Consider the following 115,343-nt stretch of genomic DNA (forward strand, 5'->3'; position numbering starts at 1 on the left):
CCGGACTCCGTGTCATCCCACCGACCTCCCTCCGGGTTACCACACGTGTCAAGGGCGGCGCCAGCCCACAGTGAAGTTGTAGGCAGAGGTGGACGCGCCGCCCTTGACACGTGCGGTAAGGCTGCGCCAGGTCGGCGGGATGACACGAAGCCCTCCTATGAGGGAGAAGGACGTGCCAGCGGACGGCGCGGGGGTCGCTGACGAGCGCGGGGCGAGCGGCGCCGCGGCCGCTCTTTGGAGAAGTAGGTCACCGCGCAGCGCTTCGTCGTGGTCTACCGGCGTGCGGGAGCCGGTGGGCGTGCTCGCCAAACTGTGGCAGCGCCTCCTCGGCCGGGTACTGGCCGAGGAGGGACGACCGTGACGGCGGCCCGGGTCGGCCCCCTGGCCCGGCCCGGAGCCGCGATCGGGTGTCACTTCATCCAGGCGACCGGCGCCTTCTCGTAGCCTTCGCTGCGGTCGAACGTCGCGCCCGCCACGGCGGAACCCTCGCGCGCACCCTGCAGGACGCACGTCTCGTACTTCGCGCCGGCGGTGGCGAAGTCCTTCTTGGCCGACTCCGACTCGCACTGCGCGGTGTCCCCGCTGATGATCACGCCGGTGCCCTTGCCGTCCGCGCCGACCGCGCGCAGGCTCACCGAGCTGTACGACAGGTCGGTGCCGCCGACGTTCTCCACGGTCACCCTGATGTAGTACGGCGTGATGCCCTTGGCCTTCTCGCCGAACGACGCCAGGTCGGCGTTGGTCCCCGCTTCGATCGCGGTCACGGTGAGCGCGATCGTGCCGGACTTGTCGTTGCCGAACTTGAACGGCACCACCGCGCGGTCGCCGACCTTCAGCTTGGTGCCGGGCGCGGTCACGTCACCCTCGGGCGCCTTGGCGGCGCTGGACTTCGCGCTCGCCGGTGCCGCGCTGGACTTCGTGGTCTCGGTGGTCGCGTCGACCGCGGACGTGGTGGCGGGCCCGGCGCTGCCCGTGGTGGCTTCCCCGCAGGCCGACAGCAGGAGGGCGAGCGCGCCCACGGAAGCGACCAACGTGCGATTGACGTGCCTGAACGACTGCATGGCCGGCACCGTAGCCGCAGCCGGCGCAGTGCACTGTGGTCCGTTCGCACCACAGCCGCCTGCGCTGCCCGTCACAGTGGTCGTGGCGGGCAGCGCAGGCGTTCACCGGGGGTTCAGCTCAGGTTCTTCCGCAGCACGTCCCAGTCGGTGGCGCACAGGCCGCAGTTCGGGCCGACGAACTGCGCCTTGCTCGCCAGGTCGCCCTTGAGGTGCCACTCGAGCCAGTGCCCGCCGACCCGGCCGAACTCACCGCCGTTCGGCTGGTCGAACGTGCCGAAGTGACCGACGTCGAGGTTGCCCATGAACGCGGGCAGCCCGGCGGGCAGCCGCCGCCAGTCGTCCATCGCGTTCTGGTAGGCGATGTCGGTCGGCCCGCCGATGAAGTAGGCGATCGGCACCCGCAGGCGTTGCAGCAGGTAGTTCTGCGAGTCGCTGAGCAGGCCGCTGTTCCACAGCACGGTCGTGGTCAGGCGTGGGTCGGCGGCGACCTCATAGGTCTCGATGCCGCCGCACGACTGGCCCATGACGGCGATCTTGGTGGTGTCGATCCTGCCGTAGTACTTGCTGGTGCGCCGGGAGTTCTCCGCGATGGCCCAGTCGATGGCGTCGACGAGCATGTCGGAGTCGGTCGACCCGGAACCGCCCGGTCGGCCGTTCGCGATGACCAGGAAACCGTGCGAGGCCCACTCGGTGAGGATGTTCTGGAACCACGTGCCGTCCGCGCGGCACGCGCCGTTGCCCCAGGCCACGATGGGCAGCTTGACGCCCGACGGCAGGGTGTTGGGCCGGTAGATCGTGTGGTTGTACAGCCGCAGGGTCGTCTCGTAGCCGGCGGAGTACGGTCCCGAGCCGCCCATGGCCGAGGGTGGTGCCCCGGACTCGGCGGCCGTGCCGGTGGTCGTCGTGGCCAGCACGCCGACCAGGGTGAGGACGCTGAGAATCGCACTGCGCAATCGCATGGTGTTCTCCATCGGTCCGAAGGTGGATTTCCGCGCCGTGGTCCGGAATCTGGCGCACGGAACCCGCCGACGGCCAGTGACGGCGCGGTGGACCGGCGAAACCACCGATCTCCCCACCGCAGGCACCCGCGAGGACGCGCAGCGGCTACGCGTCACCGTGCCGGTGGTCGCACCCATCCGGTGCGGCGAACCCCAGCACGACCTGCACCACCTGCTCCGGTCGGCGGTCGATCAGGTCGTAGGCCCAGGCGGCGTCGGTGAACGGCACGACGTGCGAGACCAGTGGCCGCAGCAGCAGGTGTTCGGCCACGGCCAGCTCGATGACGGTGGCGTTGAGCCGCGCGCGGTCCCACCGGTGCGCGTGGCGCGGCGCGACGCCGGAGATCTGCGAGCAGACCAGGTCGACCCGGTTGTGGTGGAACTCCTCGCCGAGGAACAGGCCGCGTGCCTCGCCCTGGTAGAAGCCGCCCGTGACGACGCGCGCGTTGTAGGCGACCGTGCGCACGGCCTCGTGCAGCGCCTTGGGGTTGCCGCTGACCTCGACGGCGACGTCCGCCCCGCGTCCCGCCGTCAACTCGCGGACCCGCTCGGCGACCTGCCCGTCGCGGGCGTCCAGCGCCACGTCCGCGCCGAGCCGCCGGGCCAGCTCCAGGCGGTCCGGGAGGGCGTCCACGGCCACGACCCTGGCGCCGTTGCGCCGCGCGAGCTGGGCGACGATCTGCCCCACCACGCCCAGGCCGAACACGACGACGGTCTCGCCCACGTGCAGGTCGGCGTCCAGCACGACGTTGAGCGCGACCGCGCCGATGTGGCTGAAGATGCCCAGCACCGGGTCCGCGCCCGGGGCGAGCACCCGGGTCGCCGCGTACTCCTCCTCGACCACGGTCGTCGACCGGTGCCCCCACGCGCCCCAGACGACCTGGCCCGGCCGGACCGCGTCGACCTCACCGCCGACCTCGACCACCTCGCCGACCTCCTCGTACCCGACCACCGCCGGGTACGCGGCCGCGGGCCGGGCCGGCACGAACAGGCGCGTGTCGGGGTCCCACGTCTTGACCACGTGGGCGTTGGTGCCGCGGTACTGGGTCAGCTCGGTGCCCGCCGAGATCCCCGAGTACAGGGTGCGCAGCCGCACGCCGGTCGCGTGCAGCGGCGGATCGGGCTCCTCGGCGATCGTGACGCAGCCCGGTGCGTCCAGCCGTACTACCGTTGCCATCGCTGCCCTTCCGGTTACCGTGCCAGGACGTCCAGCAGGAGCGCCGCCGTCCAGCTGAAGTGGTCGGAGCCGAGACCTTCGCCGGTCACGGGGTGGAAGTACTCCCGGAAACCGGCGGTGGAGACCAGGTGGACCAGGTCCGCCGCCAGCCGTTCGGCGTGCCCGGTCTCGCCGTGCGCGAGCAGTGCCCGCCACAGCAGCCAGGTCGTGTTCACCCACGTCGGACCGCGCCAGTACCGGTGCGGGTCGGCGTCGGGCGCGGTGAGGTCGTAACTCGGCACGCCGAGCACGCCCGGTGCCGCGAACGACGGTCCGGTGAGGGTCTCCAGCACCGCCGCGCGGTGCCCGCCGGGCAGCAGGAGCGGGACGAGCCCGGACACCGTCCGCTTGCGCAGGGCACGGCCGGTGCGCGCGTCGAGCGCCACGTAACAGCCCAGCGCCGGGTCGAACAGGCGGGTGTGGATCTGGTGCGTCAACTCCCGCGCCCTCTCGGCGTGCCTGCCCGGGTCCGCGCCGATCCGGCGGGCGAGCGAGGCCAGCGCGTCCTCCGACCAGGCGAGCACGGCGCAGAACAACGGGTCCACGGCGCAGAACGGCAGGCTGAGCAGGTCGTCGTCGGCGTAACGCCGGTCGCGGTATGCCGCCACGATGCCCATGTACCGCGCGTAGTCGGAGTCCGTGGGCCGGTGCCCGGCGTCGGCGTGCCGCAGGTCGCGCCGCAGCACCGTGATGTCGTCGGCCGGGCCGGGGTCGACCGCGGCGAGCGGTTCGTCCCACGCCGGGCTGTTGTCCAGCCCCGACTCCCACGGGTGCACGATGCCGACCAGCCCGGACGCGACGCGCCGCCGTTCGAACAGGTAGTCGTGGGAGCGCACGAGCCTCGGGTACAGGCGTCGGACGGCCGCGTCGGTGGCGGCGCCGGGGTGGCGTTCGGCGATGGCCAGCACGGCGGCGGCGTGCACCGGCGGCTGGACCAGGCCGGTGGTCGACACGCCCGCCGGTGGCCCGTGCCGCGGCAGCGGTCGCCAGAACGCCGGACCCGGGAAGTAGGCGTCCTCGGGCACGGCCGGGTTGAACACGATCTGCGGCACCCGGCCGTCACGCCACTGCGCGCCGTGCAACGCGGTCAGCTCCGCGAACGCCCGCCGCGGGCCGAGGTGGGCCTGGCCGATGGCGATGAACGCGGAGTCCCAGCTCCACTGGTGCGGGTAGAGCCCGGTCGTCGGCACGGTGGCCGAGCCGCGCCAGTTGCGCAGCAGCGTCGCGGCGGCCCGCCGGCGCAGGTCGGCGACGTCCGGGGCGTGCGGCTCGGGTGTCGTCCCGAAGGTCACCGCCCTACCCGCCCGCCTGCCGCAGCACGCCGACCGCCGCGGGTAAGCAGGTGTGGGCGGGACCGGACAGGCGGCACGCGAGGCTCACCCACCCCTCGTACCCGGCGGCGTCGAGGGCCGCGAAGAGCGACGACCAGTCGACGTGGCCGGCGCCGGGTTCGAGCCCGGTGGAGTCGGCCAGCTCGACGTGCCCGAGCCACGGCCCGGCCGCGAGCAGCGCACCGGCGGGGTCGGCTTCCTCGATGTTCATGTGGAACGTGGCCGCGGCCACCCGCGCGGACGGCAGCCCCACCGCGCGGCACAGCTGCGCTGCCTGGTCGAGCGTGTTGACGGCGTGGCCCTCGTAGCGGTTGACCGGCTGAACGCAGAGCGACACGCCTTCCCGCGCGGCACGTTCGGCGAGGCGGCGCAGGCCGTCCGACAGCGTGTCCCGGTCCGATGTGGACGAGCGCGGCAGCGGCACCCGGCGGGCCCCGGACACCGGCACGACCAGGGCAGGCGCGCCCAGCACCGCGACCGAGGACACCTGGCGGAGCCCACGCCCGGGGTCGCCGACGAGGGGCAGCGCGTCCAGGCGCACGGCGGGCAGCACCACACCCCGACCGGCCGCGCGTTCGAGCACACCGAGCCTGGCCTCGAACGCCTCGCCGTTGCGCAGCAGCAGTTCGATGCCGTCGATACCGGCCGACTGCGCGAACTCCCACTTCTGCTCGATCGAGGTGCCCGGCAGCAGCTGCTCCTGGCATGCGATCTTCCACTGCGGCATGGCCGACATTAATCCCGTCATCAGTCAAAACGGCAATGCGGTATCCCGATCCCGGTGCGGGCCGATCGGTGAACGGCTTGCCCACGGCCCGATACGGGCCCGAAGTCGCGTCCGGATTGGCGGTTGTCACGGGACAAACCGGGGTGTTCAGTGACGCCACCGAACACCCGGCCCTGGTCGGCGAGAGGTCGCGGGCCACCGGAAGGGAGCAACCCATGACCGGACGAGGACTGCGCGTGCTCGCCGCCGCGGTGCCTGTCGCCTTGGTGCTGTCGGCCTGCGGCAGCGGTGATTCCGGTGGTGGCGCGGACGGTCCGCTCGTGTTCTGGACCATCGAGGACACCGCCGACCGGGTGCGCGCCCAGGAACGCCTGCTGGCCGCGTTCACCGAGCAGACCGGCATCGAGACCAAAGTGGTCGCCGTGGCCGAGAACCAGCTGACCACGGTGCTCACCTCGGCCGCGGCGTCCGGCGAGCTGCCCGACGTGATCGGGTCGATCTCGTTGCCGATCATGAGCCAGTTGCGCACCGACGACCTGCTCGACACCGACGCGGCCAAGCAGATCGTGGACGGGCTCGGCGCGGAGACCTTCGCGGCGCAGTCGCTGGAGCTGACCCGCGAGGGCGACACGCAGCTCGTGGTGCCCAGCGACGGGTGGGCGCAGCTCCTGTTCTACCGCAAGGATCTGTTCGCCCAGGCCGGGTTGCCACCGCCGACCACGTACGACGCGATCCGGCGGGCCGCCGAACGGCTCGACCAGGGCGACGTCGCCGGGATCGCGGCGAGCACCACGCCCGCCGACGTGTTCACCCACCAGACGTTCGAGCACCTGGCGCTGGCCAACGGGTGCGCGCTGGTGGGTGACGACGGCCAGGTGGCCTTGCACAGCCCCGAGTGCGTCGGCGCGTTCCAGTTCTACACCGACCTCGTCGGCGAGCACTCCACGGCGGGCAACCAGGACGTCGACACCACGCGGGCCACGTACTTCGCGGGCCGGTCGGCGATGGTCATCTGGTCGTCCTACCTGCTGGACGAGCTGGCGGGGCTGCGCGCCGACGCGCTGCCGACGTGCCCGGAGTGCCAGGCCGACCCGTCGTTCCTGGCGAAGAACACGGGCGTGGTGGCCGCGTTGAGCGGGCCGGCCGGCGGTGAGCCGACCACGTTCGGCGAGACGGCGTCGTTCGCGGTGCTCAAGGACGCGGCCACGGAGGACGCGAAGAAGCTGGTCGAGCACCTGATGACCGACGGGTACCGGGACTGGCTCGCCATCGCGCCGGAGGGCAAGGTCCCGGTCCGCGCGGGCACCAAGGACTACCCGCGGCAGTACGTGGAGATGTGGCGCGGGCTCGACGTCGGCGTGGACACCAAGGCGCCGCTGTCGAAGTTCTACGACGCGGAGACGCTGCGGGTCGTGCAGGAGAGCCCGCGCAGCTTCAGCCGGTGGGGCTTCACGGAGGGCAAGGCGGAACTCGCGGGCGCGGTGGCCGGGCAGTTGGTCGTGCCCAAGGCGCTGGCCGACGTGCTCAACGGCGGCGGTGACGCGGCCGGCGCGGCGCGCGAGGCGAGCGAGCAGGCCGCGGTCATCGCCCAGGAACTCGGCGAGTAGCGGGCCCGGCGGTGGCGCGGACGCTGAGGCAGCGCGACGCCCGCACCGGGTTGCTGCTGCTCACCCCGACGCTGGTGATCGTGCTCGCGGTCGTGCTGGTGCCGTTGGCGTGGTCGGTGCTCATCGCGTTCCAGCGGGTGCGGCTGATCGACGTCGGCCGCACCGGGCTGTTCGACAAGCTGAGCCTGGACAACTTCGCCCGCGTGTTCGCGTCGGACGCGTTGTGGCACAGCCTGCGCACGACCCTGCTTTACACGGCCGGTTCGACGTTCCTGGCCATCGCGCTGGGACTGGTCACCGCGCTCGCCCTGCGGCGGCCGTTCCCCGGCCGGGCGTTCGTGCGCGCGGCGATGCTCATCCCGTACGTCGCGCCGGTCGTGGCGGTCACGTTCGTCTGGCGCGTGCTGCTCAACCCGGAGTTCGGCCTCGTCAACAGCTGGGGCAGGCGGCTGTTCGGCTGGGACGACCCGATCGCGTTCCTGTCCCAGGCGCGTGGCGAGATCACGTTGTTCGGGCTCGACGTGCCCGTGCCCACGGCGCTGCTGACGGTGATCGCGTTCGAGGGGTGGCGGTACTTCCCGTTCGCGTTCCTGTTCCTGCTGGCCCGGTTGTCGGCGTTGCCGGGTGAGCAGGAGGAGGCGGCGACCGTGGACGGGGCGACGCCGACGCAGCGGTTCCGGCACATCGTGCTGCCGCAGCTGATGCCGGTGATCGCGGTGCTCGTGGTGCTGCGGACCATCTGGACGTTCAACGAGTTCGACGACGTCTTCCTGCTCACCGGGGGAGCGGCGGGCACGGAGGTGGTGAGCGTGCGGGTGTACGAGCTGCTGACCGTGCAGCGGAACGTGGGTGCCGCCGCCGCGCAGTCCGTGCTGCTCGCCGTGGTGCTGGTCGTGCTGCTGGTCGCCTACCTGTGGTTGCTGCGGCGGCGGGAGGGTGCGGGGTCATGAGCCGGGACCGGGTCGAGCGGGCCGTGTTCGCCGTGCTGCGGCCGGTGGTGATCGGGTGCTTCCTGATCGCGACGCTGCTGCCGTTCTACGCCATGCTGATGCTGTCGCTGAGGCCGATCGAGGACCTGCTGCGGCGGCCGGACTCGCTGCTGGTGGACCTGGGCCGGGTGACGCTGACGACGTACGTCGACGTGCTGCGGCCGGTGGCGGAGGGCGGCCAGGGGTTCCTGGGCCTGTTGGGCAACAGCGCCCTGGTGGCGACCGCGTCGGTGCTGGTGGCGCTGGTGATCGCGATTCCGGGCGCGTACGCGGTGAGTCGGCTGGAGTTCTTCGGCAGGCGGCACGTCAGCGCGCTGTTCCTGGCGGTGTACCTGTTCCCGGGGATCGTGCTGGCGATCCCGCTGTTCGTCCTGCTGACCAAGATGCAGCTGCGCGGCTCGCTGGTCGGCCTGGTGCTGGTCTACCTGGCGCAGACCGTGCCCGTGGCGATCTACATGCTCAAGAACTACTTCGAGACGATCCCGGCGAGCGTCGAGGAGGCGGGGCTGGTCGACGGCCTGAGCCGGGTCGGCGTGATCCGGCGGATCAGCCTGCCGCTGGCGATGCCGTCGGTGGTGGCGACCGGCATCTTCGTGTTCATGATCGCCTGGAACGAGTTCCTGTTCGCGCTGCTGTTCCTGGTCGAACGGCGCGACAGCTGGACCGTGTCGCTCGGGCTGGCGCAGCTGTCCGGCAGCATCGAGGTGCCCACCACCGTGCTCATGGCCGGTTCCGTCGTGATCACGGTGCCGGTGGTGGTGCTGTTCTTCCTGACCGAACGGCTACTCTCACAGGGCCTGACCAGCGGCGCGGAGAAGGGGTGAACGCGGCGGTGGCGGCGGGTACGACGCCCTTGGCGAGGAAGGGATCCCCGGTGGCGCGCAGCGGTTTCCCGGCCTCGCCCGGCGAGATCCTCGCGCTGGTCCGGTCGGGGCGCGTGAAGACCCGGCGTGACCTGCAGGAATTGACCGGGCTGTCCCGGTCCACGGTGGCGCTGCGGCTGAGCCAGCTGATCTCGGCGGGCTACATCCGCGCGGTCGAGCAGCGTCGGGGCACCGCGGGACGGCCGGCCGAGGTGCTGTCGTTCGAGGAGAGCGACAAGCTGGTGCTGGCGGCCGACCTCGGCGCGACGCACGCGCGGTTCGCGTTGACCGACGCGGGCGGGCGGATGCTCGGCGAGCGCACCGAGGACCTGCTGATCGGGCAGGACCCCGACGTGGTGCTGAAGATCGTGATCCGGCGGTTGCGGGACCTGCTCAAGAACGCCGGACGTGACGGGGCCCGACTCGCGGGGGTGGGCGTGGGGCTGCCCGCGCCCGTCGACTTCCGGACCGGGCGGCCCGTGCAGCCGCCGATCATGCCCGGCTGGCACGGGGTCGAGGTGGCGCGGACGCTGTCCGACGCGCTGGGGTGCCCGGCGTTCGTGGACAACGACGCGAACCTGCTCGGGCTCGGCGAGGTGCGCGAGCGGTACCCCGGTGTGGACAACCTGCTGTTCGTGAAGGTGGGTACCGGTATCGGGGCCGGGGTGGTCCTCGGCGGCAGGCCGGAACGGGGCGCCACGGGGCAGGGCGGGGACATCGGGCACATCCGGATCGCCCGGCCGGTGGACGGCGCGCGGTGCCGGTGCGGTGCGACCGGGTGCCTGGCCGCGCACGCGAGCGGCGCGGCGCTGGCCCGGCAGCTCACCGAACGCGGTATCGAGGCGCGCACCAGCCGTGACGTCGTGCGGCTGGTCGGTGAGGGCGATTCGACCGCGATCACGCTGGTCCGGGACGCCGGTCGGCTGCTGGGCGAGGTGCTGGCGACCGCGGTGGCGTTGCTCAACCCGACCGTGGTGGTGATCGGCGGAGACCTCGCGCTCACCCGCGAACACCTGCTCGTGGGTGTCCGCGAGCGGCTCTACGAGCGGACCGTGTCGGCGTTGACCAGCAGCCTGGCCGTGGTGGAGAGCCAACTCGGCGACCGGGCCGGTGTGCACGGCGCCCGGCACCTGGTGATCGACCAGGTCTTCTCGGCCGAGGCGGTCGACGCCCGGCTCGTACCCGAAGTCTGACCGGTTGGTCGGACTCCGGGCGGATTCGGCGAAGGAGAGCGATGCCCGAGGTGACCTCTGCCATCACGCGGACCACCTGCGCCGGACGGCCCGCGTGGTTGTTGCGGACCCGGTGGAACGCGATGCTGCTGTCCGTGGGGGACGGCGGGGTGTTGATGCTCGACCACTGGGGCGGTGACGGCGGTGCGCTCGGCGGTGACTCCTACCTGCCGCACACGCCGTGGAACCGGCCGTCGCAGGCCCATTTCGTGGACGGCGTGCCGCTCGGGTACTCGGTGTACGGCGACCGTGCGTTCAAGGAACCCGGTCTGGTCGTGGCGCGCGCGGACGGCTCGTCGGTGTCACGGCTGTCGTGGCGCGAGGACCACGTCGAGGACGATGTGCTGCGGCTCGTGTTCGAGGACGTGGGGTCGGGTCTCGTGGTGGAGCACCGGTTCGCGGTGTTCGCCGAGCACGGCGTCGTGGTGCGTGACGTGCTGGTGGCTAACCGGGGCGCGGAGGCGTTGCGGGTGGAGCGGATCGCCAGTGCCGTGCTCGGTTTGCCGCCGGCGCGGTACGAGTCGTGGACTTTGCGGGGCAGGTGGGGTGACGAGTACCAGCTGACCCGGCGTGACCTGGCGGCGGGCAAGGTGGTGGTCGAGAGCCGGCGCGGGTTCACCAGCCACGAGGCGAATCCCTGGTTCGCGGTCGGGCGGGTGGGTGAGGTCGGGCCCGTCTGGTTCGGCGCGTTGGCGTGGAGCGGCAACTGGTCGATCGTGTTCGAGACCGAGCGCAACGACGCGCTGCACGTGGTGGCGGGCGTCAACCCGTTCGACTCGGCGTGGCACCTGGAGCCGGGCGAGACCTTCCGCACGCCGTCGCTGGTCTGCGGCTACGTCGAGGACGGCGTGGACGGTGCGGCCCGGCTGCTGCACCGCTACCAGCGCGACCACGTGCTGCCCGCCCGGCACCGCGACACGCCGCCGCCCGTGCACTACAACACCTGGCTGGCGACGTCGTTCGACGTGGAGGTCGGCCACCAGGTCGAGCTGGCCACCCGGGCGGCCGAGCTCGGCGTCGAGCTGTTCGTCGTGGACGACGGCTGGTTCGGCGCGCGGACCGGTGATCACGCCGGGCTCGGCGACTGGGTGGTCGACCCGGTGAAGTTTCCGAACGGGCTGGGTGAGCTCGTCGACGAGGTGCACCGGTTGGGGATGCGGTTCGGGATCTGGCTGGAACCCGAGATGGTCAACCCGGACAGCGACCTGTACCGGGCACACCCGGACTGGGTGCTGCACCTGCCGGACCGCGAGACCACCCTGTCCCGCCACCAGCTCGTGCTCAACTTCGCGCGCGACGACGTGCGGGAGGCCGTGCTGGCGCGGGTGCGGGCGCTGCTGGCCGACCACCCGATCGACTTCGTGAAGTGGGACCACAACCGCCCCTACACCGAGGTCGGGTGGCCGCAGGCGCCGGTCGAACGGCGGCGTGAGGTGTGGGTGCGGCACGTGCGTGGCGTGTACGAGGTGATGGGGCGGCTGCGCGCGGAGTTCCCCGACCTGATGATCGAGACGTGCGCGGGTGGTGGTGGGCGGGTGGACTTGGGTGTGTTGGGGTTGGCGGATTTCGCGCAGGTCAGCGACAACACCGACCCGTCGGACCGGCTGCGGGCGCAGTACGGGTTCAGCCGCGCTTATGCCCCGGGCACGATGGTCGGGTGGGTGGCGGACGTGCCGGAACCGACCACCGGCCGCACCAGCCCGCTGGAGTTCCGCTTCCACGTGGCCATGCAGGGCGTGCTGGGGATCTCCGGTGACATCCTCGGGTGGAGTCGGGAGGAGCGGTCGCGGGCGGCCGAGCTGATCGCGCAGTACAAGCGGGTGCGGGCCGTGGTGCAGGACGGCGACCAGTACTGGCTCGTGCCGCCGTCGGAGAGCGGGCCGTGCGCGGTGCAGTACGTGTCCCGTGGCCGGCGGGAGGTCGTGGTGCTCGTCTACCAGGTGCGGGGCGTGGCGGGGGAGGGCCCTCGGCGGATCAGGTTGCGGGGCTTGGACGCGGAGCGGCACTACCGGCGGGTGGACGACGATCTGGTCACGACCGGGGCCGCGTTGATGGCCGCGGGGCTGTCGTCGGCGTTCCCGCAGCCGCCCGCACCCCGGCACACCGAGGACTGGCGGAGCCGGGTCGAGCTGTGGGAAGCCGTGGACGAGGAGGCGATGTCGTGAAGGTGGCGTTGATCGGTACCGGGTACATCGCCGGACGGCACGCGGCGGCGCTGACCGGGCTGGGGGCGGAGGTGGTCGGGCACGTCGGCCGGTCCGGGGTGGAGCGGGCCGCGGCCCGGTGGGGCGGTCGGGCGTATCGGGACACGGCCGCTCTGCTGGCGGGCGAGGAGGTGGACGCGGCCTGGATCTGCGTGCCGCCCGCCGCCCACGGCGAGGTCGAGCTCGCGCTCATCGAGCACGGTGTTCCCTTCTACGTGGAGAAACCGATCGGGGCCGGCCTTGAGGTGCCGCGCCGGGTGGAGGCCGCGCTCCGCGACGGTGGTCCGTTGGCGTGCGTCGGCTACTACTGGCGGGGCATGGAGGTCATCCCCGAGCTGCGGCGGATGCTCGCCGAGACCCCGCCGCACCTGGTGCGCGCCGCCTGGCACGGCCTCGTGCCGCCCGTGCCGTGGTGGCGGGTGGAGGCGGAGAGCGGGGGACAGGTGGTGGAGCAGGCCACGCACTTGTTCGACCTGGCGCGGTTCCTGCTCGGTGAGGCGGAGGTCGTCCACGCCGTGACGCGGCGGCCGGCGCTGGCCGCCCACCCGGACCTGGACGTGGCCGCGGTCAGCGCCGCCACCCTCGCGTTCGACTCGGGGGCGCTGGGCGTGTTCACCGCGACTTGTGTTCTGCATGCGACGGTGGACGCCGGGATCGAGTTCCACTGTGAGGGTCGGAAGTTGACGCTGACGAACAAGGTCCTGCGGCGGGAGGACGCCGACGGCAGCCACGAGATCCCGGTCGGCCGCGATCCGCTCGTCATCGCGGACGAGCGGTTCCTGGCCGCGGTGCGTGACGGGGACCCGGGGTACCTGGTGTGCGACTATGCGGACGCGTTGCGCACGCAGGAGCTTTGCTGTCGGGTGCGGGACCTGGCCGGGTGAGAGTCAGGCGCCGAAGACGTCGGCGGTGAAACCGGCGGCGGTGGCCAGCCGGCGCAGGTCGTCGGCGTCGGGCAGCATCACGAGCGGGTAGCAGTCGGAGTCGATGTCCAGCACGGCGAGCCTGGTGCCGGCGGCCCGCAACTCGGTGCCCGCCCGTTCGAGGAAGTCGTACGCGGGCAGGCCGCCGTCGAGCCGGGCGAACCAAGCCCACGCCTCGGGTGCCGCCGGGCTGGACCTCAGGTCCCGCAGTTGGGCGACGACCTCGTCCGCCGCTTCCTTCCAGTCCACCTCGGCGAGCAGGTCGTGGTCGGTGAGCGCGTCCACCAGGGCGATCCACGGCAGGTCGGGCTCCGCCTCGTCGATGCCGCGGTCGTCCAGTCGGTCGGCGTGCGCCCGCAGGTAGCCGTCGGGGTCGTCGTGCGCGTGGGCCACCCGCTCGGCCACCTCGGGCACGCCCGGCGCCAGCAGTGCGGCCAGTGCGAGCAGCGCGTCCCGAACCGTTGACGACACCTGCGACCTCCTCGTCCCCGCGGAGCGGCGAGCGTAGCAACCGGACTCCGCGGTGGCGGTCAGGTCTCGCGGGCGGCGGCGGTCAGGGTCATCCGGCCCGGCCCGTCAGTGGGCACCGGAGGCGTTCGACCGGCGGTAGTGGTCGATCTTCGCGTCCAACGACGTCAGGCAGTCGGCGAGTTCGGCGATCCGGCCCCGGACCGCGTCCCGGTGCCGTTCCAGCAGCTCCAGGCGTTCCGGCGTGGTCTGATCGCCCCGCCTGCGCAGCTCGGCGAAGCGCTGCATGTCCCGAATGGACATGCCGGTGGTGCGCAGGCGGGTGAGGAAGCCGAGCCAGGCCAGGTCGGCGCCGCGGAAGCGACGCCGACCTCCCGGTCCGCGGTCGACCGGGTCGAGCAGCCCGATCCGCTCGTAGTAGCGCACCGTGTGCGCGGTCAGCCCGGTGACCTCGACCGCTTCCGCGATCGTCAACACGTCCACGTCGTCCATGAGGTCGACGGTAGGAGTTCGAGCGCGCTCCAAGTCAACCCGGCAGTTCCTCGAACACCTCCCTGGCCACGCCCACGGCGTTCAGCACGCGCGGAAAACCCGCATACGGCACGACGTGGATCAGCGCCTCGACCACCTGGAGCCGGCTCAGCCCGACGCGCAGCGCGGCACCCAGGTGCACCCGCAGCTGGGGCGCGGTGTCGCCGAACGCCGTCAACGCGCCGATGGTCACCAGTTGCCGCTGCGGCGTGGTGAGCCACGGCCGGTGGTACACGTCGCCGAACGCGAACTCGACGACGTAACGGCCGAGGTCGGGTGCGATGTCCCGCAACGACTCCACCACGTCCAGCCCGTGCTGCCCGTCGACCTCCACCAGCTTCCGCTCGCCGCGTTCGTAGCGGTCCCGTGCGTCGGTCTGCATCGGCGGCCGGAACACGATCCCCCGGTCGGCGAACACCCGCCGGGCGACGGTCATCGCGTTGAGCGCCCTGGGGAAGCCCGCGAACGGGACGATGTGGATCAGCGCCTCCAGGATCTCGGTGGGGCTCAACCCGACCTGGAGCGCCGCGTCGAGGTGGAAGTCGAGCTGCGGCGCGGTGTCGCCCTGCGCGGCCAGGGCCCCGATCGTCACCAGCTGCCGCTGGCGGAGGTCCAGCCCTCGCCGGGAGCAGACGTCGCCGTAGGCGAACTCGACGATGTAGCGGCCCAGGTCCGGCGCGATGTCCGACAGCGACTCGACCACCTCGGCGCCGCGGTCGCCGGAGACCTGCCGCAGCACGGCCAGTCCCCGGGCGTAGCGGTCCGACGCGGCCGATGCCGCCGGTGCCGTCGACACCCCGACGGCACCGACCAGCGCACCGGCGGCGAGCAGCGAACGGCGGTTGACGGCAGTGCCTCGATCCAGCTTGGTCATGCCGGCGACGCTAGGTCTTCGCGCGCGCTCGAAGTCAACCTCGACCGCGCCACGTCGTTCGCCCGAATGGCAGTCGGTCGAACGCACCATGCCCACGTGCCCGCGCCGTCCCTACGTTCGGGTGATGACCAACGACGGGATCAGCAGGCGGACGTTGCTGCACGGCACGGTGGTGGCCGGTGTCGTCACCGCGGTCGGCGCGGTTCCGGCGCACGCCGCCGTCCCGGGGTTCTACCACCCGTTCAGCGGTTACCGGATCACCGGCACGTGGCAGGACCACCTGGACCGCGGCTCGCTCGGCGGTATCGACTACGGCATGGCCGTCGGCACGCGACTGCCCGCGGCGGGCGGCGGCGTGGTCACCAACATCCCGTACAACGGCACCGGCGGCCACACCGTGACCATCCAGCACGACAACGGCTACCGGACGCAGTACCTGCACCTGTCCCAGTTCCTGGTGGCCAACGGCACGCGCGTCGGCATGGGCGCCGTGGTGGCCCTGTCCGGCGGCGCGGCCGGCGCACCGGGCTCGGGCTCGTCCACCGGCCCGCACCTGCACTGGCACATGATCAACCCGAGCGGCACGCGGATCAACCCGTTGACCTACCTGGGCGGCTCCACCGGCCTGCCGAAGACGTCGACCGAGCAGGACGGCCTGCCCGGGTCGATCATGTGGATGCGGGCGCAGAACTGGCTGCGCATCGAGCACGGGTACGCGGGACCGATCGACGGCGTGCCGGGCGTGAACACGTATGCCGCGTTGCAACGGGCCATGCGTGGCTACGGGTACACGGGCCCGATCGACGGCGTGCCCGGCGCGAACACGTGGGCGGCGGTGCAGAGGCTGGCCGCGCGCTGGGGTTACACCGGGCCGATCGACGGTGTGATGGGTCCGAACTCGTGGCGCGGCTTCGCCCGTTTCCTCAACCAGGACAAGTACGACTAGCGGCTCGGTCACCCGACCAGCAGGAGCACGCTGATCACCAGCATCACCGCCGCGGTGCCGCCGTGCACGCCGTACACGGCCGACTTGGGCCCGCCGCTGCGCCGCACGATCAGCGCGTCGCCGACGGGGATCGCGGTGGCGGCCAGCATGAACCAGCCCAGCAGCTGGGGCGTCCCGGCGATCATCAGGATGATGATGAAGAGGCCGGACGCGATGTCGCGCACGGACTTGACGTTCAGCCAGGCCTGGAAACGGCGGTCCCCGGTCGGCGTGTCGGGGATGCCGAAGCCGACCGCCGCGTGCGGCGCCCAGAAGGCGCGGGCGCCCATGGCGACGACGCCCAGGCCGATCAGTCCGGTGAGCACGGTGGCGACGTTGACGAGCATGGGTGTTCCCCCTCCGGCGCGCCGAATCTAGCGGCGCTAGTTGTTGTAGCGACGATATATCTATCCCTGGCAGGATGTCTAGCGTTGCTAGGATGTGGCCATGTCCGCCATCTCCGAACGCCGCGAACGTGAACGCGCCCAACGCCACCAGCTGATCATCACGGCCGCCCGCGAACTGGCCGAAGCCGAGGGGTGGGAGGCGGTGACGACGCGCAGGCTGGCCGAACGCGTCGAGTACAGCCAGCCCGTGCTCTACAGCCACTTCGACGGCAAGGACGCCATCATGCGCGCCGTCGCCCTCGAAGGCTTCGCCGAACTCGCGGACCGCCTGCGCCGTGCCCGGCTGGCGAGCACCGAGCCGTCACGCGCACTGCACGCCGTCGGCCGCGCGTACCTCGACTTCGCGTCCGAGCAACCCGCCCTCTACCAGGCCATGTTCGTGCTGCCGACCGACGTGAAGTTCGCGCACGCCGAGACGCCCGCCTCGCTGCGCGCCGGTTTCGACGAGTTCGTGAGCTGCTTCGAGGCGGACAACCCGCGCCGCGAGCTGTTCGCCGAGGTCACCTGGAGCGCGCTGCACGGCATCGCCGCGCTGGCGAAGAGCGGCCGCATCCCCCCGAGCGGCCAGGAGGAGCGGCTCGACCTCATCGTCACCCGGATCGCCGGGACGCCGTGAGAGCGCGATGTCCGCCAACGCCCGGCGGAGCGTGGTGAACGGGTCCGCATGAGCCGGAAGAAACCACAGACCACCCCGACCGATGCCGTCAGGCGTTCGGATCGAACGGGATCCCGCTCGGCTTCGCCTGAGCCAGGTTGTGGTTGAACGCACCATCCTTGATCGCCAGACTCGCACTGCCGAAGTCCGCCCTCACCAGGATGTCGCGGATCCCGGCCGGAAAGTGGTCCCAGCTGACCAGGTCCGGGTACTGCCACGCTCCATGGTGGTTCTCCGGCTGCTCACTCGCACTCGCGAGCCGGAAGCAGTGCGTGCCCAACCCGTCCTTGTGGTAAACGATCTTCGGGTGCGTGCCCTCCCACGCGACCTGGGAACGCGGGTACGTCGAGTACTTGCCGTGCGCGGATGTGGAGACGTAGTGCGCCTGGTCGCCGCTGACCCACACGATCACGTGCTCGATGTCGTGCCGGTGTCCGCAGCAGTCCCAGCCGGGCACGGCCTGGTCCTTCTCGAAGTACAGGTCGTAGAGGTAGGCGCACCAGTTGTTGTTGCACTTGGAGCGCGAGTAGGAGTTGGTGTTGTCCAGGTCCCACTGGTCGCGGCACTGGCCGTTGAGGGCTCCGGAGTTCTTCAGGCCGGTGGCCAGGACGCCGGTCGGCCCGATCGCGGGCGTCGGGTAGCAGCCGTCGGTGTCGTAGTCGAACGCCGGCTGCCACTTGCCGTCGGCGGCGGCGTGGTTGGCGGGCAAGGCCTGCGGTGGGTCGGCCCAGGCGACGGCGGGCAGCAGCACGGCGATCAGGGCCGCGCCGAACAGCGTGCTCAGCAGTCTCGTTGCGGTGCGCGGGAACGTCTTGCGGGCGGTCACGACGACCATGCCCTCCATCCGGTGTCGAGTGGCACGGCGGCGGGTTCGGCCGGTGTCGCGGAGATCATCGGCCGGAGGAGAGGTTCCCGGCCGGGGCGTGACGTCGTCAACCCGCCGATGGTCGCCCGGAAACGAACAGGTGGCGAACATCGGCGGACGGGGGCAGACCGCCGTGACCTCGTCGGGCGCGTGCGCGAGGTCGAACTCGACCGGACCGCGGCAGTACGTCTCGAGGTCGATGACAGCGGCCCGTGCTCCGTGGCGAGCACGTTGCCGGGATGCGGTTCGCCGTGCAGCAGCTGTTCGGCTCCACCGTGCCCGGCGACCACCCGGCGCAGGCCGCGCAACGCGCTGTCGAGCAGTCCCCGGTCGGAGTCGGCGAGCGCCGGGGTGCGGTCACGGCTCGCCACGAGTCGCTGTGCCTGCTCGACCCGGTCGGTGAAGTGCGGCGCGGGGAGGTCGAGCGTCCGCATCCCGGCGTGCAGCCGCACGAGGGCGTCGGCGTAGTTGGCCGGTGGGATCTCTTGCTGCGTCACGGGTTCGTAGTAGGTCCACAGCGTGACCACGAACGCGTCACGCTCGCGGACTCGGGGCTCCACCCGGGGATCGAGGGCGGCGCACCACCGGGAACACCCAGAACCGTGCCGGCTGGACTCAGCCGGCGACGCGGGCCGGCGTGACCCGGTGGCTCTCCGGCGGGCCCAGGTAGCTGTACTTCAGCCCGCCGGTGTCGATCACGAGTTTCTGCAGGACCGCGGTGGGGTCGACGGCCCAGAACTTCAGCGTGTGCACGCCGGGGGAGGAGACCGTGAACGTGCTCGACGTGCGGTTGACGGCTTCCAGGGTGTTCATCTCCCAGCCCTTGTTCATGGCCGTGTCGTCGGAGCCGGTCGCCGTCGTGGTGTTCACCGTCCGCGGCGCTTGGTCGTCCAGCGATACCGCGTACTCGACGCCCGCGCCCGGCCGCACGTTGTTGCGCGGCGACAGGTACGCCCACACCGTGATCGGGCCGGTGGTGTGCAGGTTCACCTGGTACTCCAGGCGTGCGCCGTTGCCGCCCGGGGTCTGGTCGGCGGCGGTGACGGGGCTGGGGCGCATGCCGGAGCCGGTGCGGCCGATGTCCGGCAGGTGCGACCACGAGACGCCGTTGCCGGTGACCGCGCGGGTGTAGTGGTCGGCTTCGACGGAGACGTAACCCCCGGCTTCCACGAACCCGCTCTTGGGCGCGGTCGGCTTGTGCACCACCGCCTGCACGGTGACGGTGCGACCGGCGCCGGTCACGGTGATCGGCACCGTGGTCCTCCCGGCGGGTGCCTTGGCCCAGTCCACCCTGAGCGTGACCCGGGCCTGTTCGGTGACGGTGCCACTGGCGCCGTTCAGCCACGGCACGGACGGCGTGACCCGGTAGTCGAACGGGGTGGTGCCCCGGTTGAACACCTCGATGTACTGGGCGGGTGAGGTCTGGTAGGGGCTGAACTCCGGCAGCATGGGCTGCCCGGTGGCGTGGGGCCACCAGTCGGGCGAGCCGTCGATCGCGACGCCCATCTCCGCCGCGGTGGGCCCGGTGATGCGTTGCAAGGCCGGGTAGATCTGGTCGGGTGCGGGTGGTTCCTGCCAACTCGCGTTGTTGCCGTAGCGGGCCTTGTCGCCGTAGCCGATCTTGGTCTGGGTCTGCCAGCCCGTCCACTTCCCGCCCGCGAGGGTGGTGTTGTAGTAGTCCGACATGGCCACGTCATCGGCCAGGCGTGCCTCGGCCGTCGCGGCGAGGTCGTTGGTGGCCGCCCGACCCTGGGAGGCGTACCAGCGGTTGAGGAACTGCGCTTCGCGCAGCGCGTACAGGTTCGCGGTCGCCTTGGCCGCGTAGAGCACGAGCTGGTAGTAGGCGTCCCGGTCGGCTGCGGGCAGCGTCCGGCCCACCACGTCGGCCTTGGCCGCCAACGCCTCCCACTCGGCCGTGACGCGGTCCAGCTCGCCGTAGTTCTCGATGCTGTAAGGGGTCATCGTGTCGTCGGTGGTGATCGCACCAGCCGCGCCGCGCGTGTAACGCCGGTTCGTCGCCTCGGGCTTGCGGCGGGCCTGGAGCTGCCCGTAGGTGTGCAGCACGTCGGCGATCGCCGGTGCGGCCCGGTCGCCGAAGTTCTGCGCGGCGTACTCCCGGGTCCAGTCCTTGATGCCGTCGGCGGGGATGGAGGACGGGTTCCAGGCGTAGTCGAGGAAGAACTGGGTGGGCGCCTCCTCGTTCTTCAGGTCGCCGACGTTGACCACCCACAGCCGGTCGATGCCGGACTCGTAGGACAGGTTCAGCTGTTCGCGGGTGTTGGCCAGGTTGATCGTGTCGACCCACTTGTAGTTGCGGCCGCCGCCGACGTAGTCGAAGTGGTAGTACAGGCCGTAGCCGCCCGCGCGTGCGGGCAGCGACGGGTCGGGGACCTTGCGCATGTTGCCCCAGTTGTCGTCGGCGAACACCACCGTGACGTCGTCCGGCGGGCGCAGGCCCCGGTCCCAGTAGCGCTGGACCTCCTTGTAGAGCGTGAAGACCTGCGGGATCTCGGCCAACGGCGTGCCGCTCTCGCGGTCGAGGATCTGGCGTTGGCTCGCGATGATGTCCCGCATCAGCTCGACGCCGTCACCGTCGGGCAGGCTGGTGTCGCCCTCACCGCGCATGCCCAGCGTGACGACGCCCTCGAGCTCCTCCCGCTCCATCCGCTTGATGCCGTCCGCCCAGTAGTCCCGCACGGCGGTGGCGTTGCGCAGGAAGCTCCACTCACCCGTGCCGCCATACCGGGTGGGGTTGCGCTTCCACTCCTCGATGCCGCGCATCATCGGCGCCTCGTGCGAGGTGCCCATCACCACGCCGTAGCGGGTCGCGGTGGCGTGGTTGAGCGGATCGTCCTCGGCGAACGCCCGACCCCACACCGCGGGCCACAGGTAGTTGGACTTGAGGCGCAGCATGACCTCGAAGACCTTCTCGTAGTACCGGTGGTTCAACCCGCCCTCCTGGCCCGGCGCCAAGCCCGGCCCGAACGTCGCCCGCGCCCACCGGCCGGTGGAGGGGTTCTCGTCGTTGATGAACACACCGCGGTACTTCACCGCCGGGGTGCCCTGGGTGTGACTGCCCGGCCGCACGTAGAGCGCGCTGTGCTTGCGTGCCGGCACGTCGTCGAAGTAGTGCCACGGCGACACGCCGATCCGCCGCGAGACGTCGTAGACGCCGAAGATCGTGCCCCGCTGGTCGCTGCCCGCGATCACCAGCGCCCGGCGCACGCCCGGCATCGGGTGCTCGACCACCTGCTGCAGCGAGGTCTCCCACTTGCCGCGGATCCGGTCGACGTCCAGCTTCCCGGCCGCGACCAGCCCGTCGACCAGCGTGCTGCGGCCCACCGTGCCGACCAGCACGACCTCACCGGACGACGGCGTGCCGGTGGAGACGGTCGGGCGCACGCCGGTGACCCGTGCCACGTCGTCACGGAGGTCGTCCACCACCCGCACCACACCCGGGAAGTCGCCGCCGCTGACGAACAGCGGGGCCGCCTTCCCGTTCGCGGCGAGCGTGAACCCGCCACCGACCGGGCGGAACGAGATGTAGTCCCGGTCGGCGGCGGCCGAGGCGTCCGGTGCGCGGGCCGTCAGCACGACCACCGGCACCAGGGCCGCGAGGACCACCAGGGTCAGGAAGGCGGAGAGGACGGGCGATCTCGTGCTCATCGGCGGACCTCGGGTGACGAGGGAACGGGCGGGGCCGTGGGGGAAGGTAGGAGCGCGGAGCGGGGCGTGGCAACGGTTGCGCAAAGCCCGGCAGCGCGGGATCGGGCACCGATTCCGCAGGTCGAAAGCTTTCGATCAAGCTTGGAAACACTTCGCTACTTCACTCGTTCGGTTCAACGGTGATTTCGGTATGTGAACGCTCACGGCGCCGGTGGCGCGGTGCTGTCCCGGACGATCAAGGTGGTCGGCAGCTCGACCCGCGGCTGGTCCGGCGCGCGGCCCGCGGCCAGCGACAGGACCAGCTCCGCGGCGGCGGCGCCCATTTCGACCATCGGCTGTCGCACCGTCGTCATCGGCGGCCCGCACCAGCGGACGGCCGGTATGTCGTCGAAGCCGACCACGCTGAGGTCCTCCGGGATGCGCAGGCCGGCCTGCCGCGCGGCCTCGTAGACACCCAGCGCCTGCAGGTCGTTGCCGCACAGCACGGCGGTGGGCGGGTCGGGCAGCCGCAGCAGCTCGCGGGCGTGGTTGAAGCCCTCCTCGAAGGCGAACCACTGCCCGATGCGCACCAGGCGCTCGTCCAGCGGCACACCGTGCTCGTCCATCGCCGCCCGGATCCCGCCCAGCCGGGCCCGCGCGCACATCCGCTCCGGCGGGCCGGAGATCACCGCCACGCGCTGGTGGCCGAGCGAGAGCACGTGCCGCGCGGCGGCGATCCCGCCGCTCCAGTTGGCCGCGCCGACCGACGGCACCGAGTGCTCCGGCTCGCCCGTCGGGTCCAGCGCGACCAGCGGAATGCCGCTGGTGGCCAGCAGGCCCAGCTGCTCGGTGGCGAAGCCCAGGTGCACGGCGACCACGCCGTACGGCTGGCGGGCCAGCAGGTCACGCGCCCAGGACCGGCCGGTCGACGCCTGGCGGGCGGCGTCGGTGAATCCGACGGCCAGCCGGTGCCCGCCCGCGACCCGCTCCACGCCGTGCATGACCTCGACCGCCAGGTAGCTCTGCATGCCGAAGAACACGACCTCCACGTTGGGCGCCCGCACGACCGCCTCCGGCCGCCGGTAGCCGTGCTCGCGCAGCGCCGCCTCCACCCGCCGCCGGGTCGGCGGCGCCACCCCCGGCCGCCCGTTGAGCACCTTCGACACCGTGGGTGCGGACACCCCGGCCAGCCGCGCGACGGCCGCGACGGTCAACTCGCCTCGCCGCCGCCCGCGTTGGCGCGTGCCCGGGACCTCGGCCGGGCGCTCCTCGGCCCGCGGGTTGCGCAGCGCGTCCACCTCGTCCAGCAGCCGGGTCCGCACCGCCTCGGCCTTCCGGTCCGCCCCGGGCCCGGCCGGCACCGTCTCGGTCAGGTACCGCCGCTTGCCGGAACCGGGATCGACGCCCGCGTACACCCTGACCCGCAACGACCCGCTCGGCAGCCGTTCGACCTCACCACGCGCCTGCCGCCGTCCACCGGGGGTGCTCATGGAGCCAGTCTAGCGGAACAATGGCTCCACGACTTCCTCGGAATGGCTCCACGTTCGGTCACCCGCCGATGGTGGTTAGCGACTTGTTAGCGCGGCCTGTGAGTCTCCCGCTCGGACGTGTACGCAAGGGGAGGACGCACGATGCCAAGATCCACCAGAGCGGTCACGGCGGTGTTGGTCGCCGTCATGGCCGCCACGACGGTCACAGCGACCGTCACCACGACCGTCCCGCACGCCGAGGCGGTGACCGCCGCTTCGACCATCGGCGGCCAGATCACCAGGTCCGAGGTGCTCGCCAGGGCCACCGACTGGTACAACCGCTGCCACGACGCCGACCTGACCTACGACCAGGGCGCCAAGGCGTGGGACGTCGGCCGCACGCGCCAGTACCGGCGCGACTGCTCGGGTTACGTCGGCATGGCGTGGCACCTGGGCTACGACCCGAACACCGACGGCCTGGACGAGTCGAGCCTCACCGTCCCGATCTCCCGCTCCGACCTGCGCCCCGGCGATCTGCTCAACGACCGGGTCAACGACGACGGCGGGCGCTACCCGTACCACGCGATCCTGTTCGGCGGCTGGGAGAACTCGGCCAAGACGACGTTCTGGTACTACAGCTTCGGCTCGACGCCCATCGACAAGGTCACCGGCGCGTCGTTCAGCCAGGCGTCGCTCTCGGGCCACCCGACCTCGCACTACCGCGCCCTGCGCTACCGCAAGATCGTGGAGGACCACGTCTCCGGCACCGCGTCGTTCTACGGCGTGCTGGCCGACGGCCGCCTGACCTACACGGCCGTCGACGCGGCCAACGGCACCCGCACGCACGGCGCGGTGGTGTCCGGTGCGTCGTTGGGGTTCGTGCCCAAGGCGATGGCGACGCTCAACTTCAACACGGTGCTGGTGACGACGTCCGGTGGTCGGCTGTACCGGGTGGACGTGATCACGAACAGCACGTCGTTGGCGTTCAACGCGCCGGTGCTGCTCGGTGGTGGTTGGACGCACGACCTGCTCGCCTACGACGGCCGGGGCAGTCTGTACGGCATCGCCGACGGGGTGCTGCGCCGGTACGCGGTGCCCGTCACCAAGCCGGGCGCGGGCGACATCACGAGCGACGGCGTGATCGGCACCGGTTTCACGCTGAAGACGCTGACCGCGACCGGGCCGGACTGGCTGCTCGGCACGACCAGCGGCGGGGCACTGCTGTCGTACCGGATCCGCGGCGCGGGCGACTGGTCCCGGTACGAGCTGCGGTCGGGCACGTGGCAGGTCTTCGGGCGGCTCCTGTCCGCCGGTGGCGGTGTCTACTTCGGGCACAACGCCGAGGGCGGGTTGCTGCGCTACACCGACGCGAACCCGTACGACGGCAGCGGCGCGGACCTGCGCGGCCCGGACACCGTGGACGCGCAGGGCTGGAGCCAGGTGGTGCTGTCCGCCCAACCCGGCACGGTCGGCTGACGCCCGCGCGACTGGATCCGGATGGCCTGGACGCGGCAGGATGGAGGTGAAGGGGGTAGGACATGACGGAGCAGGGTGATCGTCAGGCGCCGGGGGTCGAGGCGTTGACGGAGAAGATCAGGCAGCTCGTGCACGAGGGCAACACGCGCCGGGTGGTCGTGCGCAACGGCGAGGGCGAGCGGGTGCTGGACATCCCGGTGACGGCCGGGGTGGTGGCCGCGGTCGCCGCGCCGGTGGTGACGGCGGTGGCGGCGTTCGCCGCTCTCGCGGGCCCGTGGTCGGTGGGCGTGGAACGCCAGGACGAGACGCCACCGGCGGAACCCGCTACCGACACCGCACGGGCCGATGCCGCAGCCGCCGACGTTGCACCGGCCGACACCGCGCAGCCTGAGAACCCACCGACCGACGCCGACGCCGCGCACGGTAAGGAAAGCTGAGCACCAGGCCCCATCCCGCACCACACCACGAAGCCACCGCCCGCACCAGGGCGGTGGCTTCGTCGTACCGTGCCGTCGCCGAACACGACACATCCTCAGTCCACAAGGGACGTCGGCGTGGGTGGGGCGTTCCCGCCCTTTTCAGGGTGCTGCTTCGGAGGTGCGCAGGCGATGCCGACGCCGATGGGGCGGTGCGTCTCGATCGGTGCGCGAGGTGACGGGCGGCACTTCTGTGGGGAACCTGTCGATCAAGTTAACGTGAAGATCGTCCGGCCGCCTCCGGCGGAGTCTTCTATATGACTTCTATATTGCCATGTTACGGCGGCACTCTGGTGTTTCGGAAGTCCGTAGAGGGTCGTCAGGGCCGTTCCGCTCGATTTGACACTCCATCCGGGGGTGGCTATTTTGTCCCGCCGGACAATGTGAACAGCGTTCTTGTTCGGTGTTTTGAGACGGTTTTTCCGGCCTGCTGCGCCGATCGGCTGATTGTGATCACCTGCCCTCGTTGCCAAGGTGATCGGTGCTGATGAACGGGAAGCACTCGTTGCATGTTGGATGTTGACGAGCCCGGTCGTCGATCAGTCACCTCCCTCGTCTGTGCAGATCAGGGCGGTGGCGGCACGCCAGCCAGTACTGGGGAGGCGTGCGCAGTACTGTGACGCGCGGTCCGCCGGCCGTGCGCGAACTTCCATCGAGGACGACGGCAGTGAACACGATCTCCTGTCCCAGGGGCCCGTTCACCGCCGTTCCCGGACCATTCGGGAACGCGGTGCGCGGGGCGGGCAAACGTGAGGCGGGCACTACCGGCGGTGACTCGAGTGGCGCGGTCGAAACCGCGCCACCGGGCGTTCCGCCGAGTCGTGGGCAGTGGTCGCGCCCGTGGCACGCACCGCGTCCGACGCGTGCGCCACGTGAGGCGCGGCCCTCCACCTAGTGCCGCGACCGGCACTAGCGCTCCCGCGCCATTTCCGGCACCCCCGCGCGAACGCGGGTGAAATGTGCCCGAAAGCCTCGGCTCACGAAACCGGACGTGAGCCGCCCACGCCTGTCCGGGCGGCATCGGCAACGCGACCAACCTGGGGTTTCTCCAGCGTGCCGCCGGACCGGGTCCATTCCGCGTCAACGCCCCGGTGGGTGTGGCGAAGAACGAGGAACGAGGGCAGAGCCATGCTTGTCAACGAACACGGCGGGGAAACACCCCTGGCACACGTCGCCGAACGCTGCCACGCGCTGATCCGCGTGCTGCGCGAACGCGGGGTCGACGACGGCGATCGCGTCGTGCTGTCGGCGCGCAATTCCGACGACTTCGTGGTGGTGCTGTTCGCGCTGATGGAGCTGGGCGTCTCGGTCGGCCTGGTCGACCAGGGGCTGCCGCCGGCACAGGCCGCCGAGCACGTCGTGGACTCCGGCGCCCGCTGGTTCGTCACCGACGCCGACCCTGCCGATCCCGCGTTCGACCGCGTCGCGGCCGGCCTGCTCGACCTGCACGCCCTGGTGAAGACCGCGCACGACGTGCCCGTGGCCGACGTCCCCGAGCTGACCTTCGCCCGGTGGGCGCGGCGGCGTGACGCGCTCGTGGTGTGGAGTTCGGGCAGTTCCGGCAAGCCCAAGGGCATCGTGCGCTCCGGCGCGTCGGTGCGGCGCAACGTCGAGCGCACCCAACGGCGCATGGGCTACACCGCGTCCGACGTGCTGCTGCCGCTGCTGCCGTTCACCCACCAGTACGGCCTGTCGATGCTGATGCTCTGGTGGGACGCCCGCGCCACGCTCGTCATCGCGCCCAGCAGGCGCGTGGACCAGGCGTTGGACGTGATCGCCCGGCAGCGCGTGACGGTCGTGGACGCCGTGCCCGCCACCTACGACACGATGCTGCGCGTCATCGCCCGCCGCGACACCCGCGACCTGGGTTCGGTGCGCATGTGGTGCGTCGGCGGCGAGCCGTTGCGCGACGAGCTGCGCACCCGCTTCGAGAAGCGCTTCGGCGCCACGCTCCTGGACGGCTACGGCAGCAGCGAGGCGGGCAACATCGCCCTGTCCTCGATCGAGGACCCGACCCACTGCGGCACGCCGCTGGACGGCGTGGTCGTGGAGGTGCGCGACCCGGTGGGCAACCCGGTGCCGCCGGGCGAGGTCGGCGAGGTCGTGGTCCGCACCCCCGACATCATGGTGGGCCTGCTCGAACCCGGCGGACGGGTCCGCGAGGTCGAGCGGCGAGAGTTCCACACCCGCGACATCGGCTTCCTCACGCCCTCCGGGCAGCTGCGCGTGCTCGGCCGCAAGTCCGCCGTGCACCGCTTCGGCCACACGCTCTACCCCGACGCCATCGCGGAGAAAGCCGGTGCGTGCGGCGCGCCGGTGCGCGTGATCCCGGTCGAGGACGAGCAGCGCGGCACCCAGCTCGTGTTCGTGATCACCGATCCGACCGAGCAGCCCGTGGCGCACTGGAAGCGCACGGTGTCGCGGTTCGTCGCCGCGCACGAGCAGCCCAACCGCGTGGTCGTGCTCAAGGAACTGCCCCTCAACGGCAACGGCAAGGTCGACCTCAGGGCGCTGCGCGACATCGCCGCCTCGACCGTGGCGCTCGAAGGCGTCAAGGGCGTCTTCCCCAGGGCGCACGGCGACGCGGACCCGTCCGCCATCCCGTTCCCGGACCGGCTGGCCCGGCTCACCGACCTCGCCCAGCTGCTGCGCGAACGCCGCGCCGAAGTGATGTCCCTGCTCACGCAGGTGACGAACTACAAGACCGCGTACGGCGAGATCGACGCGTCGATCGCCGCGCTGGAAGGTGCCGCCGCCGAGATCGCCCGGTACCGGCCGCCCGCGGTCGGCCAGGTCGGCGTGCTGATGCCGTCGAACATCCCGCTCTACAGCTACGTGCTGTACCTGGCGATCCCCAGCCTCTACAGCGAACGCGTCGTGTTCCGGCCGTCGCGGCGCATCTCCGACCAGCTGTTCAAGCTGCACGAGCTGCTGTCCGGCGTGCACCACCTGCCGATCGTCCTGGACGACAGCGACCAGCGGGAGTTCATGGAGGGCGAGGGCGCGCGCTCGGACGTGCTGGTGTTCACCGGCACGTTCAAGAACGCCGAGAAGATCCGCGCCGGGCTGCGCCGCGACCAGTTGTTCCTCTACTTCGGCCAGGGCGTGAACCCGTTCGTGGTGGGCGCGGACGCCGACATCCCGAAGGCCGTGGACGGCCTGCTGCGGGTGCGGATGCTCAACTCCGGGCAGGACTGCTTCGGCCCGGACGTGGTGTTCGTGCACACCTCGATCAGCGCCCAGTTCTGCAACCTGCTGTGCCGCCGCGTGGACAACCTGCGCTACGGCCGCTTCGACGACCCGAACGCCGACTACAGCCACATGTTCTACCTCGACGCGTTCGACGCGTCACTGGACTACCTGCGCTCCGGCCGCGAGCACCTGGCGGCGGGAGGCGAGGTCAACTTCGTGGACGACCACCTCAGCCCGACCGTGCTGATCCGGCCCGCCGACACGAAGATCACCCCGCCCGAGCTGTTCGCGCCGATCTTCAACGTGGTGCCGTTCACCTCGACGGACTGGCTGCACCCGATGCTGGACCACCAGTACTTCCAAGAACGGGCCATGGCCGCCACGGTCTACGGCGACATGCCCGACACCGTCGAGCTGCTGCGCCACCGGCACACGGTCAGCGTCAACGAGACCGTGATCGACATCGAGGACGGCAACGCGCCGTTCGGCGGCTCGGGCATCCGCGCCAACTACGCCGCGCTGGGCCGCACGCGCCGCGCCGAGCCGCTGCTGATCTCGAAGGCCGTCGCGGACCACCTCGGGCCCGACCGGCTGACCACGTCCGACGCCACCGGCCGCACGGCATGACGGGCGAGGGGGAGATGGATGTGATCGACCTGGAACCGCTGTCCGTGCCGCTTTCCCCGGGCAACCACGTCCGGGGTGCCTGGCACGCCGTGGCCCGGCTGCTCGCCGAGGTGGGCGTGGAGGTCGTGTTCGGCCTGCCCGACGACGACCTGGACGCGCTCGGCGCGCTGCACGCCGCCGGTGTCCGGCTGGTCGTGTGCCGGGACCAGCGCAACGCCGTGTTCATGGCCACGGGTTACGCGCTGCACTCCGGCGCGCTCGGCGTCGCGCTGGTCGGCAAGGGCCCGGCGGTGACCAACACCGTGACCGGCCTGCTGGAGGCGGCGTCGTCCGGTGCGCCCGTGCTGCTGCTGTCCGGCGGCACGGCGGCGGAACGGCGGGGCAGCGGCGCGTTCCAGGAACTGGACCAGCAGGCCGTGCTGGCGCCGCTGGTGAAGTCCTCGACCCGGGTCGAGCACCCCGACCGGCTGGCTCCCGCCGTGCGCCAGGCCGTCCTCGTGGCCACGTCCGGCGCGACCGGCCCGGTGTACGTGGAGGTGCCCGACCACCTGCTGAAGGCGGACGTGCCCGTGCCGCCGCCCGCGCCGCCCGTCGAACGCCCGACGTCGGTCACGGTGGCGGGCGACTCGGCGGCGTTGACCGCGCTGCGCCACGCCCAGCGGCCGATCGTGCTGGTCGGCGGCGGGATGCGGCACCGCAACGAGGACGGCGTCGTGGAGCGGTTCGTCGAACGCGTCGGCGCGGCCCTGTCCTGCACGGCCGGCGGACGCGGTGTGGTGGACGAGTCGTCGGTGCGGTTCATCGGGCTCGCCGGGCTGTACGCGCCGGAGCGGGCCAAGGCGTTGTGGGCCGACACCGACTGCGTGGTGGTGCTCGGCAGCAGGCTGGAGGAGACCGCGACCTACGGCTGGCCGGACGCGCTCGGCACGACCGTGCCCGTCGTGCAGGTGAACGTGGACGCGGCGGGTGTCGCCACCCAGTACACCGGGCCGGTCGTGCTCGGCGACGGCGCGGACGTGTGCGCGGGGTGGCTGGAGCAGGTCGTGGACAGCGCGCCGGTGGAGTGGTCCAAGCGCGTGGACGGGGTGCACCACGGACTGCGCGCCGACCACCGCCGCGAGCTGGCGGACCTCGCGGCCAAGCCCGAGCTGCACGTCGTGGAGGTGCTGGCCGCGCTCGACGCCGAGCTGCCGGCCGACCGCGTCCTGGTGCAGGAGAACGGCTTGCAGGACATGTGGTCCTACAGTTTCCCCCGGTTCGAGTGCGCGCACGGCGCGGGTTCGGTGGTGCCGTCCGAGCAGACCAGCCTCGGTTTCGGCGCGGCGGCGGCGGTCGGCGTGAAGGCCGCGGCGGGTGAGCGGCCGGTGGTGGCGTTCGTCGGCGACGGCGCGTTCGGGATGTTCGACGCCGACCTGCCGACGGCCGCCGCGCTCGGCGGCGGGCTGGTCTACGTGGTGCTGCGCAACGGCGGCTACGGCTGGCTGCACTCCCAGCTCGGCCCGCACAACCGGGACCTCGCGGGCACGGCGTTCGTGGACCCGGACGCCGTCACGGCCCAGGCACCGCGGTGGCGCGGCGTGCACCAGGTGACCGTGACCAAGGAGTCGCTGCGCGCGGACGTCGCCGACGCCTGGCAGCGCTCACGGGACGGCCAGGTGGTCGTCCTCAACGTCCCCACCCGCCTGGGAGACGCGCTGTTCGCCGACCACGAACTCGGCGGCAGCTTCCCGGTCGCCGACTGACCCACGATCGAAGCGAGGAGCGGCACATGGCTGAACGACACGGCAGGCGAGTCGTCATCACCGGCTGGGGCGTGGTGTCCCCGGTCGGCCTCACCGCCGACGAGACGTGGGACGCGCTGGTCGCGGGGCGCAGCGGGATCGGGAACGTGACCGTCATCGACGCCTCCGACCTGCCCACCGACCTGGCGGGCGAGGTCAAGGGGTTCGAGCCGAGGAAGTACCTCAACCACAAGCAGGTCCGGCGCATGGACCCGTACGCGCAGTACGCGTTCGCCGCCGCGTCCGAGGCGGTCGGCACGGCGAAGCTGGAGATCACCGAGGACAACGCGCACCGGGTGGGCGCGCTCATCGGCAGCGGCTACGGGCCGATGCAGTCCCTCGGTGAGCACGTGGTGACGCTGGGCGCCAAGGGGCCGCGCGCGGTCAGCCCGTTCGCGCCCGTGACCGGCGCCATCGACAGCGCGGCGGGCGAGATCAGCCTGGCGTTCGGCGTCACGGGGCCGACGCGGGCGTTGAGCAGCGCGTGCGCGTCCGGCACCGACGCGATCGGCGAGGCGGCCCGCTGGGTGCGCTACGGCGTGGTCGACGCGGTGATCGCGGGCGGCGCGGAGAACATCCTGACCCGGGTGGACATGGCGGGCAGCGGCAACGCCAAGGCGTTGTCCACCCGGACCGACGCGCCGACCGCGGCGTGCCGTCCGTTCGACGCCGACCGCGACGGGTTCGTGATGGCCTCCGGGTCCGGGATCGTGGTGCTGGAGTCCGCGGAGCACGCGCTGGCGCGGGGCGCGACGATCCTCGCCGAGGTCGCGGGCTACGCGGCCACGTCCGACGCGCACCACTGGACCGCGCCGCACCCCGAGGGGCGGGGAGCGCGGGCCGCCATGCGCGGCGCGCTGGAGGACGCCTGCCTCACGCCCGAGGACGTCGACTACGTCAACGCCCACGGCACCAGCACCGTGTTCAACGACCAGTCCGAACTGGACTCGATCCGGGCCGTGTTCGGTGCGCACGTCGAGCGGGTCCCGATCAGCTCCACCAAGTCCATGACCGGCCACATGATCGGCGCGGCCGGCGCGGTGGAGGCGATCGTCGGCGCGATGGTGATCAACCGCGGGCTCGTGCCGCCCACCATCAACTGCCACCGGCCGATCGACACGGCCGTGAACTTCGTCGCCCACGAGGCGCAGGCGCACGACGTGGACGTGGTCATGAGCAACTCGTTCGGCTTCGGCGGCCACAACGCCGTCGTCGTGCTGCGTCGGTGGCAGGGCTAGGTCTCGCGGGTTAGGGAGAACAGGGACATGAGCGAGGACAGGCGGCGGTGGCCGCTCTCCCCGGGACAGCTGGGGATCTGGTACGGCCAGCGGTTGAACCCCGACAACGTGTTCGTCATGTCGGAGTACCTGGAGATCCACGGTTCGGTGGACGTGGCGCTGTTCGAGGAGGCGTTGCGCCGCACCGTGCTGGAGGCCGAGACGGTCCAGGTCCGGTTCACCGAGGACGCCGACGGGGTGTGGCAGTTCCTCGCGCCCGACCCGCACCTGCACTTCTTCGACCACACCGACCGCGCCGACCCCGTCGGTGACGCCGTGGCGTGGATGGACGACGACCTGTACCGGCCGATGGACCTGGAGAACGGCCCGCTGTCGGTGGACGCGCTGTTCAAGGTCGCGCCCGACCGGTTCCTGTACTACCAGCGCAACCACCACGTCATCGCCGACGGCGTGAGCGGGCGCATCTTCACCGACCGGCTCGCCACCGTGTACTCCGCGCTGGTGGCGGGTGAGGAGGTGCCCCCGGGCGCGTTCGCCACCCTCCAGCAGTACCTGGACGACGATGCCGCCTACCGCGCCTCGGACGCCTACCGCCGCGACCAGGAGCACTGGCGGACCCGCCTCGCCGACCGTCCCGCGCCCGTCGGCCTCACCTCCGGCACCGCGCCCGCCAGCGCCCGCCCGGCCCGCGCCACCGCGGTGGTCGACCCGGCGCTGATGGACCGGATGAAGGAGCTGACCCGGGCGCACGCGTCCACCTGGCCGATGGCGCTGACCGCCGCCACGGCCGTGTACCTGCACTTGGTGACCGGTGCCCGGACCACGCCGGTCGGGTTCCCGGTGATGGCGCGCAAGAGCAAGCTGCTGCGTGACACGCCGGGCATGGTCAGCAACATCCTCGCGCTGTTCGTGGACCTCGACCCGGCGGCGACGTTCGTCGACGTGCTGCGGCGCACGACCGTCGAGGCCCGGAACACGCTCAAGCACCAGCGGTACCGGCAGGAGGACGTGCTGCGGGACCTGGGGTTGGTGCGGGGTGCGGGTCAGTTGGCCAACGTCGTGGTCAACATCATGCCGTTCGACTACAACGTCACGTTCGGCGGGCATCCGGTGACGGCGCACAACTTGTCCAACGGCGTGATCGACGACGTGGAGATCACCGCCTACGACCGGTCCGACGGCAAGCCCGTGCGGATCGACTTGGACGGCAACGAGTTCTTGTACGGCGAGGCCGAGGTGGCCGGTCACCTGGACCGGCTGCTGCGGCTGCTGGAGCGATTGCTGGCGGACCCGGAGGCGCCGCTGGCGTCGTTCGACTTGCTGGACGCGGCGGAGCGGGACCAGGCGCTGGTCGGGTGGAACCGCACCGAGGCGCCGTTGGACGACGCCGACGGTGTGGTGCGCCGGGTTCAGGAGCATGCCCGACGCACGCCGGACGCGGTGGCGTTGGTGGACGACGAGGGGCCGACCACCTATGCCGAACTGGCCGGGCGCGTCGCCGCGCTGACCCGCCGGTTGTGGGCGGCGGGTGTGCGGCGCGGTGACCTGGTCGCGCTGCCGACCGCACCGGGCCGTGACTTCGTGGTGTCGGTGCTGGCCGTGTTCGGCGCGGGCGCGGCGTACGTGCCGGTGGACGCCGACGCACCGATCGCCCGTGGCCGTTCGCTCGTGGCCGACAGCGGGGCACGGCTCGTTCTCGCCTCGCCCGCCGTCGCCTCCTTCGCCGCCGAGCTGGGTGTGGACCTGCTGCTGGTCGGGGGCGAGGCCTCCGACGAGTGGCCCGAGCCGGTCGGTGCGGGCGACGACCTGGCGTACGTGCTGTTCACCTCCGGGTCGACCGGCAAGCCCAAGGGTGCCATGGTCACCCACCGGGGCATGGTGAACCACCTGCTGACCAAGGTGGAGGACTGTCGGCTGTCCGAAGTGGACACCGTGGTGCAGAACGCGCCGCTGACGTTCGACATCTCGATCTGGCAGATGCTCGCCCCGCTCATGATGGGTGGCACGGCACGGATCGTCGCACGGGAACTCGCCGCCGACCCGCGTGGCCTCTTCGACCGGACCGACGCGGAGCGCGTGGCCGTGCTGGAGGTCGTGCCGTCGTTGCTCCGCGCCGCCCTGGACCTGTGGGACGCGGACGGCGGACGTCCGGGGCCGGCCTCCTTGCGGCTGCTCGTCGCCACGGGTGAGGCGCTGCCCGCCGACCTGTGCACCCGCTGGCTCGACGCGTTCCCCGGCATCCCGCTGATGAACGCCTACGGCCCCACCGAGTGCGCCGACGACGTCACCCACGCGTTCATCACCTCGCCCGACGACGTCACCGACGGCGTGCCGATCGGCAGCGCCCTGCGCAACACCCGCCTCTACGTGCTGGACGACCGCCTGCGCCCGGTCCCCGTCGGCACGCCCGGTGAGCTGTACGTGGGCGGCGAAGGGGTGGGACGCGGGTACCTCGGCGACCCGGGCCGCACGGGTGTGGTCTTCGTCGCCGACCCGTTCACGCCGCGTCCCGGCCGTCGCATGTACCGCACCGGTGACTACGTGGTGCGCCGCGCCGACGGGTCGCTGGTGTTCCTGGAACGACGTGACCACCAGGTGAAGGTGCGCGGTCACCGCATCGAGCTGGGCGAGGTCGAGGCGGTGCTCGCCGCTGGTGAAGGTGTCGGCGCGCTCGCGGTCGTCGTGCGGGAGGACCGGCCCGGTGACAAGCGGCTCGTCGCGTACGTGACGCCGGTCGACGTCGACCTCACCGCGCTGCGGGCGTCGGCCGAGGCGCGGTTGCCGGGTTACATGGTGCCGTCGGCGTTCGTCGCGCTGGACGCGTTGCCGTTGACGCTCAACGGCAAGCTCGACCGGCACGCGCTGCCCGCACCCGACTCGGGCGCCGCCGGCCGCGCGCCGCGCACGCCGCTGGAAGAGCTGATGGTCGCGGTGTTCGCCGACGTGCTCGGCGTCGAGCGGGTCGGGGTGGACGAGGGGTTCTTCGACCTCGGCGGGCACTCGCTGATGGCGACCCGGCTCATCAGCAAGGTGCGGGCGGCGCTCGGCGCGGAGCTGTCGCTGCGGGAGGTGTTCGACCACCCGACGCCCGCCGGGCTCGCGCTCGTCGTGGACGGCGCCGCCGTCGCCCGGTCCCGGCCCACCGCACGGCCGCGCCCCGACCCCGTGCCGCTGTCGTCCGCCCAGCGCCGGCTGTGGTTCCTGCACGGCCTGGACGAGACCGGCGGCACCTACAACGTGCCGCTGCCGCTGCGCCTGACCGGCCCGCTCGACCGCACGGCGCTGTTGGCCGCCCTCGGCGACGTCGTCACCCGCCACGAGCCGCTGCGCACCCGCTACCCCGAGGTCAGCGGCGAGCCGGTGCAGCAGGTGCTCGACGTGGCCGACGCGCTGCGCGTGCTGCCCGGCCACGTGGAGACGGCTGCCGTCGCCGACCCGGCGGAGGAGATGACCGCCGCCACCGGCCACCGCTTCGACCTCGCCAACGGCCTGCCGTGGCGGCTGTGGCTGTTCGAGACGGGTGCCGACGAGCACGTGCTGCTGCTGGTCGTGCACCACATCGCCGCCGACGGCTGGTCACTGGCACCGCTGCTGCGCGACCTCGGCGCCGCCTACCGCGCCCGGCACGCGGGAGGAGCCCCGGTGTTCACGCCGTTGCCGTTGCAGTACGCGGATTACGCGCTGTGGCGACGGGAAGCGCTCGGCGACGAGGACGACCCGGACAGCGCGCTCAGCCGCCAGGCCCGGTTCTGGCGCGACCGGCTCGCCGACCTCCCCGAGGTGCTGGAGCTGCCGACCGACCGCCCGCGCCCGGCCGTGCCGTCGCACCGGGGCGCACGCGTGCCGCTGACCGTGGACGGCGAGCTGTACGGACGGCTGGCCGACCTCGCGCGGGAGACGCGCACCAGCGTGTTCATGGTGCTGCACGCGGCCGTGGCGGCGTTGTTGACGCGGTTGGGCGCGGGGACGGACATCCCGTTGGGCACGGCGGTGGCGGGTCGTTCGGATGAGGCGTTGGACGACCTGGTCGGGTTCTTCGTCAACACTTTGGTGTTGCGCACCGATACCTCGGGTGACCCGTCGTTCAAGGAGTTGCTGGAGCGGGTGCGGCAGACGGACCTGGCCGCGTTGGCGCACCAGGACGTGCCGTTCGAGCGGTTGGTGGAGGTGCTGAACCCGCGTCGTTCGCTGGCCCGGCACCCGCTGTTCCAGGTGATGCTCGTGCTGCAGAACACGCCGGACCCGGACGTCGAGCTGCCCGGCCTGGACGTCGCCCTGGCCGACCTGCGCACCGCCGTCGCCAAGTTCGACCTGTGGTTCGACCTCTACGAGACCCGTGACGACAGCGGCGCGGTGACGGGTATCGCCGGTGCGCTGGAGTACGCGCTGGACCTGTTCGACGAGTCCACCGCACGGCACCTGGTGACCCAGCTCGGCACGCTGCTCGCCGCCGTCGCCGCCGATCCCGCGACGTCGGTGGCAGGGCTCGACCTGCTCACCCCCGAAGAGCGGCACGCCGAGCTCGTGACCTGGAACGACACCGCCCGCCGCGTCGGCGCCACGTCCCTGGTCGCCCGGTTCGAGGCACAGGCCGCGGCCACGCCCGACGCGCTCGCCGTGGTGTCCGACGCGGGCACCTCCACCTACGGGCAGCTCGACGCCGAGGCCGACCGGTGGGCGAACCGGCTCGCCGACCTCGGGGTGGACACCGAGACCCCCGTCGCGCTGCTGATGGACCGGTCGCCGTCGCTGGTCGTGATAATCCTCGCGGTGCTCAAGGCGGGCGGCTACTACGTGCCGCTGCACGAGTCGTACCCGGTGGAGCGCGTGGACTTCGTGCTCACCGACGTCGGCGCACCCGTCCTGGTCACCGACCGGCCCGAGCCTGAAGGCCTGACCGCACCGGTGCACGTCGTGCACACCGGCGCGTGCCCGCCGGTCGCGACCAGGCTGAACCGGCGCTCACACCCCGACCAGCTCGCCTACGTCATGCACACGTCCGGCTCGACGGGCGTGCCCAAGGGCGTCGCCGTCACGCACGCGAACGTCGTGGAGCTGGCCACCGACCGGCTGTTCACCACGCCCGCGCACGCCCGCGTCCTGCTGCACTCCTCGCACGCCTTCGACGCCGCCACCTACGAGCTGTGGGCGCCGCTGCTGTCCGGCGGCACGGTCGTCGTGGCGCCGCCCGGAGTGCTGGACATCGCTGCCCTCGGCCGGGTCGTGGCCGAGCACCGCGTCACCGCCCTGTGGCTCACCGCCGGGCTGTTCCGGCTGGTCGCCGAGGAAGCGCCGACGTTCCTTGCGGGTGTGCGGGAGGTGTGGACCGGCGGTGACGTCGTGCCCGCCGCCGCGGTGGCCCGGGTCCGCGCGCACTGCCCGGAGCTGACCGTGGTCGACGGCTACGGCCCCACCGAGACCACGACGTTCGCCACGCGGTTCGCGCTGCGGCCCGGCGATCCGGACCCGCAGACCATGCCGATCGGCCTGCCGATGGACAACACGCGCGTGCACGTCCTCGACGCCGACCTCCGGCTCACGCCGCCCGGCGCGGTCGGCGAGCTGTACGTGGCGGGTACCGGTCTCGCGCGCGGCTACCCGGGCCGGGCCGGGCTGACCGCGGAGCGGTTCGTGCCCAACCCGTACGGGCCGCCCGGCGACCGCATGTACCGCACCGGCGACCTGGTGCGCCGCCTGCCGGACGGGCAGTTGGCGTTCCACGGACGCGCCGACGACCAGGTGAAGCTGCGCGGGTTCCGGATCGAGCCCGGCGAGGTCGAAGCCGTGCTCGCGCGGCACCCCGACGTGGCGCACGCCGTCGTCGCGGTCCACGTCGACCACCACGGTGAACGTCGTCTGGTGGCGTACGTCGTGCCCGACGAAGGCGCGACCGTGGACCAGGTGGCGTTGTGCGGTCACGTCGGCGAGGCGTTGCCCGCGTACATGGTGCCGTCCGTGGTGGTGGAGCTGGCGGAGTTGCCGCTCAACGCCAACGGCAAGGTCGACCGGCACGCCCTGCCCGCGCCCGCCACCGCCGTCACGTCCGCGTCCCGCGCGGCGCACGGCGTGGAGGAGACGTTGTGCGGGTTGTTCGCCGACGTGCTCGGCGTGCCCGAGGTCGGGGTGGACGACGGGTTCTTCGACCTGGGCGGCCACTCGCTCCTGGCCATGCGGCTGATCAGCCGGGTCCGGGCCGTGCTGGGGGTGGAGGCGCCGATCCGCGCGGTCTTCGAGCACCCGACGCCCGCCGGGCTGGCCCGCGTCCTGCACGACGCCGCGCCCGCCCGTGCCCGCGTCACCCCGCGTGCCCGGCCCGACGTGGTGCCGCTGTCCGCCGCGCAGCGACGCCTGTGGTTCCTGGACCGGCTGGACGAGGCGGGCGGCCTGTACTCGGTGCCGCTGGCCGTGCGGCTCACCGGTGCGTTGGACGACTCGGCGCTGCTCGCGGCCGTGGCCGACGTGGTGGCCCGGCACGAGGTGCTGCGGACCGTGTTCCCGGAGATCGACGGCTCGCCGCGGCAGTCGGTGCTGGACCCGGCCGCGGCCGCCGCGCTGCTCAGCGCCGCGACGAGGCGCGTCGACACCACCGAGGACGCGCTGGCCGCCGACCTGGCCGACGCCGTGAGGCACAAGTTCGCGCTCGCCGACGACCTGCCCGTGGCCGTCCGGCTGTACCGGCTCGCGGACGACCACCACGTGCTGCTCCTGCTGCTGCATCACGTAGCCGCCGACGGCTGGTCCCTCGCGCCGCTGCTGCGCGACCTCGGCGTCGCCTACCGCGCCCGGCACGCGGGCGTGGCACCGGAGTTCACGCCGCTGCCCGTGCAGTACGCGGACTACACGCTGTGGCAGCACGACGTGCTCGGCTCCGACGAGGACGGGCACAGCCCGCTGCGCGCCCAGCTCGACCACTGGCGGGCGCTGCTCGCCGACCTGCCCGAGACGCTCGACCTGCCCACCGACCGGGCACGTCCGAGCCGGCCGCGCCACGACGGCGGCTCCGTCCCGCTGCACCTGGACGCCGACGTGCAGGCCCGCGTGGCACGCCTGGCCGCCGCGCACGGCGCCAGCCCGTTCATGGTGCTGCACGCCGCGCTGTCCGCGTTGCTGACGCGGTTGGGCGCGGGCAGCGACATCCCGATCGGCACGCCGGTCGCGGGTCGGCGGGACGAGGCGCTGGACGACCTGGTCGGGTTCTTCGTCAACACGCTCGTGCTGCGAGTGGACACCTCGGGCGGGCCCGCGTTCGCCGACCTGCTCGACCAGGTCCGCGAGGTCGACCTGGCCGCGTTCGCGCACCAGGACGTGCCGTTCGACCGGCTCGTGGAGGAGTTGGCGCCCCAGCGCTCGCTGGCCAGGCACCCGCTGTTCCAGGTGCTGTTGACGGTGCAGAACAACGCCGACCCGGACCTGGACCTGCCCGACGTGACGCCCGAGGTGGTGGACCTGCCCGCCGGTCCGGCCAAGTTCGACCTGTCGTTCACGCTGGCCGAACGGCACGAGCACGGCGAACCCGCGGGCCTGCGCGGTGAGCTGGAGTACAGCCGGGACCTGTTCGACGCCGACACCGCCCACCGGATCGCGTCCTGGTTCGCCCGGGTGCTGGACCAAGCCACCGCCGAGCCGACGCGCCGCCTCGGCGAACTGGACCTGCTCGCACCCGGTGAGGCCGACGACCTGGCCCGTGCCGCGGTCGGACCTCTCGGCCCGGTGCCGGACCAGACCGTGCTGGCCACGTTCGAGCGAAGCGCGGAAGGTGACCTCGTCGGCGGGGACGTCCGGCTTACCGGGGCCGAGGTGGAGCGGCGCGCCAACCGGCTCGCGCACTCGCTGCTGCGCGGCGGCACGGCGGTCGGCGACGTGGTGGCGGTGGTCCTGCCCCGCTCGGTCGACACCGCCGTGGCGCTGCTCGGGGTGCTCAAGGCGGGCGCGGTCTACCTGCCGCTGGACCCCGACCACCCGGCGGAACGGCGGCGCGCCACCCTCGCCGACGCCCGTCCGGCTCTGGTCATCGAGGGCTCGGTCGACGCCCACACCGCGCCGGACGCCCCGGACACGGCACCCACCGACGCCGACCGCACCCGACCGCTGACCGCGCGCGATGCCGCGTACGTCATCTACACCTCCGGCTCGACCGGCCGTCCCAAGGGCGTCGTGGTGGAGCACGGTTCCCTCGCGAACCTCCTGCGCCACCACCAAGAGCACGTCTTCACGCCGATCGCGCGCCGCCTGGGCCGTGACCGGCTCAGGTCCGCGTTGACCGCGCCCGTCGCGTTCGACGCGTCCTGGGACCCGGTGCTGTGGCTGCTCGCGGGCCACGAGCTGCACGTGATCGGCGACGACATCCGCCGCGACCCGGAGGCGCTGGTGGCACACCTGCGCCGGGAGCGGATCGACGTCATCGAGACCACACCGTCCTATGTGGACCACCTGGTGGCGCACGGCCTGCTGGACGGCGACGAGCGGTTCCCGTCCGTCGTGCTGCTCGGCGGTGAGGCCGTGCCCGCACACCTGTGGGAGGCGTTGCGCGGCACGCCGGGGCTGGTCGCGCTCAACCTCTACGGCCCGACCGAGACCACCGTGGACTCGATGATCGCCGACCTGGCCGACCACCCGGCGCCGGTCATCGGCACGCCGGTGCTCAACAGCCGGGCGCACGTCCTGGACGCGTGGCTGCGGCCCGTGCCGGTGGGCGTGCCCGGCGAGCTGTACCTGTCCGGCCCGAACGTCGCCCGCGGCTACCTCGAGCGGCCCGCGCTCACCGCGCACCGCTTCGTCGCCGATCCGTTCGCCGGTGGGGGAGCGCGGATGTACCGGACGGGCGACCTCGCACGCCGCCTGCCCGACGGGCACGTGGAGTTCCTGGGCCGGGCCGACAGCCAGGTCAAGGTGCGCGGCTTCCGGGTCGAGCCCGGCGAGGTCGAAGCGGCGCTGCGCCGCCACGACGGCGTCGACACCGCCGCTGTGGTGCTGCGGTCGGATGACGGCGGCACGTCCCGGCTGGTCGCCTACGTCACCGCGAGCGCGCCGTTGGACACCACCGCCCTGCGGGCCGCGCTGCGCACCGAGCTGCCCGACTACCTGGTGCCGTCCGCGGTGGTGGTGCTGGACGAGTTGCCGTTGAGCCACAACGGCAAGCTCGACCACGCCAAGCTGCCCGCACCCGCCGCACCCGAGCCGACCCCGCACGTCGAAGGCACGCGCACCGGCAGGGAAGCGGCGTTGTGCGCGGTGTTCGCGGACGTGCTCGGCCTGCCGGACGTGGGCGTGCACGACAGCTTCTTCGACCTCGGCGGCGACAGCATCGGCTCCATCCAGCTCGTCAGCCGCGCCCGCCGGGCCGGCCTGGTGTTCACCCCGCGTGACGTGTTCGAGCGCAAGACCGTGGCCGAACTCGCCCTGGTGGCGGTGGAACCGGCCGACGCCCGGCCCGTGCCCGACACCACCGGCAGCGGCCCGGCCGTGCTCACGCCGGTCGTGCGCTGGTTCCTCGACAGCGGCGGCACGCTCGACGGCTTCAACCAGGCGCAGCTCGTCGCGGTGCCCGCGGAACTGGGCTGGGACCGGCTGGTGAGTGCGCTGGACGCGGTGCTGCGCCACCACGACGCCCTGCGCGCCCGCCTCCACCGTGACGACGAAGGCGAGTGGTACTACGAGATCGCCGACCCCGGCACGGTGCGCGCGGTCGACGTGACCCGCCGCGTGGACGTGACCGGGCTGGACGACACCGCGCGTGCCGCCGCCGTCCGCGCCGAGACCGACACCGCGTGGCGACGCCTCGACCCGGCCCGCGGGCAGCTCGTGCAGGCGGTGTGGTTCGACGCGGGTCCCGCGCACCCCGGCGACCTGCTGCTGGTCGTGCACCACCTGGCCGTGGACGGCGTGTCGTGGCGCATCCTGCTGCCCGACCTCGCCCAGGCGTGGCACGCCCTCGCCGCCGGCCGCGAGCCCGTGCTGGAACCGGTGTGGACGTCGTGGCGGCGCTGGTCGCACCTGCTGCACGACGCCGCGCACGACCCGGCCCGCGCCGACCAGCTGCCGTACTGGACCACCGTCCTCGACGGCCCCGACCCGCTGCTCGGCGCACGCCCGCTCGACCCGGCCCGCGACACCGTCGGCACCGCGCGCACCGCCGAGGTCGCCCTCACGGTCGAGGAGACCGCGCCGCTGCTCACGGAGGTGCCCGCCGCGTTCCACGCGGGCGTGGACGACGTGCTGCTGACCGCGCTCGCGCTGGCCGTCGGCCGGTGGCGGGAACGTCGCGGCCGGGGCGCGGAGACGTCCGTGCTGCTCCAGGTCGAGGGCCACGGCCGGGAGGACGTCGTGCCGGACGTGGAGCTGTCCCGCACGGTCGGCTGGTTCACCAGCGTGCACCCGGTGCGGCTGGACCCGGGCCGGGTCGGCTGGCCCGAACTGCTGGCCGGCGGACCCGCCGCGGGCACGGCGCTGAAGCGGGTCAAGGAGCAGCTGCGCGAACTGCCGGAGAAGGGCGTCGGCTACGGCCTGCTGCGCCACCTCAACGCCGACACGGCGGGCAAGCTCGCCGGCCTGGGCGCACCGCAGATCGCGTTCAACTACCTCGGCCGCGTCGACACCGCGGGCGGTGACCGGCTGTGGCTGCCCGCACCCGGCTTCACCGCCCCGGTCGGGCACGACGACCTGCCGTTCGTGCACGCGGTCGAGGTCACGGCCGTCACCGAGGACACCCCGGACGGCCCGCGCCTGAACGCCACCCTCGCCTGGCCCGCCGACCTGCTCGCCGACACCGAGGCGGCCGACCTCGGCGCGGCGTGGCGGCAGGCGCTGCACGGGCTGGTCGAGCACGTCCGGGGCGCCGCGGCGGGCGGCCTCACCCCGTCCGACGTGGACCTGGTCCCGCTCAGCCAGGACGAGCTGGACCTGCTGGAAGACGACGAAGACGAGAGCGAGGACTTGGACCGATGAGCAAGAAGTCCGCAGTCGAGGACGTCCTGCCGCTGTCGTCGTTGCAGGAGGGGTTCCTCTTCCACGCCCTGTACGACCGGGACGGCCTGGACGTCTACACCGTGCAGCTGGCCACCGAGCTGACCGGCCCGGTGGACGTGCACGCCCTGCGCGCCGCGGCCGACGCGTTGCTGCGCCGGCACGCCAACCTGCGCGTCGGCTTCCGGCACAAGGGCCTCGACCGGCCCGTGCAGGTGGTGCGCCGCGAGGTGCGCGCGCCGTGGCGGGAGGTCGACCTGACCGGCGCCGCCGACCCGGAGGCGGACTACGCGGAGCTGGTCGACGAGGAACGGGCCCGCCGCTTCGACATGGCCCGCGCGCCCCTGCTGCGGCTCGTGCTCGTCGTGCTGCCCGGCCAGGTGCACCGGCTGCTGCTGACCATGCACCACATCCTGATGGACGGCTGGTCCACGCCGGTGTTCCTGGACGAGCTGTTCACCCTCTACGAGCACGCGGGCGACGACTCGGCGATGCCCCGCGTCACCCCCTACCGCGACTACCTCGGCTGGCTGACCCGCCAGGACGCCGAGGCCGCGCTGACCGCCTACGACGACGTGCTGGCGGGCCTGGACGGGCCCACGCTGGTCGGGTCGGCAGCCGACAACGCCTCCGTGGTGCCCGACGGCGTCCTGGTCGAGCTGGACGACGAGCTGACCGACGCGCTCACCCGCACCGCCCGCGCCCGCGGCTGGACGATGAACACCCTCGCCCAGGGCGCGTGGGGCGTGGTCCTCGGCCGCTACCTTGGCCGCCGCGACGTGGTGTTCGGCGGCACGGTGTCCGGTCGGCCCGCCGAGCTGCCGGGCGTGGAGACGATGCTCGGCCTGTTCATCAACACGCTGCCGGTGCGGGTGTCGTGGGCCGCCGGGCAGTCGCTGGGCGAGCTGCTGACCGCCGTGCAGGACCGGCAGGCGGGGCTGATCGCCCACCAGCACGTCGGGCTGGCCGACGTGCAGCGGCGCACCGGCCACGGCGAGCTGTTCGACACCACGATGGTGTTCGAGAACTACCCGGTCGACGTCGATACCGCGCCCGCGCTGAGCGGCGGCGTGCGGATCACCGACTTCCAGGCCCGGGACGCCACGCACTACACGATCAGCCTGGTCGGGTTGCCCGGCGAGCGGTTGGCGTTCCGGCTGGACTACCGGCCCGACGTGCTGGGCCGGGCCACCGTGGCGCGGATGGGGGAGTGGCTGCGGCTGGTGCTGCGCGCCATCGCCGCCGACCCGGACCGCGCCGTCAACGCCGTCGACCTGCTCGACGCCGACGACCGCGAGCGCGTCCTGGTCGACTGGAACGCCACCGACCACCCCGTGGAGCCGCTGCACCTGACCGCCCTGCTCGACCGGCAGGCCGCCGCGACGCCCGACAAGACCGCCGTCGTGCACGGCGACGAGCAGCGCACCTACGCCGAGCTGCACGCCGACGCCAACCGCCTGGCCCGTCTGCTGGTCGGGCACGGCGCCGGACCGGAGACCCTGGTGGCGGTGGCGCTCCCGCGCGGCACGCGCCTGGTCACGACGCTGCTCGCGGTGCTCAAGACCGGCGCGGGCTACCTGCCGCTCGACCCCGACCAGCCGACCGAACGGCTCGCCGACATGCTCGGCGAGACCCGGCCCGTGCGGCTGATCACCGACTCGCTCCTCGCGCCCGGACTCGCCGCGTTGGACGTGCCCCAGCTCGTCCTAAACGACCTCGATGACCACGCGTTCTCCGCCGATCCGCTGACCGACGCCGACCGACGCTCGCCGCTGCGGCTGGAGCACGCCGCGTACGTCATCTACACGTCCGGCTCGACCGGCCGCCCCAAGGGCACGCTGGTCGAGCACCGCGCGGCGGTGAACTACCTCCAGTGGTCGGTCGACGCCTACCCGTCCGTGAAATCCGGCGTGTTCCTGCACTCGCCGGTCACGTTCGACCTCACCGTCACCGGCCTGTACGCGCCGCTGATCTCCGGCGGCGCGGTGCACCTGGGCGACCTCGCCGACGACGGCATCGACCCGGCGAGCCCCACGGCAGCCGGTTTCACGTTCCTCAAGTGCACGCCCAGCCACCTGTCCGTGCTGGACGTGCTGCCCGACACCTACTCGCCGACCGCCGAACTCGTGCTCGGCGGCGAGCCGCTGCCCGGCGCGCAGCTCGACGTGTGGCGCAAGCGCCACCCGGGCGCGCGGGTGGTCAACGAGTACGGCCCCACAGAAACCACGGTCGGCTGCACCACGCTGGTCATCGAGCCCGACGACGAGATCCCGGCCGAGGTGCTGTCGCTGGGCCGTCCACTGTGGAACACGCAGGCGTACGTGCTGGACGACGCGCTGCGCCCGGTGCCGCCCGGCGTGGTCGGCGAGCTGTACATCGCGGGCGAGAACCTGGCCCGCGGCTACGTCGCCCGGCCCGGCCTCACCTCCGGCCGGTTCGTCGCCAACCCCTATGGTCCGGCTGGCTCGCGCATGTACCGCACCGGCGACCTCGCCCGGTGGGGCGAGCACGGCGACCTGCTGTTCGCGGGCCGCGCCGACGACCAGGTGAAGATCCGCGGCTACCGGGTCGAGCTGGGTGAGATCGAGTCGGTGCTGTCCCGGCACCCGTCGGTCGGGCCGGTCGGTGTGGTCGTGCGCGAGGACCAGCCCGGCGACCAGCGGCTCGTCGCCTACGTGGTGCCCGCCGAGGGCCACGACTTCGACCCGATCGCCCTGCACGCGCACGTCACCGCCGCCGTGCCGGATTACATGGTGCCGTCGGCGTTCGTGCGGCTGGACGCGTTGCCGCTGACCGCCAACGGCAAGCTGGACCGCCGCGGCCTGCCCGTACCGGACGTGGTCGGCGGCACCGCCGCGACCGGCCGCGCGCCGCGCAACTTCACCGAGGAAGTGCTGGTCGGCGTGTTCGCGACCGTCCTCAACCTGCCCTCGGTGGGCGTGGAGGACAGCTTCTTCGACCTGGGCGGCCACTCCCTGCTGGCCACCCGCCTGGTCAGCCGCGTCCGGTCCGTGCTGGACGTGGAGCTGTCGATCCGGTCGGTGTTCGAGGCGCCGACGCCCGCCGCGCTGGCCGCCCTCGCCGAACGTGCCCGCGGCACCCGCCACGACGTCGAGGTGCTGCCCCGCCCGGACGTGCTGCCCCTGTCGTACGCCCAGCGGCGGCTGTGGTTCCTCGACCGGCTGGAAGAAGCGGCGATGTACAACGTGCCGCTACCGCTGCGGCTGACCGGGCAGCTGGACCGGGACGCGCTCACCGCGGCGTTCGGTGACGTCGTGGCGCGGCACGAGTCGTTGCGCACCACGTTTCCGGAGGTCGACGGCGAACCGCGTCAGCACGTGCTCGACGCGCCCACCCTGCCGGTGGTGCACGTGGAGGTGGACGAGGACGACCTGCCCGCCGCCCTCGCCGACGCGCTGGCGCACCGGTTCGACCTGGCGGCGGAGCCGCCCTGCCGGCTGTGGCTGTTCGAACTCGCACCCGACGAGCACGTCGTGTTGTTCCTGGTCCACCACATCGCGGGCGACGGCTGGTCGCTCACCCCGATGCTGCGCGACCTGGCCGCCGCCTACCGCGCCCGGCTCGCGGGTGCCGCGCCGGAGTTCCCGCCGCTGCCGTTGCAGTACGCCGACTACACGTTGTGGCAGCGGCGCGTGCTCGGCTCGGACGAGGAGGAGGGCAGCGCGCTCGCCGCGCAGGTCGAGTTCTGGCGTTCGCGGCTCGCCGGGCTGCCCGAGGTGCTGGAGCTGCCGACCGACCGGCCGCGCCCGGCGGTGGCGTCGTACCGGGGCGGGCGGGTGCCGCTGCGCCTGGACGCCGACACGCACACCCGGCTCGTGGCGCTGGCCCGGCAGACCCGCACGACCGTGTTCATGGTGTTGCAGGCCGCGGTGGCGGCGTTGTTGACGCGGTTGGGCGCGGGGACGGACATCCCGTTGGGCACGGCGGTGGCGGGGCGTTCGGACGAGGCGTTGGACGACTTGGTCGGGTTCTTCGTCAACACTTTGGTGTTGCGCACCGACACCTCGGGTGACCCCACGTTCAAGGAACTGCTGGAGCGGGTGCGGCAGACGGACCTGGCGGCGTTGGCGCACCAGGACGTGCCGTTCGAGCGGCTGGTGGAGGTGCTGAACCCGCGTCGTTCGCTGGCTCACCACCCGCTGTTCCAGGTGATGCTCGTGCTGCAGAACACGCCCGAGGCCGACCTGGACCTGCCCGACCTCGCCATCGACCTCGAAGAGGTGCCCGGCGGCGCGGCCAAGTTCGACCTGCTGCTCGACCTGCGCGAGACCCACGACCACGCGGGCCGCCCGGCGGGCGTGGCAGGCGACCTCGAACACGCCCTCGACCTGTTCGACGCGCCCACCGCCCGCGCCCTCGCGCGCCGCCTCGTGCGTTTGCTGGAGACCGTGGTCGCGGACCCCGTGATCCGCCTCGGGGACGTGGACGTGCTCGACCCGGCGGAACGCGAACGGGTGCTGCACACGTGGAACGACACCGCGCGGCCTGTGCCCGAGGTGTTCGTGGAACACCTGGTGGCGCGGCAGGCCCGTCGCACGCCCGACGCGTTCGCCGTGGTGGGTCCCGACCGCGTGCTCACGTACGCGGAGCTGGACGCCCGCGCCGACCGCCTCGCGGCGCTGCTCGTGGAACGCGGCGTGAAGCCGGAGACCTTGGTCGCGGTGTCGCTGCCCCGCACGTCCGACGCGGTGGTGGCGCTGCTCGCGGTGCTGCGGGCGGGTGGCGCATATGTGCCGCTGGACCCCGGCCACCCGGCCGAGCGCGTGGCGTTCGCGCTGGACGACACCCGCCCGGTGTGCGTGCTGGCCGTCGCCGCCACGGCCGACCGCCTCACCGCCGCCGCCGACCGCTTGGTCCTGCTGGACGACCCGGCCGTCGTCGAACGCCTCACCTGGCCCACCGCACCGCCCACCACGACCGTCCACAGTGGATCACTGGCGTACGTGATCCACACCTCGGGCTCCACCGGTCGGCCCAAGGGCGTGGCCGTGACGCGGGGCGGCATGGCGAACCTCGTCGCCTGGGCCGCCGACCACTTCACGCCCGAGGAGCTGTCCTCGGTGCTGCTCGCCACCTCGCTGAACTTCGACGTGTCGGTGTTCGAGCTGTTCACGCCGCTCACCGTGGGCGGGCGGGTGGAGATCGTGGAGAACCTGACCGCGCTGGTGGAACGCGGCGGCTGGTCCGGTGGGCTGGTCAGTGGTGTGCCGTCGGTCTTCGCGCAGGTGCTGGCGGCCGGGGTGGACCTGGACGCGCGTGCCGTCGTGCTGGCCGGCGAGGGCCTGCCCGCGAGGGTCTACAACGACGTGCGCGCCACCCTGCCCGCCGCCCGGATCGACAACATCTACGGCCCCACCGAGGCCACCGTCTACACCCTCCAGTGGGGCACTACCGCGCCCGACCCGCTGGACAAGCCCGCGCCGACGGGCCGTCCACTGTGGAACACCCGCGCCTACGTGCTGGACGGGGCGCTGCGCCCGGTACCGCCCGGCACGCCCGGCGAGCTGTACCTGGCGGGTGAAAGCCTGGCCCGCGGTTACGTCGGCCGCGCGGCCCTGACCGCCGAGCGGTTCGTCGCCGACCCGTTCGGCCGGGGCGGGCGGCTCTACCGCACCGGCGACCTGGTGCGCTGGAACGCGGACGGGCAGTTGGAGTACCTGGGCCGCTCCGACGACCAGGTGAAGCTGCGCGGGTTCCGGATCGAGCTGGGCGAGGTCGAGTCCGCCCTCACCCGGCACGCCGAGGTGGACCGCGCCGCCGTCGTGGTCCGCGAGGACCGGCCGGGGGACAAGCGCCTCGTCGGGTACGTCACCGGCCGGGTCCTCGACCCGACCGCCGTGCTCGACACCGTGCGTGCCGTCCTGCCCGCGTACATGGTCCCGGCCGCGCTCGTCGTGCTCGACGCGTTCCCGTTGAACGCCAACGGCAAGCTCGACCGTCGAGCCCTGCCCGTCCCGGACGCGGCCGTGGTCGGTGACGCCGCGCCGCGCACCCCGGCCGAAGAGGTGCTGTGCGCGGTGTTCGCCGACGTGCTCGGCCTGGACCGGGTCGGCGTGGACGACGGGTTCTTCGACCTCGGCGGCCACTCGCTCCTCGCGACCCGCCTGGTCAGCCAGGTGCGGGCGGCGATGGGTGTGGAACTGCCGCTGCGCGCGGTGTTCGAGGCGCCGACGCCCGCGCTGCTCGCGGCCCGTGCCACCACCGCCGGTATCGCGCGCCGTGGCGTCACCCGCGCCGAACGGCCCGACATCGTCCCGCTGTCGTTCGCCCAGCGCCGCCTGTGGTTCCTGGACCGGCTTGAGGACGCGGGTGGGATGTACAACATCCCGATCGCGCTGCGGCTGTCCGGGGACCTGGACGTGACCGCGCTGCGCGCCGCCCTGGGCGACGTGCTGGCCCGGCACGAGTCGCTGCGCACCGTCTTCCCCGACACCGACGGCACGCCGCGCCAGCACGTCGCGCCCGCAGCCGAGGCCGACGAGGTGCTCGGCCGGGCGTTCAGCGTGCGCACCACCGACGCGGGCGTCCTGCGCGAACGCCTCGACGACGCGGCGGCCACCAAGTTCGACCTGTCCCGCGAGCTGCCGCTCAAGGCGTGGCTGTTCGAGCTCTCGCCCTCGGAGCACGTGCTGCTGCTGGTGCTGCACCACATCGCGGGCGACGGCTGGTCGTTCACGCCGCTGACCCGCGACCTCGGCGAGGCCTACCGCGCCCGCCTCGCCGGACGCGCACCCGAGCTGCCGGACCTACCCGTCCAGTACGCGGACTACGCGTTGTGGCAGAACGACGTGCTGGGCGAGGACGGCGACCCCGGCTCGGCGGGCACGGCGCAGCTGGAGTTCTGGCGGCGTCAGCTCGACGGCATCCCCGACGCCTTGGAGCTGCCCGCCGACCGCCGCCGACCGGCCGTCGCGTCGCACCGGGGCGGCCTCGTGCCGTGGCGCGTGGACGCGTCCCTGCACGCAGACCTGCTCGCCCTGGCCCGCCGGTCCGGCACGAGCCTGTTCATGGTGCTCCAGGCGGCGATCTCGGCGCTGCTGACCCGGATGGGCGCGGGCGAGGACGTGGTCCTCGGCACGGCCGTCGCGGGCCGCACGGACGCCGCGCTGGAGGACCTGGTCGGGTTCTTCGTGAACACGCTGGTGCTGCGCACGGACACGTCCGGCGACCCGGCGTTCGAGGAGCTGCTGGGCCGCGTCCGGCAGACCGACCTGGCCGCGTTCGCGCACCAGGACCTGCCGTTCGACCGGCTCGTGGACGCGCTCAACCCCGAGCGGTCGGTGGCGCGGCACCCGCTGTTCCAGGTGATGCTCGTGCTGCAGAACGCCCCCGAGCCCGACCTGGACCTGCCCGGCCTGCACCTCGACCTGGTGGACCTCGGTGAAGGACCGGCCAAGTTCGACCTGTCGTTCGACCTGGGGGAGACCGGAGCCGGCCTGGAGGGCACCATCCAGTTCGCCGCCGACCTGTTCGACCGCACCACCGTCGAGGCCCTCGGCGCCCGCCTCACCCGCGTGCTGCGGGCCGTGGCCGCCGACCCGGCCACGCCGGTGAGTGCCCTGCCCGTGCTCGGCGAGGAGGAACGCGGGCTGGTGCTGCGCGAGTGGGCAGGTGACCCCGCACCGCGCGAGCGCGACACCGTGGTCGACCGGTTCCGCACCCGCGTCGCGAGCGCACCGCACGCGGTGGCCCTGGTGGACGGCGACCGCGAGCTGACCTACGCCGAGGTGGACGTCCGCGCCCGCGCGCTCGCCCACCACCTGGTCGCCGTCGGCGTGCGGCCGGAGACCCGGGTCGCCGTGCTGGCCCGGCGGACCGCCGAACGGACCGTCGCCACCCTCGCTGTGCTCTACGCGGGCGGCGCGTACGTGCCGCTGCACGACGGCAACCCGGCCGAGCGGCACAACTTGATCCTCGCCGACACGTCCGCTCTGGTGCTGCTCACCGACCGGGTCGAGCTGCCCGCCGGTCTCGTCGCACCGGCGCACGTGGTGGACCTGGCTGCCCCGGTGCCGCCCGCGCCCGACGCGGAGCTGCCCTCGCCGCACCCGGACCAGCTCGCCTACGTCATCCACACCTCGGGTTCCACGGGCGTGCCGAAGGGTGCGGCGGTGAGCCACGCGAACGTGGTGGAGCTGGCCGCCGACCCGGCCTTCGCCAGTGGCGGGCACCGGCGCGTCCTCGTGCACTCGTCGCACGCGTTCGACGCCGGCACCTACGAGATGTGGGTGCCGCTGCTCAACGGCGGCACGGCCGTGGTCGACGCGCCGGCCGACCTGGACCTGGCGGGCCTGGCGGCGGCGATCCGCCGGCACGGCGTGACCGCCGCGTTCCTCACCTCGGGCCTGTTCCGGGTGATCGCCGAGGAGTCGCCGGGCAGCCTCGCCGGCCTGCGCGAGGTGTGGACCGGCGGTGAGGCGGCCTCCGAGCACGCCTTCGAGGCCGTGCGCCGCCACTGCCCGGACCTCACGGTCGTGCACGTGTACGGCCCCACCGAGACGACGACGTTCGCCACCCGCCACGTCCTCCGGCCCGGTGACGCGGTCGGCGCGCCGCTGCCCATCGGCACCGCGATGGCGGCCACCGCGGCGCGGGTGCTCGACGCGCGGCTCCAGCCGGTGGCGCCGGGTGTGACGGGCGAGCTGTACCTCGCCGGCGCGAAGCTGGCGCGCGGGTACCTCGCCCGGCCCGGCCTCACCGCGCAGCGGTTCGTGGCCGACCCGCACGGCGCGCGGGGCGGCCGCCTGTACCGCACCGGCGACCTGGTGCGCTGGACCAGTGACGGCCGCCTGCGGTTCGTCGGCCGCGGCGACGGCCAGGTCAAGCTCCGCGGGTTCCGCATCGAGCTGGGCGAGGTCGAGGCCGTGCTGTCGGGCTGCCGGGGTGTGGCCGACGCCGTGGCGGTGGTCCGCGAGGACCGTGCCCGGGAACGCCGCCTCGTCGCCTACCTGGTGGGTGACGGCGTGGACGTCGAGGAGGTGCGGGCCGCCGCCGCGGCGACGCTGCCCGACTACTCGGTGCCGTCGGCGTTCGTGGTGCTGCCCGAGCTGCCGCTGACCGTGAACGGCAAGCTGGACCGCCGCGCCCTGCCCGCGCCCCGACGGGAATCCGCGCCGGTCACCGTGCCGCGCACGGCGGTGGAGGAGGCGTTGGCGGCCGTGTTCGCCGACGTGCTCGGCGTGGACCGGGTCGGCGTGGACGACGGGTTCTTCGACCTCGGCGGCGACAGTATCATGTCGATCCAGCTGGTCAGCCGGGCCCGCACGGCCGGGTGGGTGTTCACCCCGCGTGACGTGTTCGAGCTGAAGACCGTGCGTCGCCTGGCCGAAGTCGCCGTGCCACCGTCCGCGCTGGAGGACGAGGTGGCCGACGGAGTGGGCGAAGTGCCGCTGCTGCCGATCGTGGAGTGGCTGCGGGCCGGTGGCGGTCCGGTGGCCGGGTTCAACCAGTCGCACCTGGTCGCCACGCCCGCCGGGCTCACCACCGGGCACCTGGTGGACGCGTTGGCGGCCGTGGTCGACCACCACGACGCCCTGCGCACCCGGCTGCACCGTGACGACGACGGGTGGGCGCTGGAAGTCCTGCCGCCCGGTGCGGTGCGGGCCGAGGAGCACGTGGCCCGCGTGGACGTCGCCGGGCTCACCGACGAGGCGCTGTCGGCGGTCGTAGCCGAGCACACCGAGGCCGCCCGCCGCACGCTGCGGCCCGACGACGCGGTGATGGTGCGCCTGGTGTGGTTCGACGTCGGGCCGGACGCGCCCGGTCGGCTGCTCGTGATGGCGCACCACCTGGTCGTGGACGGCGTGTCGTGGCGCATCCTGCTGCCCGACCTGGCGTCCGCCGCGTCCGCCGCCCGCGCCGGTGTCGCACCCGGACTGCCGCCGGTGCGCACGTCGTGGCGGCGCTGGGCCACCCGCCTGGCCGACGCGGCGACCGAACCGCGGTGGGCCGAGCAGCTGCCGCACTGGCTCGCCACCGCCGACACCGCCCAGCCCGCCCTCGCCGCACGCCCGCTCGACCCGAGCCGCGACACCCTCGCCACGGCACGCACCACCGTGGTCGAGGTCGACCCGGACGTCACCACGGCGTTGCTGACCACCGCGCCCGCCGCGTTCCGGGTCAGCGTGGACGACGTGCTGCTCACCGGGTTCGGCCTGGCCGTGCGCGAATGGCTGGCCCGCCGGGGCGAACGGCTGCAGGACGCGCTGCTGGTCGACCGCGAGGGCCACGGCAGGCACGAGGACGCCGTCGCGCCGGGCCTGGACCTGTCCCGCACGGTCGGCTGGTTCACCAACCTCTACCCGGTGCGGGTGGACGTGCCGCCGTTGCGGTGGGACGACGTGCTCGCCGCCGGCGAACCCGTCGGCACGGCGCTCAAGCAGGTCAAGGAAGGGCTGCGCGCGGTACCCGACCACGGCCTCGGCTACGGCCTGCTGCGCCACCTCAACCCGGACACCGCGGGCAAGCTCGCCGCCTGCCCCGCGCCCCAGATCGGGTTCAACTACCTGGGCCGCACGAGCGTCGGCGCGACCGGCCGCGACTGGACCCCGTTGACCGGCGCCGGTGGCGCGGTGGGTGACGACGGCCTGCCGTTCGCGCACGTGCTGGAGGTCAACGCGTTCACCGAGGACGGCGCGGACGGCCCGCGGCTCGTCGCCGCCCTGTCCTGGCCCGCCGCCTTGCTCGACGAACCGGACGTGACCGAGCTGGGCCGGCTGTGGCGCGACGCCCTGGCCGCGCTCGCCGCCCACGCCCGCGACCCGCGCGCCGGTGGCCTCACGCCCTCCGACGTGGCGCTGGTCCCCCTGTCGCAGAAGAACATCGACCGCCTGGAGGCCATGATGAGGAAAGCAGGCCGATCATGAGTGCACCGCTCATGAGCGCACCGCGCATCGAGGACATCCTCCCGCTGGCCCCGTTGCAGCAGGGCCTGCTGTTCCACGCCCTGCACGACACCGACGGCCTCGACTTCTACACCGTCCAGGTGGCCGTCGACCTCTACGGCGAGCTCGGCGTGGACGCGTTGCAGGACGCCGTGCAGGCGCTCGTGCGGCGGCACGCGGGGCTGCGGTCGGTGTTCGTGCACGAAGGGCTCGACCAGCCCGTGCAGGTCGTGCTGGACCACGTCGAGGTGCCGTGGGAGGTGGTGGACTGCTCGGCGCTGTCCGTCGCCGAGGCGGAGGCGAAGTTCGCCGAGCGCTACGACGCCGAACGGCTGCGCCGCTTCGCGCTGCACCAGGACGTGCCGCTGCGGTGCGTGCTGTTCCGCATGCCGTTCAAGGACTTCCGGCTCGCGGTCACCGTGCACCACATCGTGCTGGACGGCTGGTCGCTGCCCGTGCTGCTGGACGAGCTGTTCGAGCTGTACGACCGGCACGGCGACGAGAAGGGCATGGCGCCCGTCGCGCCCTACCGCGACTACCTGGCCTGGCTGGACGCCCGCGACCACGAGGTGTCCCGCAAGGCGTGGGACGCGGTGCTGCACGGCGTCACCGAGCCGACGCTGGTCGGTGGCCCCGGGCGGCCGGGGGAGCAGGCGCCGCCCGCGCGGCTGAAGGTGAAGCTGGGGGAGGAGCTGACCGGGCGGCTGGCGGAGCTGGCCCGGGACCGGGGCTGGACGGTGAACACCGTCGTGCAAGCCGCGTGGGGCCTCACGCTCGGCGTGCACACCGGCCGCACCGACGTCGTGTTCGGCGGCACGGTGTCCGGCCGCCCGCCCGAGCTGCCCGGCGTGGAGCGGATGATCGGCTTGTTCATCAACACGCTGCCGGTGCGGGTGAGCTGGTCGCCCGACGACACCGCGGCGCACCTGCTCGACGCCCTGCAGTCGCAGCAGACCGGGTTGATGGAGCACCAGTACGTCGGCCTGGCCGAGATCCAGGGCCGGGTCGGGCGCGGCCCGCTGTTCGACACGACCCTGGTGTTCGAGAACTACCCGTCCGGCGACGACGACAACACCGAGCTGGCCGGTGGCGCGTTCCTGATCGACGTGGAGGCCCGGGACGCCACGCACTACCCGGTGACGCTGATCGGCGTGCCCGGCCCGAACCTGGCGTTCCGGCTGGACCACCGGCCCGACCTGGTGGACGCGGCCACCGCCCGCAGGCTCACCACCTGGCTGCTGCGCGTCCTCACCGACCTGGTCGAGCACCCGGACCGGCCACTGGCCGCGATCACGCCGCTGAACGACGCCGACCGCGACCGCGTGCTGCGCGAGTGGAACTCCACCGAGACGCCCGTCGAGGACGTCACGCTCACCGACCTGCTGGACCGGCAGGCCGCCTCCTCACCGCACGCCACCGCCGTCATCGACCACGACCGCGTGCTGGACTACACCGAACTGCACGCGTCCGCCGACCGCCTGGCCCGCCGCCTGGTCGCCGCGGGTGCCGGACCGGACGCGCTGGTGGCCGTGTCGCTGCCGCGCTCGGCCGACCTGGTGGTCGCGCTGCTGGCGGTGCTGAAGTCCGGCGCGGCCTACCTGCCGCTGGACACCGACCTGCCGTCCCGGCGGCGGGTCGTGCTGCTGGCCGAGGCACGCCCGGTGTGCGTGGTGACCGACGACGCGGCGGCGTTCCCCGACCTGGTCACGCTGGCGGTGCACGGCTCCGACATGCCCGACGTGACGGTGAGCCGGGTGCGACCGCACGACCTGGCGTACGTCATCCACACCTCCGGCTCCACGGGTACGCCCAAGGGTGTCGGCGTGCCGCACCGCGGCATCGTGAACCGCCTGCTGTGGATGCAAGACCGCCACCGCCTCGGCGCCGACGACCGGGTGCTGCTCAAGACCCCGTACACGTTCGACGTGTCGGTGTGGGAGTTCTTCTGGCCGCTGATCTCCGGCGCGGCGATCGTGGTCGCCAAGCCCGACGGCCACCGCGATCCGGCCTATTTGGCGCGGACCATCAACGACCACGGCGTCACCACCATCCACTTCGTACCGTCCATGTTGGACGCGTTCCTGGTGGAGCCGGTGGCCTGCCCGACCTTGCGGCGGGTGGTGTGCAGCGGCGAGGCGCTCCTCCCGGCCACCCGCGACCGGTTCCGGCGCACCCACGACGCCGAGCTGCACAACCTGTACGGCCCCACCGAGGCGTCGGTGGACGTCACGGCGTGGCAGTGCGACGCCGACGACCCGCGCGTGCCCATCGGCAAGCCCGTCTGGAACACCCGCGCCTACGTGCTAAACGCCCGCCTCGCGCCCGTGCCGCCCGGCGCGCCCGGTGAGCTGTACCTCGCGGGCGTGCAGCTGGCCCGCGGCTACCTCGGCCGTCCCGGCGTCACCGCGACCCGGTTCGTCGCCGACCCGTACGGCCCACCTGGATCACGCCTGTACCGCACCGGCGACCTGGCGCGGTGGGACGACGACGGCGCACTGGTCTACCTCGGCCGGGTCGACGACCAGGTGAAGATCCGGGGCGTCCGGGTCGAGCTGGGCGAAGTCGAGGCCGCCGTGGCGCGGTGCGCGGGTGTGGCGCACGCGGCCGTCGCCGTGCGCGAGGACGTGCCCGGCGACCAGCGGCTGGCCGCGTACTACGTGCCCGAGTCGGGTGCCGCGCCGGACGCCGACGCGCTGCGGGAGCAGGTCGCCGCCGAACTGCCCGCGCACCTCGTGCCCGGCACGTTCACCGCGCTGGACGCGTTGCCGCTCAACGCCAACGGCAAGCTCGACCGGCGCACCCTGCCTGCGCCGCGGTCCGCCGCGATCGCCGGACGCGCACCGCGCACCCTCACCGAGGACCTGCTGTGCCGGATGTTCGCCGAGGTGCTGCGGGTGGAGGAGTTCGACCCGGACCGCGGGTTCTTCGCCGCGGGCGGCCACTCGCTGCTGGCCGTGACGCTGGCCGACCGGGTGAAGGCCCGGTTCGACGCCGACGTGACCGTGCGGACGCTGTTCGAGGCGCCCAGCCCGGCCGAACTCGCCCGCCGGCTGGACGGCGACCCGGCCGCGACCGGCGTGGACGCGCTGGGACCCGTCCTGTCGCTGCGCGTCAGCGGTGCCGCGCCGCCGCTGTTCTGCCTGCACCCGGCGTCCGGGCTGAGCTGGTGCTACACGGGGCTGCTCGGCGTGCTCGACCCGGACGTGCCGCTCTACGGGCTCCAAGCCGACCTCGCCGTCGCCGACCCCGGCACGATCGCCCAGCAGGCAGCCCGGTTCGTCGGCCACATCCGCACCGTGGCGCCGCACGGCCCGTACCGGCTGCTCGGCTGGTCGATGGGCGGCCACCTGGCCCACGAGGCCGCCGTGCTCCTCCAGGAGGAAGGCGAGGAGGTCGAGCTGCTCGCCCTGCTCGACTCCTACCCGCGCGTCGGCACCGCACCGCTGACCACCGAAGAGGTCTTCGCCGACTCGTTCGCGGGCACCGGCCTGAGCCCCGACGACCTGGCCACGCCCGAGGGCCACGCCCGCGCCGTCGCCGTGGTGCGCACCGAACTCGGCGGCTACGACCAGACCACCGACGACCTCGCCCGCGCCGTCCTGGCCGCCTACCTGGCCAACGGGCGCGCCCTGTCCGCCCACGCGCCCCGCCGCTTCGACGGCGACCTGCTGTTCTTCCGCGCCACCGACGCCGCCGACCACCCGGAACGCGACCCGGGCCGGTGGGCACCACACGTCACCGGCGCGATCCGCGTGCACGACGTGCCCGCACCCCACGAAGAGCTGACCCGTCGAGACGTGCTCGACGAGGTGGCCAAGGCGGTCGACGCCGCCCTGGCGAAGCCGCGACCCGAAGGAGACCCGCGATGAGCACCAACCCGTTCGAGGACGAGAACGGCACCTACTTCGTGCTGGTCAACGACGAGAACCAGCACTCCCTCTGGCCGCACTTCATCGCCGTGCCCGACGGCTGGCGCGTGGTGTTCGGCGAGGCGAGCCGCCAGGAGTGCCTGGACCACGTCGAGGCGAACTGGACCGACATGCGACCCAAGAGCCTCATCGACGCCATGGGCGCCTGAGCACCCCACTGCAGAAGGAGGTGCGCATGGCGGCCACGACCACCGCCGACCGCTGGCTGCGCACGCGCACGCCCCGGCCGTCGGCCGCGCTGACGCTGGTGTGCCTGCCGCACGCGGGCGGTTCGGCGAGCTACTACCGCGACTGGGGCGCCCGACTGCCCGCGTCGGTCGAGGTGCGCGTCGTGCAGTACCCCGGCCGGGAGGAACGCCTGGTCGACGCGCCGGTGGACGACATGGCGGCGATGGCCGACGTGCTCACCGACGTGCTCGCGCCGCTGTTCGACCGGCCGGTGGTGCTGTTCGGGCACAGCATGGGCGCGGCCATCGCCTACGAGGTGACCCGGCGGTGCGAGGACCGCGGCAGGCCACCCGCGCTGCTGGTGGCCTCCGGCTTCGCCGCACCGCACCACCGCACACCACGCGACCTGCACGCCCGGGACGACGACGCGCTCGTCGCCGAGATCACCCGCGTGTCCGGTGACGATGCCGCCGCGCTGGCCGACCCCGACCTGCGCGAGCTGCTGCTGCCGATGATCCGGGCCGACTACCGGCTCATCGAGCGGTACGCACCGACCGCGCCGCCGCCGGTGAGCACGCCGATCGTCGTCTACCGCGGCGACGCCGACCCCGACGTGGACGCGGACGGCGGTGAGGCGTGGCGCGACCTCACCGCGTCGGGCGAACTGCGCGAGCACCGCGCGTTCGACGGCGGGCACTTCTACTTCCGGCACGACCCGACCGCCCTGCTCGGGGCGATCTCCGCACACCTCGGGCGGGTCCGCCCGGTGACGACTCACTGAGGGTGAGGGACATGTTGTTGGCTAACCGAGACACGCTGACCACCGCCACGCTGGAGGCCGACGAGCACGAGTGGCTCGACCGGATCGCCCGCGAGCTACTGGACGTGGCCGGCGGGCGGCTCGACAGCGCCGAGTGGGTCGCCGCCGCGCGCCGCGCGTGGGAGGACGCGCCCGCGACGCTGCGGCACGCGCTCAAGGAGTTCCGCCGCGACTCGGGCACGGGCGGGGCGTTACTGCTGCGCAACCTGCCCGTGGACGAGGAGAACCTGCCGCCGACGCCGAAGGCAGAGGGTTCGGTGGTGCGCGAGGCGACGGTGTCCGCCGCCGTCCTCCTGCTCGTGGCGCACGGGCTGGGCGACCCGGCCGCGTTCCGGGCCGAGAAGTCCGGCGCGCTGGTGCAGAACGTGGTGCCGGTGCCGGGCAAGGAGGAGGTGCAGGGCAACGTCGGCTCGGCGCACCTGACCTTCCACACCGAGAACGCCTTCCACCAGCACCGGCCCGACTTCGTGCTCCTGGTGTGCGTTCGGCCGGACCACGAGCGGGTGGCCGAGCTGCGGCTGGTGTGCTCGCGCCAGGTGCTGCCGAAGCTCGGCGAGCTGGCCCGCGCGGCGCTGTCGTCGGCCGAGTTCGTCACCGCGCCGCCGCCCTCGTTCGGCGCCACGTCCGCCGCGGTGCCGCCGCGTGCCGTGCTGCACGGCGACCCCGACGACCCGGACCTGTGCGTCGACCAGGCGGCCACCGAGCCCGTCACCGAACGGGCGGTCGCGGCGATGGCGGAGCTGGGCGAGCTGTTCGACAACTCGTTCAACGCGCTGCGGCTGACCGCGGGCGACCTGGCGATCGTGGACAACCGCGTCACCGTGCACGGCCGGTCGGCGTTCACCCCGCGCTACGACGGCGCGGACCGCTGGCTGCAGCGCACGTTCGTGTTCGCCGACCTGCGCCGCTCCCGGGGCCACCGCCCCGGCGACGGCTACGTGCTGGAGAGCTGAGCCGTGGACCTGCTCAAGGGCAAGACCCTGCTGGTCACCGGCGTGCTCACGCCGAACTCCATCGCCTACCACGTGGCCCGCCTGGCGCAGGAGGAAGGCGCGACCGTCGTCCTCACCGCCTACGGCCGGGTGCGCCTGGTGGAACGGCTCGCGCAACGCCTCCCCGCGCCCGCGCCGGTGGTGGAGCTGGACGTCACCGACGCCGATCACCTCGCGGCCCTGCCGGAGCGGATCGGCGCGCACGCGGACCGGCTCGACGGCGTGCTGCACTCCGTCGCCTACGCGCCGCCCGAAGCGCTCGGCGGGAACTTCCTCACCGCGCGCTGGGACGACGTGGCGCCCGCGTTCCACGTCTCCGCCTACTCGTTGCAGGCGCTGGTGCGGGCCGTGCGGCCGATGCTGGCGCCGGGCGGTTCCGTGGTGGGCCTGGACTTCGACGCCTCGCAGGCCTACGCCGAGTACGACTGGATGGGCGTGGCCAAGTCGGCGCTGGAGTCCTGCGCCCGCTACCTCGCGTCCTACCTGGGCCGGGACGGCATCCGGGTCAACCTCGTCGCCGCCGGACCGCTGCGCACCACCGCGGCCATCGCCATCGGGCCGGGCGGTGACGAGGCCGCCCGCCGGGAAGGTCGGCGGTGGCACGCGAAGTCGCCGCTCGGCTGGGACGACCAGGAGTTCACCCCGGTGGCCCGCGCGTGCGTGGCCCTGCTGTCGGACTGGTTCCCCGCGACGACCGGCGAGATCGTCCACGTCGATGGCGGCGCGCACGTGATCGGGGACCGGCCCGGTGTCCCCGTCACGGCACCGCCACCATCGGCCGGGTCGTGACCGTGGCCCACAGCGAAGGAGAGCGGGTTGACCAGGGCTCCAGTCGGGGCGGACGACCACACGGAGGAGGAACGGTGACCGCAGCCGTCGAGGCGCGAGGCGTCGTCAAGTCGTACCAGGCGCACCGCGCGCTCGACGGCGTGGACCTGACCGTGCCGACCGGGACGGTGCTGGGCCTGTTGGGCCCCAACGGCGCCGGCAAGACCACGATGGTGCGGGTGCTGACCACGTTGCTGCGGCCCGACGCGGGCGACGTCCGCGTGGCCGGGTACGACGTCGTCACGCGGTCGGCCGACGTGCGGCGGTCCATCGGCCTGTCCGGGCAGTACGCGGCCGTGGACGAGAGCCTGACCGGGTACGAGAACCTGTACCTGGTCGGCAGGCTGTACGGCTTCAAAGCCGCCGCGGCTCGCGACCGCGCCCGGGAGCTGCTGGCGCTGTTCCGGCTGGAGCAGGCCGCGTCCCGGCTGCTGCGCACCTACTCCGGTGGCATGCGGCGGCGGCTGGACCTGGCGGGCGCGCTCGTCGCCCGGCCGCCGGTCGTGGTGCTGGACGAGCCCACCACCGGGTTGGATCCACGGTCCCGTTTGGACACCTGGGAGATGGTGCGGCGGCTGGTGGACGACGGCGCGTCGGTGCTGCTGACCACCCAGTACCTGGAGGAGGCCGACGTGCTGGCCGACTCGATCGTGGTGATCGACCGGGGCCGGGTGGTGGAACGGGGCACCTCCGACGAGCTGAAGGCCCGCGTCGGCAGCGAACGGCTGGAGATCGTGGTCGCCGACCGCGCCGACCTGCCGGAGCTGGTGCGCGTGCTCACCGAGGTCGGCGCGGCCGAACCCGTGGTGGACGACCACCTGCGGCGGGCGCACGTGCTCGTGCACGTCGGCCCGAAGACGCTGGTGGAGGCGTTGAACCGGTTGGACGCGCGGGACGTGCGGGTGCTGGACGTGTCGCTGCACCGGCCCAAGCTGGACGACGTGTTCCTGATGCTCACCGACCGCGCCGACGAGGGGGAGGACTCGTGACCGCGGTGGCCAAGGTCGCCGTCGACGGCTGGATGATCGCCTGGCGCAACCTGCTGCACGTGCGGCGCAGCGTCGACTGGGCGTTCGCCGCGGTGGTGCAGCCGGTGATGTTCGTGCTGCTGTTCGGGTTCGTGTTCGGCGGCCTGCTCGGCGGCGCGGCCTACCGGGAGTACCTGCTCGCCGGGATCCTGGTGCAGACGCTGGCGTTCAACTCGGCGTTCACCGTCATCGGCCTGTCGACCGACCTGCGCAAGGGTTTTATCGACCGGCTGCGGTCGCTGCCCATGTCCGGTGTGTCGGTGATGGTCGGCCGCACGCTGTCGGACCTGGCGGTGAGCGTGGTCGCGATGGTGGTGACGTGCCTGTGCGGCCTGCTCATCGGCTGGCGGGTGCGGGGCAGCTTCCTGGACGCGGTGCTGGCGTTCCTGGTGCTGCTGGTGTTCGCGTTCGCCATGTCGTGGATCGGGGCGCTCATCGGGCTGATCTCGCCGAGCCCGGAGGCCGCGCAGAGCGCCGGGCTGATCTGGCTGACCCCGCTGACGTTCGTGTCGTCCGGTTTCGTGCCGGAGGAGTCGATGCCGGGTCCGCTGCGGGTGATCGCCGAGTGGAACCCGCTGACGGCGGTGATCAACGCGGTGCGGGAGCTGTTCGGCAACACCGTGCCCGGGCTGAACGTCGTGTCCGGCTCCTGGCCGGACGACCACGCGCTGGCCTACGCGTGGCTGGCGTCGCTGGTGATCGTGGCGGCGTTCGTGCCGTTGAGCATGAGGGCCTACCGCCGGGTCGCGGCCCGGTGACCCGAGCTACCGGGGTAGGTGGGACGGGCGCCCGTCCCACCTACCGGGCGGCGGCCAGGGGAGGCCGCCGCTGTCCCGGTCGACGTCACCGCCGCCGGGTGGCGACCATCGACCGGTACACCGCCGTGATGGCGAAGATCAGCGCGCCGACCATCGCCACCGTGATCGCGACGTTGGCCACGTCGGACACCTTGCCGCCGATGAAGTACTGCTTGATCAGGTTGCACCCGACGATCAGGACGACGTACACCCACCACGGGGCCCACCGACCGTCGTTCGCCTTGCCGTCAGCCACTTGTCCTCCTAGTCGGGCGCGCGCACACCCTCAGCACAGTTCCTTGATCTTCGCGGCGCCCTGGGCGATGTCCTCGGACTTGTCCGACAGCAATTGCCGGGCCGCGACCAACACCTGGGCGGCCCGCGACGATTCGTCCATGTTCCCGGCGATGTCGTCGATTACCGAACCCACTGTCTTCGCGGCTTCGCTCTTGCCGTCCGGACTGGCGGAAACCCATCCGTTCGCCACGTGGCACAGCAAAGTCGTGCGACCGTCGTCGGTGTTGTCCGGCGACGATTGGTCCGCAGCCGGTTCGCACCCGCTCAGCGCGAAAGCCGACACCACCGCCAGTGCTACCGCCACGCTTTTCATGGTGACATCCGCTCCTCCCGGTGTGGTCGGCGGGCGGTGCGCCTGCCGTGACACCATCATCGTGAGCGCGGCGGGTGCGCGGCATCGGCGGTCGGGGCGATCACGCGTCATCACTTCGGCCGATGCGAGCCGGGTGGGCGTGTGCTGTGATCGCGCGGTGCACGCCGGAATAAGTCGGGTCGTCTCCGGGTTGCGGAAGTTGCCGGAGTGGCAGCACGACGCGCTCATCGTGATCAGCTCGTTGCTGGTCGGCTCGGTGTTGTTCGCCACCGGCCTGTACCCGTTGTTCAACCTCGACGACCCGATTCCGCTGTGGGTGCGGGTGCTGTTGTTCGGCGGCCTCTGCGTGGTGGAGGCGTTCCGCCGGATCGCGCCGGGCACGGCCCTCGCGGTCGGCACGGCGTTCCTGCTCGTGGACTGCGTCATCGGGGTCGGCACCCCCACGCTCGTGGTGTACGCGGACCTTCTTTACGCGGCCACCCTCTATGGCCCGCGCCGGCTCAGCCGCGACATGGTGCCGATCGCGGTGCTCACGTCGATCAGCACGATCACCGCGACCGTGCTGCTGGTGCCCGGCTGGCGGGCCACGGTGCTGGCCGCGTTCGCCGTGCTGCCGTTCCTGCTGATCCCGGTGTGGTGGGCGACAAACGTGCGGCAGCACCAGCGGATGGCCGAGGTCGAGCGCGCGAACACCCGCCAGCTGGCCAAGATCGCCGAGCTGGACCGGACCGCCGCGGTCGCCGCCGAACGCGCGCACATGGCCCGTGACCTGCACGACGTGATCGCCGGGCACCTGTCCGCGATCGCCATCCAGGCCGAGGCCGCGCTGTCGTTGAAGGACGACGACCCGATGACGCGAGTGGTGCTCAAGTCCGTGCGCGAGAACAGCGTCAGCGCGTTGGAGGAGATGCGTGCGATGATCAACATCCTGCGCGCGGACGTGACCGCGCCGGACGAGCCGACCGCGCCCGCCCGGCTCGCCCAGCTGTCCCGGCTGGTCGAGTCGGCGCAGGCGGGCGGCATGCGGCTGGACGTGCGGGTGGACTACGACGACACCGAGGCACTGCCCGCCGCGGTGGACCTGACCGCGTACCGCATCGCTCAGGAGGCGCTGACCAACGCCATGAAGCACGCACCGCGCACGAGTGTCGTCCTCGAACTGCGCCGCACGGACACCGAGATGGTGCTGGAGGTCGTCAACGAGCTGCGCGACGGCGTCGCCGGGGGAGGGTTGGGCACCGGGCTGCTGAACATGCGTGAACGCACGGCGGCCGTCGGCGGCTCGCTCACCGCCGGGCCGTCGGACGGCTCGTGGAAGGTCCGCGCGGTCCTGCCGCTGCCCGAGGTGGAGCGGTGAGCATCAGGGTGCTGGTGGTCGACGACCACGCGGCCGTGCGCGCGGGCCTCGTGCTGATCCTGGGCAATTCCGAGGGCATCGAGGTCGTCGGCGAGGCCGGTGACGGCGCCACCGCGATCCGCCAGGCCAAGGCACTGCGGCCGGACGTGGTGCTGATGGACATCCGCATGCCCGGCTTGGACGGGATCGCCGCGACCAAGGCGCTGCACGGCGACAGCGTGGCCCAGGTGCTCGTGCTGACCACGTTCGACCTGGACGAGTACGTGTTCGCCGCGCTGCGCGCGGGCGCCGCGGGCTTCCTGCTCAAGTCGGTCGACGCGCCACGCCTGGTGGAGGCGGTGCGGCTGGTCGCGGCGGGCGAGAACGTGCTCGGCCCGGAGATCACCCGCAAGCTGATCAAGGCCTACGCCGCGGCGCCGGTGAAGACCCGGCCGGTCATCGACCACCGCCTCGACCAGCTGACCGATCGGGAACTGGACGTGCTGCGCTGCCTGGGCCGGGGCCTGTCCAACGCCCAGATCGCGGGCGAGCTGTTCATCAGCGGCGCCACCGCGAAGACCCACGTCTCCCGCATCCTGACCAAGCTCGAACTGCGCTCCCGCGTCCAAGCCGCCATCTACGCCCAGGAGAACGACCTGGTGTGACGGCTACCAACCGAGGGCGCCGCCACCGGTGACCGGGATCGTCGCACCGGTCACGTAAGTCGACCCCGCCACCCAGCGCACCACCTCGGCGACCTCCTCCGGCCGTGCGAGCCGACCCAGCGGCACCTGGTCGATCAACGCCTGCCGCTGCTCGTCCGTCAGCACGGCCACCATGTCGGTGTCCACGGGCCCCGGCGCGACGACGTTGATCCGCACCCCGCGCCGCCCGTACTCCAACGCCACCGACCGCGCGAACCCCTCCAACGCCGCCTTGGCCGCCGCGTAGTTCGCCTGCCCGGCCGACCCCGCACGCGCCGACGCCGACGAGATCAACACGATCGACCCCGCCCGCGCCTTCGCCATCGCCGGCAGCACCCGCTGCACCACCCGGAACGTGCCGAGCTGCGTGACCTCGATGATCTCCCGGTAGTGCTCTTCGGGCATCCGTGCCAGCAGCCCATCCCGCGTCAGACCCGCGTTCAACACGACCACCTCCGGCGCACCCTGGTGCGCGGTGACCTCCGCGACCGCGTCAGCCACCCGATCAGCCTCGACCAGATCCAGCTTCACCCCGAACACACCGGCCACCGCCACCCCCGACCCCCGGTGCGTCCCCGCCACCCGGTCACCGGCTCGCACGAACTCCCGCGCCACCGCCTCACCGATACCCCGACTGGAACCGACCACCAACACCGACCGCGTCATGCCCGCACCTCCACCACAGCCTCACCGCGCGCTACCGTGACCCCGTCCTCCCGCACCGCCGTCACCTGCAGACGCGCCGTCCCCGCCTCCACCGCCACGACCTTCCCACCACACGTCACCCGCGACCCGACCGGCGTCGGCGCCGTGAACCTCACCTTGAACGACCGCAACGCACCGGCCGACGCGACCAACCGCCCCAAGTGCGCCATCACGAGCATCCCGTGCGTCACCACCCCGTCCAGCCCACCCCGCCGCGCCGCCTCGTCGTCCAGATGCACGGGATTGTCGTCCCCCGACACGACTGCGAACTCCCGAAGCCGCTCCCGACTGATCGTCTCGACCTCGACCACCGCCAACCGATCACCGACCGCCGGCACGCTCACGCCTTCTCCTCGATCACGAGCACCTGTCGCAAATCCACCAGGTGCTCATCCCTCCGGTGCACGGCCGTCTCCTGCACGACGAACTCCAACCGCCCACCCATGCGCCGGTAAACATCGGCGACCACACTCTCGAGCCGCAACTCCTCACCCGCGTGCACACTCCGGTGATAGGTGAAGGACTGCTCGGCGTGCAACACCCGCAACGGATCGAGCCCCATCTCGACCAACAATTCCTCACCCCGCGCCTCAAGCTCCAACCCGAACAACATCGTCGGCGGCAACACAACATCCGGATACCCGACCGCCCGCGCCGCCTCAACATCCACGTGCACCGCCCCAGCCTCCCCGATCACCCGCGCAAATGCCACCACCCGCTCCCTCGGCACCCGCAGCACCACCGGATCAAGCCGTTTCCCGACAAACTCCTGAGCAATCATCATCAAACCGTCCCACAACCACGCCCGCACCACGAGACCGCACACCACCACCACGTCGGTTTACCGAAATCCATATTTGCCCGACCAGTCAACCCGCACCACATCGGACCCGCCACCCAACCGCCGAGGCCCGATTTTACATGGGTTCGGGTGCTTTAGGCTGGTCGAAGCCGGACGGGCTTGGCGGGCGCTTTATCCGCCAGCCTGCCCGGCTTTGGCCAGCCTTCAGTGCCCGTAAGGGGCCCATGTCAAATCGAGCCGAACCCAACCACCGCACCCACCTCAGTGACAGCAGTCGCCCTGCTTGACACCCTGCTCCCCGCCACTGACGCCCCGCTCCCCGCCGCCTTGCCTCCCCTGCGTCTCCGCCACCTTGTCCAACCACTCCTGCCCAGCCCCCGCGTCCCCGTACTCGTCGTGCCAGTTCCACCACTCGTACGCCGGCGTCTGGGGGTATCCCTCAGGCGAGTCCTCCCACGCCTCCTGCCGCCCGAGCGCGGTCATGTCGAGGTAGCTGAACGTGCTGCCCAACGCCTCATCCCCGCGTCCGTTGATGAAGTACGTGCGGAACACCCGGTCACCTTCGCGGAAGAACGCGTTCGTGCCGTGCCACTCGTCCACGCCGAAGTCGGCGTCGAAGTCGTCCAGGATGGTGACCCACGGCATCCGCCAGCCCATCCTCGCCTTCAACCGCTCGATATCGGCCTGCGGCGCGCGCGAGGCGAGCACGAGGCTGGTGTCGCGGGCGTGCAGGTGGGCGACGTGCCCGAGCTGGTCTGCCGTCACCAGCGAGCAGCCGCGGCACGCGTGGTCGGGCCAGCCGAGTACGCCCGGCTCGAAGAACGCCCGGTAGACGACCAGTTGCCGGCGGCCCTCGAACAGGTCGAGCAGGCTCATCCGGCCGCTCGGCGTGTCGAACGCGTACTCCTTCTCCACCGCCAGCCACGGCATCCGCCGCCGTGCCGCCGCCATCGCGTCCTTCGCCCGGGTCAACTCCTTCTCCTTGACCAGCAGCCCCTGGCGAGCTTCCTCCCACTCCGACGCGGAAACGACCGGAGGGGTCTTCATTCGGACAGGTGCGGTGTGACCTGCATCGGCGCGGACCATGACGGCCTCCCATGAGTAGCAACCATTCAGTTGCGACACTTTGGCAACCACTCGGTTGCGTCAACCTCCGGGCCCGCGGTGGCGTTCGACAAGCACTGGTCGTACCTGACGCTCGCGGGCGTCGGCGTGCCCGTGCCGGACCACGTGCTGGTCAGCGGGCGCAACCTGGACGCGGCGGCACCGGCGATCGAGGAGTGGGGCCACGCCGTGCTCAAACCGCGGCGCGGCTGCTTCGGCTGGGGCGTGCTGTTCATCGACAACTGCACCACGCTGCGGGACGTCGTCGGCTACCTCGACTCGGAGACCGCCGAAGGACGGGTCCGCGGCGTGCCGTCAGCCGGCCCCGCGCGCAGCTACCCGCTGGAGCGCTTCTACCCCAACAGCCCGGACGACTGGCTGGGCGTCACCGCCGCGATCGGTGAAGTCGCCGGTCAGCCGGTGCACGCCGGCGGCATCGGGTAGACCGGCGCGTCGTCCACCGGCGGCGCGGGCGCGACGTGCACCGGCGTCCGCCGCCCTCGTCCGTGCCGCCAGGGGCCGCATCAAGCGCGATTACCGCGAACACGGACTTTCGAAACGCCGCCTAACGCCGCCTAACGCCGCCTAACGCCGCCGGTCGCGGTGGGGTCGCTCGGAGATGGCGCCGGTGATCGTGGCCTTGATCGCGAGCGCGGCGCCGGACCGGGCCCACTCGGTGAAGTCGAACGGCCGCACGTCGAGGTCGATCAGGTCCGGGTCGTCCTCGTAGGTGTCCTCGATGCCGTCGTGCACGAGGTCGGACGACACCTCGTACAGCGGCAGGCCCTCGCCGGTCAGCAGCACCTTCTGCGGGTCGATGACGTTGGCGACGGTGCCGATGAGGACACCGAGCGCGTAACCCGCCTCGGCGAAGACCTGCCCGGCCTCCCGGTCGCCCGCGCGGACCCAGTCCAGGGCCTCCTCGTAGGTCGGCCGCCCCGCCAACCGCCGCAGCATCACCTGCGTCATCAGGTAGCTGGAGATGCAGCCGCGCCGACCGCAGCCGCACTGCGGGCCCTTCGCGTCGACCAGCGTGTGGCTGAAGTGCGGCGGCAGGCCGTGCGAGCCCGCGACCAGCCGCCCGTCCACGATCAGCCCGGTGCCGACGCCCGCGCCGACGGTGATCACCGCCAGCGACTTCAGGCCCGCGCCCGGCCCGAACCAGTGCTGTGCCGCGGTCAGCGCCTGCACGTCGTTGTCGACCGCGGTGGGCACGCCGGTCGCCCGGGTCACCGCCGCCTTGAGCGGCACGTCGGTCCAGCCCAGGAACTCGTCCCACGCCACCAGGCCGTCGAGCACGACGCCGCCCAGCGTCACGCCGATGCCCGTGAGGCCGGGGAACCGCCGGGCGACGTCGGCGATCTGGGTGACGACCTCGTCCGGTGCACAGGAGCGCAGCGGCTCCTCGGCCGTCGCGACCGGAGTGGCGGTCAGGTCGGTGACCGCGGCGAAGAGCCGTTGGGGGGTCAGCTTCACGCCGAGGAACCGGTGGGCCGCGCCGCGCACGTGCAGCATCTCCGACGGACGACCGGCCGAGGCACGCGGTCTGGTGTCGCCTTCGACCAGCAACCCCTGTTGCACCAACGCTTTCGCCACGCGGGTCAAGGTCGGCCGGGACAGTCGCAGCCGACCCGCGATCTCGGCTCGGGACAGCGGGCCGTGGATGAGCACCTCCAGCAGGACGTCGCGCGAGACCTCGCTCAGCCTCGGCCAGGAGGAGGTGGCGACACCGGTGTCCGCTTCGGAGATCACCGCTCGAACATAGCGGCGTTCTGGGATCGCTCCCAGTCATAGACCCATCGGATGATTACGCACTGCGATATTGCGCAACTCGCATCTTGACGGGCGGCGGGCCGCGACCGTAGCGTAACCCCTTAAGTTCCACTCGGAAACTAATACGGTCGCATCTTGGGTGTCACTGTGCGACAGCATCGCTGGGAGCGCTCCCAGAAGCCGGAGCGGGCCGAATGTCGACTCAACGAGGTGTCGAAGAGCCATGAGAAGCAGAATCGCCATGATCAGCGCCGCGCTGCTCGTCGTCGCGGGCTTCGGGCTGACGGTCCTGCCGCAGGCACAGGCGGCGGTGGGGCTGCACGTCAGCGGTACCAGGATCGTCGAGGCCAACGGGCAGCCGTTCATCATGCGGGGCGTCAACCACCCGCACGTCTGGTACACCGGCCGGACCAGCTCGTTCGCCGACATCAAGGCGACGGGCGCGAACACCGTGCGGGTGGTGTTGGGCACCGGCAAGCGGTGGGGGCCGTCCGACGACGTGCCCGCCGTGATCGACCTGTGCAAGCGCAACCGGATGATCTGCGTGCTGGAGGTGCACGACACCACCGGCTACGGCGAGGAGGCCGCCGCCGCGTCGCTGGACGAGGCTGCCAACTACTGGATCAGCCAGAAGAGCGCCCTGGTCGGCCAGGAGGACTACGTCGTCATCAACATCGGCAACGAGCCGATCGGCAACGTCGACGCCGCCCAGTGGACCGACGCGACCGCCGACGCCATCAAGAAGCTGCGCGCCAACGGTTTCCAGCACCTGCTGATGGTCGACGCGCCGAACTGGGGCCAGGACTGGCAGCACGTCATGCGGGACAACGCCCAGGCGGTCCTCGACGCCGACAGCGCGCGCAACACCGTGCTGTCGATCCACATGTACTCGGTCTACAACACCGCTTCCAGCATCACCGACTACCTCAACCGCGTGCAGGCCAAGGGCTGGCCGCTGGTCATCGGCGAGTTCGGGTGGCGGTTCGCGCCGAACGAGGTGGACGACGAGACGATCGTGCGCGAGGCGCAGGCCCGCGGTCTGGGTTACCTGGCCTGGTCGTGGAGCGGCAACTCCGACCCGATCCTGGACATGGTCAGCGAGTTCGACCCGGCCCGGTTGACCACCTGGGGTGAGCGGATCGTCAACGGCCCCAACGGGATCAAGGCCACCGCCAAGGAGGCCACCATCTTCGGCGGCACCACCACGACCACCACCACGTCCACGACTACGACGACCACCACCACCACCACCACCACGACGACCACGACCACGACTCCCGGCGGTGGACTCGCCTGCACGGCCAGGTACACGATCGTCCACCAGTGGCCGGGCGGATTCCAGGGCGAGGTCCGGGTCACCGCGGGCAGCGCGCCGATCAAGGGCTGGACCGTCGGCTGGACGTTCGCCGACGGCCAGACCGTCACCAACGCGTGGAACGCCACGGTCACCAGCAGCGGATCGACCGTGACGGCCCGCAACGCCAACTACAACGGCACCCTCTCCGCCGGCGCGAGCGCCACGTTCGGGTTCACGGCCACGTCGCGCGCCGCCAACACCGCGCCGACGGCGTCCTGCACCGCGAGCTGACCGGTCCCACCGGTGCGCGGACGTCCCGCGTCCGCGCACCGGTGGTCACTCGAACCGGATGGACTCCGCCCGGGGGTACTTCCGGCCCGGTGACGGCACCGGCGACCCGGTGAACGACACCGGCGTGCCGGTGGGCACCATGGCGATGCCGACGGGCAGGTCGTCACGGGAGGCGTACCACGAGCCGCCGCGGCTGTCGGTGATGAAACCGTGCGGCTGCCCGGCTTTCCAGGCGGTGACCGTCCCGCGTCGACGGCCGCGCGGCGTGCCCGCGGGCGAGGCCACGACCTCCGAGGACCGCACGAACGGGCGGCTCAACGGGTAGTCGGCGCGGTCGGCGGGCGCGAACAGGTCGTCGAACGCGGGCGTCAGCGTCGCCGCCGCCCGCAGCGGCGCGGCGCTGCGCGGTGTCCACGCGGGCAGCGACCCGGGAGCCGATCGGTCGTCCACGACCGGCACCACCACGCCCACCCCGCGCGCGGTCAGCCGGGTGGCCAGCGGCGTGAAGTCGGCGTCGCCGGTGATCAGCACGACCCACCGCAGCGGCACGGTGGTCGCGCGCTCCCACACCTCGAGTGCGAAGTGGACGTCGACGCCCTTCTCCTTGCCGCCGTGCAGCGGGAGGTCGTGCCGGGTGACGCCCGCGGCGGCCAGGGCCGCGTCGAACGACGCCGCCGGGGTCTCGATGCGTCCACGCACGTAATGCGCTTCGACCACGCAATCGTCGAGCGCGCTTCCGCTTTCGGTGTGCAGGTACCAGCGCAACGCGTCGTGCAGGCCGTCCAGCGAGATCCGCGCGCCCCGCGGATGGGCGGTGGCGTAGTAATCGCTCAGGTAGGCGAACCACGTCCCGTCGTAGAACACCCCGATGCGCACGATCTCCCCTGGTGGTTTGGGCCGTCACCGAAGGGATACACCACCCGGGTGAGCACACCGGAACCGGACCCCGTGACCGCGGCCGACCAGGAGCGGGAACCGGACTTCGCCGACGAGCACTCGCGGCCGACGTTCGCCGACGAGCAGGCCGAATCCGACCACACCACACCGGACGAGTCGACACCGGGGGACGCCGGCGGGATGGACCCCGGCTAACCGAGGGTGTCCAGGTTCTCCTGCACGCGCCGCGCCTCGGCGTGACGTCCCTGCTGCCGGTACAGGTCGAGGGCTTCCCGCCAGGTCGTGCGAGCCTCGTCGGCTTGGCCGAGCGCGGCCTGCGGGTGGCCGAGGCGTTCGAGGGTTTCGGCGGCGGACGTGGTGTTGCCGAGGATGCGGCGCAGGGCGACGGCCTGCCGGTAGTGCTCGACGGCGAGCTGGTGGTGACCGGTCCGGTGGTCGATGTAGCCGAGGCTGTCGAGGACGTCCGCCTCACCGCTGCGGCCGTGGTGGCGCCGGTGCAGGGCGAGGGCGGCGTGGCAGTGCGCGCGGGCCGTGTCGTAGTCGCCGAGGCGGGCGGCGCACCACCCGACCGCGTTGAGCCCGCGGGCTTCCCACACCGGTTGGTCGAACTCGCGGTAGAGGTCGAGCGTGCGCTGCGCGTGCTCCAACGCCTGCCGGTCGTCGCAGCGTTGGAGCCACGCCCACATGAGCTCGTGGTGGCTGTGCGCCTGTTGGGTCAGGTCGTGGTGGTGCTCGGCTTGGGCGAGGGCGCGGTGCAGGTGCTCGGTCGCCTGCTCGAACCGCCCGAGCCGGGTGTGCACGCGGCCCAGCCGCCGGTGGGCCAGCATGCGGGGGACCGGGTCGGGCAGGTGCTCGGCCGCCCGCAACGCCGTGCGCCAGACGACCAGCTGGTCCTGGAGGTGGCCTCGCCGCTGGTGGAAGTTGGTCAACGACCACGCCAACCGCCACACCACGTCGTGCCGGTCGCGGGAGGCGGCGGCCTGCTGCACGGCGAGCACGTGCGGGTGCTGGGCGTCCAGCCACGCCATGGCGGCCGATTCGTCGGGCAGGGGGTGGGGCTGGGCGCCTGGTGTGGGCGGGTCGAGGTGGATCGGCTGGGCGTGGGGGTCCAGGAGCCGTTCGGCGGTGCAGGCGGTGTGCAGGTAGTGGTCCACGAGCCGGTCCGCCGCTTCCCGCCGCACGTCGTCGGGCAGGTCGCGTTCGGCGGTGGTGGCGGCGTAGGTGCGGATCAGGTCGTGCATGCGCCAGCGGCCCGCGGTGTCCTGCGTGACCAGGGAGGCTCGTTCCAACGCGCGCAGCACGGCCTGGGCGCGCGCGGGGGAGAGACCGGTGAGCCCGGCGGCGGCGGGCAGCCCGATGTCGGGGCCGGGCGCGCTGCCCAGCAGGGCGAACGCGGTGGCCTGCTCGGGCGTGAGGGCGCGGTGGGACCACGACAGCACGGTGGGCAGGCTGGCCGTGGGGTCGCCGTCGTCCAGCGCGTCGAGGCCGAGGTCGCGCAGTTCGGCGACCAGCGCGGCGGTCGGCAGGTGGGGTCGGGTGTCGGCGTGGCCCGCGACGATGTTCAACGCCAGCGGGAACCCGCCGCAGAACCGGATCAGCTCCCGCACCGACGCCGGGTCGGCCTCGACCCGCCGCGGGCCGAGCCGGTCGGTGAGCAGCGCGCGTGCCTCGGCGTCGGACAGCACGTCGAGTGACACGTGCTGCGCGCCGTGGCCCGTGACCAGGCCGGACAGCCGGTTGCGGCTCGTCACGACGACCGTGCTGAACCGGCCGCCGGGCAGCAGCGGCAGCACCTGGGCGGTGTCGAGGGCGTTGTCCAGCACCAGCAGCACCCGCTGGTCGGCGACCAGGCTGCGGAACAGCGCCGCCTGCGCGTGCAGGTCCACCGGGATGCGGTCGGCCGGGACGCCCAGCGTGTGGAGGAAGCCGCGCAGCGCCACCGCCGGGTCCATCGGGGCGCTGTCGGGGCTGAACCCCCGCAGGTCCACGAACAGCTGCCCGTCGGGGAACTCGTCGGCGTGCCGGTGCGCCCAGTGCAAGGCCAGGGACGTCTTGCCGATGCCTCCCGCGCCGACGATCGCCCAGACGGCGGTCGGGCCCGCGTCCAAGCGGTCCAGCTCGTCGCGGCGGCCGACAAACGACGGTGGCGCGGCGGGCAGTTGGCGCGGCACGACCACCGGCGCCACCACCGGTTCCGCAGTCGTGCTCGCGGGTGCCGAGAGGGCGGTGTCGGCGGCGAGGATCCGCTGGTGCAGCTCTTGCAGCGCGGCGCCGGGCTCCGTGCCCAGTTCGTCCACCAAGTGTCGGCGGACCTGCCGGTAGTGCGCCAGCGCGTCGGCGGTGCGGCCGGAGCGGTGCAGCGCCAGCACGTACTGGCCCGCCAGCCGTTCGTCGAGGGGCCACTCGACGACCCGGGAGGCGAGGTCGGGCACCAGGTCCTCGCCGTGACCCAGCCGCAGCTGCGCGTCCACGAGATCGTGCTCCGCGTCCAGGCGCTCCTGGTGCAGCCGCACCCGTTCGGCCGCCGCCCACCCGCCGCCGAGCCCGGTCAACGCCTCACCGCGCCACAGGCCCAACGCCTCCCGCAGCAGCGCCGCCACCTGGCCGTCGTCACCGGCGCACGTGCGCGCCCGCGCCCGTCGATCGCGGAACCGGTGCAGGTCGATCGCCGCAGGGTCGACTTCCAGCGCGTAACCGCCGGGTCGGCGCGCGATGTCCCCGGCACCGGCGTCGGCCAGCACGTGGCGCAACCGGGACAGGTAGCTCACCAGCGTCGCGCGGGCCCGCGACGGCGGCGCCTCGTGCCAGACCCGCTCGATCAGCCGCTCCACCGACACCACGCGCCCGACGTCCACCGCCAGCGCCGCCAGCACGCGGCGCTGCCGATCCGGCCCCAGGTCGAGCGTGCGGTCGCCCACCGCGACGGCCACGTCCCCCAACAAGCGGAAGTCCGCCAACGAGCCCCCTCGAATCACCCCAGCCCCACCGGCTGCATACCACTCCGACCGGCCGTTCTGGGCGTTACGCGGTCAGTTCACACGTTCGGGGCACACCGTCGCGGCCGCGTCCGCCGGCCCGCGGGTGTGCCGGTCGGGCGGAGTGGGCATTCGGACGGGCGTTACCCCCGATTCCGAGGAGGCCTTGGTGTCCCCAAGCCGACTGTTCCGATTACTGGCGCTGACCGCCGTCCTGCTCCTCGCCCCGACCGCGCTCGCCGCGGCCACCCCCGCCCCGACCTACGAACTCCAGTACCACCCCGGTGGCACGGCTCCCGAGTACGGGCCGAACTCCTTCGTGATCACCGTGGGCGACTGCCCGCCGATCCGGTACGTCGACTACAAGTGGGGCTCGCACCACGGCAAGATCTCCGCGCCGTGCGGCGAGACGACGATTTCCTCCCTCGCGCCGCTGGGCGTCACCGAACACCCCCTGCAGTGGCGGAGCTGCTCGGTGACTCAGTGGCGCTACCCGCCGCGCCTGCACACGGTCTGCGGTGACTACCACTACGGCGTCGTGCTCACCGACTGATCGCGTGCCCACCCGGTGGACCGGGGACGTCGCGGTCCACCGGGATCAGGGTGTTCCCGGCGCGGGCGCGTGATCGGCCCGCGACGCGGCCAGGCGGCGGTGGTGGAAGCGGGCGATGGCGGCGATCCCGGTCAGCGACACGACGGCGCTCGCCACCAGGACCGCGACCGTGCCGCGGCCCGCGCCCTGGGTCTCGTCCAGCAACACCATGCCGATCCACGCGGCGACGATCGGGTTCACCACGGTCTGGCCGGCGACCACGAGGTCCGCCGGACCGCTCGCGTACCCCAGCTGGATCAGCGACGCGCCGACCAGGAAAGCCAGCGCCAGCCCGACGAACGACACCCACGGCACCCGCGGCAGCGCGGTCGCCACGTCCCGCACCAGCACCGCGACCAGCCCGTACGCTGCACCCGCGCCGGCGGCGAGCGCGAGGGCACGCGCCGTCCCGCTGCGCAGCGCACCGACCAGCACGAACGCGCACACCACCCCGGCGACGACCTGACCCGCCCGCAGCGCCACCGCCGGCGGCACGTCCGTCGTCACCGCGGACCGCGCGGCGATCGCGACGAACGTGCCCACACCGCACGTCGCCGCCATCACGGCCAGGGCGAACCCGCGCGTCACCTGGCGGACCCCGATCGCCGCGATGATCGGCAACGACAGCACGGCCAGCGGCGCCACGACCGTCACCGGGGCCAGCGCCAGGGCCAGGACCTGCAGCACCGCGGCGACGAACAGCACCGAGAACCCGAGCAACCACTTCCGGCTGCGGGCCAGTCGGGTGAACCCGCGCACGGTGAGGTCGCCGACGTCCCGGACGCCGGCGTACTGCAGCGCCGCGCCCACCGCGCTCAGCACCGCGGCCGTCAGCCCGCACAGGATCGCGATCCCCATTTGCCCAGAGTAGGTGCCGTCCGGCGCCGCGTGCGGTGGTCGTTGCCCACGAACGGTCGCTGTTCAGCGCGTTCCGGTGCCGTTACCGTCGCGGTTCACGCCAGGAGGGGAGCGGACCATGACCCGTGCCGCTGTCGTGCGTCGAGCGGGTGCGGCCGTGCTGGCGGCCGGTCTCGCGTTCACCCCGGCCGGACCCGTGTCCGGGGAACCGGCGGTGCCCGAGGTCGGCCTGGAGCGGCTGGACCGGGGTGCCGCGGCCCGTCCGCACGCGGTCACCGGCTGGTACGTCGACGCCGGTGCGCTGGTGGTGTCGGTGCGCGGTTCCGCCGCCGGTGTCACCGAGTGGGCGCGCGGGCTCGGCGCGGGACCGGTCACCGTCGAGCACGTCGCCGAAGCACCCCGCCCGGTCTGGGACCTCGTGTCCGGCCAGCCGATCACCAGCGGCGGCACGCGGTGCACGTTGGGCTTCAACGCCCGCTCCGGCACCAACCGCTTCGTGCTGTCGGCGGGCCACTGCGTCCGGGCGGGCACCGAGTGGCACGGCGTCGGCGGCTACCTCGGCCCGGCGGTCGGTTCGTCGTTCCCCGCCAACGACTACGGGCTGATCCGCGTGGCGTCGACCGCCGCGACGTCCACGGCGCTGGTCGACCGGTACAGCAGCGGCTCCGACGTCACCGTCACCGGCGCCGCGACCCCGCCGGTCGGCTCGTCGGTCTGCTACTCCAGCCCGGTCTCGGGGTGGCGGTGCGGCAGCGTCACCGGGATCAACCACACGGTGTGCTACCCGCAGGGCTGCGTCAGCCAGCTCGTCCGCGTGAACGCGTGCCCGGAGCCCGGTGCGTCCGGCGCACCCGTGGTGACCAACCCGGGTTCGGGCACGACGGTCCGCGCGGTCGGTCTGGTCTCGGGCGGCTCCGGCAGCTGCACGTCCGGCGGCACGACGTGGGTCCAACCGATCGCCGAGCCGTTGTCCGCGTACGGGTTGACCCTCGTCACCGGTTGATCGCGTCCGGCCGCGGGGCGGGTCCACTGGTCAACTGTCAAGAACCACCCACGATCATCGGTGCCGCCCGGGAACGGTGTGCCCTAGCGTCCGCCACGGTCGTGCCGACGCTCACCGCCCGGGGGGCGGCGACCGTGGCGTGTACCTGTCCACCGACGGCGGTGGCGGGTGGCGGCGCGTGCTCGACGTCCCGAACGAGTTCACCGGCGCGGTCGACGTGCAGATCGACCCGACCGACCCCCGACTCGTGTACGCCGTGCTGTGGGACCACCGGCGCACCCCGGTCAAGCGGACGTACGGCGGCGAGGGCTCCGGCGTCCACCGGTCGGTCGACAACGGCGTGACGTGGACGCCGATCAGCCCCGACCTGACCGGCGGACCGGGCCAGGACACCTACCCGTACGGCACGATCACCACGGTCGCCGCCGCGCCGTCGGACCCGCGCACGATCTGGGTCGGCACCGACGACGGCCGGGTGTGGCTCACCCGCGACCTGGGCGCCACCTGGGCGAAGGTGCTCGACGGCCAACCGTGGGTGACCCGGATCGCGGTGTCCGACCGCGATCCCGCCACCGCGTACGTGACGCTGTCCGGCTACCGGTCCGGCTCCACCCAGCCGCACGTGCTGGCCACCCGCTCGGCCGGCGCCCGGTGGACCGACATCTCCGGCAACCTCCCGTCCGCTCCGGTCTACGACGTCGTGCTCGAGCGTGCGGGCGCGCTGTACGTGGCCACCGACCAGGGCGTGTTCGTCGGCAACGCGGCCGTGGCCGGGCACTGGCTGCGCCTGGGCCACGGCCTGCCCCGGGTCGCGGTGGACGACATCGAGTACGACGCCCGCCACCACCGGCTCGTCGCGGCGACGTTCGGCCGAGGGCTCTACGAGACGACCGTGCCGTGAGCCGGTTCCTCACCGCCGGCGCCGAACGCCACCCCGCCTGGTGAGCCGGACCCGCCGGTCACGCGGACCGGCGGGTCCCGACCATGATGTCAAGGGCTGGTGCAGGACACCTCGCTCGGCGGGTTGGCGTTGGGACCGTTGGCCACGTAGCCGAACGTGGTCGACGCGGCGCTGCCCAGGGAACCGTTGTACGGCGCGTTCTTCACCGACACGGCACCGCTGGTCCCGGTGTTCACACCGCCCCACAGGTTGCCGACGGTGTGGCCGGATGCGAGCGTCAGCCGGACCGTCCAGCCGTTGAGCGAGGTGGTGGAGTCGTTGGCCACCTTCACCTCGGCCTGGTAGCCGCCGCCCCACGAGTTGACCACGCGGTGGGTCGCGGTGCACGCGGCTCCACCGGGCTGGGTCGTGGTCGTCGTTGTGGTGCTGGTGGTGGTCGTGGTGGGTTCGTCGATGCTGCCGGGGACGGACAGCAGCGCGTTGTACCAGGCGGTGGCCATCTTGCTGTAGCCGGTGGCGTTGGGGTGCACGCCGTCGGCGAGGTCGGCGGTGGTCAGCGCGCGGTACATGTCGACCAGGTGCACCTTCTTGCCCGCGTTCACCTTGCTCTGCACCATCGGCGGGATGGTGGCGTTGAACGACCGGACCGTCGCGTCGGAGAACGAGAGCGGGGTGATCGTCGCGACGAAGAGGTCCGCGTTCGGTGCCAGCGTGGTGATGCGGTCGACCAGGGCGGAGAGGCGCTGCGGCGCGCCGGCGGGGTCGCTGCCGTAGATGTCGTTCGTGCCGATGTGCAGCAGGATGGTGCGCGGCGTGTAGGTGCGCAGCCAGTTGGTGACGTTGCTGTCGATCTGGGCGATGGTCCAGCCCGAGTGGCCTTCGTGGTCGCGGTCGCCGAGACCGCTCGGACCGTTCGTCATCGAGCCGACGAAGTCGACCGTCCGGCCGCTCGCGACGAGCTTCTGCCACAGGTCGACGCGGTAGCCTCCGGGAACGTTGAAGCCGTCGGTGATCGAGTCGCCGAGGGGCATGACCTTCACGCCGCTGTCGGCCTGGGCGGTGCCGACGGCGAGCACCGCGGCGGCGACCAGGGTCAGCGCCGCGATCACGCCGGCGAGCGGGTGGATTCGTTTCATGGACCGGACCTCCGGGAACGGTGAACGCGGTGGCGGTGTCTGAAACGTTCCGGAGTGTCCGCCGGCACGATTCCCGATGGCAAGGCAATCGAGACGCTCCGGGAGTTCGTCGCTTTCCGCCGGTCGGGGCCGTTCGCCGGGGGCCGGGAAACATCGGCCGGCACGTCGTCGCGCCCTGTGGACAGGCCCGGTGAACTGCGCGATCCAGGCCTGAAGCCGCCGGGAGGCCGAGGTGGCGGCAGCGGTCACGCCGAACGCGTCGACTGCGCTGATCGGCCTATTCGAGTCGTCCCGGTCGACGCCCGGAAAATCGACGTCTCGTTTCGGGTTTTTCCGCTGAATGGCTGAAGCTCGATCGTCGAGTTCGCCTGTCGCCCGGACGGCCGATGGTGCGGCTCCGCGCCCGTGCCAGCATGAAATGGCTGCCTTTCCGCCGCGTTGATCAGTCTGATGGGGGTCATGGGTGCTGGCCGTTCAAGTGCTCGGTCCCCTCCAAGCCTGGCGTGACGGCACCGCGCTGGCGTTCGGACCGGCCGGCCGCAAGGCAGTGTTCGGGCTGCTCACCCTCGCCGACGGCAAGCCGGTGAGCCGCGCCGAGCTCGTGCAGGCGCTGTGGGGCGAACGTCCGCCGCCCAGCGCGACCAACGTCATCCACACCCACGTCAAGCACCTCCGGCAGGTGCTCGAACCCGGCCGGGGTGCCCGCACGCCGAGCACGACCCTGCCCACCGTCGGCGACGGGTACGCGCTGAACCTGTCCCGCGACGGGGTGGACGTGGCGCGGTTCCGCTCGTTGGTGTCCCGTGCGGATTCCGTCCTTCCCGGGCAACCACGGCAGGCCGCCGAGCTGTTGGGCCGGGCGCTGTCGCTGTGGCACGGACCGCCGCTGGCCGACGTGCCGGTGCTGGGCGACCACCCCGCCGTGGTCACGTTGGCGGCCGCGCAGAGGGCGGCGCTGGCCCGGTACGCCGAGGTGATGATCGCGACCGGGGCGGCGCGCGACGTGCTGCCCGCGCTCGTCGCGGACGCCGCCGACCACGAGCTGGACGAGGCGGCGCACGCGCTGCTCATCCGGGCGTACACGGCGACCGGTCAGCGGGACCGGGCGTTCGGGGCCTTCGACGTGGTGCGCCGCCGCCTCACCGAGGAACTCGGCGTCGGACCCGGCCCGGAACTGACCGCCGCGTACCTCGACGCGCTCGAAGAAGCACCGCAACGCCCGGCCACGTCGGTGAACCAGTTGCCCGGTGACGTGTACGCGTTCACCGGCCGTGCGGCGGAACTCGCCGACCTCGCCGAATTCTCCCCACTCCCCAAACTTCCCGAGACCGGCCGCACCGGGGTGCCGATCGTCGTCGTGTGCGGCACAGCGGGTGTCGGCAAGACCGCGCTCGCGCTGCACTGGGCGCACCGGGTCCGGCCGGACTACCCGGACGGTCAGCTGTACGTGGACCTGCGCGGCTACGACGCGCGGTTGCCGGTGTCGGCGAACGACGCGCTGGGTCGCCTGCTCGACGGCCTCGGCGTCACCGGCGCGGACGTGCCCCACGACCTGGATCGCCGAGCCGCGCGGTACCGGGCCGAGCTCGCCGACCGGCGGGTGCTGATCGTGCTCGACAACGCCTCGACGGTCGACCAGGTGCGGCCGCTGCTGCCCGGCACGTCCGGCTGCCTGGTCCTGGTCACCAGCCGCAACAGCCTGGCGGGCCTGGTCGCGCTGCACGGCGCGCACCGGCTCGACGTGGACCTGTTGCCCGCGCCGGACGCGGTGGCGTTGCTGGGCGCGCTGATCGGCGAACGGGTGCGCCGGGAACCCGAAGCGGCGGCGGAACTGGCCGCCCGGTGCGGTCGGCTGCCGCTGGCGTTGCGGGTCGCCGCCGAGCTGGCCGCGTCCCGGCCGGGCAGCACGTTGGCCGAGCTGACCGGCGAACTGGCCGACCGTCGGCGCCGACTGCGCGTGCTCGACGTCGGCGACGACGCCCGTGCGGCGGTGCGGACCGTCTTCTCCTGGTCGTACCGGCAGCTGCCGCCGCGGGACGCGAAGGCGTTCCGGCGGTTGGGCCGGCACCCCGGACCGGACGTGACGCCGTTCGCGCTCGCCGCCCTCGTCGGGACCGACACCGACGAGTCGCGTCAGGCGCTGGAGGTGTTGGCGCGCAACCACCTCGTGCAGCCGACGTCCGGCGGTCGGTTCGTCGTGCACGACCTGCTGCGCGCCTACGCCGAGGAGCTGGGGGGCGAGCACGACCCGGCACCGGAGCGGTCCGCCGCCGTCGACCGGCTGCTCGCGCACCACCTGGCCACCGCGTCGGCCGCGATGGACCTGCTGTACCCGGCCGACCGCCCTTACCGGCCGCCGGTGGACGTCGCCTTGACGCCGCCGTTCACCACCGCCGACCACGCCCGCGCCTGGCTCAACGCCGAACGGCCCACGCTGGTCGCCCTGTGCCGCTTCGCCGAGCGGGACGGCCGACCGGGCTACGCCGTCGACCTGGCCGGCACCCTGTACCGGTACCTGGAAGGCGGCCACTACGCGGACGCGTCGACCATCCACGGGTCCGCGTTGCGCGCCGCCCGGCGGGCCGGTGACGAGACCATGCTGGCCGCGGCGCTGACCAACCTCGGCGCGTTGCGCCGGCTGCTGGGCGACTACGACCAGGCGGCCCGGCACCTGCGCGAGGCGATCGAGCTGCACCGGCGGACCGGTGACCACTACGGCGCGGCACGGGCGCTGTCGAACCTCGGCATCGTGGCCGAACGGCAGGGCGACCACGACGCGGCGGCGGCGCGCCAGCGGGAGGCGTTGGCCGTGCACCGGCGGTTGGGCAACGAGTACGGGCAGGCGGCGGTGCTGCTCAACCTGGGCAACGCCTACAACCGCCCGGGTCACCACCACCGTGCCGCCGAGCACCTGGAACGCGCGCTGGAGCTGTTCTGCCGCCTTGACGACGCCGTCGGCCAGGCCAGCGCGTTGGCCAACCTCGGTGACGTGTGCGGCAGCCTGCGCCGCTTCCCGGACGCGGCACGGCACCTCGCCCGGGCGCGGGAGTTGTTCCAGCGGCTCAACCACAGCTACGGCGTGGCGGTGACGTTGAGCAACCTGGGCAACGTGCACCGCCGGCTCGGCGACTGGTCGCAGGCGCACCACTGCTACACGTCGGCGTTGCCGGTGTTCCGGGACATCGGCCACCGGTACGGGGAGGCGAGCGCGCTCAACGGTCTCGCCGAGACGTTGCGGGCTCTGGGCCGGTTCGGTGAGGCCCGTGCCGCGCACGCCGACGCGCTGCGGATCGCCACCGAGACGGGAGACCAGGACGAGCGGGACCGGGCGAAGACCGGGCTGGCCGTCGTGCTCGAACAGGCCTGACCGGGGTCGTGCTCGGCTGTCCACAGTGGTCGTTCCCGCTTCCGGTGATTCCTCGACCCGGAACGGCGGTGGCGAGCGGGCCGGACTGACTGCCCGTGACCCACCGGACCCCGGCGCCACACCACGACAAGGTGACCGAACACCGCGGTGGCGCCTTTCGGCGACCACGGGCCGTGCGGTGCGGAAGATCGGCCAAGGACACCCGCACGGGTGGTTTCGGCCCGGGTGCGGAATGGGCCGTGCTGCACTGGACGCCGTGCCGGGACGCGTTCGGGCACAACGGTGGTCCCGATCCTGGGAGTGATCTCACATGACTGTCCACAAGCCCGTGTCGCACGTCGACGCCCCCGACGTCGAGATGATCGGCGTCGTCCCGCCCGTGGGTCTGGAAGAGCTGACGGAGGGGTACGGGCTGACCGAGTTGGGCGCGTGCGGCGGAACCTGCCTGTGTGACGACTGCGACGGAACCTGCCTGTGTGACGACTGCGACGGAGGCACCGACAGCGGCAGCGCGATCGCCTGACCGGAGGCCGGAGTCCCGCCGAGCTGACGCCGCGCGGTGGTGCGGATGCCGCCGCATCGGTGTCGGAGCTGGAGGAACCGTTGCGGAACAACGCGATCCCCGCGCGAAGCGGCGGCCACGGTCCACGCGTCCGCGAGGAGGGCTACGGGCCGCCCGAGACGGAACCACATGGCTGAGCCCACCCGCGACTGGGTCGCCGCGCACGTCTTCCACCGCGGCGACCAGGACCTGCTCGTCACCCGCGCGATGGGCCCGGTGTGCGAGGAGCTGTGCCGCACCGGGCGGGTCCGCGGCTGGTTCTTCCTCCGCTACTGGGAGGGCGGGCCGCACGTGCGGCTGCGGCTGCTCGCCAGGGCGCACCCGGGCGAGATCCGGGCGACGGTGAAACGGGCGTGCGCGCGGCACCTGGCCGACCACCCGTCGCCACCCGACGACTGGTCGCAGCGCGAGTACGAGGCCGTCGCCCGCCGCCGCGCCGAAGCCGAGCGGCTGGCCGGGTGGGACCGGCGGCTGCGGCCGGTCGACACGGTGGAGTTCACCGCCTACGAGCCCGAGCGACACGCCTACGGTGACGGCCGGGCGCTGCGGGCCGTCGAACGGCACTTCACCGACTCCAGCCGCATCGCCGTGGGCCTGCTGGCCGCACCGCCCGACCGGCGTGCCGGCGCTGCGCTGGCCATGCTGACGCTCGCCGTCGCGGTGTGCGAACCCGACCTGGCCCGGGCCGCCGCCCGGTTCGCCGCGGCGCGCGCCCGGCAGCCGTCCGCACCGCGCCCGGACCGCCGCGACGACCTGCTCGACCAGACCCGCCGACTCTGGGACCGGGTGTCCTCCGACCCTTCCGACCCCTCCGGCCTCACGCCGACCGACCCCCTCACCGCGTGGTGGCTGTCGATCCGCACCCTGCACGCCACGTTGACCGGTTTGCGGGCGCGCGGCGACTTCGCACCGGTGGACTCGCGGTCACCGTTCGCGGGCCTGGCACGGGCGCTGCGTCCCGAAGACCCGGTGGTCCCGTACGTGGTGCTGCGCTGCGCGCACCTGCTCGGCAACCGGCTCGGCCTCGCGTCGGCCACCGAGGCGCGCCTGGCCTCCCTCACCGCCCGAACGCTGTCCGAACTGCACGACGAGGTGGCTCCGCTGTGACCGTCGAGACCGAAGGCCCCGACCGGGCCACCGACCCGACCTGGCACTGCCTGCACGTCTACTACTACGAGCCGGACAAGGACCGGCTGATCCTCGACGCCGTCCGCCCCGCCTTCCAGCAGGTGCGCTCCCGAGTGGCCGGGCTCTACCTCGCCCGGCACTGGCGCCGGGGTCCCCACCTGCGCCTGTTCGCCAAGGCCGACCGGGAGACGTGGGCACGCCTGGTCCGGCCCCGCATCACCGCCGTCGTCGGTGACTACCTGGCGGCGCACCCGTCCACGGCCGAACCGGACCTGGAGCACGACCTCGCCCAGCACCGCGTGCTGGCCCGGCGCGAGCGGGAGCACGGGCCGCTCACCCCGTGGTTGCCCGACAACTCCATCCACGAGCAGCCCTACGACACCCGGTCGCACGTGATCCGCAGCGCGGAGACCGGCGAGCTGATGGCGTCGCTGGCCTCCGACGGCACGCACCTGCTGTTCCGGATGCTCGACCGGACCCGGGTGGGCACCGACGCCAAGGACCTGATCGCGCTGGAGCTGATGCTGGCCACGACGGTGGCCGCGTGCCCGCCCGTCACGGCGGGCTTCGCGTCCTACCGCTCCCACGCCGAGGGCTTCCTGTTCTCGTGCGGCGACCCGGACGCCGTGCGTGCCGCGTTCGACGCGCACTACGACGCGCACCGCGAGGCCTTCGTCGCCCGGACGCGGGCCGTGCTCACCGGCCTGGACGGCGGCGCGCCCACCACGCCCTACGCCCGCCGCTGGGCGGCGGTGTGCCGGGACCACGGCCGTCGCGTCGACCCGCTGGTCGAGCGGGGCCTGGTCTTCCCGCCGCTGCCCGCCGAACCGCCCGCGACCCCGCCGCACGCACCGGTGCACGCGCTGGTGTTCGGCGACCGCGCCTACCGGGAGACCGTCTTCCGCGACCCGGCGTTCCTGCGCCACCGGTTCCTGCTCAACTGCACCTACCTCCAGATCGGCCGGCTCGGCCTGACCCCGTTCCAGCGCTTCCGCACCTGCCACGCGGCGGCGAACGCGGTCGAAGAGGTCCACGGTCTCGCGGCCGTCGACGTGATCCGGACCTCCGCGGAATTCCACCCGAACGTGGCAACCTGACCGCTTCGCCGGCTGCCCGCCACCGACCCACCACCGGTCCGGAAGACTGTTCGCATCAACAGGATTGACGCGCCCGCGTGGCGGTGCCGCGGTGGATCTCGCTGGATTGGAATCGGATGGATCTACCGTGGGTCACCGGTGTTCTGACCGAGCGTGACCGGTTTCGGTGGTGTGCCGTCGGGCGAGGGCGGCGCTGGCGGCGTTCGCGGCGGGGCACGACGAGCTCGCCGTGGCGCTGGCACGTCAGGAGTACGAGGCCGCCGTGCTGTGGGGCGAGTCGCGCACGGTCGGTCGCGCGTTGTGCGCCCTGGCCGTGGTGGACGCCGACGGCCACGAGGTGGAACGGCTCAGCGAGGCCGTGCAGCTGCTGGAGCTGGTGCAGGCGTGGCCCGAGCTGGGGCGGGCCCAGTACGAGCTGGGCGTCCGGCTGGCCGCGCGCGGCGACGTGGTGACGGCCAGGCAGCGGCTGCACTGGGCGCTCGCGCTGGCCCGGCGGACCGGCAACCCGCAACGGGCGCAGTCGGCCGAGGGTGCGCTGTCCGCCGTCGCCGCGTCGCCGCGCAGGCCCGCGCTGACCCGTCAGCAGGCGCGCATCGCCGGACTCGTGGTCGCGGGCTACTCCAACCGGGAGATCGCCACGAGCGCTCGCCGCTCGCGTCCACGAGTTGGAGCAGGTGCGCGCGCTGCACGAACTGCGCAACCGGCTGCCCCGGCTGATCAACGACGACGCGTGGGAGCGCGTCGGCGAGCTGTTCACCGAGGACGCGCACCTCGACTACGGCGAGGTGGGTCGGGCCGACGGCCGCGCGGCCATCGCGGAGTACTTCGCCGGGCTGCCCGCGCGGATCGAGGCGGACAACCCGGTGGCGTCCGAGGTGCTGGTCGAGCAGTTCGTGCACGGGCACGACGTGGAGGTCGACGGCGACCGGGCGACCGGCGTGTGCTTCTTCGAGGAGAAGGTCGTCTTCGACAAGGAGACGTACCTGGTCGCGGGCCGGTTCGCCGACGAGTACGCGCTGGTGGGTGGCCGCTGGCTGTTCGACCGGATCACGCTCACGCCGTTCTGGGTGATCCCGTACGACCGCGGCCACGGTCGCTGGCCACCACCGCCGGCCGCCACCGCTCCAGGGGGAGGGTCCATGCTCCAGCAGAACACCACCAAGCGCATCGGCTACTGGCTGCTCCTGCTCCACCAGGCGTTCGACGCCGCCACCACCACCGCGTTGCGGGACGTGGGGCTCAACCGCAGGCGGTGGCAGGTGCTGCACGCCATCCACATCGGTGTGCTGACGGTGCCCGCGATCGACGAGGCGTTCGCGCCGTTCCTCGTGGCTGACCGCGAGCGGTCCTACCGCCCGGTCGTGGAGGATTTCGCCACGCGCGGCTGGGCCCGGTTGGACGGTGACGACATCACCTCGACCGAGGCGGGCGCCGAGGCGCACGCGAAGGCCGAGGTGCTGGTCGACGCGCACGCCGCGAAACAGTTGCGCGGTATCACGCAGGAAGAGTTCCTCGCGGCCAACGACGTGCTGCGGCGGATCGCCGAGGACATGCGGGAGAACGGTTCCGCCTGAGCGTTCACGCTCATTTCCTCCCGAATTCTTTCCGGGGGCGGTCGAACCTGCCCGTGCACGGTCGTGGTTCGAAACGGGGAGGGGGGTCCAACCGTGCGAAAAGTGCTGATCGCCAATCGCGGCGGGATCGCGGTGCGCGTTGCCCTCGCGTGCCGCGACGCAGGGCTGGAAAGCGTGGCGGCGTACGCCGATCCCGACCGGGACGCACCGCACGTGCGCCTGGCCGACGAGGCCTTCGCGCTGGGCGGCGACACACCGGCCACGAGCTACCTCGACATCGACAAGGTGCTCGCCGCCGCACGGGGGTCGGGCGCGGACGCCGTGCACCCCGGCTACGGCTTCCTGTCCGAGAACGCGGCGTTCGCGCAGGCCGGGTCGGAACTTCCTGCCCGCGCCGCCCGCGCGCTGGCGGAGTTCGAGGTCGACGGTGTGCCGACCACGCTGCCGTTCCACCGGGCGGTGGTGGAGGACCCGGCGTTCGCGGGTGAGCCGTTCGCCGTGCACACCCGGTGGATCGAGACCGAGTTCGACAACCGCATACCGCCCTACGACGGCCGGCCGCACGACGAGCGCGCCGCCGCGCCGCGCGAGACGGTGGTGGTCGAGGTCGGCAGCCGCCGTCTGGAGGTGTCGCTGCCGTCGCTGGTGCCCGCGTCACGAGGACCCGTCGCCACGGCGGTCCGCAAGCCACGTGCGGCGGCGCGCACAGCGGCCGCGACCGGCGGCGAGCTGGTGTCGCTGCCGTTCGACGAGGACGCCGCCGGTCACGTGCCGGGCGAGGGCGGCGCGCTGCTGGTGCCGGAGGACGGCGCGCACGCCGCCGGCCGCGGTGCGCGCGTCTGCGGCGAGATCGCCGGTCACGCGTCCACGATGAAACCCGCCGCCCGGCAGCGACCGCGCGCCGAACTTGCAGAAGGTGATCCAGCGTGCGCTGGTCGGTGCGCGAGCGGCACCGGGGGCGCCGCCGTCCCGGTGAGGTCGGGTGTCAGAGCTTGCCCGCGCCGGAACCCGCGGTGACCGACGACTTGACCGTGCTGACGTCGTCGGCGGTGTAGCTGTACGGGATCGGGGCGACCGTGCCGTTGACCTCACAAGGGCCGGAGTCGGTCAGGGAGTTGTCGCGCGCCACCAGACGTCCGGGATCGGAGTCCGCGTAGCCGCTCGCCGACCAGCACGCCTGCCGCACGTTCTCGAAGACGTTGCGCTCCACCAGGAGCCCGGCGTCCATGAGCGAGGCGATGGCGTAGGAGTCGGCGTTGTTGTTGACGTTGGTGTAGTAGTTGTTGAACACGTGGACCGTCTCGCCGAAGCGCACCCGAGGGCTGCGTTCGAAGGTGCGGTCGAACCAGTTGTGGTGGTACGTGACGCGGAGGTGGCCGCGGTCCTCGCCGCCGTTGCTGTCGGAGTGGCCGACCAGCGACGTCTTCCAGTGGTTGCGGATGACGTTCCACGACACGGTGATGTAGTCGGCGGCGTGGGTGATGTCCAGCATGCCGTCGTAGTAGTCGGGGTCGTCCTCGATGGTGCTGGACATGGTGTTGTGGTCGATCCAGATGTGGGTGGCGTTCTCGATCTGGATCGCGTCGCCGCCGACCTTGCCGCGGATGTTCAGGTTCTGGATGATCACGTTGGCCGGGCGCATGTCCTCGATGTTGAGGGTGGTCCCGGAGATGCCCGACGTGGAGCCGACGCCCCGGATGGTCTTGTTCGCGCTGATCTCGACCGTGCCGGTGCCGCTGAGCATGCCGTCGACCAGGATGGTCTTGGCGCCCGCGGACTGCGCCTGGGTGCGGAAGTCGGCGAACGTGCTGACGGTGACCGTGGTGCCGCCCGCGCCGCCGGTCGTGCCACCGGCCTGCGCGGCCCAGCCGACGAGCCCGCCGGGCGGTTGCGGCTGCGGCGTGCCACCGGCTTCGAAGTCGAGGTGGTCGATGTTGGGCAGGCCGTTGGAGGTGGTCGGGTTCAGCCGGATGGTGTTGCTGCCCGCGTTCACCGGCACGCTGAGCGTCTTGGTCACCCACGTCGACCAGGCGCCGGTGCCCTCGAACGACGGCGACTGCGCGGTCGTCCCGTTCACGACCAGGTTGGCCGGTCGCGCGGTGGTGGTGCCGTTGGCGAACCGGACGCCCAACGTCGCCGTGCCCGCGGCCGCGGCGTTCACCGTGAACTGGACGTGGCCGCTGGTGGAGTTCGTGCCGTTGCAGAACCCGCCGCCGGTGAAACCGGGCCAGTTCGAGTCGATCGAGCCGGAGCACACCGCGGGCGAACTCTCCGCCTCGTACCGGGTGGGCGCGGCCTGGGCGGCGGATGCCACCGCGACCAGCGCGCCGGCTAACAAGCCGACGCAGGCAATCATGGGTTTCACGCGCATAATTCGTCTCCGTGGCGTAGGCAAAACCGATTCCGACGCAGTGGAAGACACAGTGCCCCCTGGTGCTTCATTGCGCCGCAGGACAGGAAATCGCTTTCCCGTCGGATGCTAGGAGGTAGCCAACCGCAGGTCAACGGCCTGGATCGGAAATCGTGAACTGGTCATACTCGTGAACAAAACGGTCATACTCGTGAACCGGGTGCGTGCATTTGCCCGAATGGGCAGGGCCAGGTGAATCGGGGCAGACCGCGCTCGTGGGCCTTGTGGTCGCGGCGATCACCCCGACACACTGCACGCCTCCGCTCACCGTTGGGGGACTCCATGCGGACGTTGCTCGTCACCGCACTGGCCGCGAGCCTGCTCGTGGTCGCACCCGAGGCCGAGGCCTCGGCGGTCGCCTGGCAGCCGTGCCCGGACCAGCCCGCCGCCGAGTGCGGCACGGTGTCCGTGCCGCTCGACTGGGCCGACCCGCGCGGACCGAGGACGGACCTGGCCGTGTCACGGGTGCGCGCCACGGATCCGGCGCGTCGGATCGGCGTGGTATTCGTGGACGCGGGCGGTCCCGGCGGGTCCGGCGCGGAGTTCACCCGCGCCCCCTACCTGAGCGCCGAGGTGCGGGCGCGGTTCGACGTCGTCGGCTTCGACCAGCTCGGCACGAACAACAGCTCGGCGATCCGCTGCTCACCGGAGCTGATGTCCGGGCACCCGGGCGACGACCCGGCGGACGAGGCCGCGTTCGCCGCGCTGGCCGCGCACAACCGCGCGGTGCGCGACGAGTGCCGTGCCCGCCACCCGGTGTTCGACCACGTGGACACGGCCCGTTCGGCGCGGGACCTGGACGCGGTGCGCAAGGCGTTGGGGGAGCGGCGGATCAGCTTCTACGGCATCTCCTACGGCACGCTGCTCGGTCAGCAGTACGCGGAGCTGTTCGGCTCACGGGTGCGCTCGATGGTGCTGGACGGGGTGATCGACCACAGCGCCGACCTGCGCCGGCTCGTGCTGGACCGGGCGTGGGCGGTGGAGGAGTCGTTCGGTGTGTTCGCCGCGTGGTGCGCGGAGAACGCCACGTGCGCCCTGCACGGGCAAGACGTCTACGCTGCCTGGGAACAGGCGCTGGGCAAGGCCGACGAGATCGGGCTGGGCCGGCACAACCTGATCCAGTGGGCGTTCTCGGTGATCCGCGACGGGGCGTGGGAGGGCCTGGCGTCGCTCATCGTGGACGTCGATGGTCTGCGCGGCCTGTCGTTCGAGCCGAACTACGACTCGTTGCGCTATGCCGTGGTGTGCCAGGACTTCGCGTTGCGGTTCGCGGACTTCGCCGAGTACCGGGCCTTGCGGCAGGCCGAACTGCGTGTGTCGCCCACGATGCGCGGCTCGTTCCTCGGCCACCAGGAAGCCACCACGTGCATCGGGTTCACCGACCCGCCGACCAACCCGCCGCACCGCCTCGACGTCGACCACGCGCCGCCGCTGCTCCTGCTGACCAGCCGGTACGACGTGGCCACGCCCTACCAGTGGGCGCGCAACGTGCACCGGCAGGCGAAGGGCTCGCACCTGGTCACCTTCGACGGCCCCGGCCACGGCGTCTACCACGCCAACGCCTGCACGCGGGCCGCCACCGACCCCTACCTGCTCGGCACGGCGCCCGCGCGCGACGTCACGTGTTGACCGCGGTCGGCAGGCCTGCGCCCGCCGGCGGGGCCGGGCCGAACTCGGCGAACACCGCGTGCAGCGCGGCTTCCTGGGCCGCCACCGAGGTCAGGTTGGTGTTGACGGCGACCGTGACTCGTCGGCGTGCGTCGGGGGAGTGCACGCCGTCAGGCGTGCGACGGTTCGTGAAACCGGACCGGCCTACCCTTCGCGGCGCATCGAACGGCGGATCTCCTCCAGCTTGTCCAGCCCGGCCTGGCGGCGTGCCTCGAACTGGTCCTCGACCGCCTTGGCCTCCGACGTGGCCACGGCCAGCTCCTCTGCGCCGATGCCGGTGGCGACCCGGTTCTCGATCCGGTCCCGGACGTGCTCGAAGGTGGGCACGCCGTCCTCGGTGTAGTCACCGGCCGGCACCACGCGTGGCGCACCGTCCTCGACGATCTCGGCGTCGATCACCGGATCCTGGTCCCCGTTCATCCCCAACTCCGTTCGCCGTGCCGACCACGAGGCTACCCCGCGAGCACCGACCGGGCCTCCTCGCGGCACAGCTCGCTCCACCGCGCCAGATCCGCCGCCGCACGCCTGCGCACCTGCCAGGGCACCACCTCGGCCAACGCCACAGCCCGCACCGCCACTGCCGCCTTCTCACGCACGTCCGGCGACAACCCGACCGCCGCCGCGCACCACACCCGCGCCACCGCCGGCACCAGCCCGTCACGTGCCATGGCGACCAGCTCCAGTGCCGCCTCGGTCGGTTCGAGCAGACCGATCGCCTTGAGCGCCTTCCGGCGCAGCAGCGGGTCCGGCGTGTCGAGCAAACCGCGCAACACCGCCATCGCCGCCCGCCGAACCATCGGAGCTTGCTCGATCAGGGTGCGCGCCGAGCGGATCCGCACGGTGGTCGACACGCTCTCGTCCACCATCAGCGACCGCAGCACTTCCGTGGCCCGCTCCCGTCCCACCGTCCCGAGCTGCGCCAATTCGTACACCGCCCGCCGCCGCAGCACCGGCCGAACCTCCGGATCGGTCGCGATCGCGTGCAGGACGCGTGCGGCTGCGGCCCGATCGTCCACGTCGTACGGGACCAGCGTCGTGCCTGCCTGCACCCGGATCGCGGGCGACATCCGCTCGTCGTCCCGCATCGCGCGCACCGCATCGAGCCCGTCGTACTGCCTCAACGCGTACCGGAACTCCAACCGATCACGGTCCGACGTGCCCGGCTCGCTGACCACCGCCCGCAGGAACCCCACCACCGCCTCCGGCAACCTCGCGGCAACTCCACCAACCGCCCGTGCCCGTCCAGGATCGGCGTCGGCCGCGACTGCGCGTGCGGCTCCTCCGCGCCCATGCTCAACTCCTGCCGCACGTACACCGTGGCCAACGACGGCCGCCGCGCACCCGGCAACCGGTAGGGCAACTCCCGCGCCGCCCGCACCTGCGCGCTCATCAACGACAGCACGCCGACCGGCAGCTCACCCGGTCGGCCGATCGGCGGCCCGCCGAAGTGCAGGTGGACGTCACCCTCGATCACCCCGGCCTGCACGCTCGGCCCGAGAACGTCACCGCCGACGTGGTTCGCGGTCACCGGCCGGCCGTCCTGTTCCACCCGCAACTCCCCGTCCGCCGCACCGACGCGAGTGGTTGTCCACGCTACCGGACCGCCCGGCCCCGTCCGGTCGGGCCGCCGCCGGCACCAGGCCGGGCAGGGCGTGGGTAGGGTCGATCGGGTGAGGCCGTTGCTGCTGCTCGACGTCGACGGCCCGCTGCACCCGTTCGCGGCCCGCACCCCGCCCGAGGGGTACGTCGAGCACCGGTGGCGGCTGTCGCGGCTGCCCTGGCGGCGGGCGGTGCAGCGGGCGTGGCTCGACCCGGGGCTCGGTCCCGCGCTCCTCGACCTGGCCCACCGCACGGGCGCCGAACTGGCCTGGGCCACCACTTGGGAGGACCGGGCCAACACGACCGTCGGACCGGCGCTCGGCCTGCCGCCGCTGCCCGTCGTCGGCGTCCGGGCGTACGAGGGTGTGGGCGACTGGAAGTTCGGTGCGGTCGGCAGGTTCGCCCGAGGTCGGCCGCTGGCCTGGCTGGACGACGACTTCGACCTGTTCCCGACCGCTCGGGGCAGGTTCCTCGAACGGCGGCGCGACACCCCGACCGCGTTGATCGCCGTCGACCCCGCCACCGGCCTGACCGCCGAGCACCTCGCGGCGGTCGAAGAGGCGCTGGTCGGCGGGTGATGTCCGGGCCATCAAACGGGTGATGCCGGTCGGAGGTGATGCGGTCGGGCGGCCGGGGTGCCATGTTGAGAGGTGGCGAAGTGGCGTGCACTCTGGTGGGGGAGCGCGATGCGGCGGACAACGGTCGTCCTGCTGTCGGTGGCGGGCCTGCTCGCGGGGTGCCTCGGCCAGTCGCGCGAAGCCGATCCGGGACGCAACGCCGACGCCAAGGACGTCACGCTCACGATCACCGCCAACGCGGTGGCGGGCGGGAAGAACGCGCGCGGCGCCGACTGGATCACCAACTGGGTGATCCCGCGGTTCACCAAGGAGCAGAAGGCCAAGGGCGTCAACGCCACGGTGCGCTTCGAGCAGAACGGCGCGGGTGACGAGGACTTCAAGACCAAGGTCGCGCTGAACTTCAAGACCGGCGGCGGTGGCGACATCGTGGAGCTGGACGGCATCTGGCTCGGCGAGTTCGCCCAAGCCGGTCACGTCCGGCCGTTGGACGACATCGTCGGCGAGGCCGAGGTCGACGCGTGGGACGGCTGGCGGCAGATCCCGGACGCCGTGCAAGGCCTCGGCGAGTTCGACGGCAGGCGCTACGGCGTGCCGATGGGGACCGACGGCCGGGTGCTGTTCTACAACAAGAAGCTGTTCGCGCGGGCGGGCCTGCCCACCGACTGGCAGCCGCGCGGCTGGGACGACGTCCTCGACACCGCCGCGCAGCTCAAGGCACTGCCGGGCGTGGTGCCGCTCCAGCTCAACGCCGGCACCGCGATGGGCGAGGCCACCACCATGCAGGGCGTGCTGCCCGCGTTGGCCGGCACCGGCACCACCGTGCACGAGAACGGCAAGTGGCAGGGCGCCACGGCGGGCGTCAAGGACGTCCTCGCGCTCTACGACCGCGTCTACCGGGACGGGCTCGGCGACCCGGTCCTGCAACAGGAGGCGAAGGGCCGCGACCGGTCGTTCGCGCTGTTCGCCGAGAACAGGATCGGCATCCTGCTGGAGAGCGACTACTTCTGGCGCTCGGTGGTCGAGCCGCGCACCGGCGTGGCCAGGATGGCGGACCGCGACACGGCCGTCGGCTGGGCCCTGATCCCGGCCCGCGTGCCCGGTGCCGGTGTCGGCGGCCAGGACTTCGTCAGCATGTCCGGCGGCGGCGTGCGGGTCATCAACCCCAACACGCGCTACCCGCGCCAGGCGTGGGAGCTCATGCGGTTCCTGAACTCGGCCGAGGCGGTCAAGTCGGCGTTGGCGGGCGGCGCGCAGGTCACCCAGCGCACCGACGTGAACGACGAGGTGCTGGCGGGCGACCCGCTGCTGGCCTTCATCGCCGAACGGGTGCTGCCGATCACCCGGTACCGGCCCGGCCTGGCGGACTACCCGAAGGTGTCCGCGGCGTTGCAGCAGGCGACCGCCGACGTGGTGGCGGGCCGCGGCCCCGACGAGGCCGCCCGGTCCTACCACGACGCGCTGGTCAAGGCGGTCGGCGAGGACGCCGTAGCGGGCGGCTGAGCGCGACCCGGCCGGGCTCGGCACGGCGCGCGCGATCGGGTTCGTCGCACCGGCGTTGCTGCTGGTCGGCCTGTTCCTGGTGTTCCCGGCGCTGTGGACGCTCTACATCGGCATCACCGACTACCAGCTGACCGGACCGGCCGCGGCCGAGCCGAGCGTGGTCGGGCTCGACAACTTCACCACCGCGCTGGACGACCCGCTGTTCGCCAACTCGCTCTGGCTGACCGCGCTGTTCGTGCTCGGCTCCGCCGTCGTCGGGCAGAACGTGCTCGGCTTCGCGCTCGCCTGGCTGCTGCGCCGGGTCCGGCCGGCGCTCCGGCGCACCGTCGAGGGATTCGTGCTGCTGGCGTGGATCCTGCCCGGACCGGTCGTCGCGTACCTGTGGTTCGCCGTGCTGAGCCGGGACGGCGGCACGCTCGGCCTGCTGCTCGGCCGGCCCGAGACGGCGTGGCTGGTCGAGTACCCGATGGTGAGCCTGATCGTGTTCAACACCTGGCGCGGCACGGCGTTCTCCCTGCTGCTCTACACGTCCGCGCTGGCCGCCGTGCCGCCGTCGCACCTGGAGACCGCGCGGCTGGCCGGTGCCGGCGGTTGGCAGACCGTGCGGGACGTGGTGTTCCCGCACATCCGGGGGCACGTGCTGACCAACACGCTGCTCATCAGCCTGTGGACGGCCAACGACTTCACGCCGTTCCTGCTCACCGCGGGCGGCCCGAACCACGAGTCCGAGGTGCTGCCCGTGCTGATCTACCGGCAGGCGTTGGAGAGCGGGCAGCTCGGGTACGCGTCGGCGATGTCGTTGCTGCTGCTGCTCGGAAACCTGGTGGTGGCGCTGGTGTACCTGCGGCTGTTGCGCAGGCGGGCATGACGCCGGGGTGGGTGGTGCGCCGGATCGGCTTCTACGTGCTGATCGCGGTGGTGCTGGCGTTCTTCGCGGTGCCGATGCTGTGGCTGGCCGGTGCGCCGTTCGACGCCCGTCCCGGGTTCGGCCCGCGGTGGCCGGAGTGGACGTTGGCGAACGTGCACGCCACCTTCCGCCACCCGTTCGCGCTGCGGTCGCTGGTCAACTCGCTGGTGCTGTGCCTGGTCGCGACCGCGGTGACGACGGCGTTCGCGGCGCTGGCCGCCTACGCGCTGTCCCGCGTGCGCCTCCCCGGCCGGGACGCGCTGCTGTACGTGCTGCTGTTGCTGTCCAGCGTGGTGACGGGCACCGCGGCCATGGTGCCGCTGTTCGTGCTGATGCTCCAGCTCGGGCTCATCGACTCGCGGTTCGGCACGGCGCTGGTGATCGCGGGCGGGATGCTGCCCGCCGCGATCTTCATCCTGAAGGACTTCGTGGACGCCGTGCCGCGCTCGTACGAGGAGTCCGCGCGGGTGTTCGGCGCGTCACCGCGGCAGGTGCTGGGGCACGTGGTGCTGCCGATCACCCGGCCGGGACTCGCCACGATCCTGGTGTGGTCGTTCGTCAACGCGTGGGGCAACTTCCTGCTGCCGTTCCTGTTGCTGCGCGACGTCGACAAGCAGCCGGCGGCGGTGCTGATGCGGACGTTGCAGGACGAGGGCGGCAGCGCGAACCTCACCGTGATCCCGGTGTTCTCGCTGCTGTACTCGATCCCGGTGGTCCTGCTGTACCTGGTCGTGAACAAGCGCTACGGGTTCCGATTCCACGGGGGCATCAAGAGCTGATGGCGGGCGTCGACATCACCGGTCTGTCCACTGTGTACCCGAACGGGGTGCGCGCGGTGGACGCGCTGGACCTGCGGGTGGTGAACGGGGAGCTGTTCGCGCTGCTCGGGCCGTCCGGGTGCGGCAAGACCACGTTGCTGCGCACGATCGCGGGACTGGAGGCGCCCGCGGCGGGCACCGTCACGATCGGGTCGCGCGACGTGACGCGGTTGCCGCCCGGTCGGCGCGGGGTGGCGATGGTGTTCCAGGACTACGCGCTGTTCCCGCACATGACCGTGGCGGAGAACATCGCGTACCCGCTGCGCGTGCGCCGTGCGCCCAAGGCGCGGCAACGGGAAGCGGCCGCCGAGGTGGCCGACGGCCTGAGCCTGTCCGGGTTGCTCGACCGCAGGCCGGGGCAGCTGTCCGGCGGTCAGCAGCAACGCGCGGCGCTGGGCCGGGCCGTCGCCGCGGACGCCGACGTGCTGCTGCTCGACGAGCCGCTGTCGAACCTGGACGCCCGGTTGCGGCTGGAGGCCAGGACGTTCCTCAAGCGCTTGCAGCACGACCTGGCGCTCACCACCGTCTTCGTGACGCACGACCAGGCCGAGGCGCTGGCGCTGGCCGACCGGATCGCGGTGATGGAGTCGGGTCGGATCCGCCAGATGGGCACACCGCGCGAGGTGTTCCAACGGCCCGCCGACACGTTCGTCGCGAACTTCATCGGCTCGACACCGATGAACCTCATCGAGGCCACGGCCCGGGACGGCCACGTGGAGTGCGCCGGAGCGCGGCTGCCTGGCCCACCGGGACTGGCCGACGGCACACCTCTCGTCGTGGGCGTGCGGCCCGAGTACCTGGCACCGGCCGACGACGGCATCACCGGCGTGGTGTCGACCGTGGCGAACCTGGGCGTGTCGTCGCTGGTGACGCTCGACTGCCCGGACGGCACGCCGGTCAGCCTCACCGTGCCGGAGCAGCACGAACCCGTCCTCGGCCGCACGCTCACCGTGAACGCCGCCCCCGGCAGGTTGCTGTTCTACGGCGCGGAGGACGGCAGGCTGCTCGACGGTCTCGACGCTTGAGCCGTCCGGCCACACGCCGCACCGCCGCTCGCTGCGCCTGGCCGGACCCGCGTCAGCGGACGCGGTCGTAGACCACGGCGATCACGCCCTGGTCGCCGGTCTCCTGGTGGGTGACCGTCCACCTCGAACCCGGCAGGCCGTCGTCGAACAGCCGCGGTCCGCCGCCGGCGATCTCGGGGCAGATCAGCAGATACAGCCGGTCGACCAGGTCGGCGGCCAGCAGCGGCTTGATCACGCTGGCGCTGCTGTTGACGAGGATGTCGCCCTCGCCGCCCGCCTTCAGGTCGGTGACGACGTCCGCGGCGGGTGCGTCGACCACGCGGGTGCGTTCCCACGGCGCCTCGGTCAAGGTGGTCGACAGGACTACCTTCTCGGCGTCGACCAGCCACTTCGCGTAGGCCCGGTCACGTGGGTCGGCGTTCTCGTCGCCGGCGACCGACGGCCAGAAGCCCAGGAACCCCTCGGCGTTGAGGCGGCCGAGCACCGCCGTCGTGGCGGTCTCGCACATGCGGGTCATGTGGTCGCGCGCGACGTCGGTGACCGCGTACGGGACGATCGCGGCGAGGTCGTGCGGTCCGGCGGGGCCGTGGTAGCGCCCGTCGAGGGTGAGGGCGAAGTTCGCGGTCACCTTGCGGGCGGTCGGGTTCGTCATGATCGTGCTTCCTTCTCGTTGGATGCCTTGGTGGTGTGCCGGGTCGCGTGGACGACGTTGGCGAGGTTGTCGAGCACCTGGTTCCAGCCGGTCGGGATCCCGGCGACGAACGGGACGGCGTCGACGGTCGTCGCGGTGATGCGCAGGTCGAGCCGCAGCAGCGTGCCCTCGGGGGTCTCGGTGAGCGCCAGGTCGTAGTGGCCGGTGAACGACACCGCCCCCGCCGCGTCCAGCACGGAGAGGTCGAACACGAGCCGCTCGGGTTCGTCCGCGGTGTGCACGGTTCCCGCCGAGCGGTAGCGCCCTTCGGCGTCGCGGTAGTCGAGGAGGGCACGCCCGCCCTCCCGCGGCTCGATCACGCAGTCGGTGACGGTCATCGACGGCGGTGCCCACCAGGACGCCAGCAGGTCCGGCTGGACCCAGTGCCGCCAGACCACGTCCCGGGACGCGGCGAGCACCCGCTCGAACGAGAAACCGCGCCCGTCCGCCCACCGATCCCGGTCCGCGACCGCGGCCTCCGCCTCGATGGCCGCCCGGTACCGCGCGATGACGTCCCGTTCGCCCTGGTGCGCGTCGCTGGTCGCGACCAGCTCCCGCAACCGCCGTGCCAGCGCCTCCAGCGGCCCAATCTCGACCGCGTACACGCGTCGTTGGCCGAGCGGGGTGACCGTGACCAGGCCCGCCCGGGCGAGGGTCTGGAGGTGCTTGGTGGTCTGCGGCTGGCGGGAGCCGGTCAGCTCGGCCAGTTCACCGACCGATCGCGGCCGCACGGCGAGGAGCTCCAGGATGCGCCACCGTGCGGCATCTCCCAGTGCTGAGGCGATCCGATCCATGTCCTGAAGTATTCACCTCGAGGAATATTCGTGTCAAGGAATATCTTGGCCGAGGCGGCGGGGAGGGGTCGCGCACTTCGCCTGGGGTGGACCAGTCGACGGCCCGCAGCCGATCGACGTCATCGAGCCGAGGGTGGTCGCGTCGCGCCGCGGGATCGCGCCCGCCTTCGCCGCCGTGCCCCCGCCTCCGCCGCCGTGCCACGGCCAGCGCCCGCACGCCCTGGCCGCGGCGATCACCGTGCTGGCCGCGGCGATCACCGTGCTGGGCGCGGGGCGCCACTGCGGCTTCACCACTCGGTGCGCGCGGCGGCGACTGGCCGACCTGGACGTGGACCGCCGACACACTTCCCTGAACGTGGACCGCCGACACACTCGAGGCCGGGGCGCCGCGCCTCCATACTTCCGGCAACAAAATCGGCGCTTCCATTCATCCCAGGACACACGATCACGATCGGGTGATCTTCGACCGGCCGCGCGCTCACTGGGACACCGCGCCCAGGTCCCGGATCGGCAACGGTCGCGCGGCCGCGCCATCCTCCGCCGCCGGGCCGAGGGCTTGGGCACCCGTCACGGTACCGGTTCGGGCTCCCGGTCGTGTGGTGGCGCGGGCAGGCGCGGTGGGATGCGCGGCAGTGGCGAACCGGTCGGTACCGGGGCGACCGGGGCACGCTCGTGCGGTGGAGGAGGCGGTGGGGAGGTGGCGGTGGCGCGGGTTCGGGGTTGATCGGGCGCAGTCCCACGTCGTAGTTGACGGTCACCTGGCCGTCCGGGTGGATGGTGAGCGTGCCGGGGCCGATCTTGCCCTGGAACACGTTGCCCGCGGCGTCGACGGAGAAGATGAACGGCGCGCCCTCGCCGGTGAAGTGGACGCCTCCGCCCTTGGTCGGGGTGACCCGGAAGTTCCACGTGTTGCCGCTCATCTCGATCAGCCGGGCGAACAGGACCCGGGTGGCGGCGGCGCGTTCGGCGGGCGGCAGTTCGAGGATCATCCGCCGCACGGCCTCGAACCGGGCGTTGTTGTTCTCGCCCGCGATCGGTGCGGTGTGCGGGTCGAGGCGGGGCCTGGGCACGGGTTCGGGTGGCACGTCGGTCGGCGTGCGCACCGGTTCGCGGACGGGCGCGCGTTCGGAGAACAGCTTCTTCACCCCGCCCGCGACCAGCAGCCCGAGGTTCACCACGCCCTGCGTGCCGCGTTCCCACCGCTCGAACGGAGACATCCCGGTCGGGGAGAACGCCCGCTGCCCGCAGGCCGCCTCCACGATGTACGGGATGCCGGTGAGGTCGGCGATGCCCAGCGCGACCAGCCCCAGCCCTTCGAGGAAGCTCGGCCCTTCGCCCCGGTGGTCGGCCTTGTACTCCTGCCAGCGGCCGTAGATGCCCAGCCCGGCGCCCACGACCAGCAGGCCCGCCAGCACGCCCCAGCCGATCGGGCCCGCCATCAGCAGCCCCACCCCGATGATGATCGTCGGCAGGGACAGGATCAGCCCGGACAGGATGCCGCCGAGGACGTCGCCGCACTTCTCCCGCAGCCACGACCGCATGGACGCGACGAGTTCGGCGAACCACCGCTGCACGGGCTGCTGGTCGCGGGCCCGCGCGGCGAGCCGCTCGGCCTCGCCCTCGAACCGGGTGGCGCCGTTCTGGCCGCGCGAGCGCGCGTCCGACACCCACGCGCGCTGCGCCTCGCCCGCCCGGTCGGCGGTGCCGGTCAACCCGGCCACGCCCTCCTGGTGCTTGGCCGCCAACGCCTCCGCCGCCTTGGCCGGCAACCGGTCCAGCTCGCCCTCCACGGTGGTCCGCGTCTGGCCCGCCCGCGCGGTGAACGCGGCCGCGCTCTGCCGCAGCGCCGCGCCCGCCGCCTCGCCCGTGCGGCCCAGCGCCGCGGCGGCCTGGTCGCCGACCCCGCCGAGGGACTGCCCGTGGTCGGTCGCGAGCCGTCCCGCGCCTGCCACCAAGCCGCCCGCGGCGTCACCGATGCCCTGCGCCACTTCGTCACCGGCGGTGCGGACGGCGGTCAGGGCCTGCTCACCCGACGCCTCGGCGGAGCCGGACTCGGAGGCGACCAGTGCCGCGAGCGCCCGTGCCTGTGCCACCAGGTTCGTGCCGAGCCTCGCCGCGGTCTCGCGCAACCGGGCCCGGCTTTCCGCCGCCCACGCCTCCAGGTCCGCCGTCCCGCCCGTAACGAGGCCACGAACCGCTGGTGCCCCTGCACGGCCGACTCGGCGGTGCGCGTGGCGGTGGCGCGTATCGCGGTCGTGGTGGTCGTCGCGCCGTCGGCGACGGCCCGGTCCGCCTCGCTCGCGCCGGTCCGGATCTGGTCCGCGGCAGCCGCTTTCGCCGGTTCGTACAGGCTGGTCCGGGCCGCCGCCACCCCGGCGCGCACCTGGCCCGCCGCCTGCCCGCCCGACCTGGTCAGCTCGGTGGCCGCCTTGCCGGCCACGGCCCGCGCGATGCGTTCCTGCCCGGCCGCGATCTCCGGCTCGGCCGCGCCCGCGGCGGGACGTGCCGACTCCGGCGTCGGCGACTCCCGCACGGCACGGGCGGCTTCCCGTTCACCGGTGGCACGTGCTTCTTCGCCCAGGGCGTCCACACCGGACCGGGTGGCCGTCGTGGTGGCCGCGGCCTTGGCACCGATCGCCGCCCGGGTTCCGGCCGACGCGGCGAGCGTCGCGGCGGCCTGTGCCGAGGCTTGGGCATCGACGGACGTGCGGAGCGTGCGCAGCGCGGTCGTGGCGGTCGACTCCTGTTCCTCCGCCGTGGCGGCGATCCGGGCGCGGTGTGCCCGCACCGACTCGTCCACCCGGGCGGCCGAACGCTCGGCGGCCTCGTCCACCAGGAACCCGCGCTGGTCCGCCTCCCGCACGATCTCGCCCGGTAGCCCGCGATCGGGCAAGGAGAGGGGGATGTCCGGCGGTGGCTCCACCTCCTGCCGGGTGGTCGGCGGCCCGAACAACGACGCGACCGCCGCGTTGCCCGCCGAGCGCTGCAGCACGAGCAGGCCGGGATCCCGACGGGCGGCACCCGATCCGGGCCGCGTGCCGTCGGACGGTTCGGGCGACTCCCGGTGCCGTCGCATCGACCCTCCTGGCGTCACCTCTACGTCAGCACGCGGCACCTGATCGGGATCAGGACCGGAAGGGGGGCCACAAGGGCAGCCGGCGCTGCCCTCGGCGCCCACCCGCCCGCCGTCCCCGGTCGTGTTCGCGGCGCAGCGCACGCAGGTAGCGCGGCACGTCCACCTGGGGCGAGTCGGCGGCGGACGTGCCGTGGTGCCGGGCGGTCCACCGCAGGTGCGCGTCGATTTCGGCGGTCATCACCGCGGTGTCCGGCAGCACGGCCACGCCCCGGACGAGATCGTCTTCCGCGACGCGCTGGGGTTCTGCGGTGCGGGAATCATCCGCCGGGTCATCGGGTTCGCCCGCCCCGCCGACTTCACCACCATCGAGGACCCCGACCGTCGCGCCGCCTGTGAACGCCGCGCCCTGCACCTCACCCGCGCCCCGCTGGTCGACGACGAACACCACCGCGTCCAGGACGTCGTCGCGGCGGGCCAGGTCACCGCGCTGAGCCCCGGGCCGTGCCGGCCTCGCCCTGACGGCCGCCCGCCGCCAGACCGGTGGTTGTCCGCCAGGAGCGGAACCGCGGTCCACCCGGGGGGTCACCGATGTCAGGATGACGCCATGGCGGACATCCTTCCCTTCCACCAGCGCAAGCCAGGTCGTGAACCGGAGCCGTTGTGGCGCGTCGTGCTGGGCCGGACCCTGCGCGCGACCCGGGAGGAGCAGGGCGGCCGGCTGGTCGACATCGCGGAGCGGGCCGGCATCTCGCCGCAATACCTCTCGGAGATCGAACGCGGGCGCAAGGAGCCGTCCAGCGAGATGATCGCCGCGGTCACCGGTGCGCTCGGGGTGGAGCTGGGCGACCTGCTCGCCGACATCGCGGGCGAGGTCCGACGACGCCGTGCCACGGGCCCCGCGGTCGGCAGGCGCCCGGCGGGACCCGTGCTCATGGCGGCCTGACGGCTCAGACCCGGTGGTCCAGGACGTGGTCGGCGAGCCCGTAGGCGACGGCGCCCGCGGCGTCGAACACGCGGTCCCGGTCGGTGTCGTGCCGCAGCTGGTCGACGTCGCGGCCGGTGTGCTCCGACAGGATCCGCTCCAGCTGCGTGCGGACCCGCACCACCTCGTCGGCCTGCAGGATGAGGTCCGGGATGGTGCCGCGGCCCTGCGCCGCGGGCTGGTGCAGCACGACCCGCGTGTGGGGCAGCACGAAGCGCTTCCCGGCCGCGCCCGCGGCCAGCAGCACCGCACCCGCCGCGACGGCCTGGCCGACGCACGTCGTCGCCACCGGCGCCTTGATGTAGCGCATGGTGTCGTACAGCGCGAGCATCGCGGACGGGTCGCCGCCCTCGCTGTTGATGTACAGGTTGATCTCCCGATCCGGGCTGTCCGCCTCCAGGTGCAGCAACTGGGCGATGAGCGCGTTGGCCACGCCGGAGTCGATCGCCGTGCCGAGGTAGACGATGCGCTCCGACAGCAGGTGCGAGTAGACGTCCATGGCCCGCTCGCCACCCGGGCCGCGGGTGATGACGTTGGGGATGGTGTAGGTGCTCACGCGCGGACTCCGATCTTCGAGCCGAGCGCCAACTGGTGCGTGCGCACGGGCACCACTTGGTCGAGGTCGGTGACGACGTGGTCGATGAAGCCGTACTCGAGCGCCTGCCCGGTGGTGAACCACCGGTCGTGCAGCGAGTCGGCGAAGATCCGGTCGATCGGCTGCCCGGTGTCCTCGGAGATGAGCCGGAGCACGGTGTCGCGGGTGTACCGCAGGTCGTCGGCCTGCACCTCCACCTCGACCGCCGACCCGCCGATCCCCGCCGAGCCCTGGTGCATCAGGATCCGGGCGTGGGGCAGGGCGAAGCGCTTGCCCGGCGTGCCCGCGGACAGCAGGAACTGCCCGGCGCTGCACGCCAGTCCCAGCGCGAGCGTGGCCACGTCGCACGGCACGAGCCGCATCACGTCGCGGATGGCCAGCATCGCCGGTACCGAGCCGCCCGGCGAGTGGATCCACAGCGCGATGTCCTTGTCGGGGTCCTCGCCGGCGAGGGACAGCAGCTGGGTGGCGAGCACGGTGCCGTTGTCGTCGTCCAGCGGGCCGTCGAGGACCAGGACCCGCTGGGCGAGGAACCGTTCCCGGAGCCGGTGGTCGAACAGCCGGTGCTTGTCGTTGTCGGTCATGCACCGACCATGCCGACGACCCGCTGCCGTCCGCCGGTTTCTCCGCTGTGAGCAGATCAGCTCTCGGCAGGACCGACGTCAGCCCGCCCGCCGGCTGAGGTGCTCCCACTTGGCGAGCTCGGTCGTCCGCGCCTGCGTCAGCTGCCCCACCATGTCGTAGGCGGCGCCACCGAGGATCAGCCGCTTCGGCGGCTCGGGCAGGTCGACCACCTCCAGCAGGACCGACGCGGCGAGCTTGGGGTCGCTGTCCTCCGACTCGCCCCACAGCTCCTGCAGCCACGTGCGCAGCGGCGCGTAGGCGGGGTTCTCCTCGGTCATCGTCAGACCCCGGGTGAACAGGCTGGTCTCGTAGCCGCCGGGCTGCACGATGGTCACCTTGATCCCGAACCGCTCGACCTCCATCGCCAACGCCTCGCTCATCGCGTCCAGCGCCGCCTTGCCCGCGCTGTAGAGGCCGGTCGACGCGAAACCGCCGGCCGATCCCATCGAGGACACCTGGACGATGTGACCCGAGCCCTGGGCCCGCAGCAGCGGCACCACCGCCTGGTTCACCCACAGGGCACCGAAGAAGTTGGTGTCCAAGTGGGCGCGGGCCTGCTCCTCCGTGACCTCCTCCAACATGCCCAGCATCGCGCCGCCGGCGTTGTTGACGACGACGTCGAGCCGGCCGAACGCGGCGTGGGCCCGCGCCACGCCCGCGACGACCGCCTGCCGGTCGGCGACGTCCAGCGGGAAGGCGACCAGCCTGCCGCCGGACCCGTCGACCAGGTCGGCCAGCGGCGTGATGTCGCGGGCGACGCCGACGACCCGGTCGCCCGCCGCCAGTGCGGCCTCGGTGAACGCCCGCCCGAGCCCGCGGGAGGCGCCGGTGATGAACCAGGTGCGGGGTTCGGTGTGTTCGCGCGTCATGCCATCTCCTCAGAATCCTCAGAAGCGAGACGAGACGTCTCGTCTCAATGAGGCATACTGTGGCACGGCCGCGAGCCGGAGTCAAGACGGACCGTCTCGTTTCCGAGTAGAGTGCCGACATGGCCGCCAGCACCACCCCGGGCCGCAGCCGTCGCAGCGAGCGGTCGAGGGTCGCGATCCTGACCGCGACGCGCGACCTCATCGGCGACGTCGGGTACGCCAAGCTGACGATCGAGGCCATCGCCGCGCGCGCGGGCGTCGGCAAGCAGACGATCTACCGCTGGTGGCCGTCCAAGGGCGCGGTGGTCTTCGACTCGCTGCTCGCGCTGAGCGAACGACCCGACGGCGGCGGCATCGAACTGCCGGACACCGGGGACGTCGAAGCCGACCTCAAGGCGGTCCTGCGCGCGACCGCCGCCGAGTTCTCCGACCCCGCGTTCGAGGCGCCGATCCGGGCGCTGAACACCGAGATCATCAACGACCCCGAGCTGGCCGCGGTCTACCGGGAGAAGATGGAGCGCCCGATCCGCGAGGCCAAGCTGCGCCGGCTGCGCGGCGCGCGGGACGCGGGCCAGCTCGCCGCCGACGCAGACCTCGACCTCCTGGTCGAGATGCTGTACGCGCCGCTGACCCAACGCTGGCTCCTGCGCTCCGGCCCGTTGGACGACGACTTCGCCGACGCGCTGGTCGACGCCGCACTGCGCGCGTTCCGCCCCTGACCGCCTGCCGTGGCACAACCCACGGTCGAATTCGGGTGCGGCGGCTCCCGGGCCTGTCCTACCCTGGTCGACGTGATGCAGCACTTGTACTTCCTCTGAGGGACGACGCCTCCACCGGTACCGCGGACCGCGCTACCGGCCTTCGTCCTTCTCGCTCATCACTTTCTCGTCGGAGGCATTCCTTCATGTCGTCCCACCTTTCGCCTGCGCGCGTGCGCGCGGCACACGTCCGCGTGTCCGACGCGCACCTCTCCTTCGGCGGACGGCCCGTGCTCGCCGGGGTCGACCTCGTGGCCGCCGCCGGTGACCGGGTCGCCGTGGTCGGCGAGAACGGTCGCGGCAAGACCACCCTGCTCCGGGTGCTCGCAGGCGACCTGCCCGTCGACCGCGGCGAGGTGCACCGCGCGGGCTCGCTCGGCGTGGCCGACCAGCAGATCCCGCTCGGGCCGGCCGACACCGTCGGCGCCCTGATCGACCTCGAACTGTCCGCCGTGCGTGCCGCGCTGGCCCGCTTGGAGGAAGCCACCGTCGCGCTCGCCGACGGCCGTCCCGGCGCGGACGACGCCTACGCCACCGCACTCGCGGAAGCCGAAGCGCTCGACGCGTGGGACGCCGACCGGCGCGTCGAGGTCTCGCTGGCCGCGCTGAACGCCGAGCACGACCGCACCCGCCCGCTCGGCACCCTGTCGGTCGGCCAGCGGCACCGGGTGCGGCTGGCGTGCCTGCTCGGCGCCGGGCACGCCGTGCTGCTGCTGGACGAGCCGACCAATCACCTCGACGCGGGCGGGCTCGACCACCTGACCGAGCGGCTGCGCGCCCACCCCGGCGTGGTGGTGCTGGTCAGCCACGACCGGGCGCTGCTCGCCGACGTCGCCACCACGGTGGTCGACCTCGACCCGTCCAGCGACGGCCGGCCACGGGTGTACGGCGGCGGCTACCACGCCTACGTCGAAGGACGCCGGGCCGAACGTGCCCGCTGGGAGGCCTTGCACGACGAACAGGTCGCCGAGCGGCAGCGCCTGGCCGACGACCTGTCCGCGGCGCAGAACCGGCTGCGCGACAACTGGCGGCCCGCCAAGGGGCACGGCAAGCACACGCGGGCCACCCGCGCGCCCGGCCTGGTCCGGGCCGTGCACCGACGGCAGGAGGACCTGGCCGCGCACGTGGTCGCGGTCCCGCCGCCACCGACCCGGTTCGCCATGCCGGACCTGCCCGAGCACGGCGGCGCGACCCTGCTGCGCGCCGACGGGGTGACCGTGACCGCGAGGCTCGCGCGCCCGGTCGACCTGGCGCTGGACTCCGGGGACCGGCTGGTGGTCACCGGGCCCAACGGGGCGGGCAAGTCGACGCTGATGGCCGTGCTGGCGGGCGACCTGGAGCCGAGCACGGGCGTGGTCACTCACGCCCGGTCGGTGCGCGTCGGTCGGCTGGGTCAGGAGTCCGACCCGTCGGGCCGGCGCACGGCGGTGGAGCTGTACGACGAACAGCTCGCCCGGTCGGGTGAGCCGGGGCCGGGCCTGGGCGCGTTGGGCCTGCTCGACGCCTACGACCGGCACCGGCCGGTGGCCGAGTTGTCGGTCGGCGCCCGCAGGCGGCTGGACCTGGCCCTGGTGCTGGCCGGCCGGCCGCACGTGCTGCTGCTGGACGAGCCGACCAACCACCTGTCGGCCGCGCTCGTGGACGAGCTGACCGAAGCGCTCGGCGCCACCCCGGCGGCGGTCGTGATCGCCACTCACGACCGGCAGCTGTTGCGTGACACGGACTCCTGGCCGCGGCTCGCCTTGGGCCGCGGCGCCGCCTCCTTCTTTCCCGGCAACGAAATCGTCGGCAGAAAAGTTGCCGGACCTGATCGCTCGACCGGGTGAATCCAGCCGCCCCTGGCGGTTGGGTGGTCTCGGTGCGCGGGATCGCGGGGGTGGTGGCGTTCAGGATCAGGGTACCGCAGGCTGCGCGTGAACGGCGCAACCGTCCACTGAGGACACCTGAGCGGATCGAGGCGTCGCTGTCGAGCACGTGTCCGGTCAGGACCGACACCCGCGCGATCGCTGTGGTCCGGAACCGGGCGATGATGCCCTGCGTCATGTCGAGCGCCACCGGGATCGCGGTTCCCTGGACGGTGATGGTGATGGTGATGGTGACGAGCAGGATGCCGGGCGTGACGTAGTCGACGTAGGCGCCGCGCCCGCCCGGCCCGCCGTCGCCGTCGCCGTCGCCGAGCGTGCCGGCGAGCACGTGGACGAACGGCAGCAGGACCACGATCGGCACGGCGGAGCAGCGTCAGCGTGGTGGACCAGGCGCGGGACATGTGCCGCAACTGGCGGCGCAGCATCGTGGTCGAGCCCCGGACGGCCAGCGTGATCGTGGTCATCGCGCGGTCACCTCACCCGCCGTCAGTGCACCCGCCGACCGCACTCGGCGGGCAGCAGCACCGCCCGCGCGGGCAGGGCACCGGGTTCGACTCCGAACAGCCGCACGCAGACCTCCGACCCATCGGGATCCGCCGGGAGCTCCAAGCGCACGTCGCCGAGCACCGCGCGCCCTGCCGGGCTGTGGCACTCGGCCTCGTGCCTGCCCACCGGGAGCTTGCCGCGCAGCGTGCCGAAGGCGATCGTGTCGCCACCGTCGTCGGCCGTCTCGCCGACCTCGAACGACCAGTGCGGGGCCGCCTCGACGAGCAGGTCGCGGAAGCGCGGACCCAAAGCCACGACGACGTCGCGCCGGGAGTGGACGTGGTGCGCCACGGCGCAGCAGATGGGCACGGCCGGGCCGAAGGCGGCGGGGACCCGGGTGTAGCCGGGGAGCGGGTCGTACCGCATCGAATCCTCCAGCAGGCCGCACGCGCCCACCTTCGCCGCGTCGTGGCCGTGCTCCAGCACGTCGAGCAGGAACGGCGCGGCGAAGGCGGCGGCGGGCATGGCGGCGCCGCTGTGACCGTGGACGAGGCCTGCCTGGTCGAGGCTCGTGGTCGCCCGTGCCGCCGCCATCAGGTTGGTCGCCTCGGCGAGCCCGCGCAGGCCGGGCTCGATCACGCCGGGCTCGTAGAAGCCCGGGTAGCCCGGCACCTTGAACCAGTCGACGGAGTCGGGACGTCCGGCCACGGCTAGGCCCGCTCGGCGAAGTGCCGCAGGATCATCTCGGTCAGCGCGGCGACGTCGGCCTCGACCATCGGCGCGCCGGTCATGCCCATCCGGTGCAGCAGGGTGCCGACGGTGATGTCGACGAACAGCAGGATGCGGTCCTCGGGCTCGCCGAGCGCGTCCTGCAGCGCACGCAGGTACGGCGCCTGCAACCGGGTGGACAGGATCTCGCGCAGGCCCGCGTCGCTGACGGCGTCGACGAAGACGCCCGCGAACGCCGCGCCCACCCCCGGCTCGCTGATCTTGGTGGCGGCCAGGTCGATGGCCGCGGCGAGGTACTCGGCCCGACTGCCCGGCATCGGGGGCAGCGGGCCGAACGTGTCGACCAGGCAGTCCGTGATCAGCGCGCCCTTCGACGGCCAGCGGCGGTAGATCGTCGTCTTCGCGACACCCGCCGCCGCGGCGATGCGGTCCATCGTCGCGCCCGCGTAACCCAGCTTGTGGACGGTCTTCAGCGTCGCGGCGAAGACCACGGCGTCGATACCGGCGCGAGGGCGGCCGGGTGGTTTGGCGGAGGTGGTCTCCCGGGTCATGGTTCCACGATAGCGAGTTGCGCTACTATCGGTATCGCTACCACTGGTAGCGAAATTGTGGTGGTCGAGGAGGGGGACATGGACGACGTGGAACGCCCGCCGCTGGGCGTCCGGCTGCTGGGCGCGCTGCGCAGGCAACCGGACTGGTCGACGATGACGACCGAGGAGCTGGCCGCCTTCCGCGACGCGGAGAACCGCAAGCGGTCGTCCCGGCTGCTCCGGGTCGTCACCGGGTTCCCGGACGGCGGCGCGGAGATCCGGTGGAGTGAGGTCGCGTTGCCCGATCGCGTGCTCCCGATCCGGGTGTACCGGCCGACACAGCGCAGCGGTGACCTGCCGCTCGTGCTGCACGTGCACGGCGGCGGTTTCGTGGGCACAGCGGCGCAATCCGACTGGGTGAACAGCCACCTCGCCGCACGACTGCCCGCGGTCGTCGTCTCGGTCGAGCACCGCCTCATGGCTCCGGACACGCCACTGCGCGCGGGCGTGGACGACGGCTGGGACGTGCTGCGGCACCTCGTGCGGCACGCGGCGGACTGGCGCGTCGACCCGACGCGGATCGCGGTGTTCGGCGAGAGCACCGGCGGGTTGATCGTCGCGCTGGCCGCGCTCCGCGCCCGGGACGCCGGACTGCCCGTGCGGGCGCAGGTGCTGGTCAACCCCGTCACCGACCTGACGGAGGAGGCGTTCGACCACGCCTCGATGAAGCGGCACGCGCACAGCCCGACCTTGACCGCCGAGCAGATGCGGCTGTTCCACCGGTTGGCCGTGCCGCCCGGCACGGACCCCCGCGCGCTTTCCCCGCTGCACGCCGACGACGCGAGCGGTGTCGCGCCGGCGCTCGTGGTGGTGCCGACCTTGGACCCGGTCGCCGATCAGGGCCGCCGTTACGCCGAACGGCTGCGCGAGTCCGGGACGTCCGCGCGGCTCACCGAGCACCGCGGCGCGCCGCACGGGTTCCTCAGCATGCCGGGTGTGGTGCCGCAGGCGAAGGTCGCGCGGGCGGAGATCGCCGGGTTCCTCCGAGACCGCGTCGTCCCAGTGGCCGGTGATGTGGTGACGAAGGAGCACGATGACCGCCGCTGAGCTCGTGGGGGCGGGGGAGTCCGCGCCGGAGCGGCCGCCACAACCGGGTCCGGCACGCCTGCTGCGGCCGTTCGTCGGCGGCTTTGCGGCCGTCGCGGTCCTCCAGGTGATCGGCGCGGTCGCGGGTCTGGCGCCGTTGCTGGCGGTGGTCGAGCTGGGGCGCGCGCTGCTGTCGCCCGGCCCGGTCGACCACGGTCACGTGCGGTTCGTCGTGGCGGCGGGCGCGGTCGGGCTGTTCGTCCGGCTGCTGTGCACCGGCGCGTCGGCCGGGATCGGGCACGTGCTCGACGGCCGGGTGCAGCTGTCGCTGCGGCGGGCGCTGGCCGACCGGCTGGGGCGGGTGCCGATCGGCTGGTTGTCCCGGCGCCGGACCGGTGAGCTGGCGAAGGTGGTGGGCGAGGACGTGAGCGCGGTGCACCCGTTCATCGCGCACACGCCCGGTGAGCTGGTCGCCGCGTTCGTGGTGCCGTTGGTGTCGCTGGTCTATCTGTTCGGGGTCGACTGGCGGCTCACGCTGATCACGTTGATCCCGGTGGTGCTGGCCGTGGCGCTGGTGCCGCTGATGATGACGCCGACCCGGCTGCGCGAGCAGCGGGAACTCGACGCGGCCATGGGGCGGATCTCCAGCTCGGTGGTCGAGTTCGTGCAGGGCATCTCGGTGGTGAAGGCGTTCGGCGGGTCGCGGCGCGCCCACCGCCGGTTCCGCACGGCCGTGGAGGACTTCGTCGGCACGTTCTACCGGTGGGTGCGCGGGATGTCCGTGATCGCCGCCGGGATGCAGTTGGCGTTGTCGCCGCCGTTCGTGCTGCTGGTCGTGCTGGTCGGCGGCACGGTCCTGATCACGTCCGGCGGCTTGGCGCCGGCCGACCTGCTGCCGTTCCTGCTCCTCGGGCTCGGCCTCACGGCTCCCGTGGCGGCACTGGGCCACGGTTTCGACGACGTGCAGGCCGCCCGGCGCGCGGTCGGCCGGATCCGGGACGTGCTCGCCGTGCCATCGCTACCCGAGCCCGTGAACCCCGTCGCGCCGCAGGGGCACCGGGTGGAACTGCGTGGCGTCCGGTTCGGCTACGAACCCGGTCACGAGGTGCTGCGCGGGATCGACCTGGTGCTCGAACCGGGCACGGTCACCGCGATCGTCGGCCCGTCGGGCGGCGGCAAGTCCACGCTGGTCCGGCTGCTGCCGCGGTTCTTCGACCCGTCCGATGGCGCGGTGCTGTTGGGTGGTGTCGACCTGCGCGACCTCGGCAGCCGTCAGCTGCACCGGATGGTGTCGTTCGTCTTCCAGGACACCACCCTGCTGCGCGCGTCGGTCGCGGACAACATCGCGCTCGCCGTGCCGCACGCCGATCACGACGACGTGGTCCGCGCCGCCCGGCTGGCGAACGTCCACGACCGGATCCTCGAACTGCCACGCGGGTACGACACGGTGCTCGGCGAGGAAGCCGGGCTGTCGGGCGGCGAGGCGCAGCGGATCTCGATCGCCCGTGCGCTGCTCGCCGCCGCACCCGTCCTGGTGCTGGACGAGGCGACCGCGTTCGCCGACCCGTTGACCGAGCAGGCGGTGCGCCGGGCGCTGACGACGGTGGCCGATCGCACGATCCTGGTCATCGCCCACCGCTGGGAGACGATCGCCGACGCGGACACCGTCGCCGTGCTGGAGGACGGGGTGATCGTCGAGCAGGGTCGGCCCGCGGAACTGCCGGCGCGGGAAGGGAAGTTCGCCGCGTTCCGGTGGTCGGCGACGGCCGGTGGTGGTGTTGGGCGAGGAGTTGAGGACCGATGATCCGGACGTTGCTGCGCGTGCTCGGGTACGAGTACGCCAAGCCGGTGCGTCGCACCGTGGCCTTGATGACGGCGACCGCGATAGCCGAAGGTCTGTCCTACGCACTGCTCGTGCCGGTGCTCAGGGCGTTGTTCGGTGGCACGCCCGGGGACGCCTGGCCCCCGGTGATCGCGTTCGGGATCGCCGTCGCCGGGTACGCGGTGCTGCGGTACGTGAGCGACCTGTCCGGGTTCCGGGCCGGGACCACGTTGCTGCGCGGTATGTACCACCGGCTCGGCGACCACCTGGCCCGCCTGCCCATCGGGTGGTTCGGCGGTGGCCGGGTCGGTGAGGTGTCCGTCCTGGCCGGTCAGGGTGTGCTGCAGGCGATGGGCGTGATCGCGCACCTGTTGGCGCCGTTCATCTCGGCGTGCGTGACGCCGTTGACGATCGTTGCCGTGATGCTCGCGTTCGACTGGCGGCTCGGGCTCGCGGCACTCGCCGCCGCGCCGGTCGTGGCGGTGATCCAGGTGTGGACGGGTCGTTCGACGGCCGCCGCCGACAGCGAGCGCGCCGAACGTGACCACGAGGCGGCCGGGCGGGTCATCGAGTACGTGCAGGCCCAGCCGGTGCTGCGGGCGGGTGGGCGGACCAGCGAACGGTTTCGGTTGCTCGATGACGCACTGAGGGAGGTGGAGCGCGCGTCGCGCCGCACTGTGTTGTCGGCCCTGCCCGGTGTGGTGGGTTTGACGCTCGCGGTGCAGGTGATGTTCACCGTGGTGCTCGGGTTGGGTGCCTACCTCGCGCTCGGCGGGCACATCGGTGTGGCGGAGGTGTTGGCGGTCTTGGTGCTGGCGGCCCGCTGCGCGGATCCGCTGCTGTCGCTGTCGGACCTCGGAGGCAAGCTCCGCGGCGCGCGGTTCGAGCTGGGGCGGCTTGACGCGGTGCTGCGCACCGAGCCGCTGCCCGAACCGCGCGAACCGGTCCGGCCCGGGCACCATGGCCTGGAACTCGACTCCGTCACCTTCCGGCACGGCGACCGGACGGTGATCGACAACGTGTCGCTGTCCGTGCCGCAGGGTCAGCGCGTCGCCATCGTCGGGCCGTCGGGTGCGGGCAAGAGCACCGTGCTGCGGCTGCTCGCGCGGTTCTACGACGTGGACGCGGGTGCGGTGCGCATGGGCGGGGTGGACGTGCGTGACGTGGGCAGCGAGGGGGTGATGTCGAGGATCGCCTTCGTGTTCCAGGACGTCTACCTTTTCGACGGCACGATCGAGGACAACGTGCGACTGGGTCGTCCCGACGCGAGCGCGGCCGAGGTTCGGGCGGCTGCGGCGGCGGCACGGTTGGACGAGGTGGTCGAACGACTACCCGGCGGGTGGGCGACCAACGTCGGTGAGGGTGGCGCGCTGCTCTCCGGCGGTGAGCGCCAACGCGTCTCGATCGCGCGGGCGCTGCTGAAGGACGCTCCCGTGGTGCTGCTGGACGAGGTGACCTCCGCTCTCGACCCGGTGAACGAGACGGCCGTTCACGAAGGTGTCGAACGGCTGATGGCCGGCCGGACGGTGGTGCTGGTGGCGCACCGGCTGCGGACCGTGCAGCGTGCCGATCGGGTCGTGTTCCTGGACGGTGGTCGCGTCGTGGAGGAGGGCACGCACGACGAACTGCTCCGTCGTGGTGGCCGTTACGCCGGCTTCTGGCACCTGTCGCTTGCTTGAGGCCTTGAAGGCCTTGAAAGCCTTGAAAAGCATGTCCTCGCCGGACGGGCAGATCAGCAGGATGACATCCCCCGGTCACGTCTCCCTCTTGTCCCGTTGGGAACGCCCGTTGGGTTGGTGGTCCCGGGGTACGTGTCATCCCACCGACCTCCCTCCGGGCTACCACACGCGTCAAGAGGGCGCCCGAAGTTGGAGTATCAGGCAGCGCTTGCACGACGCCCTCTTGACCCGTGCGGTAGGGCTACGCCAGGTCGGCGGGATGACACGAACCCCTCCCAATGAGAAGCGAGGGCATCCCGGCCGCACCCGCCCCGGGCCCGTTCGTCCCTGCGCTCGTCGGCGACCCCCGCACGTGCCACTGGCGGCGTTCTTTTTCTCCCTCATAGGAGGGCTTCGTGTCATCCCGCCGACCTGGCGCAGCCTTACCGCGCGTGTCAAGGGCGGCGCGTCCACCTTTGCCCGCTACTTCACTGGAGCATCGCGCCGCCCTTGACACGTGTGGTAATCCGGAGGGAGGTCGGTGGGATGACACGGAGTCCGGGACCACCAACCCAACCGGAGTTCCCAACCCAACAAGACCGAGACGGGACCGGGGGATGTCATCCTGCTGATCTGCCCGTCCGGCGAGGACATGCTCTTGATCTTTCAAGCTTTTGATCTTCCGAACCTAGGGCACAGCGAGCCGGGAGAATCCAGCCGACCCGTGCCCGGCGTCGATCGCCCGTCGCACGGCGGCCCGCACGGCGCCGAGCACGCCGTCGTCCAGGCCGTTTGACCGCACAGACGCGATGACGTCGTCCAGGATCGCCGCCGCCGAGGTGATCGTGGAGGCGTCGCCGGGGAACTGGTCCGCGGTGATGTGCTCGGCGACCACGTCGATCAGCTCGGGGAGCAGGCCGGCCATCGCCTTCGCGTAACCGGCGAAGTCCGTCGCGGCGATGTTCTCCGCGCCACCCAAGCGGAACGCGTGGACCACGCCGAACATCGACGTCCAGAACAGGTCGAGCAGGGACACGTTGAACCCGGCCGCGCGCCCCGGGTCCTCGCCCAGGTACGTCCCGTTCTCGCCGAGCGCGGCCAGCGTGGCCCGGTGCGCCTCGTAGACATCGGCAGGTCCGCTGAACAGCAGTGCCGCCTCCGGCCCGCCCACGATCCCGTTCAGGAGCACGCCGTCGAGGTAGTCGATGCCGTGCCCGGCCGCCCACGCGGCCATCTCGCGGGCCTGTTGCGGCGAGCCGCCGGTGAGGTTGACCAAGGCGCGGCCCTTCAGCG

Annotated in this window: 89 protein-coding genes and 1 pseudogene (1 of these 90 running past the window's edge); 50 read left to right on the forward strand and 40 right to left on the reverse strand. The window is 72.7% G+C overall.

Annotated features, from left to right (window positions below; all coding sequences use genetic code 11):
• Window positions 1–410: 410 nt before the first annotated feature.
• The 5 genes from A6A25_RS11115 to A6A25_RS11135 all read right to left on the reverse strand — a co-directional run bounded on the left by A6A25_RS11115 (window position 411) and on the right by A6A25_RS11135 (window position 5,354).
• Complete coding sequence (locus tag A6A25_RS11115) at window positions 411–1,061, reverse strand: hypothetical protein (protein WP_073888233.1); 651 nt, start codon at window positions 1,059–1,061, stop codon at window positions 411–413.
• A gap of 113 nt (window positions 1,062–1,174) precedes the next feature.
• Window positions 1,175–2,020 carry a poly(ethylene terephthalate) hydrolase family protein gene (locus tag A6A25_RS11120; RefSeq protein ID WP_073888466.1) on the reverse strand — a complete coding sequence of 282 codons (846 nt, stop codon included), beginning with the start codon at window positions 2,018–2,020 and terminating at the stop codon, window positions 1,175–1,177.
• Between the two features lie 145 nt (window positions 2,021–2,165).
• Window positions 2,166–3,236, reverse strand: coding sequence for a zinc-dependent alcohol dehydrogenase (locus A6A25_RS11125; protein ID WP_073888234.1), 1,071 nt, complete (start codon window positions 3,234–3,236; stop codon window positions 2,166–2,168).
• A 14-nt stretch (window positions 3,237–3,250) separates the two neighbouring features.
• Window positions 3,251–4,567, reverse strand: a complete 1,317-nt coding sequence (locus A6A25_RS11130) for an MGH1-like glycoside hydrolase domain-containing protein (RefSeq protein WP_073888236.1) — start codon at window positions 4,565–4,567, stop codon at window positions 3,251–3,253.
• Between the two features lie 4 nt (window positions 4,568–4,571).
• Window positions 4,572–5,354, reverse strand: a complete 783-nt coding sequence (locus A6A25_RS11135; protein WP_198932661.1) for a sugar phosphate isomerase/epimerase family protein — start codon at window positions 5,352–5,354, stop codon at window positions 4,572–4,574.
• A 194-nt stretch (window positions 5,355–5,548) separates the two neighbouring features.
• On the opposite strand from A6A25_RS11135, the gene A6A25_RS11140 reads away from it, so the two are divergent.
• The 6 genes from A6A25_RS11140 to A6A25_RS11165 are packed head-to-tail and all read left to right on the forward strand — an operon-like array spanning window position 5,549 to window position 13,112.
• Window positions 5,549–6,940, forward strand: a complete 1,392-nt coding sequence (locus A6A25_RS11140; RefSeq protein ID WP_073888470.1) for an ABC transporter substrate-binding protein — start codon at window positions 5,549–5,551, stop codon at window positions 6,938–6,940.
• Between the two features lie 11 nt (window positions 6,941–6,951).
• Window positions 6,952–7,890, forward strand: a complete 939-nt coding sequence (locus tag A6A25_RS11145) for a carbohydrate ABC transporter permease (protein ID WP_073888238.1) — start codon at window positions 6,952–6,954, stop codon at window positions 7,888–7,890.
• Complete coding sequence (locus tag A6A25_RS11150) at window positions 7,887–8,753, forward strand: carbohydrate ABC transporter permease (RefSeq protein ID WP_073888240.1); 867 nt, start codon at window positions 7,887–7,889, stop codon at window positions 8,751–8,753. The genes A6A25_RS11145 and A6A25_RS11150 overlap by 4 nt, the downstream gene beginning before the upstream one ends.
• 50 nt (window positions 8,754–8,803) lie before the next feature.
• The gene (locus tag A6A25_RS11155; RefSeq protein WP_158073712.1) at window positions 8,804–9,985 is read left to right on the forward strand and encodes an ROK family transcriptional regulator; all 1,182 of its coding nucleotides are present in this window, start codon (window positions 8,804–8,806) and stop codon (window positions 9,983–9,985) included.
• 41 nt (window positions 9,986–10,026) lie between these two features.
• Entirely contained in the window at window positions 10,027–12,189 is a 2,163-nt protein-coding gene (locus tag A6A25_RS11160; RefSeq protein WP_073888242.1) for an alpha-galactosidase, read from the forward strand.
• Window positions 12,186–13,112, forward strand: coding sequence for a Gfo/Idh/MocA family protein (locus A6A25_RS11165; RefSeq protein ID WP_158073713.1), 927 nt, complete (start codon window positions 12,186–12,188; stop codon window positions 13,110–13,112). The genes A6A25_RS11160 and A6A25_RS11165 overlap by 4 nt, the downstream gene beginning before the upstream one ends.
• Before the next feature lie 3 nt (window positions 13,113–13,115).
• Here A6A25_RS11165 and A6A25_RS11170 read toward each other — a convergent pair whose 3' ends face one another.
• The 3 genes from A6A25_RS11170 to A6A25_RS11180 form a co-directional block, all read right to left on the reverse strand.
• On the reverse strand, window positions 13,116–13,622 hold the full coding sequence (locus A6A25_RS11170; RefSeq protein WP_073888246.1) for a DUF6630 family protein: 507 nt from the start codon (window positions 13,620–13,622) through the stop codon (window positions 13,116–13,118).
• A 105-nt stretch (window positions 13,623–13,727) separates the two neighbouring features.
• Entirely contained in the window at window positions 13,728–14,111 is a 384-nt protein-coding gene (locus tag A6A25_RS11175) for a MerR family transcriptional regulator (protein WP_073888248.1), read from the reverse strand.
• A 34-nt stretch (window positions 14,112–14,145) separates the two neighbouring features.
• The gene (locus A6A25_RS11180; RefSeq protein WP_083668248.1) at window positions 14,146–15,024 is read right to left on the reverse strand and encodes a carboxymuconolactone decarboxylase family protein; all 879 of its coding nucleotides are present in this window, start codon (window positions 15,022–15,024) and stop codon (window positions 14,146–14,148) included.
• Window positions 15,025–15,148: 124 nt separating this feature from the next.
• Between A6A25_RS11180 and A6A25_RS11185 the strand changes: the two genes are divergently transcribed.
• Entirely contained in the window at window positions 15,149–15,970 is an 822-nt protein-coding gene (locus A6A25_RS11185) for a peptidoglycan DD-metalloendopeptidase family protein (RefSeq protein WP_198932662.1), read from the forward strand.
• Window positions 15,971–15,978: 8 nt separating this feature from the next.
• On the opposite strand, the gene A6A25_RS11190 is transcribed toward A6A25_RS11185, so the two are convergent.
• Window positions 15,979–16,356 carry a DUF4267 domain-containing protein gene (locus A6A25_RS11190; RefSeq protein ID WP_073888252.1) on the reverse strand — a complete coding sequence of 126 codons (378 nt, stop codon included), beginning with the start codon at window positions 16,354–16,356 and terminating at the stop codon, window positions 15,979–15,981.
• Between the two features lie 100 nt (window positions 16,357–16,456).
• On the opposite strand from A6A25_RS11190, the gene A6A25_RS11195 reads away from it, so the two are divergent.
• The gene (locus A6A25_RS11195; RefSeq protein WP_073888476.1) at window positions 16,457–17,032 is read left to right on the forward strand and encodes a TetR/AcrR family transcriptional regulator; all 576 of its coding nucleotides are present in this window, start codon (window positions 16,457–16,459) and stop codon (window positions 17,030–17,032) included.
• Between the two features lie 88 nt (window positions 17,033–17,120).
• On the opposite strand, the gene A6A25_RS11200 is transcribed toward A6A25_RS11195, so the two are convergent.
• The 4 genes from A6A25_RS11200 to A6A25_RS11215 form a co-directional block, all read right to left on the reverse strand.
• Window positions 17,121–17,906, reverse strand: a complete 786-nt coding sequence (locus A6A25_RS11200) for an NPP1 family protein (protein WP_073888478.1) — start codon at window positions 17,904–17,906, stop codon at window positions 17,121–17,123.
• On the reverse strand, window positions 17,894–18,496 hold the full coding sequence (locus A6A25_RS11205; protein ID WP_198932663.1) for a phosphotransferase: 603 nt from the start codon (window positions 18,494–18,496) through the stop codon (window positions 17,894–17,896). The genes A6A25_RS11200 and A6A25_RS11205 overlap by 13 nt, the downstream gene beginning before the upstream one ends.
• A 55-nt stretch (window positions 18,497–18,551) precedes the next feature.
• Entirely contained in the window at window positions 18,552–21,602 is a 3,051-nt protein-coding gene (locus A6A25_RS11210) for a glycosyl hydrolase 115 family protein (protein ID WP_073888254.1), read from the reverse strand.
• A 200-nt stretch (window positions 21,603–21,802) separates the two neighbouring features.
• Entirely contained in the window at window positions 21,803–23,071 is a 1,269-nt protein-coding gene (locus tag A6A25_RS11215; RefSeq protein ID WP_083668249.1) for a LacI family DNA-binding transcriptional regulator, read from the reverse strand.
• A 141-nt stretch (window positions 23,072–23,212) separates the two neighbouring features.
• On the opposite strand from A6A25_RS11215, the gene A6A25_RS42875 reads away from it, so the two are divergent.
• The 14 genes from A6A25_RS42875 to A6A25_RS11305 all read left to right on the forward strand — a co-directional run bounded on the left by A6A25_RS42875 (window position 23,213) and on the right by A6A25_RS11305 (window position 62,229).
• Complete coding sequence (locus tag A6A25_RS42875; protein WP_143193088.1) at window positions 23,213–24,526, forward strand: tachylectin-related carbohydrate-binding protein; 1,314 nt, start codon at window positions 23,213–23,215, stop codon at window positions 24,524–24,526.
• Between the two features lie 62 nt (window positions 24,527–24,588).
• Window positions 24,589–24,963: a DUF4342 domain-containing protein gene (locus tag A6A25_RS11225; protein ID WP_073888256.1), complete on the forward strand. Its 375-nt coding sequence runs from the start codon at window positions 24,589–24,591 to the stop codon at window positions 24,961–24,963.
• A gap of 1,167 nt (window positions 24,964–26,130) precedes the next feature.
• Window positions 26,131–28,821 carry an aldehyde dehydrogenase family protein gene (locus A6A25_RS11230; RefSeq protein ID WP_073888258.1) on the forward strand — a complete coding sequence of 897 codons (2,691 nt, stop codon included), beginning with the start codon at window positions 26,131–26,133 and terminating at the stop codon, window positions 28,819–28,821.
• A 14-nt stretch (window positions 28,822–28,835) separates the two neighbouring features.
• Entirely contained in the window at window positions 28,836–30,563 is a 1,728-nt protein-coding gene (locus A6A25_RS11235) for a thiamine pyrophosphate-binding protein (protein WP_073888485.1), read from the forward strand.
• Window positions 30,564–30,589: 26 nt separating this feature from the next.
• A complete protein-coding gene (gene fabF / locus A6A25_RS11240; RefSeq protein WP_073888260.1) occupies window positions 30,590–31,840 on the forward strand; it encodes a beta-ketoacyl-ACP synthase II in 1,251 nt (416 codons plus the stop codon).
• 27 nt (window positions 31,841–31,867) lie between these two features.
• Window positions 31,868–42,784 (forward strand): non-ribosomal peptide synthetase, encoded by a 10,917-nt coding sequence (locus A6A25_RS42165; protein ID WP_083668251.1) that lies wholly within the window; start codon window positions 31,868–31,870, stop codon window positions 42,782–42,784.
• Window positions 42,781–53,688, forward strand: a complete 10,908-nt coding sequence (locus A6A25_RS11270; protein ID WP_073888262.1) for a non-ribosomal peptide synthetase — start codon at window positions 42,781–42,783, stop codon at window positions 53,686–53,688. The genes A6A25_RS42165 and A6A25_RS11270 overlap by 4 nt, the downstream gene beginning before the upstream one ends.
• A complete protein-coding gene (locus A6A25_RS11275; protein ID WP_083668252.1) occupies window positions 53,685–57,575 on the forward strand; it encodes a non-ribosomal peptide synthetase in 3,891 nt (1,296 codons plus the stop codon). Before A6A25_RS11270 ends, A6A25_RS11275 begins: the two co-directional genes overlap by 4 nt.
• Window positions 57,572–57,784, forward strand: a complete 213-nt coding sequence (locus A6A25_RS11280; RefSeq protein WP_073888266.1) for an MbtH family protein — start codon at window positions 57,572–57,574, stop codon at window positions 57,782–57,784. The genes A6A25_RS11275 and A6A25_RS11280 overlap by 4 nt, the downstream gene beginning before the upstream one ends.
• A 26-nt stretch (window positions 57,785–57,810) precedes the next feature.
• Window positions 57,811–58,584, forward strand: coding sequence for a thioesterase II family protein (locus A6A25_RS11285; RefSeq protein WP_073888268.1), 774 nt, complete (start codon window positions 57,811–57,813; stop codon window positions 58,582–58,584).
• A gap of 17 nt (window positions 58,585–58,601) precedes the next feature.
• Window positions 58,602–59,576 carry a TauD/TfdA family dioxygenase gene (locus A6A25_RS11290; RefSeq protein WP_380733430.1) on the forward strand — a complete coding sequence of 325 codons (975 nt, stop codon included), beginning with the start codon at window positions 58,602–58,604 and terminating at the stop codon, window positions 59,574–59,576.
• A 3-nt stretch (window positions 59,577–59,579) separates the two neighbouring features.
• A complete protein-coding gene (gene fabI / locus A6A25_RS11295; protein ID WP_073888269.1) occupies window positions 59,580–60,404 on the forward strand; it encodes an enoyl-ACP reductase FabI in 825 nt (274 codons plus the stop codon).
• Between the two features lie 74 nt (window positions 60,405–60,478).
• Window positions 60,479–61,432 carry an ATP-binding cassette domain-containing protein gene (locus A6A25_RS11300; RefSeq protein WP_073888271.1) on the forward strand — a complete coding sequence of 318 codons (954 nt, stop codon included), beginning with the start codon at window positions 60,479–60,481 and terminating at the stop codon, window positions 61,430–61,432.
• Window positions 61,429–62,229 (forward strand): ABC transporter permease, encoded by an 801-nt coding sequence (locus A6A25_RS11305; RefSeq protein ID WP_073888273.1) that lies wholly within the window; start codon window positions 61,429–61,431, stop codon window positions 62,227–62,229. Before A6A25_RS11300 ends, A6A25_RS11305 begins: the two co-directional genes overlap by 4 nt.
• 85 nt (window positions 62,230–62,314) lie before the next feature.
• Here A6A25_RS11305 and A6A25_RS11310 read toward each other — a convergent pair whose 3' ends face one another.
• Both A6A25_RS11310 and A6A25_RS45390 read right to left on the reverse strand, forming a co-directional pair.
• Window positions 62,315–62,524 carry a hypothetical protein gene (locus tag A6A25_RS11310; RefSeq protein ID WP_073888275.1) on the reverse strand — a complete coding sequence of 70 codons (210 nt, stop codon included), beginning with the start codon at window positions 62,522–62,524 and terminating at the stop codon, window positions 62,315–62,317.
• Window positions 62,525–62,554: 30 nt separating this feature from the next.
• Window positions 62,555–63,148: a hypothetical protein gene (locus tag A6A25_RS45390; RefSeq protein WP_241828593.1), complete on the reverse strand. Its 594-nt coding sequence runs from the start codon at window positions 63,146–63,148 to the stop codon at window positions 62,555–62,557.
• Here A6A25_RS45390 and A6A25_RS11320 point away from each other — a divergent pair.
• Window positions 63,108–64,235, forward strand: a complete 1,128-nt coding sequence (locus tag A6A25_RS11320) for a sensor histidine kinase (RefSeq protein WP_241828594.1) — start codon at window positions 63,108–63,110, stop codon at window positions 64,233–64,235. The two genes, A6A25_RS45390 and A6A25_RS11320, sit on opposite strands and share 41 nt — an antisense overlap.
• Window positions 64,232–64,879, forward strand: a complete 648-nt coding sequence (locus A6A25_RS11325; RefSeq protein WP_073888280.1) for a response regulator — start codon at window positions 64,232–64,234, stop codon at window positions 64,877–64,879. The genes A6A25_RS11320 and A6A25_RS11325 overlap by 4 nt, the downstream gene beginning before the upstream one ends.
• A gap of 3 nt (window positions 64,880–64,882) precedes the next feature.
• On the opposite strand, the gene A6A25_RS11330 is transcribed toward A6A25_RS11325, so the two are convergent.
• The 4 genes from A6A25_RS11330 to A6A25_RS11345 all read right to left on the reverse strand — a co-directional run bounded on the left by A6A25_RS11330 (window position 64,883) and on the right by A6A25_RS11345 (window position 67,472).
• Window positions 64,883–65,584: an SDR family oxidoreductase gene (locus A6A25_RS11330; protein WP_073888282.1), complete on the reverse strand. Its 702-nt coding sequence runs from the start codon at window positions 65,582–65,584 to the stop codon at window positions 64,883–64,885.
• On the reverse strand, window positions 65,581–65,967 hold the full coding sequence (locus A6A25_RS11335; RefSeq protein ID WP_073888284.1) for a MaoC family dehydratase: 387 nt from the start codon (window positions 65,965–65,967) through the stop codon (window positions 65,581–65,583). Before A6A25_RS11335 ends, A6A25_RS11330 begins: the two co-directional genes overlap by 4 nt.
• Window positions 65,964–66,458 (reverse strand): FAS1-like dehydratase domain-containing protein, encoded by a 495-nt coding sequence (locus A6A25_RS11340; RefSeq protein WP_083668253.1) that lies wholly within the window; start codon window positions 66,456–66,458, stop codon window positions 65,964–65,966. The genes A6A25_RS11335 and A6A25_RS11340 overlap by 4 nt, the downstream gene beginning before the upstream one ends.
• Before the next feature lie 228 nt (window positions 66,459–66,686).
• Window positions 66,687–67,472 (reverse strand): DUF899 domain-containing protein, encoded by a 786-nt coding sequence (locus A6A25_RS11345; protein WP_083668254.1) that lies wholly within the window; start codon window positions 67,470–67,472, stop codon window positions 66,687–66,689.
• Window positions 67,473–67,589: 117 nt separating this feature from the next.
• On the opposite strand from A6A25_RS11345, the gene A6A25_RS11350 reads away from it, so the two are divergent.
• The gene (locus A6A25_RS11350; RefSeq protein ID WP_241828595.1) at window positions 67,590–67,973 is read left to right on the forward strand and encodes a hypothetical protein; all 384 of its coding nucleotides are present in this window, start codon (window positions 67,590–67,592) and stop codon (window positions 67,971–67,973) included.
• Between the two features lie 141 nt (window positions 67,974–68,114).
• Here the strand turns inward: A6A25_RS11350 and A6A25_RS11355 are convergent, their stop codons facing one another.
• Window positions 68,115–69,281, reverse strand: coding sequence for an ROK family transcriptional regulator (locus A6A25_RS11355; RefSeq protein WP_241828596.1), 1,167 nt, complete (start codon window positions 69,279–69,281; stop codon window positions 68,115–68,117).
• 244 nt (window positions 69,282–69,525) lie between these two features.
• Between A6A25_RS11355 and A6A25_RS46275 the strand changes: the two genes are divergently transcribed.
• A complete protein-coding gene (locus A6A25_RS46275) occupies window positions 69,526–70,890 on the forward strand; it encodes a cellulase family glycosylhydrolase (protein WP_073888286.1) in 1,365 nt (454 codons plus the stop codon).
• Window positions 70,891–70,935: 45 nt separating this feature from the next.
• On the opposite strand, the gene A6A25_RS11365 is transcribed toward A6A25_RS46275, so the two are convergent.
• Window positions 70,936–71,766, reverse strand: a complete 831-nt coding sequence (locus tag A6A25_RS11365) for an NYN domain-containing protein (protein WP_241828597.1) — start codon at window positions 71,764–71,766, stop codon at window positions 70,936–70,938.
• A gap of 48 nt (window positions 71,767–71,814) precedes the next feature.
• On the opposite strand from A6A25_RS11365, the gene A6A25_RS44680 reads away from it, so the two are divergent.
• Window positions 71,815–71,982: a hypothetical protein gene (locus A6A25_RS44680; RefSeq protein WP_198932665.1), complete on the forward strand. Its 168-nt coding sequence runs from the start codon at window positions 71,815–71,817 to the stop codon at window positions 71,980–71,982.
• On the opposite strand, the gene A6A25_RS11370 is transcribed toward A6A25_RS44680, so the two are convergent.
• Complete coding sequence (locus A6A25_RS11370; protein ID WP_073888290.1) at window positions 71,979–74,744, reverse strand: AfsR/SARP family transcriptional regulator; 2,766 nt, start codon at window positions 74,742–74,744, stop codon at window positions 71,979–71,981. The two genes, A6A25_RS44680 and A6A25_RS11370, sit on opposite strands and share 4 nt — an antisense overlap.
• Window positions 74,745–74,931: 187 nt before the next feature.
• Between A6A25_RS11370 and A6A25_RS11375 the strand changes: the two genes are divergently transcribed.
• Entirely contained in the window at window positions 74,932–75,315 is a 384-nt protein-coding gene (locus A6A25_RS11375; protein WP_073888292.1) for a hypothetical protein, read from the forward strand.
• Window positions 75,316–75,360: 45 nt separating this feature from the next.
• On the opposite strand, the gene A6A25_RS11380 is transcribed toward A6A25_RS11375, so the two are convergent.
• A complete protein-coding gene (locus A6A25_RS11380; RefSeq protein ID WP_073888295.1) occupies window positions 75,361–76,212 on the reverse strand; it encodes a hypothetical protein in 852 nt (283 codons plus the stop codon).
• Between the two features lie 118 nt (window positions 76,213–76,330).
• On the opposite strand from A6A25_RS11380, the gene A6A25_RS11385 reads away from it, so the two are divergent.
• Together A6A25_RS11385 and A6A25_RS11390 are read left to right on the forward strand one after the other, a co-directional pair.
• The gene (locus tag A6A25_RS11385) at window positions 76,331–77,215 is read left to right on the forward strand and encodes a S1 family peptidase (protein ID WP_143193090.1); all 885 of its coding nucleotides are present in this window, start codon (window positions 76,331–76,333) and stop codon (window positions 77,213–77,215) included.
• Between the two features lie 139 nt (window positions 77,216–77,354).
• Window positions 77,355–78,116 (forward strand): WD40/YVTN/BNR-like repeat-containing protein, encoded by a 762-nt coding sequence (locus tag A6A25_RS11390; RefSeq protein WP_198932666.1) that lies wholly within the window; start codon window positions 77,355–77,357, stop codon window positions 78,114–78,116.
• Window positions 78,117–78,205: 89 nt separating this feature from the next.
• Here the strand turns inward: A6A25_RS11390 and A6A25_RS11395 are convergent, their stop codons facing one another.
• Window positions 78,206–79,252, reverse strand: a complete 1,047-nt coding sequence (locus tag A6A25_RS11395; RefSeq protein WP_073888307.1) for a GDSL-type esterase/lipase family protein — start codon at window positions 79,250–79,252, stop codon at window positions 78,206–78,208.
• A gap of 54 nt (window positions 79,253–79,306) precedes the next feature.
• On the opposite strand from A6A25_RS11395, the gene A6A25_RS42880 reads away from it, so the two are divergent.
• The 7 genes and pseudogenes from A6A25_RS42880 to A6A25_RS46790 all read left to right on the forward strand — a co-directional run.
• Window positions 79,307–79,600: a hypothetical protein gene (locus A6A25_RS42880; RefSeq protein ID WP_143193091.1), complete on the forward strand. Its 294-nt coding sequence runs from the start codon at window positions 79,307–79,309 to the stop codon at window positions 79,598–79,600.
• Window positions 79,601–79,715: 115 nt separating this feature from the next.
• Window positions 79,716–82,619 (forward strand): AfsR/SARP family transcriptional regulator, encoded by a 2,904-nt coding sequence (locus A6A25_RS11400; protein ID WP_073888308.1) that lies wholly within the window; start codon window positions 79,716–79,718, stop codon window positions 82,617–82,619.
• 328 nt (window positions 82,620–82,947) lie between these two features.
• On the forward strand, window positions 82,948–83,142 hold the full coding sequence (locus tag A6A25_RS11405; protein WP_143193092.1) for a hypothetical protein: 195 nt from the start codon (window positions 82,948–82,950) through the stop codon (window positions 83,140–83,142).
• 168 nt (window positions 83,143–83,310) lie between these two features.
• Window positions 83,311–84,288 (forward strand): lantibiotic dehydratase C-terminal domain-containing protein, encoded by a 978-nt coding sequence (locus tag A6A25_RS11410; protein ID WP_073888310.1) that lies wholly within the window; start codon window positions 83,311–83,313, stop codon window positions 84,286–84,288.
• Window positions 84,285–85,406 carry a thiopeptide maturation pyridine synthase gene (locus A6A25_RS11415; protein ID WP_073888311.1) on the forward strand — a complete coding sequence of 374 codons (1,122 nt, stop codon included), beginning with the start codon at window positions 84,285–84,287 and terminating at the stop codon, window positions 85,404–85,406. Before A6A25_RS11410 ends, A6A25_RS11415 begins: the two co-directional genes overlap by 4 nt.
• Before the next feature lie 674 nt (window positions 85,407–86,080).
• Window positions 86,081–86,980, forward strand: a complete 900-nt coding sequence (locus tag A6A25_RS11420; RefSeq protein WP_241828602.1) for a nuclear transport factor 2 family protein — start codon at window positions 86,081–86,083, stop codon at window positions 86,978–86,980.
• 93 nt (window positions 86,981–87,073) lie between these two features.
• A pseudogene (locus A6A25_RS46790) lies at window positions 87,074–87,352 on the forward strand (biotin carboxylase N-terminal domain-containing protein); the annotation flags it as partial.
• Window positions 87,353–87,965: 613 nt separating this feature from the next.
• Here the strand turns inward: A6A25_RS46790 and A6A25_RS11430 are convergent.
• Window positions 87,966–89,351 (reverse strand): pectate lyase family protein, encoded by a 1,386-nt coding sequence (locus tag A6A25_RS11430; RefSeq protein ID WP_073888314.1) that lies wholly within the window; start codon window positions 89,349–89,351, stop codon window positions 87,966–87,968.
• A 321-nt stretch (window positions 89,352–89,672) separates the two neighbouring features.
• Between A6A25_RS11430 and A6A25_RS11435 the strand changes: the two genes are divergently transcribed.
• On the forward strand, window positions 89,673–91,019 hold the full coding sequence (locus A6A25_RS11435; protein ID WP_143193095.1) for an alpha/beta hydrolase: 1,347 nt from the start codon (window positions 89,673–89,675) through the stop codon (window positions 91,017–91,019).
• On the opposite strand, the gene A6A25_RS43965 is transcribed toward A6A25_RS11435, so the two are convergent.
• Genes A6A25_RS43965 through A6A25_RS42890 form a run of 4 tightly spaced genes read right to left on the reverse strand, consistent with a single transcriptional unit; the run spans window position 91,009 to window position 92,607 of the window.
• Window positions 91,009–91,164: a hypothetical protein gene (locus tag A6A25_RS43965; RefSeq protein WP_158073714.1), complete on the reverse strand. Its 156-nt coding sequence runs from the start codon at window positions 91,162–91,164 to the stop codon at window positions 91,009–91,011. The genes A6A25_RS11435 and A6A25_RS43965 overlap by 11 nt on opposite strands.
• A 38-nt stretch (window positions 91,165–91,202) precedes the next feature.
• Window positions 91,203–91,478: a hypothetical protein gene (locus A6A25_RS11440; RefSeq protein WP_073888315.1), complete on the reverse strand. Its 276-nt coding sequence runs from the start codon at window positions 91,476–91,478 to the stop codon at window positions 91,203–91,205.
• Between the two features lie 32 nt (window positions 91,479–91,510).
• Entirely contained in the window at window positions 91,511–92,197 is a 687-nt protein-coding gene (locus tag A6A25_RS11445) for a hypothetical protein (RefSeq protein ID WP_158073715.1), read from the reverse strand.
• Window positions 92,176–92,607: a hypothetical protein gene (locus tag A6A25_RS42890; protein WP_073888317.1), complete on the reverse strand. Its 432-nt coding sequence runs from the start codon at window positions 92,605–92,607 to the stop codon at window positions 92,176–92,178. Before A6A25_RS42890 ends, A6A25_RS11445 begins: the two co-directional genes overlap by 22 nt.
• Before the next feature lie 121 nt (window positions 92,608–92,728).
• Here A6A25_RS42890 and A6A25_RS11455 point away from each other — a divergent pair, with 121 nt between their 5' ends.
• From A6A25_RS11455 to A6A25_RS11475, 5 genes are all read left to right on the forward strand, one after another.
• A complete protein-coding gene (locus tag A6A25_RS11455; protein ID WP_073888318.1) occupies window positions 92,729–93,235 on the forward strand; it encodes an HAD domain-containing protein in 507 nt (168 codons plus the stop codon).
• A gap of 108 nt (window positions 93,236–93,343) precedes the next feature.
• The gene (locus A6A25_RS11460; RefSeq protein WP_073888319.1) at window positions 93,344–94,735 is read left to right on the forward strand and encodes an extracellular solute-binding protein; all 1,392 of its coding nucleotides are present in this window, start codon (window positions 93,344–93,346) and stop codon (window positions 94,733–94,735) included.
• A 55-nt stretch (window positions 94,736–94,790) separates the two neighbouring features.
• The gene (locus A6A25_RS11465; protein WP_198932667.1) at window positions 94,791–95,603 is read left to right on the forward strand and encodes a carbohydrate ABC transporter permease; all 813 of its coding nucleotides are present in this window, start codon (window positions 94,791–94,793) and stop codon (window positions 95,601–95,603) included.
• Window positions 95,600–96,421 carry a carbohydrate ABC transporter permease gene (locus A6A25_RS11470; RefSeq protein ID WP_073888321.1) on the forward strand — a complete coding sequence of 274 codons (822 nt, stop codon included), beginning with the start codon at window positions 95,600–95,602 and terminating at the stop codon, window positions 96,419–96,421. The genes A6A25_RS11465 and A6A25_RS11470 overlap by 4 nt, the downstream gene beginning before the upstream one ends.
• Complete coding sequence (locus A6A25_RS11475) at window positions 96,421–97,485, forward strand: ABC transporter ATP-binding protein (RefSeq protein ID WP_073888323.1); 1,065 nt, start codon at window positions 96,421–96,423, stop codon at window positions 97,483–97,485. Before A6A25_RS11470 ends, A6A25_RS11475 begins: the two co-directional genes overlap by 1 nt.
• A gap of 52 nt (window positions 97,486–97,537) precedes the next feature.
• Here A6A25_RS11475 and A6A25_RS11480 read toward each other — a convergent pair whose 3' ends face one another.
• The 5 genes from A6A25_RS11480 to A6A25_RS11495 form a co-directional block, all read right to left on the reverse strand.
• Window positions 97,538–98,137, reverse strand: a complete 600-nt coding sequence (locus tag A6A25_RS11480) for a dihydrofolate reductase family protein (RefSeq protein WP_073888326.1) — start codon at window positions 98,135–98,137, stop codon at window positions 97,538–97,540.
• The gene (locus tag A6A25_RS11485) at window positions 98,134–98,970 is read right to left on the reverse strand and encodes a metalloregulator ArsR/SmtB family transcription factor (protein ID WP_073888329.1); all 837 of its coding nucleotides are present in this window, start codon (window positions 98,968–98,970) and stop codon (window positions 98,134–98,136) included. Before A6A25_RS11485 ends, A6A25_RS11480 begins: the two co-directional genes overlap by 4 nt.
• A 287-nt stretch (window positions 98,971–99,257) precedes the next feature.
• On the reverse strand, window positions 99,258–101,099 hold the full coding sequence (locus A6A25_RS11490; protein WP_073888331.1) for a hypothetical protein: 1,842 nt from the start codon (window positions 101,097–101,099) through the stop codon (window positions 99,258–99,260).
• Window positions 100,985–102,046 carry a hypothetical protein gene (locus tag A6A25_RS42895; RefSeq protein WP_143193098.1) on the reverse strand — a complete coding sequence of 354 codons (1,062 nt, stop codon included), beginning with the start codon at window positions 102,044–102,046 and terminating at the stop codon, window positions 100,985–100,987. Before A6A25_RS42895 ends, A6A25_RS11490 begins: the two co-directional genes overlap by 115 nt.
• Window positions 102,047–102,095: 49 nt before the next feature.
• Window positions 102,096–102,632 (reverse strand): hypothetical protein, encoded by a 537-nt coding sequence (locus A6A25_RS11495; RefSeq protein ID WP_143193099.1) that lies wholly within the window; start codon window positions 102,630–102,632, stop codon window positions 102,096–102,098.
• An 18-nt stretch (window positions 102,633–102,650) separates the two neighbouring features.
• Here A6A25_RS11495 and A6A25_RS11500 point away from each other — a divergent pair, with 18 nt between their 5' ends.
• Window positions 102,651–102,989 carry a helix-turn-helix domain-containing protein gene (locus tag A6A25_RS11500; RefSeq protein ID WP_073888335.1) on the forward strand — a complete coding sequence of 113 codons (339 nt, stop codon included), beginning with the start codon at window positions 102,651–102,653 and terminating at the stop codon, window positions 102,987–102,989.
• A 4-nt stretch (window positions 102,990–102,993) separates the two neighbouring features.
• Here A6A25_RS11500 and A6A25_RS11505 read toward each other — a convergent pair whose 3' ends face one another.
• From A6A25_RS11505 to A6A25_RS11515, 3 genes are all read right to left on the reverse strand, one after another.
• Complete coding sequence (locus tag A6A25_RS11505) at window positions 102,994–103,584, reverse strand: ClpP family protease (RefSeq protein ID WP_073888338.1); 591 nt, start codon at window positions 103,582–103,584, stop codon at window positions 102,994–102,996.
• Window positions 103,581–104,207 (reverse strand): ClpP family protease, encoded by a 627-nt coding sequence (locus tag A6A25_RS11510; protein WP_073888340.1) that lies wholly within the window; start codon window positions 104,205–104,207, stop codon window positions 103,581–103,583. Before A6A25_RS11510 ends, A6A25_RS11505 begins: the two co-directional genes overlap by 4 nt.
• A gap of 78 nt (window positions 104,208–104,285) precedes the next feature.
• The gene (locus tag A6A25_RS11515) at window positions 104,286–105,116 is read right to left on the reverse strand and encodes an SDR family NAD(P)-dependent oxidoreductase (protein WP_073888342.1); all 831 of its coding nucleotides are present in this window, start codon (window positions 105,114–105,116) and stop codon (window positions 104,286–104,288) included.
• A 119-nt stretch (window positions 105,117–105,235) separates the two neighbouring features.
• Here A6A25_RS11515 and A6A25_RS11520 point away from each other — a divergent pair, with 119 nt between their 5' ends.
• The 3 genes from A6A25_RS11520 (at window position 105,236) to A6A25_RS46610 (ending at window position 107,999) form a co-directional block, all read left to right on the forward strand.
• The gene (locus tag A6A25_RS11520; RefSeq protein ID WP_073888344.1) at window positions 105,236–105,835 is read left to right on the forward strand and encodes a TetR/AcrR family transcriptional regulator; all 600 of its coding nucleotides are present in this window, start codon (window positions 105,236–105,238) and stop codon (window positions 105,833–105,835) included.
• Window positions 105,836–106,020: 185 nt separating this feature from the next.
• The gene (locus A6A25_RS11525; RefSeq protein ID WP_083668257.1) at window positions 106,021–107,700 is read left to right on the forward strand and encodes an ABC-F family ATP-binding cassette domain-containing protein; all 1,680 of its coding nucleotides are present in this window, start codon (window positions 106,021–106,023) and stop codon (window positions 107,698–107,700) included.
• A 23-nt stretch (window positions 107,701–107,723) separates the two neighbouring features.
• The gene (locus tag A6A25_RS46610) at window positions 107,724–107,999 is read left to right on the forward strand and encodes a hypothetical protein (protein ID WP_073888346.1); all 276 of its coding nucleotides are present in this window, start codon (window positions 107,724–107,726) and stop codon (window positions 107,997–107,999) included.
• 226 nt (window positions 108,000–108,225) lie between these two features.
• Here A6A25_RS46610 and A6A25_RS11535 read toward each other — a convergent pair whose 3' ends face one another.
• On the reverse strand, window positions 108,226–108,933 hold the full coding sequence (locus A6A25_RS11535; protein WP_073888348.1) for a hypothetical protein: 708 nt from the start codon (window positions 108,931–108,933) through the stop codon (window positions 108,226–108,228).
• A gap of 2 nt (window positions 108,934–108,935) precedes the next feature.
• Window positions 108,936–109,505: a TetR/AcrR family transcriptional regulator gene (locus A6A25_RS11540; protein WP_073888350.1), complete on the reverse strand. Its 570-nt coding sequence runs from the start codon at window positions 109,503–109,505 to the stop codon at window positions 108,936–108,938.
• A 78-nt stretch (window positions 109,506–109,583) separates the two neighbouring features.
• Here A6A25_RS11540 and A6A25_RS11545 point away from each other — a divergent pair, with 78 nt between their 5' ends.
• From A6A25_RS11545 to A6A25_RS11555, 3 genes are read left to right on the forward strand one after another with little or no spacing between them, the layout of a single operon-like run.
• Window positions 109,584–110,591 carry an alpha/beta hydrolase gene (locus A6A25_RS11545; RefSeq protein WP_073888352.1) on the forward strand — a complete coding sequence of 336 codons (1,008 nt, stop codon included), beginning with the start codon at window positions 109,584–109,586 and terminating at the stop codon, window positions 110,589–110,591.
• Entirely contained in the window at window positions 110,578–112,374 is a 1,797-nt protein-coding gene (locus A6A25_RS11550; RefSeq protein WP_073888354.1) for an ABC transporter ATP-binding protein, read from the forward strand. The genes A6A25_RS11545 and A6A25_RS11550 overlap by 14 nt, the downstream gene beginning before the upstream one ends.
• The gene (locus tag A6A25_RS11555; protein WP_073888357.1) at window positions 112,371–114,071 is read left to right on the forward strand and encodes an ABC transporter ATP-binding protein; all 1,701 of its coding nucleotides are present in this window, start codon (window positions 112,371–112,373) and stop codon (window positions 114,069–114,071) included. Before A6A25_RS11550 ends, A6A25_RS11555 begins: the two co-directional genes overlap by 4 nt.
• A 667-nt stretch (window positions 114,072–114,738) precedes the next feature.
• Here A6A25_RS11555 and A6A25_RS11560 read toward each other — a convergent pair.
• Window positions 114,739–115,343, reverse strand: partial view of an NAD(P)-dependent oxidoreductase gene (locus A6A25_RS11560; protein WP_073888360.1) — the 3' portion only. It continues 226 nt past the right edge of the window; 605 of the gene's 831 nt are visible here — the last part of the coding sequence; its start codon lies off the right edge, out of view — the gene reads right to left on this strand; its stop codon occupies window positions 114,739–114,741.

This window comes from Saccharothrix sp. CB00851, from assembly GCF_001905065.1.
Classification (GTDB): Bacteria; Actinomycetota; Actinomycetes; order Mycobacteriales; family Pseudonocardiaceae; genus Actinosynnema.

Excerpts from the sequence above, each read along its gene's own strand:
- A6A25_RS11115 (WP_073888233.1), bottom strand. The coding sequence starts at position 1,061 with ATGCAGTCGTTCAGGCACGTCAATCGCACGTTGGTCGCTTCCGTGGGC.
- A6A25_RS11120 (WP_073888466.1), bottom strand. The coding sequence starts at position 2,020 with ATGCGATTGCGCAGTGCGATTCTCAGCGTCCTCACCCTGGTCGGCGTG.
- A6A25_RS11125 (WP_073888234.1), bottom strand. The coding sequence starts at position 3,236 with ATGGCAACGGTAGTACGGCTGGACGCACCGGGCTGCGTCACGATCGCC.
- A6A25_RS11135 (WP_198932661.1), bottom strand. The coding sequence starts at position 5,354 with ATGACGGGATTAATGTCGGCCATGCCGCAGTGGAAGATCGCATGCCAG.
- A6A25_RS11140 (WP_073888470.1), top strand. The coding sequence starts at position 5,549 with ATGACCGGACGAGGACTGCGCGTGCTCGCCGCCGCGGTGCCTGTCGCC.
- A6A25_RS11150 (WP_073888240.1), top strand. The coding sequence starts at position 7,887 with ATGAGCCGGGACCGGGTCGAGCGGGCCGTGTTCGCCGTGCTGCGGCCG.
- A6A25_RS11160 (WP_073888242.1), top strand. The coding sequence starts at position 10,027 with ATGCCCGAGGTGACCTCTGCCATCACGCGGACCACCTGCGCCGGACGG.
- A6A25_RS11175 (WP_073888248.1), bottom strand. The coding sequence starts at position 14,111 with ATGGACGACGTGGACGTGTTGACGATCGCGGAAGCGGTCGAGGTCACC.
- A6A25_RS11180 (WP_083668248.1), bottom strand. The coding sequence starts at position 15,024 with ATGACCAAGCTGGATCGAGGCACTGCCGTCAACCGCCGTTCGCTGCTC.
- A6A25_RS11185 (WP_198932662.1), top strand. The coding sequence starts at position 15,149 with ATGACCAACGACGGGATCAGCAGGCGGACGTTGCTGCACGGCACGGTG.
- A6A25_RS11190 (WP_073888252.1), bottom strand. The coding sequence starts at position 16,356 with ATGCTCGTCAACGTCGCCACCGTGCTCACCGGACTGATCGGCCTGGGC.
- A6A25_RS11195 (WP_073888476.1), top strand. The coding sequence starts at position 16,457 with ATGTCCGCCATCTCCGAACGCCGCGAACGTGAACGCGCCCAACGCCAC.
- A6A25_RS11200 (WP_073888478.1), bottom strand. The coding sequence starts at position 17,906 with ATGGTCGTCGTGACCGCCCGCAAGACGTTCCCGCGCACCGCAACGAGA.
- A6A25_RS11210 (WP_073888254.1), bottom strand. The coding sequence starts at position 21,602 with ATGAGCACGAGATCGCCCGTCCTCTCCGCCTTCCTGACCCTGGTGGTC.
- A6A25_RS11215 (WP_083668249.1), bottom strand. The coding sequence starts at position 23,071 with ATGAGCACCCCCGGTGGACGGCGGCAGGCGCGTGGTGAGGTCGAACGG.
- A6A25_RS42875 (WP_143193088.1), top strand. The coding sequence starts at position 23,213 with ATGCCAAGATCCACCAGAGCGGTCACGGCGGTGTTGGTCGCCGTCATG.
- A6A25_RS11225 (WP_073888256.1), top strand. The coding sequence starts at position 24,589 with ATGACGGAGCAGGGTGATCGTCAGGCGCCGGGGGTCGAGGCGTTGACG.
- A6A25_RS11230 (WP_073888258.1), top strand. The coding sequence starts at position 26,131 with ATGCTTGTCAACGAACACGGCGGGGAAACACCCCTGGCACACGTCGCC.
- A6A25_RS11235 (WP_073888485.1), top strand. The coding sequence starts at position 28,836 with ATGGATGTGATCGACCTGGAACCGCTGTCCGTGCCGCTTTCCCCGGGC.
- fabF (WP_073888260.1), top strand. The coding sequence starts at position 30,590 with ATGGCTGAACGACACGGCAGGCGAGTCGTCATCACCGGCTGGGGCGTG.
- A6A25_RS42165 (WP_083668251.1), top strand. The coding sequence starts at position 31,868 with ATGAGCGAGGACAGGCGGCGGTGGCCGCTCTCCCCGGGACAGCTGGGG.
- A6A25_RS11270 (WP_073888262.1), top strand. The coding sequence starts at position 42,781 with ATGAGCAAGAAGTCCGCAGTCGAGGACGTCCTGCCGCTGTCGTCGTTG.
- A6A25_RS11275 (WP_083668252.1), top strand. The coding sequence starts at position 53,685 with ATGAGTGCACCGCTCATGAGCGCACCGCGCATCGAGGACATCCTCCCG.
- A6A25_RS11280 (WP_073888266.1), top strand. The coding sequence starts at position 57,572 with ATGAGCACCAACCCGTTCGAGGACGAGAACGGCACCTACTTCGTGCTG.
- A6A25_RS11285 (WP_073888268.1), top strand. The coding sequence starts at position 57,811 with ATGGCGGCCACGACCACCGCCGACCGCTGGCTGCGCACGCGCACGCCC.
- A6A25_RS11330 (WP_073888282.1), bottom strand. The coding sequence starts at position 65,584 with ATGACGCGGTCGGTGTTGGTGGTCGGTTCCAGTCGGGGTATCGGTGAG.
- A6A25_RS11345 (WP_083668254.1), bottom strand. The coding sequence starts at position 67,472 with ATGAAGACCCCTCCGGTCGTTTCCGCGTCGGAGTGGGAGGAAGCTCGC.
- A6A25_RS46275 (WP_073888286.1), top strand. The coding sequence starts at position 69,526 with ATGAGAAGCAGAATCGCCATGATCAGCGCCGCGCTGCTCGTCGTCGCG.
- A6A25_RS11380 (WP_073888295.1), bottom strand. The coding sequence starts at position 76,212 with ATGGGGATCGCGATCCTGTGCGGGCTGACGGCCGCGGTGCTGAGCGCG.
- A6A25_RS11385 (WP_143193090.1), top strand. The coding sequence starts at position 76,331 with ATGACCCGTGCCGCTGTCGTGCGTCGAGCGGGTGCGGCCGTGCTGGCG.
- A6A25_RS11395 (WP_073888307.1), bottom strand. The coding sequence starts at position 79,252 with ATGAAACGAATCCACCCGCTCGCCGGCGTGATCGCGGCGCTGACCCTG.
- A6A25_RS11410 (WP_073888310.1), top strand. The coding sequence starts at position 83,311 with ATGGCTGAGCCCACCCGCGACTGGGTCGCCGCGCACGTCTTCCACCGC.
- A6A25_RS11430 (WP_073888314.1), bottom strand. The coding sequence starts at position 89,351 with ATGCGCGTGAAACCCATGATTGCCTGCGTCGGCTTGTTAGCCGGCGCG.
- A6A25_RS11435 (WP_143193095.1), top strand. The coding sequence starts at position 89,673 with ATGCGGACGTTGCTCGTCACCGCACTGGCCGCGAGCCTGCTCGTGGTC.
- A6A25_RS11440 (WP_073888315.1), bottom strand. The coding sequence starts at position 91,478 with ATGAACGGGGACCAGGATCCGGTGATCGACGCCGAGATCGTCGAGGAC.
- A6A25_RS11460 (WP_073888319.1), top strand. The coding sequence starts at position 93,344 with ATGCGGCGGACAACGGTCGTCCTGCTGTCGGTGGCGGGCCTGCTCGCG.
- A6A25_RS11470 (WP_073888321.1), top strand. The coding sequence starts at position 95,600 with ATGACGCCGGGGTGGGTGGTGCGCCGGATCGGCTTCTACGTGCTGATC.
- A6A25_RS11475 (WP_073888323.1), top strand. The coding sequence starts at position 96,421 with ATGGCGGGCGTCGACATCACCGGTCTGTCCACTGTGTACCCGAACGGG.
- A6A25_RS11480 (WP_073888326.1), bottom strand. The coding sequence starts at position 98,137 with ATGACGAACCCGACCGCCCGCAAGGTGACCGCGAACTTCGCCCTCACC.
- A6A25_RS11485 (WP_073888329.1), bottom strand. The coding sequence starts at position 98,970 with ATGGATCGGATCGCCTCAGCACTGGGAGATGCCGCACGGTGGCGCATC.
- A6A25_RS42895 (WP_143193098.1), bottom strand. The coding sequence starts at position 102,046 with ATGCGACGGCACCGGGAGTCGCCCGAACCGTCCGACGGCACGCGGCCC.
- A6A25_RS11500 (WP_073888335.1), top strand. The coding sequence starts at position 102,651 with ATGGCGGACATCCTTCCCTTCCACCAGCGCAAGCCAGGTCGTGAACCG.
- A6A25_RS11510 (WP_073888340.1), bottom strand. The coding sequence starts at position 104,207 with ATGACCGACAACGACAAGCACCGGCTGTTCGACCACCGGCTCCGGGAA.
- A6A25_RS11515 (WP_073888342.1), bottom strand. The coding sequence starts at position 105,116 with ATGACGCGCGAACACACCGAACCCCGCACCTGGTTCATCACCGGCGCC.
- A6A25_RS11520 (WP_073888344.1), top strand. The coding sequence starts at position 105,236 with ATGGCCGCCAGCACCACCCCGGGCCGCAGCCGTCGCAGCGAGCGGTCG.
- A6A25_RS11525 (WP_083668257.1), top strand. The coding sequence starts at position 106,021 with ATGTCGTCCCACCTTTCGCCTGCGCGCGTGCGCGCGGCACACGTCCGC.
- A6A25_RS11540 (WP_073888350.1), bottom strand. The coding sequence starts at position 109,505 with ATGACCCGGGAGACCACCTCCGCCAAACCACCCGGCCGCCCTCGCGCC.
- A6A25_RS11545 (WP_073888352.1), top strand. The coding sequence starts at position 109,584 with ATGGACGACGTGGAACGCCCGCCGCTGGGCGTCCGGCTGCTGGGCGCG.
- A6A25_RS11550 (WP_073888354.1), top strand. The coding sequence starts at position 110,578 with ATGACCGCCGCTGAGCTCGTGGGGGCGGGGGAGTCCGCGCCGGAGCGG.
- A6A25_RS11555 (WP_073888357.1), top strand. The coding sequence starts at position 112,371 with ATGATCCGGACGTTGCTGCGCGTGCTCGGGTACGAGTACGCCAAGCCG.